The sequence below is a fragment of the Candidatus Nanosynbacter featherlites genome (genome assembly GCF_037013405.1).
GTDB classification, from domain to species: domain Bacteria; phylum Patescibacteriota; class Saccharimonadia; order Saccharimonadales; family Saccharimonadaceae; genus Nanosynbacter; species Nanosynbacter featherlites_B.
Genome location: NZ_CP146064.1, coordinates 686,017 through 801,359, shown reverse-complemented (window position 1 = coordinate 801,359; position 115,343 = coordinate 686,017). Strand labels below are relative to the sequence as shown.

General features: G+C 46.6%; 116 protein-coding genes, 4 tRNA genes and 2 pseudogenes (2 of these 122 only partly in view). 93 read left to right on the top strand and 29 right to left on the bottom strand.

The annotated features are described in order from the left end of the window. The 12 genes in view from V4210_RS04310 to V4210_RS04255 are tightly spaced (at most 55 nt apart) and all read left to right on the top strand, a layout consistent with a single transcriptional unit that may run on beyond the window. Positions 1 to 149, top strand: the end of a protein-coding gene (locus tag V4210_RS04310) for an ABC transporter permease (protein ID WP_338520824.1). It extends 661 nt beyond the left edge of the window; 149 of the gene's 810 nt are visible here — the last part of the coding sequence; its start codon lies off the left edge, out of view; it ends in the stop codon at positions 147 to 149. Next, positions 149 to 1,366, top strand: a complete 1,218-nt coding sequence (locus V4210_RS04305; protein ID WP_338520822.1) for an ABC transporter ATP-binding protein — start codon at positions 149 to 151, stop codon at positions 1,364 to 1,366. The genes V4210_RS04310 and V4210_RS04305 overlap by 1 nt, the downstream gene beginning before the upstream one ends. Next, on the top strand, positions 1,363 to 2,577 hold the full coding sequence (locus V4210_RS04300) for a hypothetical protein (RefSeq protein ID WP_338520821.1): 1,215 nt from the start codon (positions 1,363 to 1,365) through the stop codon (positions 2,575 to 2,577). Before V4210_RS04305 ends, V4210_RS04300 begins: the two co-directional genes overlap by 4 nt. After that, on the top strand, positions 2,570 to 3,574 hold the full coding sequence (locus tag V4210_RS04295) for a glycosyltransferase family 2 protein (RefSeq protein WP_338520820.1): 1,005 nt from the start codon (positions 2,570 to 2,572) through the stop codon (positions 3,572 to 3,574). Before V4210_RS04300 ends, V4210_RS04295 begins: the two co-directional genes overlap by 8 nt. A gap of 55 nt (positions 3,575 to 3,629) precedes the next feature. Continuing rightward, positions 3,630 to 4,229, top strand: coding sequence for a hypothetical protein (locus tag V4210_RS04290; RefSeq protein ID WP_338520818.1), 600 nt, complete (start codon positions 3,630 to 3,632; stop codon positions 4,227 to 4,229). Continuing rightward, positions 4,230 to 6,554 carry a hypothetical protein gene (locus V4210_RS04285; protein ID WP_338520817.1) on the top strand — a complete coding sequence of 775 codons (2,325 nt, stop codon included), beginning with the start codon at positions 4,230 to 4,232 and terminating at the stop codon, positions 6,552 to 6,554. It begins immediately after the preceding gene. Positions 6,555 to 6,589: 35 nt separating this feature from the next. After that, complete coding sequence (locus V4210_RS04280) at positions 6,590 to 8,020, top strand: DUF2142 domain-containing protein (RefSeq protein WP_338520815.1); 1,431 nt, start codon at positions 6,590 to 6,592, stop codon at positions 8,018 to 8,020. 14 nt (positions 8,021 to 8,034) lie between these two features. Then, positions 8,035 to 9,291 carry a lipopolysaccharide biosynthesis protein gene (locus V4210_RS04275; protein ID WP_338520814.1) on the top strand — a complete coding sequence of 419 codons (1,257 nt, stop codon included), beginning with the start codon at positions 8,035 to 8,037 and terminating at the stop codon, positions 9,289 to 9,291. After that, positions 9,288 to 10,145, top strand: coding sequence for an SDR family oxidoreductase (locus V4210_RS04270; protein WP_338520813.1), 858 nt, complete (start codon positions 9,288 to 9,290; stop codon positions 10,143 to 10,145). The genes V4210_RS04275 and V4210_RS04270 overlap by 4 nt, the downstream gene beginning before the upstream one ends. A gap of 11 nt (positions 10,146 to 10,156) precedes the next feature. Then, complete coding sequence (locus tag V4210_RS04265; protein ID WP_338520812.1) at positions 10,157 to 11,140, top strand: glycosyltransferase family 8 protein; 984 nt, start codon at positions 10,157 to 10,159, stop codon at positions 11,138 to 11,140. Beyond that, complete coding sequence (locus tag V4210_RS04260; protein ID WP_338520811.1) at positions 11,137 to 11,934, top strand: glycosyltransferase; 798 nt, start codon at positions 11,137 to 11,139, stop codon at positions 11,932 to 11,934. The genes V4210_RS04265 and V4210_RS04260 overlap by 4 nt, the downstream gene beginning before the upstream one ends. Beyond that, positions 11,931 to 12,725: an NAD-dependent epimerase/dehydratase family protein gene (locus tag V4210_RS04255; protein WP_338520810.1), complete on the top strand. Its 795-nt coding sequence runs from the start codon at positions 11,931 to 11,933 to the stop codon at positions 12,723 to 12,725. Before V4210_RS04260 ends, V4210_RS04255 begins: the two co-directional genes overlap by 4 nt. 9 nt (positions 12,726 to 12,734) lie before the next feature. On the opposite strand, the gene V4210_RS04250 is transcribed toward V4210_RS04255, so the two are convergent. The 6 genes and pseudogenes from V4210_RS04250 to rfbB all read right to left on the bottom strand — a co-directional run bounded on the left by V4210_RS04250 (position 12,735) and on the right by rfbB (position 17,643). After that, positions 12,735 to 13,085, bottom strand: a complete 351-nt coding sequence (locus V4210_RS04250; RefSeq protein ID WP_338520809.1) for a hypothetical protein — start codon at positions 13,083 to 13,085, stop codon at positions 12,735 to 12,737. Further along, complete coding sequence (locus V4210_RS04245) at positions 13,082 to 13,786, bottom strand: glycosyltransferase family 2 protein (RefSeq protein WP_338520808.1); 705 nt, start codon at positions 13,784 to 13,786, stop codon at positions 13,082 to 13,084. The genes V4210_RS04250 and V4210_RS04245 overlap by 4 nt, the downstream gene beginning before the upstream one ends. Before the next feature lie 10 nt (positions 13,787 to 13,796). Beyond that, a complete protein-coding gene (rfbA, locus tag V4210_RS04240; RefSeq protein ID WP_338520806.1) occupies positions 13,797 to 14,654 on the bottom strand; it encodes a glucose-1-phosphate thymidylyltransferase RfbA in 858 nt (285 codons plus the stop codon). Then, positions 14,651 to 16,082 (bottom strand): annotated as a pseudogene (locus V4210_RS04385) (sugar nucleotide-binding protein). Before V4210_RS04385 ends, rfbA begins: the two are co-directional and overlap by 4 nt. After that, entirely contained in the window at positions 16,079 to 16,627 is a 549-nt protein-coding gene (locus tag V4210_RS04225) for an NUDIX hydrolase (protein ID WP_338520802.1), read from the bottom strand. The pseudogene V4210_RS04385 and the gene V4210_RS04225 overlap by 4 nt, the downstream one beginning before the upstream one ends. A gap of 2 nt (positions 16,628 to 16,629) precedes the next feature. Next, entirely contained in the window at positions 16,630 to 17,643 is a 1,014-nt protein-coding gene (rfbB, locus tag V4210_RS04220) for a dTDP-glucose 4,6-dehydratase (RefSeq protein WP_338520801.1), read from the bottom strand. Between the two features lie 53 nt (positions 17,644 to 17,696). Between rfbB and V4210_RS04215 the strand changes: the two genes are divergently transcribed. The 5 genes from V4210_RS04215 to V4210_RS04195 are packed head-to-tail and all read left to right on the top strand — an operon-like array spanning position 17,697 to position 24,353. Next, positions 17,697 to 18,689 (top strand): glycosyltransferase family 2 protein, encoded by a 993-nt coding sequence (locus V4210_RS04215; protein ID WP_338520800.1) that lies wholly within the window; start codon positions 17,697 to 17,699, stop codon positions 18,687 to 18,689. Between the two features lie 20 nt (positions 18,690 to 18,709). Further along, positions 18,710 to 20,116 (top strand): exopolysaccharide biosynthesis polyprenyl glycosylphosphotransferase, encoded by a 1,407-nt coding sequence (locus tag V4210_RS04210; RefSeq protein ID WP_338520799.1) that lies wholly within the window; start codon positions 18,710 to 18,712, stop codon positions 20,114 to 20,116. After that, positions 20,116 to 21,255, top strand: coding sequence for a glycosyltransferase (locus V4210_RS04205; protein ID WP_338520797.1), 1,140 nt, complete (start codon positions 20,116 to 20,118; stop codon positions 21,253 to 21,255). The genes V4210_RS04210 and V4210_RS04205 overlap by 1 nt, the downstream gene beginning before the upstream one ends. Beyond that, positions 21,236 to 22,675 carry an O-antigen ligase family protein gene (locus V4210_RS04200; RefSeq protein WP_338520796.1) on the top strand — a complete coding sequence of 480 codons (1,440 nt, stop codon included), beginning with the start codon at positions 21,236 to 21,238 and terminating at the stop codon, positions 22,673 to 22,675. Before V4210_RS04205 ends, V4210_RS04200 begins: the two co-directional genes overlap by 20 nt. Beyond that, positions 22,650 to 24,353 (top strand): LCP family protein, encoded by a 1,704-nt coding sequence (locus V4210_RS04195; RefSeq protein WP_338520794.1) that lies wholly within the window; start codon positions 22,650 to 22,652, stop codon positions 24,351 to 24,353. The genes V4210_RS04200 and V4210_RS04195 overlap by 26 nt, the downstream gene beginning before the upstream one ends. Before the next feature lie 34 nt (positions 24,354 to 24,387). On the opposite strand, the gene galE is transcribed toward V4210_RS04195, so the two are convergent. Further along, positions 24,388 to 25,401, bottom strand: a complete 1,014-nt coding sequence (gene galE, locus V4210_RS04190; RefSeq protein WP_338520793.1) for a UDP-glucose 4-epimerase GalE — start codon at positions 25,399 to 25,401, stop codon at positions 24,388 to 24,390. 55 nt (positions 25,402 to 25,456) lie between these two features. On the opposite strand from galE, the gene V4210_RS04185 reads away from it, so the two are divergent. Both V4210_RS04185 and V4210_RS04180 read left to right on the top strand, forming a co-directional pair. Beyond that, positions 25,457 to 25,813: a LexA family protein gene (locus V4210_RS04185; protein ID WP_338520792.1), complete on the top strand. Its 357-nt coding sequence runs from the start codon at positions 25,457 to 25,459 to the stop codon at positions 25,811 to 25,813. A 61-nt stretch (positions 25,814 to 25,874) separates the two neighbouring features. Continuing rightward, positions 25,875 to 25,949: transfer RNA gene (locus V4210_RS04180), tRNA-Asn, on the top strand. Here V4210_RS04180 and V4210_RS04380 read toward each other — a convergent pair. Beyond that, positions 25,908 to 26,360, bottom strand: coding sequence for a GtrA family protein (locus V4210_RS04380; RefSeq protein WP_411912131.1), 453 nt, complete (start codon positions 26,358 to 26,360; stop codon positions 25,908 to 25,910). The genes V4210_RS04180 and V4210_RS04380 overlap by 42 nt on opposite strands. A gap of 194 nt (positions 26,361 to 26,554) precedes the next feature. Here V4210_RS04380 and V4210_RS04175 point away from each other — a divergent pair, with 194 nt between their 5' ends. The 36 genes and pseudogenes from V4210_RS04175 to V4210_RS03995 all read left to right on the top strand — a co-directional run bounded on the left by V4210_RS04175 (position 26,555) and on the right by V4210_RS03995 (position 63,515). Beyond that, complete coding sequence (locus tag V4210_RS04175) at positions 26,555 to 27,784, top strand: AAA family ATPase (RefSeq protein ID WP_338520790.1); 1,230 nt, start codon at positions 26,555 to 26,557, stop codon at positions 27,782 to 27,784. A gap of 9 nt (positions 27,785 to 27,793) precedes the next feature. Beyond that, positions 27,794 to 28,420, top strand: coding sequence for an RloB family protein (locus V4210_RS04170; RefSeq protein ID WP_338520788.1), 627 nt, complete (start codon positions 27,794 to 27,796; stop codon positions 28,418 to 28,420). 43 nt (positions 28,421 to 28,463) lie between these two features. Further along, on the top strand, positions 28,464 to 29,198 hold the full coding sequence (locus tag V4210_RS04165) for a hypothetical protein (RefSeq protein WP_338520787.1): 735 nt from the start codon (positions 28,464 to 28,466) through the stop codon (positions 29,196 to 29,198). A gap of 85 nt (positions 29,199 to 29,283) precedes the next feature. After that, positions 29,284 to 31,872, top strand: coding sequence for a glycosyltransferase family 39 protein (locus V4210_RS04160; RefSeq protein WP_338520786.1), 2,589 nt, complete (start codon positions 29,284 to 29,286; stop codon positions 31,870 to 31,872). 19 nt (positions 31,873 to 31,891) lie between these two features. Then, entirely contained in the window at positions 31,892 to 32,335 is a 444-nt protein-coding gene (locus V4210_RS04155; RefSeq protein ID WP_338520784.1) for a hypothetical protein, read from the top strand. Positions 32,336 to 32,426: 91 nt separating this feature from the next. Next, positions 32,427 to 33,407, top strand: coding sequence for a permease (locus V4210_RS04150; protein WP_338520783.1), 981 nt, complete (start codon positions 32,427 to 32,429; stop codon positions 33,405 to 33,407). After that, a complete protein-coding gene (locus V4210_RS04145; RefSeq protein ID WP_338520782.1) occupies positions 33,397 to 34,146 on the top strand; it encodes a TIGR03943 family putative permease subunit in 750 nt (249 codons plus the stop codon). Before V4210_RS04150 ends, V4210_RS04145 begins: the two co-directional genes overlap by 11 nt. Then, on the top strand, positions 34,136 to 34,543 hold the full coding sequence (locus V4210_RS04140) for a hypothetical protein (protein WP_338520781.1): 408 nt from the start codon (positions 34,136 to 34,138) through the stop codon (positions 34,541 to 34,543). The genes V4210_RS04145 and V4210_RS04140 overlap by 11 nt, the downstream gene beginning before the upstream one ends. Positions 34,544 to 34,594: 51 nt before the next feature. After that, the gene (locus tag V4210_RS04135; protein WP_338520779.1) at positions 34,595 to 35,128 is read left to right on the top strand and encodes a DUF1697 domain-containing protein; all 534 of its coding nucleotides are present in this window, start codon (positions 34,595 to 34,597) and stop codon (positions 35,126 to 35,128) included. A gap of 3 nt (positions 35,129 to 35,131) precedes the next feature. After that, positions 35,132 to 35,795, top strand: a pseudogene (locus V4210_RS04375) (response regulator transcription factor). After that, a complete protein-coding gene (locus V4210_RS04120; protein ID WP_338520776.1) occupies positions 35,792 to 35,956 on the top strand; it encodes a hypothetical protein in 165 nt (54 codons plus the stop codon). The pseudogene V4210_RS04375 and the gene V4210_RS04120 overlap by 4 nt, the downstream one beginning before the upstream one ends. A 328-nt stretch (positions 35,957 to 36,284) precedes the next feature. Continuing rightward, the gene (locus V4210_RS04115; RefSeq protein ID WP_338520775.1) at positions 36,285 to 36,659 is read left to right on the top strand and encodes an ASCH domain-containing protein; all 375 of its coding nucleotides are present in this window, start codon (positions 36,285 to 36,287) and stop codon (positions 36,657 to 36,659) included. A 60-nt stretch (positions 36,660 to 36,719) separates the two neighbouring features. Then, the gene (locus tag V4210_RS04110; protein WP_338520774.1) at positions 36,720 to 37,625 is read left to right on the top strand and encodes an ABC transporter ATP-binding protein; all 906 of its coding nucleotides are present in this window, start codon (positions 36,720 to 36,722) and stop codon (positions 37,623 to 37,625) included. After that, positions 37,622 to 38,401: an ABC transporter permease gene (locus V4210_RS04105; RefSeq protein ID WP_338520772.1), complete on the top strand. Its 780-nt coding sequence runs from the start codon at positions 37,622 to 37,624 to the stop codon at positions 38,399 to 38,401. Before V4210_RS04110 ends, V4210_RS04105 begins: the two co-directional genes overlap by 4 nt. Before the next feature lie 88 nt (positions 38,402 to 38,489). Next, positions 38,490 to 39,500, top strand: a complete 1,011-nt coding sequence (locus V4210_RS04100) for a hypothetical protein (RefSeq protein ID WP_338520771.1) — start codon at positions 38,490 to 38,492, stop codon at positions 39,498 to 39,500. Beyond that, entirely contained in the window at positions 39,497 to 40,036 is a 540-nt protein-coding gene (locus tag V4210_RS04095; RefSeq protein ID WP_338520769.1) for a kinase, read from the top strand. The genes V4210_RS04100 and V4210_RS04095 overlap by 4 nt, the downstream gene beginning before the upstream one ends. A gap of 158 nt (positions 40,037 to 40,194) precedes the next feature. After that, positions 40,195 to 42,324 carry a ribonucleoside triphosphate reductase gene (locus V4210_RS04090; RefSeq protein WP_338520768.1) on the top strand — a complete coding sequence of 710 codons (2,130 nt, stop codon included), beginning with the start codon at positions 40,195 to 40,197 and terminating at the stop codon, positions 42,322 to 42,324. Then, positions 42,272 to 43,015: an anaerobic ribonucleoside-triphosphate reductase activating protein gene (locus V4210_RS04085; protein ID WP_338520766.1), complete on the top strand. Its 744-nt coding sequence runs from the start codon at positions 42,272 to 42,274 to the stop codon at positions 43,013 to 43,015. Before V4210_RS04090 ends, V4210_RS04085 begins: the two co-directional genes overlap by 53 nt. After that, the gene (locus tag V4210_RS04080; RefSeq protein ID WP_338520764.1) at positions 43,000 to 43,662 is read left to right on the top strand and encodes a ferredoxin--NADP reductase; all 663 of its coding nucleotides are present in this window, start codon (positions 43,000 to 43,002) and stop codon (positions 43,660 to 43,662) included. Before V4210_RS04085 ends, V4210_RS04080 begins: the two co-directional genes overlap by 16 nt. Beyond that, complete coding sequence (locus tag V4210_RS04075) at positions 43,659 to 45,965, top strand: hypothetical protein (RefSeq protein WP_338520763.1); 2,307 nt, start codon at positions 43,659 to 43,661, stop codon at positions 45,963 to 45,965. The genes V4210_RS04080 and V4210_RS04075 overlap by 4 nt, the downstream gene beginning before the upstream one ends. A 126-nt stretch (positions 45,966 to 46,091) precedes the next feature. Beyond that, the gene (locus V4210_RS04070; protein ID WP_338520761.1) at positions 46,092 to 46,550 is read left to right on the top strand and encodes a hypothetical protein; all 459 of its coding nucleotides are present in this window, start codon (positions 46,092 to 46,094) and stop codon (positions 46,548 to 46,550) included. 52 nt (positions 46,551 to 46,602) lie between these two features. Continuing rightward, the gene (locus tag V4210_RS04065; protein ID WP_338520760.1) at positions 46,603 to 48,759 is read left to right on the top strand and encodes a cutinase family protein; all 2,157 of its coding nucleotides are present in this window, start codon (positions 46,603 to 46,605) and stop codon (positions 48,757 to 48,759) included. Between the two features lie 28 nt (positions 48,760 to 48,787). Further along, entirely contained in the window at positions 48,788 to 49,147 is a 360-nt protein-coding gene (locus V4210_RS04060) for a phytoene/squalene synthase family protein (protein ID WP_338520759.1), read from the top strand. Then, on the top strand, positions 49,125 to 49,607 hold the full coding sequence (locus V4210_RS04055) for a phytoene/squalene synthase family protein (RefSeq protein WP_338520757.1): 483 nt from the start codon (positions 49,125 to 49,127) through the stop codon (positions 49,605 to 49,607). The genes V4210_RS04060 and V4210_RS04055 overlap by 23 nt, the downstream gene beginning before the upstream one ends. Then, positions 49,604 to 51,118 (top strand): phytoene desaturase family protein, encoded by a 1,515-nt coding sequence (crtI, locus tag V4210_RS04050; protein ID WP_338520756.1) that lies wholly within the window; start codon positions 49,604 to 49,606, stop codon positions 51,116 to 51,118. Before V4210_RS04055 ends, crtI begins: the two co-directional genes overlap by 4 nt. After that, entirely contained in the window at positions 51,115 to 51,429 is a 315-nt protein-coding gene (locus V4210_RS04045; protein ID WP_338520754.1) for a lycopene cyclase domain-containing protein, read from the top strand. The genes crtI and V4210_RS04045 overlap by 4 nt, the downstream gene beginning before the upstream one ends. Next, a complete protein-coding gene (locus tag V4210_RS04040) occupies positions 51,414 to 51,710 on the top strand; it encodes a lycopene cyclase domain-containing protein (RefSeq protein WP_338520753.1) in 297 nt (98 codons plus the stop codon). Before V4210_RS04045 ends, V4210_RS04040 begins: the two co-directional genes overlap by 16 nt. Further along, the gene (locus V4210_RS04035; RefSeq protein ID WP_338520751.1) at positions 51,694 to 52,554 is read left to right on the top strand and encodes a prenyltransferase; all 861 of its coding nucleotides are present in this window, start codon (positions 51,694 to 51,696) and stop codon (positions 52,552 to 52,554) included. Before V4210_RS04040 ends, V4210_RS04035 begins: the two co-directional genes overlap by 17 nt. Next, the gene (gene radC, locus V4210_RS04030; protein WP_338520750.1) at positions 52,554 to 53,207 is read left to right on the top strand and encodes a RadC family protein; all 654 of its coding nucleotides are present in this window, start codon (positions 52,554 to 52,556) and stop codon (positions 53,205 to 53,207) included. The genes V4210_RS04035 and radC overlap by 1 nt, the downstream gene beginning before the upstream one ends. A gap of 28 nt (positions 53,208 to 53,235) precedes the next feature. Next, positions 53,236 to 54,729, top strand: a complete 1,494-nt coding sequence (locus V4210_RS04025; protein WP_338520749.1) for a type I restriction-modification system subunit M — start codon at positions 53,236 to 53,238, stop codon at positions 54,727 to 54,729. Next, entirely contained in the window at positions 54,722 to 56,779 is a 2,058-nt protein-coding gene (locus tag V4210_RS04020; protein ID WP_338520748.1) for an ATP-binding protein, read from the top strand. The genes V4210_RS04025 and V4210_RS04020 overlap by 8 nt, the downstream gene beginning before the upstream one ends. Further along, positions 56,776 to 57,912: a restriction endonuclease subunit S gene (locus V4210_RS04015; protein WP_338520747.1), complete on the top strand. Its 1,137-nt coding sequence runs from the start codon at positions 56,776 to 56,778 to the stop codon at positions 57,910 to 57,912. The genes V4210_RS04020 and V4210_RS04015 overlap by 4 nt, the downstream gene beginning before the upstream one ends. Continuing rightward, positions 57,912 to 59,465: an RNA-directed DNA polymerase gene (locus V4210_RS04010; RefSeq protein WP_338520746.1), complete on the top strand. Its 1,554-nt coding sequence runs from the start codon at positions 57,912 to 57,914 to the stop codon at positions 59,463 to 59,465. The genes V4210_RS04015 and V4210_RS04010 overlap by 1 nt, the downstream gene beginning before the upstream one ends. Positions 59,466 to 59,491: 26 nt before the next feature. Continuing rightward, complete coding sequence (locus V4210_RS04005; RefSeq protein ID WP_338520745.1) at positions 59,492 to 62,626, top strand: type I restriction endonuclease subunit R; 3,135 nt, start codon at positions 59,492 to 59,494, stop codon at positions 62,624 to 62,626. 36 nt (positions 62,627 to 62,662) lie between these two features. Then, positions 62,663 to 63,265, top strand: coding sequence for a hypothetical protein (locus tag V4210_RS04000; RefSeq protein ID WP_338520744.1), 603 nt, complete (start codon positions 62,663 to 62,665; stop codon positions 63,263 to 63,265). A 19-nt stretch (positions 63,266 to 63,284) separates the two neighbouring features. After that, positions 63,285 to 63,515, top strand: coding sequence for a DUF167 domain-containing protein (locus tag V4210_RS03995; RefSeq protein WP_338520743.1), 231 nt, complete (start codon positions 63,285 to 63,287; stop codon positions 63,513 to 63,515). Here V4210_RS03995 and V4210_RS03990 read toward each other — a convergent pair. From V4210_RS03990 to V4210_RS03980, 3 genes are all read right to left on the bottom strand, one after another. Further along, positions 63,512 to 64,852 carry a polysaccharide deacetylase family protein gene (locus tag V4210_RS03990; RefSeq protein ID WP_338520742.1) on the bottom strand — a complete coding sequence of 447 codons (1,341 nt, stop codon included), beginning with the start codon at positions 64,850 to 64,852 and terminating at the stop codon, positions 63,512 to 63,514. The genes V4210_RS03995 and V4210_RS03990 overlap by 4 nt on opposite strands. A 158-nt stretch (positions 64,853 to 65,010) precedes the next feature. Beyond that, complete coding sequence (locus V4210_RS03985; RefSeq protein ID WP_338520741.1) at positions 65,011 to 65,727, bottom strand: DsbA family protein; 717 nt, start codon at positions 65,725 to 65,727, stop codon at positions 65,011 to 65,013. Continuing rightward, complete coding sequence (locus V4210_RS03980) at positions 65,724 to 66,332, bottom strand: hypothetical protein (protein WP_338520740.1); 609 nt, start codon at positions 66,330 to 66,332, stop codon at positions 65,724 to 65,726. Before V4210_RS03980 ends, V4210_RS03985 begins: the two co-directional genes overlap by 4 nt. Before the next feature lie 124 nt (positions 66,333 to 66,456). Here V4210_RS03980 and V4210_RS03975 point away from each other — a divergent pair, with 124 nt between their 5' ends. From V4210_RS03975 to V4210_RS03965, 3 genes are read left to right on the top strand one after another with little or no spacing between them, the layout of a single operon-like run. Then, positions 66,457 to 66,999, top strand: coding sequence for a PadR family transcriptional regulator (locus V4210_RS03975; protein ID WP_338520739.1), 543 nt, complete (start codon positions 66,457 to 66,459; stop codon positions 66,997 to 66,999). After that, positions 66,980 to 67,705 carry an ABC transporter ATP-binding protein gene (locus V4210_RS03970; RefSeq protein WP_338520738.1) on the top strand — a complete coding sequence of 242 codons (726 nt, stop codon included), beginning with the start codon at positions 66,980 to 66,982 and terminating at the stop codon, positions 67,703 to 67,705. The genes V4210_RS03975 and V4210_RS03970 overlap by 20 nt, the downstream gene beginning before the upstream one ends. Beyond that, the gene (locus tag V4210_RS03965; RefSeq protein ID WP_338520737.1) at positions 67,705 to 69,933 is read left to right on the top strand and encodes an ABC transporter permease; all 2,229 of its coding nucleotides are present in this window, start codon (positions 67,705 to 67,707) and stop codon (positions 69,931 to 69,933) included. Before V4210_RS03970 ends, V4210_RS03965 begins: the two co-directional genes overlap by 1 nt. 138 nt (positions 69,934 to 70,071) lie before the next feature. Here the strand turns inward: V4210_RS03965 and V4210_RS03960 are convergent, their stop codons facing one another. Continuing rightward, positions 70,072 to 72,213: an ATP-dependent Clp protease ATP-binding subunit gene (locus V4210_RS03960; RefSeq protein ID WP_338520736.1), complete on the bottom strand. Its 2,142-nt coding sequence runs from the start codon at positions 72,211 to 72,213 to the stop codon at positions 70,072 to 70,074. 72 nt (positions 72,214 to 72,285) lie between these two features. Next, positions 72,286 to 73,806, bottom strand: a complete 1,521-nt coding sequence (locus tag V4210_RS03955) for an LTA synthase family protein (protein ID WP_338520735.1) — start codon at positions 73,804 to 73,806, stop codon at positions 72,286 to 72,288. An 85-nt stretch (positions 73,807 to 73,891) separates the two neighbouring features. On the opposite strand from V4210_RS03955, the gene V4210_RS03950 reads away from it, so the two are divergent. The 5 genes from V4210_RS03950 to V4210_RS03930 all read left to right on the top strand — a co-directional run bounded on the left by V4210_RS03950 (position 73,892) and on the right by V4210_RS03930 (position 77,640). Further along, entirely contained in the window at positions 73,892 to 74,716 is an 825-nt protein-coding gene (locus V4210_RS03950; protein WP_338520733.1) for a basic amino acid ABC transporter substrate-binding protein, read from the top strand. Next, complete coding sequence (locus V4210_RS03945) at positions 74,713 to 75,429, top strand: amino acid ABC transporter permease (protein ID WP_338520732.1); 717 nt, start codon at positions 74,713 to 74,715, stop codon at positions 75,427 to 75,429. Before V4210_RS03950 ends, V4210_RS03945 begins: the two co-directional genes overlap by 4 nt. Beyond that, positions 75,416 to 76,195, top strand: a complete 780-nt coding sequence (locus tag V4210_RS03940; RefSeq protein ID WP_338520731.1) for an amino acid ABC transporter ATP-binding protein — start codon at positions 75,416 to 75,418, stop codon at positions 76,193 to 76,195. Before V4210_RS03945 ends, V4210_RS03940 begins: the two co-directional genes overlap by 14 nt. 12 nt (positions 76,196 to 76,207) lie before the next feature. After that, complete coding sequence (locus V4210_RS03935; RefSeq protein WP_338520730.1) at positions 76,208 to 76,819, top strand: hypothetical protein; 612 nt, start codon at positions 76,208 to 76,210, stop codon at positions 76,817 to 76,819. Positions 76,820 to 76,935: 116 nt separating this feature from the next. Then, positions 76,936 to 77,640, top strand: coding sequence for a hypothetical protein (locus V4210_RS03930; RefSeq protein WP_338520729.1), 705 nt, complete (start codon positions 76,936 to 76,938; stop codon positions 77,638 to 77,640). Here V4210_RS03930 and V4210_RS03925 read toward each other — a convergent pair. After that, complete coding sequence (locus V4210_RS03925) at positions 77,635 to 78,102, bottom strand: NUDIX hydrolase (RefSeq protein WP_338520728.1); 468 nt, start codon at positions 78,100 to 78,102, stop codon at positions 77,635 to 77,637. The genes V4210_RS03930 and V4210_RS03925 overlap by 6 nt on opposite strands. 68 nt (positions 78,103 to 78,170) lie before the next feature. Then, positions 78,171 to 78,247: transfer RNA gene (locus tag V4210_RS03920), tRNA-Pro, on the bottom strand. A 111-nt stretch (positions 78,248 to 78,358) separates the two neighbouring features. Here V4210_RS03920 and V4210_RS03915 point away from each other — a divergent pair. The 4 genes from V4210_RS03915 to V4210_RS03900 all read left to right on the top strand — a co-directional run bounded on the left by V4210_RS03915 (position 78,359) and on the right by V4210_RS03900 (position 85,611). After that, the gene (locus V4210_RS03915) at positions 78,359 to 80,122 is read left to right on the top strand and encodes an ABC transporter ATP-binding protein (RefSeq protein WP_338520727.1); all 1,764 of its coding nucleotides are present in this window, start codon (positions 78,359 to 78,361) and stop codon (positions 80,120 to 80,122) included. Then, positions 80,122 to 82,119: an ABC transporter ATP-binding protein gene (locus V4210_RS03910; protein WP_338520726.1), complete on the top strand. Its 1,998-nt coding sequence runs from the start codon at positions 80,122 to 80,124 to the stop codon at positions 82,117 to 82,119. The genes V4210_RS03915 and V4210_RS03910 overlap by 1 nt, the downstream gene beginning before the upstream one ends. 149 nt (positions 82,120 to 82,268) lie before the next feature. Continuing rightward, on the top strand, positions 82,269 to 83,072 hold the full coding sequence (locus tag V4210_RS03905) for a Hachiman antiphage defense system protein HamA (RefSeq protein WP_338520725.1): 804 nt from the start codon (positions 82,269 to 82,271) through the stop codon (positions 83,070 to 83,072). After that, positions 83,065 to 85,611 carry a DEAD/DEAH box helicase gene (locus V4210_RS03900; RefSeq protein WP_338520724.1) on the top strand — a complete coding sequence of 849 codons (2,547 nt, stop codon included), beginning with the start codon at positions 83,065 to 83,067 and terminating at the stop codon, positions 85,609 to 85,611. The genes V4210_RS03905 and V4210_RS03900 overlap by 8 nt, the downstream gene beginning before the upstream one ends. A gap of 79 nt (positions 85,612 to 85,690) precedes the next feature. On the opposite strand, the gene V4210_RS03895 is transcribed toward V4210_RS03900, so the two are convergent. Continuing rightward, on the bottom strand, positions 85,691 to 86,152 hold the full coding sequence (locus V4210_RS03895) for a YbhB/YbcL family Raf kinase inhibitor-like protein (protein WP_338520723.1): 462 nt from the start codon (positions 86,150 to 86,152) through the stop codon (positions 85,691 to 85,693). Between the two features lie 312 nt (positions 86,153 to 86,464). Between V4210_RS03895 and V4210_RS03890 the strand changes: the two genes are divergently transcribed. The 11 genes from V4210_RS03890 (at position 86,465) to V4210_RS03840 (ending at position 97,431) form a co-directional block, all read left to right on the top strand. After that, positions 86,465 to 87,916, top strand: coding sequence for an AarF/ABC1/UbiB kinase family protein (locus V4210_RS03890; RefSeq protein WP_338520722.1), 1,452 nt, complete (start codon positions 86,465 to 86,467; stop codon positions 87,914 to 87,916). After that, positions 87,913 to 88,101, top strand: coding sequence for a hypothetical protein (locus V4210_RS03885; RefSeq protein WP_338520721.1), 189 nt, complete (start codon positions 87,913 to 87,915; stop codon positions 88,099 to 88,101). The genes V4210_RS03890 and V4210_RS03885 overlap by 4 nt, the downstream gene beginning before the upstream one ends. A gap of 8 nt (positions 88,102 to 88,109) precedes the next feature. Further along, positions 88,110 to 88,724 carry a TylF/MycF/NovP-related O-methyltransferase gene (locus V4210_RS03880; protein ID WP_338520720.1) on the top strand — a complete coding sequence of 205 codons (615 nt, stop codon included), beginning with the start codon at positions 88,110 to 88,112 and terminating at the stop codon, positions 88,722 to 88,724. Positions 88,725 to 88,806: 82 nt separating this feature from the next. After that, positions 88,807 to 90,042, top strand: coding sequence for an arginine deiminase (gene arcA, locus V4210_RS03875; RefSeq protein WP_338520719.1), 1,236 nt, complete (start codon positions 88,807 to 88,809; stop codon positions 90,040 to 90,042). Continuing rightward, entirely contained in the window at positions 90,042 to 91,031 is a 990-nt protein-coding gene (gene argF / locus V4210_RS03870; protein ID WP_338520718.1) for an ornithine carbamoyltransferase, read from the top strand. The genes arcA and argF overlap by 1 nt, the downstream gene beginning before the upstream one ends. Positions 91,032 to 91,070: 39 nt before the next feature. Further along, complete coding sequence (locus V4210_RS03865) at positions 91,071 to 92,618, top strand: YfcC family protein (protein WP_338520717.1); 1,548 nt, start codon at positions 91,071 to 91,073, stop codon at positions 92,616 to 92,618. A 3-nt stretch (positions 92,619 to 92,621) separates the two neighbouring features. Next, positions 92,622 to 93,575, top strand: coding sequence for a carbamate kinase (gene arcC, locus V4210_RS03860; protein ID WP_338520716.1), 954 nt, complete (start codon positions 92,622 to 92,624; stop codon positions 93,573 to 93,575). Positions 93,576 to 93,620: 45 nt separating this feature from the next. Beyond that, positions 93,621 to 94,532 carry a magnesium transporter CorA family protein gene (locus tag V4210_RS03855; protein WP_338520715.1) on the top strand — a complete coding sequence of 304 codons (912 nt, stop codon included), beginning with the start codon at positions 93,621 to 93,623 and terminating at the stop codon, positions 94,530 to 94,532. 52 nt (positions 94,533 to 94,584) lie between these two features. Continuing rightward, positions 94,585 to 95,340, top strand: coding sequence for an ABC transporter ATP-binding protein (locus tag V4210_RS03850; protein ID WP_338520714.1), 756 nt, complete (start codon positions 94,585 to 94,587; stop codon positions 95,338 to 95,340). A 4-nt stretch (positions 95,341 to 95,344) separates the two neighbouring features. Then, positions 95,345 to 96,460: an ABC transporter permease gene (locus V4210_RS03845; protein ID WP_338520713.1), complete on the top strand. Its 1,116-nt coding sequence runs from the start codon at positions 95,345 to 95,347 to the stop codon at positions 96,458 to 96,460. A gap of 47 nt (positions 96,461 to 96,507) precedes the next feature. Then, entirely contained in the window at positions 96,508 to 97,431 is a 924-nt protein-coding gene (locus tag V4210_RS03840) for a CorA family divalent cation transporter (RefSeq protein ID WP_338520712.1), read from the top strand. Between the two features lie 304 nt (positions 97,432 to 97,735). Here V4210_RS03840 and V4210_RS03835 read toward each other — a convergent pair whose 3' ends face one another. Continuing rightward, complete coding sequence (locus V4210_RS03835; protein WP_338520711.1) at positions 97,736 to 98,431, bottom strand: DsbA family protein; 696 nt, start codon at positions 98,429 to 98,431, stop codon at positions 97,736 to 97,738. Positions 98,432 to 98,488: 57 nt separating this feature from the next. On the opposite strand from V4210_RS03835, the gene V4210_RS03830 reads away from it, so the two are divergent. After that, on the top strand, positions 98,489 to 99,520 hold the full coding sequence (locus tag V4210_RS03830; RefSeq protein ID WP_338520710.1) for a CBS domain-containing protein: 1,032 nt from the start codon (positions 98,489 to 98,491) through the stop codon (positions 99,518 to 99,520). On the opposite strand, the gene V4210_RS03825 is transcribed toward V4210_RS03830, so the two are convergent. Beyond that, positions 99,517 to 100,323: a restriction endonuclease gene (locus V4210_RS03825; protein WP_338520709.1), complete on the bottom strand. Its 807-nt coding sequence runs from the start codon at positions 100,321 to 100,323 to the stop codon at positions 99,517 to 99,519. The genes V4210_RS03830 and V4210_RS03825 overlap by 4 nt on opposite strands. 48 nt (positions 100,324 to 100,371) lie before the next feature. Between V4210_RS03825 and aspS the strand changes: the two genes are divergently transcribed. Continuing rightward, on the top strand, positions 100,372 to 102,150 hold the full coding sequence (gene aspS / locus V4210_RS03820) for an aspartate--tRNA ligase (RefSeq protein WP_338520708.1): 1,779 nt from the start codon (positions 100,372 to 100,374) through the stop codon (positions 102,148 to 102,150). Positions 102,151 to 102,203: 53 nt separating this feature from the next. On the opposite strand, the gene V4210_RS03815 is transcribed toward aspS, so the two are convergent. Both V4210_RS03815 and V4210_RS03810 read right to left on the bottom strand, forming a co-directional pair. Next, positions 102,204 to 102,380, bottom strand: a complete 177-nt coding sequence (locus V4210_RS03815) for a hypothetical protein (protein ID WP_338520707.1) — start codon at positions 102,378 to 102,380, stop codon at positions 102,204 to 102,206. Between the two features lie 16 nt (positions 102,381 to 102,396). Further along, entirely contained in the window at positions 102,397 to 103,398 is a 1,002-nt protein-coding gene (locus V4210_RS03810; RefSeq protein WP_338520706.1) for a glycoside hydrolase family 5 protein, read from the bottom strand. A gap of 59 nt (positions 103,399 to 103,457) precedes the next feature. On the opposite strand from V4210_RS03810, the gene V4210_RS03805 reads away from it, so the two are divergent. Beyond that, positions 103,458 to 103,868, top strand: coding sequence for an NUDIX domain-containing protein (locus tag V4210_RS03805; RefSeq protein WP_338520705.1), 411 nt, complete (start codon positions 103,458 to 103,460; stop codon positions 103,866 to 103,868). A 34-nt stretch (positions 103,869 to 103,902) separates the two neighbouring features. After that, positions 103,903 to 104,481: a class IV adenylate cyclase gene (locus V4210_RS03800; RefSeq protein WP_338520704.1), complete on the top strand. Its 579-nt coding sequence runs from the start codon at positions 103,903 to 103,905 to the stop codon at positions 104,479 to 104,481. On the opposite strand, the gene V4210_RS03795 is transcribed toward V4210_RS03800, so the two are convergent. Further along, entirely contained in the window at positions 104,476 to 105,009 is a 534-nt protein-coding gene (locus V4210_RS03795) for a VIT1/CCC1 transporter family protein (protein ID WP_338520703.1), read from the bottom strand. The genes V4210_RS03800 and V4210_RS03795 overlap by 6 nt on opposite strands. 58 nt (positions 105,010 to 105,067) lie before the next feature. On the opposite strand from V4210_RS03795, the gene V4210_RS03790 reads away from it, so the two are divergent. The 5 genes from V4210_RS03790 (at position 105,068) to V4210_RS03770 (ending at position 107,362) form a co-directional block, all read left to right on the top strand. Beyond that, positions 105,068 to 105,826: a hypothetical protein gene (locus V4210_RS03790; protein WP_338520702.1), complete on the top strand. Its 759-nt coding sequence runs from the start codon at positions 105,068 to 105,070 to the stop codon at positions 105,824 to 105,826. A gap of 87 nt (positions 105,827 to 105,913) precedes the next feature. Then, positions 105,914 to 106,135 (top strand): hypothetical protein, encoded by a 222-nt coding sequence (locus V4210_RS03785; RefSeq protein ID WP_338520701.1) that lies wholly within the window; start codon positions 105,914 to 105,916, stop codon positions 106,133 to 106,135. Between the two features lie 48 nt (positions 106,136 to 106,183). Beyond that, positions 106,184 to 106,453, top strand: a complete 270-nt coding sequence (locus V4210_RS03780; RefSeq protein WP_138079522.1) for a YtxH domain-containing protein — start codon at positions 106,184 to 106,186, stop codon at positions 106,451 to 106,453. A gap of 28 nt (positions 106,454 to 106,481) precedes the next feature. Continuing rightward, positions 106,482 to 107,018: a hypothetical protein gene (locus tag V4210_RS03775; protein ID WP_338520700.1), complete on the top strand. Its 537-nt coding sequence runs from the start codon at positions 106,482 to 106,484 to the stop codon at positions 107,016 to 107,018. Between the two features lie 14 nt (positions 107,019 to 107,032). After that, the gene (locus V4210_RS03770) at positions 107,033 to 107,362 is read left to right on the top strand and encodes a hypothetical protein (RefSeq protein WP_338520699.1); all 330 of its coding nucleotides are present in this window, start codon (positions 107,033 to 107,035) and stop codon (positions 107,360 to 107,362) included. Here V4210_RS03770 and V4210_RS03765 read toward each other — a convergent pair whose 3' ends face one another. Continuing rightward, positions 107,363 to 108,268, bottom strand: a complete 906-nt coding sequence (locus tag V4210_RS03765) for a mechanosensitive ion channel family protein (RefSeq protein ID WP_338520697.1) — start codon at positions 108,266 to 108,268, stop codon at positions 107,363 to 107,365. Between the two features lie 24 nt (positions 108,269 to 108,292). Here V4210_RS03765 and trmB point away from each other — a divergent pair, with 24 nt between their 5' ends. From trmB to V4210_RS03750, 3 genes are read left to right on the top strand one after another with little or no spacing between them, the layout of a single operon-like run. Further along, positions 108,293 to 108,967, top strand: a complete 675-nt coding sequence (trmB, locus tag V4210_RS03760) for a tRNA (guanosine(46)-N7)-methyltransferase TrmB (RefSeq protein WP_338520696.1) — start codon at positions 108,293 to 108,295, stop codon at positions 108,965 to 108,967. 1 nt (position 108,968) lies between these two features. After that, positions 108,969 to 109,514 (top strand): NUDIX domain-containing protein, encoded by a 546-nt coding sequence (locus V4210_RS03755; RefSeq protein ID WP_338520695.1) that lies wholly within the window; start codon positions 108,969 to 108,971, stop codon positions 109,512 to 109,514. 11 nt (positions 109,515 to 109,525) lie between these two features. After that, a complete protein-coding gene (locus V4210_RS03750) occupies positions 109,526 to 109,870 on the top strand; it encodes a nucleoside triphosphate pyrophosphohydrolase family protein (RefSeq protein ID WP_338520694.1) in 345 nt (114 codons plus the stop codon). Here the strand turns inward: V4210_RS03750 and V4210_RS03745 are convergent. Further along, entirely contained in the window at positions 109,867 to 111,129 is a 1,263-nt protein-coding gene (locus tag V4210_RS03745) for a UDP-N-acetylmuramate--L-alanine ligase (RefSeq protein ID WP_338520693.1), read from the bottom strand. The two genes, V4210_RS03750 and V4210_RS03745, sit on opposite strands and share 4 nt — an antisense overlap. Positions 111,130 to 111,201: 72 nt before the next feature. On the opposite strand from V4210_RS03745, the gene V4210_RS03740 reads away from it, so the two are divergent. From V4210_RS03740 to V4210_RS03730, 3 genes are all read left to right on the top strand, one after another. After that, on the top strand, positions 111,202 to 111,849 hold the full coding sequence (locus V4210_RS03740; protein WP_338520692.1) for a hypothetical protein: 648 nt from the start codon (positions 111,202 to 111,204) through the stop codon (positions 111,847 to 111,849). A 65-nt stretch (positions 111,850 to 111,914) separates the two neighbouring features. Then, a complete protein-coding gene (locus V4210_RS03735; RefSeq protein ID WP_338520691.1) occupies positions 111,915 to 112,121 on the top strand; it encodes a hypothetical protein in 207 nt (68 codons plus the stop codon). 83 nt (positions 112,122 to 112,204) lie between these two features. Then, the gene (locus V4210_RS03730) at positions 112,205 to 112,744 is read left to right on the top strand and encodes a hypothetical protein (RefSeq protein WP_338520690.1); all 540 of its coding nucleotides are present in this window, start codon (positions 112,205 to 112,207) and stop codon (positions 112,742 to 112,744) included. 41 nt (positions 112,745 to 112,785) lie between these two features. Here V4210_RS03730 and V4210_RS03725 read toward each other — a convergent pair. The 6 genes from V4210_RS03725 to V4210_RS03700 all read right to left on the bottom strand — a co-directional run. Beyond that, positions 112,786 to 112,862 (bottom strand) — tRNA-Met (locus V4210_RS03725). A 52-nt stretch (positions 112,863 to 112,914) separates the two neighbouring features. After that, positions 112,915 to 113,355 (bottom strand): hypothetical protein, encoded by a 441-nt coding sequence (locus V4210_RS03720; protein ID WP_338520689.1) that lies wholly within the window; start codon positions 113,353 to 113,355, stop codon positions 112,915 to 112,917. A gap of 6 nt (positions 113,356 to 113,361) precedes the next feature. After that, positions 113,362 to 113,437, bottom strand: a tRNA-Ile gene (locus V4210_RS03715). Positions 113,438 to 113,471: 34 nt separating this feature from the next. Continuing rightward, positions 113,472 to 114,845 (bottom strand): dihydrolipoyl dehydrogenase family protein, encoded by a 1,374-nt coding sequence (locus V4210_RS03710; protein ID WP_338520688.1) that lies wholly within the window; start codon positions 114,843 to 114,845, stop codon positions 113,472 to 113,474. Between the two features lie 14 nt (positions 114,846 to 114,859). Continuing rightward, positions 114,860 to 115,138, bottom strand: a complete 279-nt coding sequence (locus V4210_RS03705; RefSeq protein ID WP_338520687.1) for an ATP cone domain-containing protein — start codon at positions 115,136 to 115,138, stop codon at positions 114,860 to 114,862. Then, positions 115,138 to 115,343, bottom strand: the end of a protein-coding gene (locus V4210_RS03700; RefSeq protein WP_338520686.1) for a hypothetical protein. The gene runs 535 nt beyond the window's last position; only the last 206 of its 741 coding nucleotides appear in the window; its start codon lies beyond the right edge, outside the window — the gene reads right to left on this strand; it ends in the stop codon at positions 115,138 to 115,140. Before V4210_RS03700 ends, V4210_RS03705 begins: the two co-directional genes overlap by 1 nt.

Here is a 115,343-nt window from a genome sequence, read left to right as displayed (position 1 = left end):
TTATCGCTCCACAGACGACGCCGACCACTTGGAGTACAATAAATAACATCTGGATTAGTCTAATACCTGTTGTACTAACGGTGGTTGTTGTCATTATTGGTATTATTTATTTCAGAAAAAGCAGCAAAACCTTTGCGGAGAATATGTGATGAGTAAATATGCGCTAGAAGTAAAGAATCTATACAAGAGCTTTAATTTACCAACCGAGCAGGCAAACGGTATCAAGCAGGCATTTTTGAACTGGACTAAGGGTGTCAAGGGCTATAAAAAACAAGAAGTTCTAAAAGATATCTCGTTTACGGTGGAAAAAGGTGACTTTTTCGGCATCGTTGGACGAAACGGTTGTGGAAAATCTACACTGTTAAAACTGATTTCTGATATTTATTCGCCCGACTCTGGAGAGGTGATTGTTAATGGTAAATTGATTCCGTTCATTGAACTTGGTGTTGGTTTTAACCCAGAATTGACTGGTCGGGAAAACGTCTATTTGAACGGAGCATTGCTAGGCTTTTCGCACGATGAAGTTGAAAATATGTACGACGAGATCGTTGATTTTGCCGAACTAGAACAGTTCATGGATCAAAAACTGAAGAACTATTCCAGTGGTATGCAGGTGCGTTTGGCATTTTCAATTGCCATCCGTGCTAATACCGATATCCTCGTCTTGGACGAGGTATTAGCCGTCGGTGACGAAGCCTTTCAGCGTAAATGTTTTGAATATTTCAAGCAGATCAAAAAACAGAAAAAGACTGTTATCTTGGTCACTCACGACATGGCGTCAGTACGACGGTTTTGCAATAAAGCTATCATGCTGGAATCTGGTAAAATCGTTGCCTCGGGTGATCCAAATGAAGTTGCTAACTTGTATTCTATTGAAAATATAGAGTCAACAGCAAAAACTGATAAGAAATCAAAGAAAAATACTGCGTATATTCAAACAAGGGTAGAAAACAAGGTGTTAACACCGAAAGACACGTTGGAAGTTGAAGTAAAATATTTTGTTCCAGAAGATAGGCAAGTGTCATTTGGTATTTCAATTTTGGACGAAGCTTCAAATCGCATCACTTCTGTGATTGATGACGGATTCTTTATCGATGATAATAATGTGGAAATAACCTCCAGTAAAAAAGGCACGCATATTTATAAGTATACTCTGCCATTGGATCTGTTTAACAACCGTGACTTTGAAATTACGGCTACCTTGTTTGCTCATGATAAGAAAAAGGATTCGTATGAGCCAATTGCTTACACGACAGAGGAGGATATTAGTCAGTTTTATGTGAGAGAAAATAAGCCGAGGGGTGGTTTACTGAAGACACGTGGTTCATGGATGAGTGTGAAAAGTAAGAAGGAGAAAAAGTCATGAGTAAACTGTACAAATTCTACACCTACACTAGGCAAAATGGGCTAGGCCAAGCTGTCAGGAAAACTCAAATATATCTGTCGAAGAAGACTGCGCCAGCCATCAAGCAGCCAATTGAAGTTATGGCCTCAATTGAAGACATCATGAACGCGGACTACATCAATCACCCGTACAAAACACCAAAGAAAAAGTCAAAAAAGAAGTCTTTGAAAATTGGTTGGGTATTGTCTCCTATTTCAAAAGGAAGTGGTGGACAAAACACCATCACTCGTTTTGCTCGATTCTTGCAAGAACAGGGTCACGACGTAACTTTTTACATCTATGAAGGAATTCACCCACAGTCACCAGCTGAAGCTAAGGCGATTTTATCAGAGAGTTTCAATTTTGATGTCGACGTAAAAAAAGTGTCACAATACACTGAATCTGACGCATTGATTGCTACTGGATGGGAAACGGCCTACCCGGTATTTAACATCAACACTAAGGCACACAAGTTTTACTTTGTGCAGGATTTTGAACCGTACTTTTATGGGCTAGGGTCAAAGGCGGTGTTGGCTGAAAACACGTACAAAATGAATTTTTACGGCATTACGGCTGGTCGTTGGCTGACAAAGAAAGTCAGCGAATACGGCATGAAGGCGGATTATTTTGACTTTGGTGCTGACATGAACATCTACCGCCTGGCAGATAAAGCCGACAAGCAAAAGAAAATTTGTTTCTATGCCCGCCCAGTGACTGAGCGCCGCGCTTTTGAGTTGGGTGTGATTGCACTAGATAAATTCCACAAAAAACATCCAGAATACACCATTGAGTTCTTTGGTTGGGATGTGTCGAATTATCAAATACCATTTCCATATGTCAACCGCGGTATCTTGTCTCACCAAGACGTGGCTGATCTGTACAAAGAGTCTGAAGCGTGCTTAGTGTTGTCACTTACTAACGTGTCGCTACTGCCGCTCGAGTTACTGGCGGCTGGTTGTATCCCAGTGATGAACGAAGGCGAAAACAACAGCTTGGTTTTGGGTGAAAATAAATACATCCACTACGCCGCGGCTTCACCGATTGAACTGGCTAATGAGTTGTGTAAGGTTGTTGAGATCAAAAATATCAATACCTATGCCAAAAAGGCTTCAGAAAGCGTCAAAGATTTGTCATGGGACGAATCATACAAGAAGGTTGAGCGCATTCTGATTCGTGAGGTGATAGGTGGCTAACAACACGGACAAAATCGACATCACTGTTTTTATCCCAACGTATTTTGGTGAGGACTATTTGGATGATCTGCTAAAAATGGTGTTCAAACAAAAAATTGACAAAACCTATGAAGTTTTGATTTACGACACAAGCTCCACAGATAAGACGCCAAAAATCATCAAAAAATATGCTAAAAAACACCCAAACTTACGGTATAAAACCATCACAAAAGAGGAATATGGTCACGGTAAGACGCGGGCAGCCGCCGCTCATGATGCAAAAGGCGACATCGTGGTTTACCTGTCACAAGATGCTACGCCCGCTCATAAATATTGGCTATATGAGATGACGAAACCGTTTGAATTGTCAGACCGTATCATTGGTGTTATGGGAAAACAAGACCCGCGGCCAACCACCTTTCCCTTGTTGAAGCGCGAAATCATGGGTGTGTTCAATGGTTTTGGTCCTGATTTTGGAACAACATTGTTCTACAAAGATTCTTTTATCAAAAAACAGGAAACCTATGATAAAGTAGCGTTTTATTCTGATGTTAACTCGGCTGCTCGTCGCAGTTATCTGACTGGTGAATTGCCATATCAAGATGTTCCGTATGCTGAAGATCAATTGTTTGGCCGCGATGTTATCAACGCGGGCTACATGAAAGCCTATGCCTCCAGGGGTAATGTGTTGCATTCTAATGAATTTAAGCTGCGTGAATACAAAATGCGAATGTTTGACGAGACGATGGGGCTTCGTCGTGTGGGTATTGATGTGCCACTACCGACTATTTCTCAGATAACCAAAATGGTCATCATCGGGTGGATTCGCGACACGTTATTTACGCTGCGTGATAAACAATATTCACGGAAAAGAAAGCTATTCTACTTGGTGTTGAATATTTTTTATAATATAGAAAAATGGCGCGGCGTACGTCGGGCAGTGTTGACGAAATTGGACGACCACACGGCGATTGATAGATATTCGTTAGAACACGTTGAAGCAAAATCAAAAAGCTAGTGGTTAATTTGAAAAAATTGGTTTTTTACTGTATCATTATCCTAGGGTAATGACTATGAAACAGAAAAAACTTTCTAAACTATCACGCAAGAAAATTATCAGTATATCACTACTGGCGGCAATTGTTGTTGCTGGCTCGTATGTGGCGGCAGCTTACTATAATAAATGGTTGCCATTTTCAGATCAGGACAAGGCTTTTACGGTTGACGATCAGGGTCGTGGAGTAAATCCAAACAAAACCAAAACTGAGAAAAAAGACACTAAAAATGTCGAGGACAATCCAGATAATAAATCAGCTCGACCAAACACTGATGTGACACCGCAGCCAAAGACCGACCCTCAAACAAAAAAACAATCAGTCTATGTGCTGATGACTAGTGTTGAGCAGTCAGTTGATAAGCATACTATCACCGCTAGCGGATTTGTAACGAACGCTGTCGAACAGGATGGTACATGTACCTATGTATTTACACTGGGCAATCGAGTCGTCAAAAAGACGGCCGGAGTAATTCCTGGTCCAAGCTCAACCTCATGTCAAACGATGCGGGTGAGTAGAGATGAATTAGGAGCTGCTGGTAAGTGGACAGTGTCAATCGAGTATAATTCAGGCAGGTCTCACGGTGTAGCTGACGGCATGACGGTGGTGGTTGAGTAAATGAAGAAGATAGTAGGATTGTTACTAAGCTTAACCTTTGCGGTCATTCTCTCTCAAGGGGCTGGGGCTTCAGGCTTTAATCCTGGTAGGATTATTGATGATGAAATCTTTTATGATTCACGAGCTATGGGTTCTGCGGCGGCAGTGCAGCGGTTTATTGAACAGCACACACCGGCGTGTGACACCTGGGGTACTGGACCTTCTGGCCACGGCAATACCAAAGCCCAGTACGCAGCACAGCGTGGCTGGCATGGTCCACCATACGTTTGTTTACAAAATTATCACGAAAATCCAAACAACGGCGAGACTTCCTTTGATCGTGGTGGCGGTGCCTTTCCTGGTGGTATCAATGCTGGTCAAATCATCTGGGATGCTGCGCAACGATATCAAATTAACCCACAAGTATTGTTGGTAACATTAAGAAAAGAATCGGCTGGTCCGTTGTTTGCCGACTCTTGGCCGTTGCGGTCACAGTACAAATATGCCATGGGTTATGGCTGTCCTGACAGTGGTCCAGGTTATTCTGCAAACTGTGATAATGAAAAAGCCGGCTTTTATAAGCAAGTAAATAAAGCTGCTTGGCAATTACGAAAATATCGCAACGAAATTCAAAACTATAATTATCAGCCGGGTCGAGTCAATAGAATTTTGTATAACCCAAATCCTGCTTGTGGCTACCGAGATGTATATATTGAAAATTACGCAACTGCCAGCCTGTATATCTATACACCATATGTACCAAATGATGCAGCACTGGCGGCTTATCCTGGCACGGCACACTGTGGAGCATACGGCAACCGCAACTTCTTCTATATGTTTAGGGAGTGGTTTGGTAGCACCCACGTCAACAGTACCTTGCTGAGGTCTCATGATAACGCAACAGTCTACCTGGTGTCGGATAATGTTAAATATCCGGTACCGAACTATGACATTTTGGCGGCATTATCTCCTCTGGGTGGTGTTGGTTTTGTGTCTCAAGCGTATCTAGATAAAATTCCGACAGGCCAGGTAGCGAATCGATTGATGCGATCACCTGACGGCACGGTGTATTTCTATGATTCTGGCATCAGACTGGCATTTACAACCTGTGCCATGGTGGCACAATACGGTATGGATTGCGGCAATAGTATGTTACTGACTGAGGCACAAGTGAATAAATTCTATCACGGTCCGCGCATGGGACACGGCTATAAGACAACTAGTGGTAAGCGATTCTATATCCAAAATGGTACGCGCCGTGAGGTCTTGGATGACAAATCATTAGCTTTGCAACAATACGACCAGGGATATAATGTTCTGGGCGAATCAGCCATTCAATATCTGCCATACGGCACACCAATCGTCAGAGAGGCAGCGGTCGTGAGAAACAGAGACACTGGTCACCAAAAGCTGATTAGCAACGGAACATTACACAACATTAGACACTCTGAATATGTCGATCAAACCTTGCAATCGCTTGGCGGCGGTGTATTGCAACAAGAAAGCATCAACAAACTACCGCAAACTAATCAAACAGTCGATGATTATGTTAAAAATCCAGCCGGGGAGACATTCCTCATTACCAATCAGGGTAAAAAGAAAGTCACTAAGCCACAAGATATACCAGTCAGTCCGTTGGCGCTATCAGAAGAAACGGTCCGCTCGTTGCCTGGATCTGGGGCGCTGGACGATGTTGTGACCCTGAAATCGTCAGATAATGGCACGGTATATGTCATGGAATCACGCCAGAAACGACCGATAGTTGCTATGGAGGATGTATTTGCCATCACTAAGACTGAGCGACCAACTATCGCTTGGCTATCTGGTGAGACTATTCGAAAGATTCCTTCAGGCAACGTGGTCTTTGCACCCGGTAAAATGGTAAAAGCACCCTCTAATGGTACGGTATATGTTTCTGATGGATACGACACACTCATCCCGCTGTCACACTTTGATCAAGCTGCTGATTTGGGTGTCAATGGCGCCATCCGCCAAGTTGATGACAGGGTGGTTGAAAAATACAAAGTCAGCAACCGAGTCTTGTCTCCATATGTTAGTTGCGAGGGCCGCAGTTACTTAGGAATGGGCGGTACATTATATGAATTACACCTACCGTCACAAAACCCATATCCACTACAAAGCAAAACATGCGCCATACTGACCAAAGAAGCAAAACTGCCGCAGTTTGTGGGCGATCCAGGTGGTACAATCTATCATCTAAGGAACGGAACTTTGCACCCGATTCGTAGCTGGCAAAAATTTGTTGAGCTGAATAAAGAAAAACTGCCTATCGTTAAGATTTCCTATATCACAGTTAGCCTACTAGCTAAGGGTGAACTCATATAGCAAAACAGCGAACATGAGTGTATAATTAGTGCTATATGAAGACGGTGCGAGAGAAGCTTGATAGTGTCAAGAAAAAGTTAGTGTTGCTGTGTAGTCAGCCGCATAAAATCTACCTTATAGTTGGGTTAATTGGTGCATTAGGCTTTGCGATCATCACCCCTCCATTTCAAGGTCCTGATGAGCCAGAGCATTATATTCGTGTGCAGTATATCGCACACGGATATGTTATACCAGTCAACCCAAAAAGCACTGGTGCTAGTTTGCCAAAATCTATTGGTGAGACGCTGAGACTAACGTTCTATGATGATGAGATTCGCGGTTTTTCAGCTAAAAAATATGATTTTAATCGCACTAAGCAAGCTGTCAAGAGATCATTGAACCCAAGTGAGCGGTATCAACCGCCTATGGTTTCATACAATTTTCTAACCTATTTACCAGCTGTTCCAGGGGTATTTTTGGCTAACGTCTTTAATCTCAGCCCGGTTATCTCTCTCTATATTGCACGAATACTATTAGCTTTAGCGTCAGTGGTAATAGTTTATTTTGCTATTAAACTATTACCAGGTAAAAAATATTTATTTACGTTTGTTGCGTTGTTGCCAATGATGTTATTCCAGCAGTCTATGGTAGGAACTGATGGAGTATCATATGCTTTATTGTTGTTATTCCTTGCATATACGCTACGCCTGTATGTACAATCGACCGACATCCAACGTAATCAATGGATTAAATTAGCCATGCTGTGCGGTGCGATCGTTTGGTCTAAGCCGCTACTATATCTGTTTTTGCCATTGATCATTATTTTGGTAAAAAAGAAGCATTTTTGGCGTTGGTCGATTGCGGCTACAATTATCAGTGTATTGCTGCTTGGAGCTAATATAGTGATGGCGAACAATGCAGGAGAATATGAATACAGAAGTGATTCATTGCCTCAAAATATACAATCAGATAAACAATTACAGAATCTCAAAGAACATCCAAGACGAGGACCTCGTGTTTTGTGGAATTCATATATGACATCATTTGGTGATGATGAAGCTCGAGGTGTAATTGGTACTTTTGGTGCGGCCGATACATTATATCCATTATGGATGGGTTATATATATATCTTTGTGTTAGGAATGACAGCAACGGTATCGTTAGGAAAGGACAAGAGTAAGCTTACTATCCCGAACTCTTGGCGTTGGTTAGCTGTAGGTTTGGCCGCGGTACACTTTGTTGCAGTTAATGTAGCTATCTATCTAACGTATACACCATATAACTTTGACATCATCTACGGGGTCCAGGGTCGCTATTTCTTGCCAACACTTATCATAATTTTCATGGCGATATTTTTGGGTCGAGGAGCTGAGCTAAAACCTCAAGATAAGAAAAATATCATCATGATTTCATCGCTAATCATTTTGTTATTGGTGATAATGGCGCTATTGATAACGTTTCAGCGGTATTTCATGTATACCCCGTAACGTGAGGCGACTGTATGCAAAATATCAAAAAAGATTATCTCTGGAACTCGCTGGGTTCATTACTACAGAGTGCGATCTCTCCGGTATTACTCATTGTCATCACTCGACTAAATGGCATTGACGATTCTGGACTGTTTTCGTTTGCGTTGTCACTTTCAGTGGTGTTTTGGGCGGTTTCTTTATGGGGTGGTCGGACCTATCAAGTGTCTGATGTTAAGCGGGAGTTTTCGAGTGGTGGATACGTCGCCGTACGCTTCATCGCATCACTTATTGTGGCGATTTCCGCAGTAGTATTCTGTGTGCTGAACGGCTATAACGCTACAAAAACAGGCTTAATTATGATTTTAGTGACCTTTAAAATCCTAGAATCAATTGCTGACTCGCTGTATGGTGTTTTACAAATTCATCATAAGTTATATGTCGCTGGTATATCATTAACCATGAAAGCGATGCTTGGTTTTGCGGCGTTCATGGCGGTTGACATTGTCACCAAAAATGTTATATACGGTACATTGGCAATATTGTTGGTTAATGTGCTTATCATATTCCTCTACGATATACTTTGGGTGCGACGCGTTGAAGTTATTAACGTAAGTAAAAAACTATGCAAAGAATATATCGCTCAGGCTGTTGCTATCATGAAACACACGTCAGCGGTGTTTGTTGTGATGTTTTTGACGATGTTTTCACTCAATATCCCACGGTATTTTTTAGATAAATCGCATCCTGACCAGATTGGTTATTTTGGTATTATGGCGATGCCGATTACGCTTCTTGGACTCTTTATCTCGTTTATCATTCAGCCAAATGTGGTGAATCTATCTGAACTATTAGTAAAAAGAAAGTTGAAGGAATTTGCGCAAGTTGTTAGTAAAATGAATCACATAACTTTTGGAATGGGAGTGCTTTCGGTTGTTCTAAGCTATCTGATTGGTGTTTGGGTGCTTAATGTTATTTTTGGCATCAATATTAATAATTTCCAACTCGATTTAACAATTATGGTGATTGGTGCGGCGGCGAACGCTTTTGTGTCGATTTATGTTAACCTACTAATCATCATGCGTCGGTTTAAGGGACAATTTTATACATTATTACTCACAGATATTTTGGCGGTAGTGGTGTCTATGTGTTTGATTGAGCGATTAGCGATGTTGGGTAGTGTGTTGGTTTTTATGATGATTAGCTTGTTGCAAGTGACACTTCTGTTAGTTATCTATAAGCGATCGCTAAAAGATGCTATAATAACTGACAAAGATAAAGGGGAGTTATGAGTAAGAAATACGTAATTTTAGGAGCAGGTGGACAACTAGGTAAGGCGTTGTGTGCCATGTTTCCAGACGCTAAGGCATTATCACGAGAAGAGTTGGATATAGCCGATGAGGAGCAAGTAAAGGCCTTTGACTGGTCAAAATACGACGTTATCATCAATGCAGCAGCTTTGGTTAATGCCGATGGTTCTGAGACAGACGAGCTGCGTGCTAAGACATGGCTAGCTAATGCTTATGGTCCACGTAACCTCGCTAAAATTGCGATTGAACAAAACAAAACCCTTGTCCACTATTCGTCAGATTATGTTTGGGATGGTCGAGAGAAAAACCATCAAGATGATGAAGTAGTTGCACCTCTTTTGGTCTATGGAGAAAGTAAGGCGGCGGGCGATTTGGCGGTTAGTTTAGTGCCAAAACACTACATTATGCGAGTGTCATGGGTTGTTGGTGATGGACATAATATGCCAAAAACCATGAAAAACTTGGCGGATATGCGTATCAATCCAAAAGTCGTCGATGACCAATTTGGTCGGCTAACGTTTGCGTCAGAGATTGCTCGAGCTACCAAGTATTTTTTGGATAATAATGTGGCATATGGACTGTATAATGTATCCAATGATGGTCCAGTAAAGTCATGGCATGAAATTGCTGCCGATGTTTTTGAATATGCTGGACATGACCGTAACCGTGTGCAGCCGATTTCCACCGAGGAATATGCAGCCAGTAAACCAGGCTTTGCGCCACGACCGCTCAACAGTGATATGGATTTGTCGAAGTTGCGTCGAGCGGGTTTCACACCAAGAGACTATACGGACATGTTGAAAGACTACATTAAACAACTGCCGGTTAATGGATAGGAATTGCAGGCATGAATAAAGGAACTCTAAACGTTATATACCAGAGCGATGACAACTATGCCGTAGTTAGCGCAATCTCTATTGTGTCACTTTTGGAAAACAACAAACACTTGAAAGAGATTAATATTTTTTATCTCGGACACCAGCTCAAAAAAGCTAGCATCAATAAGTTTAATAAAATGGTTGGTAACTACCAAAATGCCACAATCACGTTTGTTGATGTCTCAAGCTACCCTGATGAACTGAAAGAGATCGGCGTCAAGGCGTGGAAGGGGCTGTATATCACATGGTATAAAATGCTGGCGTTTGCTAAGCTTGATATCAAAACAGACCGAATCTTGTACATTAACCCACACACGGTTATCAGCGGAGCGCTCGATGGTCTTTTGGAACTTGATTTTGAAGATAATGTAATGGCATTGTCATATGACGCTACTATGGTAAACGCACATAAAGAGGTCATCGGTTTGAAACCAACCGACGGCTACTTTAACTGCGGAATTATGCTGATTAATCACAAAAAATGGATGAAAGATAAGATTGATGCCAAGATGCGCGAGCATTTGCGACATAATCACTATGAGGTGGCTGACCAAGATCTATGTAATGTATTTTTCAAAGGCAAGATCAAGAAGGTTGGTGTGGAGTATAATTTCTCGACTGTGTTCTATGGCTATGATATTAAAAAATACATCAAAGCTAACGGCTTCTTACCCGAAAGCTTTTATAGTTATGATGAGATCATGGAGAGTTACTACACACCAAAGATTATTCACTCACAGTTTGGTATGAATGGTCGGCCATGGCAGCAAGGTAATGAAAACCCAGTTGGTATTTTGTGGCGTAAGTATCTACATCTGACGCCGTGGAAAAATACTACGATGCCAGTAGCCAAGAAGGATATGAACTGGCGACTATATGACTTATTGCCACAATCAATAATTGTTAAACTGTACGCCTGGGCGGTTAATCGCAAATTTGCGAGGAAGAAATGATGAGCAGTAAATCGCAGCACACTTTTGTCGTTTTAGCCTATAAAGAATCACCATTTTTGGAAGATTGTGTTAAATCTGTGATGAATCAGCAATATAACAGTGATGTTGTAATTGCTACATCAACACCAAATGCTTTTATTGATGCTATCGCTGAAAAGTATGGCCTAAAAGTGATTGCTCGACCAGAAAAAGATAGAGGCAAAGGCGCGGCGAGTGATTTTGATTTTGGGTTGTCAGTTTCTGAGACGACACTAACTACCGTCGCTAACCACGATGAGATATATGACTATAATTATTCTTCAGAGGTGGTTGCGTATTATGAAAAACACCAGGATAGTTGCATTATCTTTACTAGGGCCTATGACATCAAAGGCAATTTTGCGGTGACTAAATCTCTAAATTTAGTTATTAAAAATATGCTTTGCTGGCCGCTGGCGATTTCCAAAAAAAGTCGATTTACTAAGAGATTGCTTCTGTCTTTTGGTGATCCAATTTGCTGTCCAGCTGTAACTTTTGTTAAAGGTCACTACAAGCTTCCGGTTTTTGAGTCTGATTTGATAGCGACGTTTGATTATTGGGCGTGGGAAAAACTATCTAAAAATACTTACGGCTTTGGGTATATTAAAAAATCACTAATGGGTCATCGTATCCATGAAGGTTCAATCACCACCAAGGCGATTGGCGACAATGCTCGTGCCAAGGAAGAATATATGATTTTGTCAAAGTTTTGGCCAAAACCAATAGCTAAAATCATCTCATCAGTATATCGACTCAGTGAGCGGAGTAACGGGTGAAAATTGCTATCACTGGAGCAAGTGGATATATCGGGCGTCACATTGCTGCGCTAGCTAAAAAGAATGGCCATGAGGTGGTAGCTATTGATAGATCGAGCGATATCGATATTTTTGCTCAACACGACAATATATTTGAAGCGTTACAAAAACCTGATATTTTACTGCATTTAGCTTGGCGAGATGGCTTTCGACACAATTCACCAGAACATATGAAAAATCTCTCTCATCACTACGATTTTTTGCGGTCATATATCAACAGTGGCGGCAAGAATGTGGCGGTGATGGGTAGCATGCATGAGGTTGGGTACTGGGAAGGCGCAATCGATGAGCAGACACCGTGCGATCCGCTGTCTCAATACGGTGTTGCCAAAAATGCCTTGCGGCAAAGTATGATGCTGCTCACAAAAGATAGCGACATTAGCTTATATTGGCTGCGTGGTTTTTATATCTATGGCGATGATATGGGCGGCCACTCGATATTTTCCAAAATCGCACAAGCTGCTGCTGACGGTAAAACCGAATTTCCTTTCACGACAGGCAAAAATAAATATGATTTTTTGCATATTGATGAATTTTCGGATCAAGTGTTAGCGACTATCACTCAAGATAAGGTAACGGGAATAATCAATATTTGTTCTGGTAAACCAGTTAGTCTAGCTGAGCGGGTTGAACAATACATACAAGACAATCACTATCATATCAAATTGCAGTATGGAGCGTTTCCGGACAGGCCGTATGATTCGCCGGCAGTTTGGGGTGATGACTCAAAGATAAGAATGATTACAGGCTAGATAATACACCTATTTTTTAGACAATCTGATCGATAATTCTTGATGTAAATCGCGCAGTCTACGCTCATTTTGGTCGATACGTTGGCGCTGTGTATTAGCGATGTAGAACAGGAGGATGATAGTGGTAGTTTGCAGGATATCAAATAGGCTAAGTTCCGATGAATCAAGTGGTGGATGTCCAAGTGAGATATTATACATCGGGAACGATCCCACCAGAACAATCATGATAACCAACCAGATAATGAGCTGATGGCGAAAGCGTGCCGTGCTGACCTTGCGTAGTTTGTATTGAGTGATGATATTGATTAGTGCTGCCAGAATAATGGGCACGTTAAGTAGTACAAGGATAAGATATCTCATTCGAATAGCTCCGTTAGTCGTTGCTTGAATAGTCGTTTGACGATGTTAATAGCGTTCCAGTTGTTTTGACCTTTGGCACGGGAGTAGTCAGTATAGATTGCTTTAATCGGGTATTCGGAAATAATCATACCTGCTTGTTTAGCACGCCAAATCATTTCTGAGCAAAATTCATAGCCAGTTGATTTCCAGTCAAGGTTGTCAATTGCCTTTCGCGAGTAAACTCGTAGACCGGACTGTGAATCAGTGACATTGATACCAAACAGAGCATAAGTGATGAAGCTGAGACCTTTATTTCCTAAAACCTTAGTCCTAGACATACCCTCACTGTTGATGAGTCGGCTGCCAATGAGTAAGTCGGTATCAGAGGTGTCGCTCTGCCTGATTCCCACTAGAACATCCTCTGGGTCGTGTTGCCCATCAGCATCCATGGTGGTAGCGATATCGTAGCCGTATTGTCGTGCGTAGGCAAGCCCAGTCAGGGTAGCGCCGCCAGCACCAGAGTTTAAGATGTGATCAATGACGATCGCACCACCTTTTTGTGCTTGCTTAAGTGTGTCGTCTTTTGATCCATCATTGACAAGCACAATATCAATAGAATAGGATTTATGTGCCTTTGAAAAAACCTTCTTGGATTTCTTGATAACGTCCTGAATAACCGCACCCTCGTTGTAGGCAGGTATGATAACACAAACTCGTTTCATGCTAGCTATATTATAACAACCTTGTGAAATAGTTACTATATCCAGATTTTTTAAGTGGTTCAGCGAGTGTGTCAAGCTGCTCTCGGCTGATCCAGCCATTTTTAAAGGCAGTTTTTTCCGGACTACCAATGATGCGACCAGTCCGTTTTTGGATGACACGAACAAAATCAGAGGCATCGGTCAGGCTGTCAATCGTCCCGGTGTCTAGCCAAACATCACCATTATCTAGAGTCTGGACTTGCAATTTGCCGCGGCGGAGATATTCAGCATTGATGGAGGTAATTTCTAGCTCACCGCGGTCGGATGGTTTGACGTTCTTGGCAATTTCGACCACGTCATTATCGTAGAAATACAAACCAACAACAGCAAAGTTTGACTTTGGCTCGGCTGGTTTTTCTTCGATGGAGATAGCTTGGTTTTGCTCATCAAACTCGACCACACCGTATCGTTCTGGGTCAGACACTTTGTAAGCAAAAACCGTACCGCCGTCAGGATTGGTACACTCCTGTAGAGACTCATCCAGGCGCTCACCGTGGAAGATATTATCTCCTAGGACTAACGCCACCTTGTCGTTACCGATGAATTCTTCACCAATAATGAAAGCTTGTGCGAGGCCATCTGGATTGGGTTGAACGGCATATTCGAGATTAATACCCCATTGTGAGCCATCGCCAAGCAGTCGTTGAAAGCCAGCTTGGTCGTCTGGTGTGGTGATTATCAAAATGTCGCGAATTCCTGCCTGCATCAGCGTGGTAAGCGGATAATAAATCATCGGCTTATCATAAATTGGCATTAACTGTTTACTAATCGCTTGGGTAATTGGCCAAAGGCGCGTTCCAGATCCACCTGCTAAAATTATTCCTTTCATAAAAACTCCTTTTGATTCAGTATATAATCTTTCAGGTCGTGCGTCCAATCACGGCTAGTAAATCCAGTTGAATGTAACTTGTCAAGGCTCATGTTGCTGCCTAATGGACGTGGTGCAATTCCATCTTTGCCGGCAAAATATTCAGCCGTTGTCGTATTGGTAACGGTTAGGTCATTGCGCCCAGCTAGCGCAAAAATTTGCCTGGTAATGTCTGCCCAGCTTTCCAACGGGCCATCATTTGTGGCATTGTATGTGCCGAATGGTGCTTGAGTTGACAGCAGGTGGTCAATAATTCTCACCAATTCACGAGTAAAGGTTAATCGGCCAATTTGGTCGTGAACAACAGTTGGTGAAATATTTTTCTCTGCCAATCCCAGCATGGTGCGGACGAAATTTTTACCTTCACCAATCACCCAAGTGGTGCGCAGCAAATAAAACGTATCGAGTTGTTCAACTAACAAATCTCCAGCCGCTTTTGATGCACCATAAACACTCAGTGGGCTGAAGTCTTCATTTTCAAAATGAGGTTCTTTCGTCCCGTCAAATACGTAATCACTAGAAATATGCACTAAAGTCATGTTGTGAGTGCGGCAAACTCGAGTTAGGTTTGCAACCGCTGAGGCGTTAACCTTCCAGGCTGCTACGCGACCCTCTGGTGTTTCCGCGCCGTCAACGTTAGTAAAGGCTGCTGCGTTTAAAACGATTGATATTCCTGACCAATCGAATGACTCAACTGATTGGCGGTCAGTGATATCCATCTCGTCTATGTCGGCGAACTGAGCTTCTGGATATTGCCGACGAAGTGCTCGTCCTAGCTGGCCGTTCGCTCCGACGATAAAGATATTACTTGAATCCATATTACACCTCCATTGGTATTACGTTTGTAAGTAACGGGTGAGCAGCGTCTTTTTCGGAAATAATTGCTTGGTCCTGGCTGATGGGCCAGTCGATACCAAGTGCTGGATCAAACAGATTGACAAAGGTGTATGTGGCGTCTGGCGACCAGTGCGCGTCGACCAGGTAGGTGTAGGCAATGTTGTCGTCGAGCGCTTGATAGCCATTGGCAACGCCTTTGGGCACGAAAATTGCTGTGCCAGGGTTAATCTCGTGCGTGAAGACTCGGCCGAAGCTGTCACCTTGACGAAGGTCGCACCATGCGCCGAATACGCGGCCGTTGGCAGTGGAGATGAACTTATTCCACGGCTCGGCGTGTAGACCGCGAGTGGCGCCAGCTTTATCGTTAAAGCTGATGTTGTTTTGCACGATGGTAAATGACGGCAGTCCCAGTGCTTCCATTTTTTCTTTTTGGTAGTTTTCTTTGAACCAGCCGCGGTTGTCGCCATGGACTGGTAGTTTGACGACGAATAACCCGGGGATGGGTGATTCGGTGACGGTTAGTTCGTTGTAGCCGCTTGGATCGAAGCTCATATAGTATCCTTTCGCCATAGTTGATAATAATGTAGTCCTGCCAGAGTTTGGCAATCATTAATCTCGCCATCTCGAATCAAATCATCAATCTCATCAGGCGTGAAAAACCGCATATCGCTAAACACTTCATCGCTTTGTTCGCGCTGGCCAGTAAAACTTAGCTTTTGGGCCAGGCAAACGGCCATTTTCTCTGTCAATAGGCCATTACAAACATACGCTTCGCCTAGTTTCTGCCAGGACTGAGCAATGATGCCGGTTTCTTCTTCAAGTTCGCGCTTCGAGGCTTCTAATAGATCTTCATTGTCGCCCCCACCACCGGGTAGCTCCCAGCCAAAGCTCTGTGAGGGATAGCGAAAGCCACGCACCAAATATAAGCGCTCTTGATCGTCTACCACTACAACCATGCACGAATCTCGCGACTCCATATAGCCATAGATTCCGGTGTTTCCGTCTTGACTAATAGTCTGATCTTCGTGAATGGTGATCCAAGGATTTTGGTAGACGATTTTACTACTGACTTTCGTTTTTGACGGCACATCTGTCATGATTATTGCCCCTGTTTTGCGTAGGCTGCCTCAACGGCTTCTTTTTGGGCCTTCCACCAATCTTCGTGCTCGCGGTACCATTCGATGGTTTGCATTAGGCCGTCGCGCATACCTGTTTGGTTATCAGTGTACTGTGGCTGCCAACCGAGTTCGCGGCGCAGCTTGCTGGAGTCCATGGCGTAGCGCATGTCGTGGCCAGGGCGGTCATTGACGTGTTCATACCAATCTTTGCCTTTGCCCATTAGTTCGCAAATCAGCTCAATCACCATTTTGTTGTTGACATGGTCGTTGTCAGCGCCGATGATGTACGTTTCACCCAACTCGCCTTTTTCCAAGATGAGGTGAACTGCCGAGTTATGGTCATCAACGTGAATCCAGTCGCGGACTTGCTCGCCCGTGCCGTACAGTTTAGGTTTGATGTCGCTCAAAATATTGGTGATTTGGCGTGGAATGAACTTTTCGATGTGTTGGTATGGGCCGTAATTATTGGAGCAATTGGAAATTGTCGCTTTGATGCCGAAGCTGCGAACCCAGGCGCGTACCAGCATGTCACTGGAGGCTTTGGTGCTGGAGTAGGGGCTGGATGGATTGTACGGGGTGTCTTCGGTAAAGCGGTTGGGGTCGTCGAGTTCCAAATCGCCAAACACTTCATCAGTCGAGATATGATGCAAGCGTTTGCCGTGTTTGCGGACAGCCTCGAGGATAGTGTAGGTGCCGATGACGTTAGTTTCGACAAACGGCCAGGGATTGCGTAGAGAATTGTCATTGTGACTTTCGGCGGCAAAATGCACCACAATGTCAGTTTCAGATACTAATTTGTCAATCAATTCGGCATCGCAAATGTCGCCTTCCACGAAATTAATTTGGTCAGCTACTGGCTGTAAATTGGCGGTATTACCCGCATAGGTGAGCTTGTCGATAACGGTGATGTCGTATTCTGGCTTGTGTTTGACGGTATAATGTACAAAATTCGAGCCAATGAATCCCGCACCTCCCGTAACTAGCATTCTGGTCATATATATACTATACCATGTATAATGGATTGCATCAGGCTAAAACAGGAGATGATATGAGAGCCGCAGTGGTTATTTTGAATTATAAAGGCTGGCAGGACACGAAGAAATGTTTGGCTGCTATGAAAAAGCAGACGCATGAAGATTTTGAGATATATTTGATAGACAATGGGTCGGGTGATGATTCGGTTAAAGAATTATCGAAAATCAAGATAAAAAATCTCCATTTTCATCAAGAGCCAAACAATACTGGCTTTACTGGCGGGGTTAATATTGGAATTCGTTGGGCTATTGAACAGGGATTTGATGCGGTGGCTTTGTTGAACAATGATGCGGCTCCAGAACCAGACTGGTTGAAAAATTTGGCGGGCGCTCTTGAGCAAAAACCAGAGGTTGGCGCGGTTACTAGCTTGATGTTAGATACTACTGGCAAGTTCATCGATGACGCAGGTGATGAGTACTCTACCTGGGGTATTCCAGCGCTGCGTGCGGAGCATTTACCAAAAGACCAAGCACCTGACAGTGGCTTACTTTTTGGGGCAACGGGTGGAGCAACCTTGTATCGCACCAAAGTTTTTCAGCAGATTGGCTTCTTTGACGAGGACTTTTTCGCGTACAATGAAGACGTTGATATTTCATGGCGTATGCAACTAGTCGGCTGGAAAGTGTGGTATGAAAAAACTGCGGTAGTTTTCCATAAACACTCAGCAACAAGCTCCAAAATTCCTGGCTTTACCATCAACCAAGTGTTTAAAAACTTGCCGCAGGTATTCTGGAAAAATGTACCATTTCCTATGATCATACCGATGTGGTTCAAATTTACGCTCATATATTTCATGTTCATGGTGTACCAAATACCAAAAGGTGGCTTTAAATTTGCGGTCAAAGGATTTATACAAAGCATAGGCCTGTGGCCAAAATCACTGGCTAAGCGCCGCCGTATTCAAAAGACTAAAACCGTCTCAAATACTTACATCAAGTCACTGTTATATCACGGTCTTCCATTGAAGCAAGTGAATCGCATCAAGAAAGCCTTGGGATTTCAGTGATTAAGGGGTAAAATAGCACTATGAAACGCGATTTCCTGTTTACCTCAAAAGCGTTACTCTTGCTGGCTGATGTTGCGATGGTGGTGCTGTCATTTGCGCTAGCTTATTATTACCGAACTCACCTGGACACCCGCGTGTATTACTTTGTGCCGCAAATTCGTAACTTTGTCGTGCTGATCGTCGCTTTGTTACCACTGTGGCTGATAGTCAATGCCTTGTCTGGGCTGTATAACCGAGAAATATTTTTGTCGCGCCCCAAAGAGTATATGCGTGTGCTGTTGACTTCGGTGATTAGTGTGATGGCACTGATTTCTTATGAATTTTTCACTGGCGAAGATGTGTTTCCGGTACGAATCATTGCAGTATACTTTGTGGTCATCAACTTTATCTTGATGATTCTTGGTCGTGAGATTGTGAAATTGATCAATAGTGTTTTGATCTTGCGCGGCTTTGGTCGGCAAAAGGTGTTGATTGTTGGTGATAATGACAAAACTGTTGAGTTGGCAGAATATTTTGGCAAACATATCAATTATGGCTATGATGTCGTTGGTGTCGTGGCTGGCTATGGTGGTAAAGGGGTTGAAACCTTTAAGAATTTCAAAACAGCAGTAGAATCAGTTCACCCAGCTATCATCATGCAAACTGACATCACACGGTCCCAAGAGGTCTATCACTACGCTTTGTCAAACCACCTGACCTATATGTTTGTGCCGCAGCAAGATCGGATGGTGTCCAAAATGAATAGCGTGGAGATCATTGCTGGACTACCAATCATAGAAATTCAGGCAACCCAGTTGTTTGGGATTGGTCGAGTCTGGAAGCGCTTGATGGACATCGTGGTTGGTAGTGTGGCGCTACTGCTGCTCTCACCAATCATGTTGTTGGTTGCTATCATCATGAAATTGAGCGCCCCACGTGAAGCAGTTTTCTTCCGTCAAACCAGGTTGACACGGTTTAACCGCGAGTTTAGGATCTATAAGTTCCGCTCACAAAAGTCCAAATATAACGGCACAACTCCTGAAGAGGCCTTTACCATGATGGGCCGTCCAGAGCTGATCAAACAATACCGTGATAATGGCGATCAACTAGACAATGATCCACGCATCACTCGGTTGGGACGATTTCTTCGGGCAACCTCGCTGGATGAATTGCCGCAACTACTGAATGTCGTCAAAGGTGATATCTCATTGGTTGGCCCACGGGCTTTGATCCCTCAAGAGATCAATCAATACAAACGTAAAGACACCATTTTGGCAGTGAAATCAGGTTTAACTGGTTTGGCGCAGGTGTCTGGCAGGCGCGATATTAGTTTTGAAGAGCGACGTCAGCTTGATGTGTACTACGTACAGAACTGGTCGTTGTGGTTGGATATTCGTATTTTGGTAAAGACGTTTGGGATGGTGTTGTTCCAGCGGGGAGCTCGGTGATGGCTTCTGAGGGTCGGGAAGTGCCGCGCGTTGCCATTGTTTGTGATTGGCTGACGACCTATGGCGGAGCGGAGAAAGTAGTCAAATCCATCCATGAACTATTCCCTGACGCACCTATTTTCACCTCTCAGTACTCTCGCAAGCAGATAAATTGGTTTAATGATTGCCAAGTTCATGTTGGTTGGGTGAATATCTTTCCTGCTCGCCTCAGGAAGATTTTGGCGGTACCCAGGGCGCTCTATTTCAACCGGTTACATCGTCGGTTGCGTCACTATGACATCATCATCACCGTTTGTACGGCAGAAAGTAAGGGTATCAAACTTTATCCACATCAGACAGGAATTTGCTATTTACAAGGTCCGCCGACGCAGTATTTTTGGGGGATGTATGATGACTATGTCAAAAACCCTGGCTTTGGTAAACTGAACTTCATCGTACGGTTCTTTTTTAAGCTATTGGTTGGGCCGCTGCGCAAGATTGATTGGAAATTTGCCCAGCGACCAACAGTGCTGGTCGCTAACTCGTCGTATTCGGCTGCCGAAACTAAAAAGTACTATAATCGGTCCGCTCAGGTGTTGTTTCCACCGGTGGAAGTCGATAAATTTACTATTGGTTCGACTGCTAATTCCAAAGAAGAATTTTTCATCACTACCTCTCGGCAGGTTAACTGGAAGCGTCTAGATATTGCTATCAAAGCGTGTTTGTTGTCAGGCAAGCGGCTGGTGTTGGTGGGTGATGGCGCAGAACACGGCATTTTGCAGCAGCTGGCGGGAGATAGTCCACTCATTAGATTTATCCCACGCATTGATAATCCTGAGGAGTTGAACGCCTTGGTATCCCAGGCAAAAGGATTTATTTTTCCAAGCATTGAGCCATTTGGTATTGCGCCAATTGAAGCGCTGAGCGCTGGCGTGCCGGTGATCGCTTTGAAACAAGGTGGGGCGCTGGATTATATTCACGAAGGGAAAAATGGCACGTTCTTTGACGAGCAGACAGTTGAAAGTTTGGTAGCGGCAATGCAACGATTTGACGGTATGACGTTTCATAAACAGCAGGTCTCGGCATCGGCGAAGGATTTTTCGGACGCGAGGTTTAAGCAGGAGCTACAGCGGATAGTTGATGATGCGACTGGTAAATAGAGTGAGACAGAGCTTGCCGTCGTGGCTGGTAGCGGCTAGCGTCACGGAGAAGCTAGTGCTATTAGCCCCCGTGGCGCTGTGGTTTTCGTATATTCCGACCATCTCTTTTGGTCGGCAAAGCGGTACGAATTTGGAACTATCAATCGCCGTCATTTACGCAGTAGTTTTGGCACTAGTGGGATTGCCGCAAATTTGGAATCATCGGCAATTTCTCTGGCGACAAAAAGCTGTCTGGCTACTAGCTGTATTTGTGGGTTGGAATCTCCTCAGTATCATATGGTCAGTTAACCCTCTGAGGTCAATCCTTGTAAATGGCCTCTGGAGTGTGTTATTTCTCGATTTTCTGGTGATATATAGCTTGCCGTCGCTCAAGAAAATGGTTGGTCCGCTGATGAGCGTTACTGTTATGACCGCGGTGGTGATGAGTTTGCTAGCAATTATCCAGGTGGCGTACGGCGCTTGGTTTGATTGGGGGTTATGCAATGGGTGTGTAGCGCGAGGATTTGGGTTTGTGCGCCCCAGTGGTTTTGCTATTGAACCACAGTTTTTTGGGAGCCTATTGATTGCGCCAATTTTACTAGTCTCCTACCGACTACTACAAAACAAAGCCACGAAATATGACATAGTTGCTCTCTGTTTGATGTTTGTGGCGCTATATCTCACACTAAGCCGCGGCGCACTGTATGCAGTGATGGCAGCAGTGCTGGTGCAGGTAGTACTAGTAAATTGGCGTACATCGACCAACTGGCTACGGTCCTCGGCTGTGGTTGTCATGGTGCTCGTGGGTAGCTTTGCCTTTGGTATGATGTGGCACGGAGTCTTTACACAGCTTAACCCCAGGGTAGCTGATGGGTTTTATCAATCAATCACCAAATCGATCAACCATCTATCATTAGGAAAGATTAGTTTACCAGACCTGACACCCCAGCAACCGCCTCAAGAGAATACCTCAGCAGCCAGCTCACAACAGGCAATGCCAGACTCGCCACCGAAAGCAGTGTTTGATGGCTATGTCGCGAAGTCGACAGAGGAGCGAACTGGTATGTCGCAACTTGCTTTGGAGGTTTGGACAAAAAACCCGGTACAGTTCCTCGTTGGTGTGGGTGCGGGTGGCGCAGGACGTGCTATTTTTCAACAGTCTGGCAAGACGAGCGGCGAATTTGAAATCGTCCAAAATGAATTCTTGTCTGTGGCAGTGGAATTGGGGATTGTAGGTGTTGTATTATTGACATCTCTACTGCTGGCTTTATGTCGAAAAATGTCCGTCAAAAAAGCGCTAGCCTGGCCAATTATACTAGGGTTTGTCCTCCAGTGGATGTTCTTTTCAGGGCTGCCAAACGCACTTCATATTTATTTTGTTGCAATGCTTATGTTTGCTATAATAGATAGAGTTGATGAAAAAGCCGAATATATCAGTTGATGGTTTCATTCCTGCTGGTCGACGACCAGAGCGAGTCGGGAATAAACCCGGTATTAACGCTCCAAGACGAGTGGGTAGACCGGTTGCTATTGATGGTATGCAGCCGCGACATACTCCAGTTGCTCCGCAAAATTTTCAGCAACCACAACAACTTCAGCGTCCATTTCCTGAAGATAATGATATACAAGCTAGTCTGCGAGAAATTGATAATCAGCCGCAGCGACCAGTCCGACCAGAACCAGATAAAAAAGAGCAGAAGCGTCTCAAAGCAGAAAAGAAGCTCGAAAAGCTTAACAAAAAGCGTGAGAAAAAGAACAAAAAACCGCTGTCGTTTGAGCAGTTCAAAAAGCGACGACTCATCAAGCGCATTATACTGATAATATTAATTCCACTACTGATATTTTTGGGCTTTCAGGCATGGCGACTATATAACAATCTATCGCGAGTTGTTGGTGGAGATATCCTTGGGTTGTTTACGAAAACACGACTTAAACAGGATGATAACGGCCGTACAAATGTTTTGATTTTTGGTACGTCGCCTGATGGCTGGGAGGGTGCTGATTTGGCTGACTCCATCATGGTATTGTCTTATCACCAGGACAATAAGGACGCCTACACTGTGTCTCTGCCGCGAGATCTGTACGTAAAGCACACCTGTCAGTCTTGGCTGAAAACTACCGCCGGAAAGCTAAACGAGAGTTATGGCTGTGGTAAACAAGACGCCAAAGACAGCGGCAAGGACCAAGCTGCTAGTGAACAGGCTGGACAGGCAGAGATCGCCAAAGCTGCTCAAGAGGTATTGGGTATGGAAATCCACTACAAAGTGCACGCTAACTGGCGCGTGCTTACTGAGGTGGTTAATGCACTTGGTGGAATCGACGTGAAGGTTGAGGCCTACGACGGCTCATCAATGGTGTACGACGTGGCTACAAAAATCCGCTACCGTAACGGTGAGACAGTTCACATGAATGGTGAGCAAGCCTTGGCATTTAGCCGTGCCCGTGGTAGTGCTGGAGGAATTGGATTGAGTGGCGGTAACTTTGACCGTGAGCGTAACCAGCAAAAAATTATCAAAGCCATCGTCGAGAAAGCCAAAACATCCAACAAAGCAGATTTCAACGTCATGATGGGGATTATCGATGCATTGGGTAATAACATTAACACCAACTTTGAAACCAAAGAGATGCAGACCATCGTTGAAATTTTGAAGGAGTTTAATGCCGAAAAGATTGTCTCAATACCACTGGTTGACGAGAAAAATAAGGTACAGCTACTGACAACCTCCAATATCGCAGGCGCCAGTGTGGTGGTGCCGACTGCTGGAACCTATAACTACACGGCCATTAAAAATTATGTTAAAAAACGCATCAGCCCAACAGCTGAGATGAACGAGGAAGCGAGACTGGTGATATTGAATGGATCTGGTATCGCCGGGGTGGCGGCCGCCGAACAGACGAAATTAACTAAACAAGAGTTAAATGTGGTCCAGGTTGGCAACTATCCGGGCGGCGTCCAAGCTAAACACACTATCTACGACCTAAGTAACGGTACGAAACCAAAGACCATTGAAAAATTGAAGCAAACCTATGGCACTAATGTTGTAACTACCATCCCGCCAACCATCAGTAAGTATAACGCTGACATTGTCATCGTCCTCGGTACAGAAAACCAGCGGTAGTAGCCGCTGGTTTTGGTTCAGTGCGCAAAGCGTCTTATGAGTGGTAGCCGTTTGGATTATTACTTTGCCAGTTCCAGGTGTCTTGGCAGGCTTGCTCAACAGATAATTCAGCTTTCCAGTTGAGCTCTCGTTGGGCTTTATCGCAATTGGCGTAGCAAGCTGCCAAATCACCAGGGCGACGAGTCTTGATGACATAAGGAATGTCGTGGCCAGAGGCTTGAGAGAAGGCTTTAATGATCTCCAGAACAGAGGTACCATGTCCTGTACCAAGGTTATAGATATTCACGCCTGACTTCATGTGCTCCAGCGCTGCTACGTGACCACGCGCCAAATCGACTACGTGGATATAGTCACGCACACCGGTACCATCAGGTGTGTCATAGTCATCACCGAACACACCAACTTCATTCAGTTTACCAACTGCCACTTGCGCAACGTATGGTAGTAGGTTGTTTGGGATGCCGTTTGGATCTTCACCAATGGTTCCTGATGCGTGCGCGCCGATGGGGTTGAAATAGCGCAAAATAGAAACCTCCAACTCTGGGTTGGCGACCGCGGCATCTTGTAAAATCTGCTCAATCATGAACTTAGTCTGGCCATATGGATTGGTAATTCCTCGGCCAGTTGGTGATTCTTCTGTCAGTGGCAGAGACTCTGGATTGCCATAGACAGTGGCTGAACTGGAGAAAACAATTTTGTTAACATGATGTTTTTTCATGGTTTCCAAAAGAACCAGACTTGAGATGAGATTATTGTCATAATACTCCAGGGGTTTGGCGACTGACTCACCAACAGCTTTAAATCCGGCAAAATGAATGACGGCATCAATCTGTTGGTTAGCAAATACCTCTTCTAGCGCCGCTTTGTCACGCACATCTGCCTCTACAAACGGAACGGTCGTTTTGGTGATGTGCTCAATGCGTCGTATCACTTCCGCTGAGCTGTTCGACAGATCATCCATAATAATCACCTCGTGTCCGCTGTGAATCAGCTCAATGGCGGTATGAGAACCGATATAACCTGCACCACCAGTCAACAAAATCTTCATCTTTATTATCCTCCTGTTTGGTTGTATTATAAGTATAGCAAGGAATAGAACATATATGAAACTAACAAAAAAGCAAAAACAACTACTAGATTTTATTGAAGGATTCATCAGCGGACAGGGATATAGCCCAACGTTTCGAGAGATAATGCAGGCTTTGGGCTATAAATCAGTCTCAACAGTAGCCAAGCACATTGACGGTTTGGTGGCACAGGGAGCCTTGATTAAACGAGAGGGTAAAGCCAGGTCACTGGAGCTTGGTATCAATCACGAGGTTGATACTACTGGCGCGACCAAGCCATGGTGGTATCATCTGGAGCAAGAAGCCAAAAAACGTGAGGCCGCGGCGGATGAGGCGGCTCATGAGGAAGCTGCCATCCTGAGAAAAGCTTTGGATATTGTCAAAGGTGCCTAATATAACCATAATTCAGTTCTTTACAATAATGTCATGATACGGTACAATGGCAATACGGTATTCCGGCATAGCTCAGTGGTAGAGCGGTTGGCTGTTAACCAATAGGTCGCTGGTTCGAGCCCAGCTGCCGGAGCCAAGAAAAGACACGTCTACGGAGGTGTTTTTTCTTTGTTCCTCGAAATACGATTCGGTACCATACAAAATTCCACACCAGACTGATGCTAGTGGCGGCTAATTTTGCTATGCTCAAACCAAAAGTGCTGGTTATTCCGAACAGTTGGATAAGTAGCCATATGGCAGTTGGTTGTAAAACCCACAGGCCAGTGAGGGTGATACCGATAAACTGGACAATTGGCTGGCGGTCGGTTTTGAAGGTGAAGCGCTTATTTAGAAAATAGCTGCAGATCATCCCTATGGTGGTTGACATGATGACGGCCAATAGTAGCGGCACGGTGAGCCATATCAATAGGGTGTATATTGTGATGTCAATGGCGGTATTGAGAACACCGATGGTGGCAAAGGTGGTGAGTTGTTTGCGAATATTCATGTCGGTGAGTATAGTGGGTGGGGCTGTAAAAAAGCTTAAATAACGAATTAAGACTTATAAATTGATTTAAAACAGTATATTTGTGAAATAATCTCAAATTATTGCATTTTAGTGTATATTTTGGTATAATTTCAGGTAAGGAGAAATTTATGCTCATAGAATTTAGAACTGCAAACTGCCTATCATTTAAAGAAATGGCCGAATTTAGTATGCTTGCTTCAAATGATAAGACACATGAAGACGATAATACTTTTCCAGTTAACAATAGGCGCGTTCTTAAGAGTGCGGCCGTTTATGGTGCCAATGGTAGCGGCAAGACAAATTTTGTTCGAGCAATTGGTTTTATGCGAAATCTTGTATTAGGGGAATCTCCAATACGCAATTGTGCTTATAAGCTTGATAGAACTATGAAAGATGAGCCAAGCTTCTTTGAAATAATTTTTATGAAGGATAATATAAGATATAGATATGGCTTTGAGATTGACAGAAAGAGTATCTTGTCAGAATGGTTGTTTTATGTTCCGACGACCAGAGAAGCATCCCTTTTTACTCGAGAAAAACAAAACATAACTATTGGCCGTTCATTTAGAGAGGGGAGAAGATTAAGCGATAGCATCAAAGAGGATAAACTATTTTTATCATTTGTAGCTCAGCTTAATGGTGCAAGCATTACTCAATCTATCATGGAGTGGTTTGAGGATATGTCTGTTATGAGCGGGTTAGACTCTAATTTGAGTAATACTGCTGATATGCTCTTAGAAGAAGGCAAGAGCGGTAAAAAGAGAAAGAAACAGGTCCTTGATATCCTTCATAGATTTGATGTTCAAATTGAAGATATCGCTATCGAGGAGCGAGATTTCGTGCCCATTGCGATACCTGCTGATTTGGAGATATCTGACCAAGTGAGGGCTTTTATTGAGAGTGTAAATGCACTCCTTGAAAAAGAAGGTGGGGGAAAAGCGCCACCCCGAATTATCACTCGTCGTAAGGCTTATGAAAACGGTAAAGAGTCGGGTATTGAAGAGTTTGATCTTCGGCGGCAAGAGTCTGATGGTACTAAAAAATTATTTGCCTTAGCAGGAAGTTTGGCTCAGTCGCTTGAAACTGGCAAAACAATCGTCGTAGATGAACTTGAGTCAAAACTTCATCCACTCGTAACGAAAGAGATTGTAAAACTTTTCAATTCAAAGACGAGTAATAAAAAGAATGCACAGTTAATATTTACAACCCACGACACTAATCTTCTACGAGGAAACCATTTTAGAAGAGACCAGATCTGGTTCACAGAAAAGGATAAGTATGGTTCCTCTCATTTATATTCATTGTTGGAATATAAGCCTCGAAAAGATGCCTCATTTCAGAAAGATTATATAAATGGTAGATATGGCGCAATACCATATATAGGGGATTTTAATAGTTTATAGATTAACATAATGAGTAGGAGGGCAAAAGCATGGGAGCGCTCTAGGGGTAGGAGTCGACTTTCTAGAAAATCAGCAAACCGTGAGGTTAAACCGCGAATTCTTATCGTTTGTGAGGGGACAAAGACGGAGCCAAACTATTTTAAGGGATTTAAGGTTAGAACCATGAATGTAGTTATAGAGCCAGCAGGGGCGGTACATACTAGCGTAGTCGATAGGGCACTAGCCTTGATGGAAGAAGATGGCGATTACGAAGAGGTTTGGTGTGTATTTGACAGGGATAAGAATAGAGCAAACCCTAGTGACGTTGCTTTATTCAACTCTGCGATTGAAAAAGCAAAAACTAATGGAGTGCGGGTTGCATATTCTAATGATGCATTTGAACTTTGGTATTTGTTACATTTTAATTACTGTGACACTCAAATATTACGCTCTGATTACATCGTTAAGCTGAGAGAGATCATGGGTGCCTATAAAAAGAACGATCAGTCAATGTATGACAAACTTGAAGATAAGATAGGTGTTGCGATCCGAAATGCGAAGAAGCTATATAGATTGAGCGATAAGAATGACCCTGCCAATGCCGACCCCTCCACTACTGTTTTTATGCTTGTAGAGAGATTGCTTAAACTAAAGTGAGAATAACGGAAAAGAATAGATATTGATCAAGGCAATTAACCGTATGATAGTTAATAAAACACAGTTTACTTTTTCATTAAGGGCAGAATGGAATCCTAGTGACCCAGAAGTAGAGAGTATTTGGTTTCTATTTAAGAAAGCTGCAGAAAAAATAGAGAATGACAAGATTAGAGATGAGGCTGATTTCTGCGCGGATCGTATCTATGAAAAACTCCTTGAAGCAAGGAATCACTACAAGGTGGTGGTAGAAAGTGGTTTTAATTCGCGGCCCAGCTCTGAAATAGCTGCAGTTTATAACTCACTCTATAATTGCCTATGGAGCGCCTATAAGGATAGGCTCGTAAATTTTACTAGATCATTTGGATATGATATAGGATGTATATTTGCGGGTAAGGACTATGAACAGCAAATGAGTGGCTTTATTAGGCGACATCCTGAGGTGGGCGACTTGAAATCATTTATTGATATTCAGAAGCGGAACTGGCAGGATCATCTGCGTGACAACCGTAATGGAAATGAGCATGACGGAGATTTTAGAAATAAGAAGAATGTTCCAGATTTCAATAACCAAGAAAGCGCAAAACAGATATTTACAGCAGTATCAAGGACGATTGAGATGGTGGGTATAACTCTATTGTCGTATAAGTTACCAGAATACATAAACGTAATACTTGTAAACAATAAGGCTACTGTATTTGATCGCACTCACAGATATGAAGTTCGCCATGCTCTCCAGGGGACTGACGCAAAACCATTATTTGATAGTCCATATTACTAATCCTGCTGTAAGTGCAAAAAGAACTGGATTAATATACTCTTAAAGCAAAATTACAGACGCCTTGGATATAGTTGCTGGCATGACTATGAAGGCAGCAACCATATCCCAACCACTGACTCGGCCGCGGCACCTGGACGCCGCTCATAACCAACCGTCATTTCGGGCGATTGCCCGTCCGCTCATTGACATTGTCGTCCCGGCACTCAATGAGGAGAAGATTCTTCAAAAAAGCATCACGACACTTGATGAATATATGGCGAAACACCTGCCGTATCGCTATCAAATCACCATCGCGGACAATGGTAGTCAGGATAAGACGCTGGAAATTGCCAAAAACTTAGCGGAAAAGCACCAATCGGTTCAAGTCGTTAGCCTAGCGGAGCGTGGCCGCGGACGAGCGCTCAAACAGGTCTGGCAGAATAGCCCAGCGGACATTTTGGCGTACATGGATGTCGATCTGTCGACCAGCCTGGATGATTTTCTGCCAATGATTCAGCCGTTGGTGGCGGGCGAGGCTGGCGTGGCGATCGGTTCGCGGCTATTGAAAGATTCTAAAACTAGCCGTGGGCTGAAGCGGGAATTCATCTCGCGTTGCTATAACAGCATTATCAAATGGACGTCGCGTACCAAATTTAGTGACGCTCAGTGCGGCTTCAAGGCGATCCGCCGGGATGTCGCCGCAAAATTATTACCGAAAATCAAGGACAATGAGTGGTTTTTTGACACCGAATTACTGATCAAAACCGAGCGAGCCGGCGTGCCGATTCACGAGCAACCAGTAACCTGGATTGAAGATACGGATAGCCGCGTGAAAATTGTGAAAACGGCCGTCGATGATCTGAAAGGACTGTACCGCGTCAACAAGGAGCTAGACAAACGGTCGTGGTTGGAGAAGTGGATGCTACCGGTGCTGTTAGTACTGACTGGTGCGTTGTATTTGTTTGGTGCGCTCCATAACGGTATGGCGAACAGCTACTATGCAGCGGCGATACAGGCGGCCAGCCAGGATTGGACGGCGTGGCTGTTTGGTAGTTTGGATGCAGCCAATTATGTGTCGGTTGATAAGCCACCACTGGCGACAATGCTGATGGGTTTGAGTGCTCGACTGTTTGGCTTTTCAAGCTTTTCGATGTTACTACCGAGTGTGTTGGCAGGAGTTGGTTCGGTGTGGCTGGTGTACGGAGCAGTGAAACGGCAGTTCGGTTTCACTAGTGCTGTTATTGCCGGAGCGACACTGATGCTAACGCCAGTGGCGGCACTGATGTTTGGTTTCAATAATCCTGATGCGATTTTGACACTGATGTTGAGCGCTAGTGGCTATGCGTTTTTACGCTCGCTGGAAGGGAAACGACCACTGTTGTGGCTGAGTCTAGCAGGGCTATTCACGGGGTTGGCGTTTAACACTAAGATGCTGCAAGGATTGATGGTGCTACCAGCGATGGTTTTAGTCTATCTGGTGTTTGCTAAGCCGCCGATTGTAACGCGATTTTTGCACTTGATATTTGCGGGCGTAATTACGACGATGTCGACGCTGTGGTGGAGTGTGTTGGTCTGGCTGACGCCAGCTGGTAATCGGTCGTGGGTGGGCAGCACTAATGATAACAATATTTGGAGTTTGATTTTTGGCTATAACGGCTTTGGTCGACTGCTTGGCGGACGCGGTGGCGGCCCGGGTGGTGGACACGGGCCGGGTGGTACGGGCTTCGGTGGGCAAACGGGAATTTTCAGGATCTTTAACAATGATTTTGGGCCAAATATTGCTTGGTTGCTAGTCCTAGCCCTGGCGGGCGGTGGATTATTACTGTGGATTCTACGCAAAACACCCCGAACGAATCGTGGGCGGGCAGCAGTGATTTTCTGGATGCTGTGGCTGCTGATTCACATTGTGATTTTCAGCATGACCAGCGGTGTGATCCATCCGTACTACGTGGTGGTGATGGCGCCAGCGGCGGCGGCACTAGTCGGTATTAGTCTGCCGTTTCTGTGGGGCGCGTACACCAGACGCAAACCATATGCGTGGCTACTGCCGCTACTGGTCGGCGTGACGGTGGCGATAGCGGTGATTATCCTGGGTTACGCTGGGACGATGACGTGGCTGATGTGGATAGTGGGTCTGTTGGGTCTGACGGGAATGATTGGGTTGTTAGTTAATCTTTACGCGCCGCGGCGATGGCTGCAAAACTTGGCAATCATCGCTGCCATAGCCGCCTGTACACTCGCCCCGACGGTGTATACATTGGCGACAGTCAATGTCACGCACACTGGTAGCATTCCGACCGCTGGGCCGAATTCCACAGCGATGCAGGGGAGTAATAACGAATCGTCGCAGGCGGACAGCCAGTTGGTGCAGTATCTCGTAGAGCATCAAAACGGCGCAACCTGGCTGGTGGCAGTGGCGAGTGCTAATGAATCAGCGGCGATTCAGCTGACCAGTGGTCAGCCAGTGATGGCGGTCGGTGGGTTTAACGGTAGTGATACGCCACTGACACTCGATCAATTTAAGCAATTAGTGAAGGCCGGCAAAGTCAAATATTACGCCATCAGCTCGCACGGTCGTGGTGGCGGCGGCCCAGGCGGCAGTAATAATGAAATCACGGCGTGGGTCAAGCAAACTGGCACCGTCGTTAATTATGGAGGTAGCGATGTAACACTGTACGAATTATCGAGAGAGTAAATTAACGAAAGGAGAAATTATGGCAATTTCACAAACCAAGCAAGCACAACTCACCACGCCAGAAGCGGTCTATGATCAGCCACCAGCGCCGCGTCCAAACGGCACGAACTCTGGCAAAAGTGGGTTAAGTGCCGGGGCAATTACTGGTATAGCGGTCAGTGGCGTAGTGGCCTGCGCCCTGAGCTTCGTCGTCGGTATGCAGGTCGGTGGCACGCAAAACGGTATGAATAATCAGGCTGGTGGTCCGCCAAGTATGAGTCGGAGTCAAAATAGCCAGCAGGGCGGGCCGGGTGGACAAACTGGCGGCGCACCAGGTGGTAGTCAGAATCAGACTGGTCAAAGCTCACAAGTACCAGCAGGGCAGAATAACAATGGCACAGCGCAAAATAACCAAGCTGCTCCGTCGGGTCAATCTGGCTCACCGCAGCCGTCAACCGCCAATACCGCACCGCAGGCCAATTAACCAGCGGCGAATCAACAAAAAGCAGCGCCTACCTCCTCGGGCGCTGCTTTCTTGACTGTTAAAAATGGCAAACCAGACGTATAATAGATGAGTGAAAAAACGTCAAAGTACAAATAAACGTTGGCTATTGGCTGCAGCGGTAGTTGTGGTGCTTCTTGCGGTGAAGGTTGCTGGACGAAACCTGTCCATAGAGCTACCCAAGCATTTCCAGGACTTTATCACCCTGAGCTTGAGCGTCATCGTCGAAGCATTGCCATTTGTGATGCTAGGCATGTTCTTTTCTATGGCGGTTCGTGTGTGGTTGCCTCACGACTGGTTGCTCCAGCACTTGCCAAAACAGCCGTTCTTGCGTCGCGCCCTCATTTCGCTACTCGGAGTGTTTATGCCGGTCTGTGAATGTGGTAATGTGCCGTTGGCGCGTGGATTGCTTGCCAAAGGCTTAACACCAGCAGAATCACTCACCTTCCTTTTGGCGGCACCAATACTAAATCCTGTGACTATCATTACTACCCAGCAGGCATTCTCTGATGATAATACAGTACTGATTGCTAGGATTTTGGGTGGTTTTTTGATTGCCAATCTCATCGGTTGGATATACAGCTCGACGCGGCAAGAGACCATGTTGCGCCCAGAATTTATCGCTAGTTGCAAAGAAGAAAATGACCATTCAAACAGGCTGGTTGACGCGCTTCATTTTTTCAAGCATGAAACGCGCACCATGATGCCGGCATTGATCATTGGTGCGATGATAGCTGGCTTTATCCAAGTTGTCGTGCCGCGCGAAACGATTTTACTGTTAGGGAATAGCCCAGCCTGGTCAGTGTTAGTCATGGTGCTGCTGGCGTTTGTGGTGTCGATTTGTTCTAGTGTCGATGCATTCTTTGCGCTGGCATTTCGCGGTACGTTTACATCTGGCTCACTAGTTAGCTTCCTGACGTTTGGTCCGATGATTGACATCAAAATGCTGAGCTTGATGCGTACGACGTATCGCCGAACGGTACTGGTGCAAGTGTCATTATTGGTGGTATTACTGACGGCGCTGCTGGGATTGGTGGTAAATTATGTATTCTAGGGTGTTACACTGGCTCAATAAGCTAGACGAATGGAGTGGCATCCTGCTGATACTAGTTGCCAGCATTGCTACGATATGGCTCTCGTTTGAGGAAAAACTCAAATGGTATATTCATCCGCGCTATGAATTATTTTCCTTGGCGCTAGCAACAACTGGTGTTTTACTCGCCCTCGCCACGATTATCACTCTGCCAAAGCACAATCACAAAACCTCACATAAACGATATCGCTCGTATGGCACTGCGGTGATAGTCATAATTTCAATAGGTATGTTGCTAGTTATTCAGCCAGCAGCGCTAACCAGCTTGACGGTGAGCCAGCGGGTGATGAATAGTGGGGCGAAGGCAACTGGTGATGCTCGTGAATCAGCCATTCTCAAAGAACGGGGTAGTTATACTAACTTCACCATCAAAGATTGGTCGCTCTTATTATCCCAATCCAGTGACCCAAAACAATACCAAAACAAGCCAGCCAAAGTGAGCGGATTTATCACGGCTAGCAATGACGAGAATGTTTTCTTTGTTTCGCGTTTTGTGGTGACGTGTTGTGCTTTGGATGCTCGCCCAATTGGTGTACCAGTGTACAGCCCAGGCTGGCGCAAAACCTTTGCTCCAGACCAGTGGGTAGAGACCAGCGGGGTGTTTATCGCTAATCCAAATACTAACACCACCGATCGTACGGTCTTGTCACCTGATTATGTCAGACCGATTGATAAGGAGAAAAACCAATATGTCTATTAGTGTTGTGAAAAGAATGCAGCGGTGGCAATGGGTGATGGCGGTCGCGATTATTGCTGTTGCTGTTATGTTTATCCTGGTCGACGGGCGAGGTCCACGGTTACGGCGTGCCGAATATATTCCGGCACCAAAATCTGGTAGTGTTGCGCAGTGGCGGTTCTATTTTAATCAGTCAGTCAAAGACCCTTCGCCAGACAATGTTCGTCTGTCGGCCGGGCGCTTATATGGCGTGACGACAACAAATGACGTTGTCACGGTTCAGGTACTCAAAACAGGCCCAGGACCAACAGAACAGCACGTCACCATCATTGATCTACAGAGTAAATACGGCAATCGTAGTAGTACTATAACGCACGTGGTTCGCAGACCAGACACCTTGTTCTATACTCCTGCTAAATAAGCATCGCTAGCGAATTTGGCCGGAAGCACAGGCGATAGTATACTAAAGAATATGAGATATATCTTGTTGCTTCGGGGTGTCAATGTTGGCGGTAAAAATAAAGTCTCGATGAACGACCTTACGGCAAGTCTCGAAGATTTGGGGTATCAGCATGTCGTCACGTATATCAATAGTGGTAATGTTATATTTGACACTGATGATGACCTGACGACAATCAAAAAGAATATTGCTGGCATGTTAGGGTGTTTTCCGTTTACCATCAAGCACGTCATTCTGACGAAAGAAGAGTATTTAGGTGAAGTGTCTGGTCTACCAGAGTGGTGGCACCAGCCTTTGGCGCGAAAAGACGTATTATTCTATACCGATGACGTCGATCCTGAGTATATCAAGGAGCGGATTGGTCAAATGCCACTTCATGATGAAATCATTCATTTTGGTAAAAAGGCGGTATTTTGGGGTAAATATAGCGAGCAAGAATTTTTGCGTACGTCATACCATAAATTACTAATGAAAGAAAAGTTTTACTCATCAATCACTATCCGCAATGGGCGAACATTTGATACGTTAGGGAAGATGCTGGGGTAGGATATGCGGATTTTACTAGTAGAAGATGACGTGTCCATCGCCCGGTCGCTGAAGGAAGGCTTGGAAGACGAAGCCTATGCAGTTGACGTGGCGCATGACGGTGACGAGGGCTACTGAACGGCGACGGCGGATGACTATGATGTGATTATTCTCGATGTGATGCTGCCGGAGATGAATGGTTATGAAGTGTGCCGGGCGCTATGTCAAGACGGTAATCAGACGCTGATTTTGATGTTGACGGCGCGTGATGCTGAGCGGGATATTGTCGAAGGCTTGGACGTGGGTGCTGATGATTATTTGGCGAAGCCGTTTAGTATTGGCGCGTCTTCGTGCCTTGCTGCGTCGCCCGAACGAGAAGCTGGAAGAAGTCTTGTGGGTTGGTGATTTGACGCTTGATCCGAGTTTGAAAAAAGTGACGCGGTCGAATCAGGAAATTAGCCTGACTGCCAAAGAATATGCTGTGTTGGAATATCTGATACGTAACGCCGACAAGGTTCTGTCCAAAGAGCAAATCATCTCACACGTATGGGATTTTGATGCCGATATCTTGCCGAATAACGTTGAACTATTCATCATGTTTTTGCGGCGCAAAATCGATAAGCCATTCGGCTCAAAACTGATCCACACCGTCCCGGGTTTTGGCTATAAACTAGAGGACAAATCATGAAACGGCAGTGCGTCAGACGCCTGGCACTGAGCTATCTGGCGGTGATCATGACGTTGTCGCTGGCGGCACTCAATAGCATGATGTTACTGGTTGGCTATTGGCTGAGTGTGCTGGTTGTCCTGGAGCAATTGGATGAGCAACCATATGACGACTGGTTGTAAAATCCACAGGCCAGTGACGGTGATGCAGATGAACTGGACGATTGGCTGGCGGACTTGCGGCATAAGGGATTGATGGCAATCGACCAGGCTTATGGCGACGCTTGGGTGCGGCTAACCACACGTGGCAAACGGCTGGTGCAGCGAATTTGGCCGGAGATGCAGGCGATGGCCGTTTAAGGTTTGCCTAACCTAAAGATTTTATTGTAGCTTGGTAGGCATGCCTAGCAGAAACACTTTTATAGGCTGGCCGTGCTATAATTTTACTATGACACCGCTGCTGGCTAGGATTTAAGAAAAACTATAAAAAAGATACAACATTGTAGGAATTATGAAAATCTGGCACTCAGGACGAGAATCAAAATTACTCGACGATATTATCGCCGGGCGGAAGACGGTTGAAGGTCGATTGAATCGCGGAAAGTTTGCCGAGTACCGAGTCGGCGATAAGATTCACCTGCGCCGCGATATTCGCGATGCCGAAGGAATACTACACGACGGCGAACCAGATCAAGCACGCGTGGAGATTATCGCTATCCGCCACTACAATTCCTTTTTAGAAATGGTGCAGGCCGAGGGTTACCACCGTGTTATTCCGCACGCCACCAGTGCCGAAGCTGCCGCTGCCGAATACAACAAATATTATTCTGCTGCTGACCAAAAACATTATGGCGTGCTAGCAGTGGAAGTTCGCTCATTGCTTTAATCTTTCAGTATGGCTATAATATACTGAAACCATAGCAAATGATGACTAAAAGGAGTCGTTATGAGTGATACTTCACCGCTGATATTACACGGGCTGACCAAGCGCTTTGGTCATAAGCTGGCAGTCGACAATGTATCGCTGGAGCTGCATGAAGGTGAGGTGTTTGGTTTTCTTGGGCCGAATGGTGCGGGTAAAAGTACAACGATTCGGTCGGTGATGGATTTTTTGAGGCCGACGGATGGCTGGGTAGAGTTGCTGGGTGGACGGAATTCCGCGGAACGAACAGCCCTTCATGATCAGGTTGGGTATCTGGCGGGCGACATTGCGCTGTATGAAACTATGACTGGCCGGAAATTGCTGAAGTTTTTGGCGCGGACGGGTCGGAAGGTTGATTGGCAATATGTTGATGAGTTAGCTGAGCGTTTTGAGGCAGTGCTGGATCGACCGATTCGTCAGCTTTCCAAGGGTAATCGTCAGAAAATTGGTCTAATTCAAGCCTTTATGCACCGCCCGAAACTGCTAATTTTGGATGAGCCGACCAGCGGGCTAGACCCGCTGATGAAGCAGGTATTTTACGATTTGGTGCGCGAAGTTTCCGAGCAAGGCGCCACAGTGTTTGTTAGTAGCCACGACCTGGCTGAAGTGCAAAAGATTTGCCACCGTGCTGGCTTTATTCGCGATGGAAAATTGATTGCCATTGAACACATCGTGACCATGAAGCACCTGTCAACACACCGCTACATTGTGACCTTTGCTAAAAAACCGTCCCTGGCGGCAGCTAAAAAATTACCATCCATCACCGATGTTCAACACCGTGGCGACGAATACGAATTCACCGTCAAAGGCGACGCAGCGGAATTTGTCTCGTTCATCGCCGAATATAAACCAAAACTATTGCGCGAATCAGAGTTAGAACTAGAGGAATTATTCATGCGGTATTATGAAGGTGAGGAGGCAAAGCGATGATGTGGCAGACAGTGCGGCAAAATTACAAACTGCCGCTGTTTTTGGGTATTGGCATTAGTGTTGTGGCGGTGTTGTTTTCAGCGCTATTCAATAAATTTAGCGATCAATTAAGTCCGTTTGTCAGCATGATGCCGGCTGGTATGAAAGCGGTGGTTGGTGACTTGGCGATTGGCACCACGCCAGAAGGCTGGCTGAGTATTGAGCTATTTCCACTGGTGGCGATGGTCGGGGTGGTGATTACAGCGATTATTTTGGGCGCTGGGGTAATTGGTCGGGAAGAGGATTCGGGGACATTGGAGTTACTCCTCGCTAGTCGACGGACTCGCGTGATGATTGTACTGCAAAAATATGCGGCGATGGCGGGGTTATTGGTAATTCCTCCGGTGCTGCTGTGTATGACCATTGCGCTCATCGGTCCGCTGTTTGACTTTCATCCAAACCTCACGCACGTTGCTGGGGCTTGTGTGAGTTTGTGGTTTTTGGGGCTTAGTTTTGGTAGCCTCACCTTTGTCACTCAGGCGGTGACGGGAAAGCGCGGGCTGGCTGTTGGCGTTGGCAGCCTGCTTTTTCTAGCAATGTACGCCCTGTCGATTACCGCCAAGTTGATCGAAAGCTGGAAAGATTACGACGTTTGGTCGCTGATCCATTACTACAATATCCCAGGTACTTTGATGGACGGATTAGACTTAGGGAAATTGGTCATTTTGGTTTGTGTGAGTTTGGTGTCACTTGGCGTGGCAGTGATCGGATTTTATCGGCGAGACACGGGAGTGTGATACAGAATGTCGTTATATGACCTGGTATATATCTGCCTGATTATATGGCGCAATAGAACAGGTATATGGTAAATGTTATAATTTCCATATGGAAACCTTGCCTCGCCCTGATAAGTTGCTGACCGACAGATCATTGCAGTGTGCTGTAGCGGAGCTCGGTGTCGATGTATCTGATTTACAAATTACCTCGGTGAGCGGCGGCTTTTCGCGTAATCGCCGCGCCTTGGTGTCGGCGGGCGATCGGACGATTTTTGTCAAAGAGGTTGATGTTGATTTACTGCCTGATGATGGCGAGACTGAGTTAGCTTGGTTGAAAAAAGATTATGAAGTGATGCGGATGTTGCAGAAAATTCACCCGCAATATGTGGCTGATTGGACTACGTTGGCTGGTGATGGACATGTGCTGATGACAACCAGTTATGTGTCGGCCGACGGCTGGTTGTGGCGGCCGCCAGCGGAAAAATCTGTGGCCAAGCGGTATATTTCGGCGGTGGTAGCGGCAATTCGCGAGTTGGAAAGAACAGAGTTACCATACGAGGTGATTGAGGAACTGCAGTTGCAACCATTTGTAGCGGCGGAGCTTGGCTTGGATGACGGTATTGATCGAGTTATTGCTGAGGCTGATATTCGCCGTCAGTTGATTGATAACTACCGAATATTATTGCCAGAGCAATCAGAAGTTAACCAGTGGCGCTGCCAGAAGATGATGGAATTACTCGGTAGGAGCGATGAATTAGCCGATATTTCGGTACGTGCCAAACACTTCGTCAAACAGCCAGAAGATTGTTTTAATCACAGTGATGTGCGCAGTGATAATTTGGCGTTTCATCCGCAAACTGGTGAGTTGAAATTAGTTGATTGGAATTGGGCTTCCTATGCGCCGCGAAGGTCTGGGGCGACGGAGTTTCTGGTCGACATGGCGCGGCATGGTCAGGATGTAACACCATGGCTAGACGAACTGAATACGGAAATGCTGGCGGCGTTTATTGGCTTTTATCTCATCCGCAGCCTCAAGCCGCCGCTCCAGCCAGGTGATAATCTTCGCCAAATGCAGGCGCTGTCAGCGGCCACCGCTTATGATTTATTGGAGTACACGTGACGACCTCTCATCCGCTAATCATTCTCCGCGGTAATTCTGGTTGCGGTAAAACCAGCACGGCGCGCCTACTCCAGCGTCAACTAGGCTACGGCACGATGTTGGTGTCGCAGGATGTGGTGCGCCGGGAAATACTTCGCGTGAAAGACAGTGAAAACAACCCGGCGATTCAGCTGATTTATGATCTGTGTATGTATGGCAATAACGTTGGATATACGGTGATTCTGGAAGGTATTTTGAGCAATAAAAGATACGGCGCGATGCTGCACCAGCTGCTGAATGATTTTCAGGGCGAAAAATTGATTTATTATTTTGACGTATCGTTTGAGGAAACGGTGCGCCGCCACGCCACGAAGCCAAACGCTCATGAATTTGGCGAAGCGGAAATGCGCCAGTGGTGGAAAGACCAAGATATTTTAGGTGTGCCAGGTGAGCAGCGAATTGGCGAGAAGCAAGTCCAGGCAGAAATTGTTGATATGATTCGCCGCGACGTTTTGGCATTATCAGAGGGAACAACATCTTCCGCGTCTCACATGTAAATAATACAATGTACTTTCATTGACAGACGCTATATATCGCGTGTATATTCTATATTAAGCACTACATATGGTGTTTTAGAAAATAAATAACGTTTTTTGCAACACGCACCCCTAGGGGAGGTTGGGGTCTGTTTGTTGCTGCCATAATAAGGAGGGGTATGTACAAATCAATCAAAAAACGTGATGGTCGCACCGTCAAATTTGATCGCAAAAAAATCGAAAAAGCCATTGAAAAAGCGGGCTTGGAGACTGGCGAATTTGACAAAAAAACAGCCAAGGAACTGACCGAAAAAGTATTGGCGGTACTGGAAGTTCGCAACCAAAAACAATTACCAGACGTTGAAGATATCCAGGATATCGTCGAGGATACGTTGATTGATTCTAAGTTTAAGAAAACTGCTAAGGCCTACATCATCTACCGTGACCAGCACAAAAAATTGCGCGAAATTACATCTAACGCACATGTCGATTTAATCGATCAATATATTGGTAACCTGGACTGGAAGGTGAATGAGAACTCCAACATGGGCTACAGCCTACAGGGGTTGAATAATTACGTATCGGCGGAAGTTACGAAGACTTACTGGCTGGACAAAATTTACACATCAAAGATTGGTCAGGCACACAAAGAGGGTGATTTGCATATTCACGACCTGAATCTCCTCAGTGTGTACTGTGTTGGTTGGGATTTGACTGATCTGCTGCAAGAAGGTTTCACGGGTGTTGCCGGCAAGGTGGCGTCTAAGCCAGCTAAACATTTCCGCTCAGCCTTGGGCCAGGTGGTAAACTTCTTCTACACCTTGCAGGGTGAGGCGGCTGGTGCTCAGGCATTCTCTGATTTTGATACGCTGCTGGCGCCATTTATTCGCGCTGATAAATTGAACTACGACGAGGTGAAGCAGGCGCTGCAAGAATTCGTCTTTAACGTTAATGTGCCAACACGAGTTGGTTTCCAAACACCGTTTACCAATATTACGCTTGATCTCGAGTGTCCAAAGCACATGGCTGACAATCCAGTGATCATCGGTGGTGAAATGCAGGATACCAACTACGGCGACTACCAAGAAGAGATGAACATGCTCAACAAGGCGCTGCTGGAGGTCTTGTCTGAGGGTGATGCTAATGGCCGAGTCTTTACCTTCCCAATCCCAACGGTTAATATCACCAAGGATTTCAACTGGGATAATCCAGTGATTGAAAGTCTGTGGGAAGCCAGCGCCAAGTATGGCATTCCATATTTCTCAAACTTTATCAATTCCGACATGGATCCAGAAGACGCGCGCTCAATGTGCTGTCGCCTGCGCATTGATAATCGCCAGCTGGAATATCGCGGGGGTGGCTTGTTTGGTTCAAACCCAATGACTGGTTCAGTTGGTGTGGTGACGATCAACTTGCCACGTTTGGCACTGAAATCAAAGAACGAGAAAGAGTTCTTTAAGGGCTTGGCTAAATTGATGGATATGGCGAAAGATAGCCTGGAAACCAAGCGCAAGGTATTGGAGCGATTGACTGACGCTAACCTTTATCCGTACACTAAGTTTTACTTGCGCAACATTAAGCAGCGATTTAACCAATACTGGAAAAATCACTTCTCAACCATCGGTTTGATTGGCACCAACGAAGCGGCGTTGAACCTGCTGGGTGTTGACATTGGCACTGAAAAGGGTAAGGCGTTTGCCGAGAAAACGCTTGATTTCATGCGCGACCGCTTGGTGGAATACCAGAAAGAAACGGGCAATAACTACAACCTGGAGGCGACGCCAGCTGAGGGTACAACCTACCGCTTGGCGCAGCTCGACAAGGCTAGCTTCCCTGACCGAGCCCACTTTGCCAATGGCTTGGGTGCAGCGGTCAAACATCCGTTCTACACCAACTCCAGCCACTTGCCGGTCAACTACACTGACGATCTATTTGAGCTGATGGATTTGCAAGATAATTTGCAGACTAAATACACGGGCGGTACAGTGATTCACTTCTTCCTGGGTGAGCGCATGGATGATCCGCAGACGCTGAAAAAACTCGTGAAGACGATTTGTGAAAACTACAAACTGCCATACTTCACCTTCAGCCCAAGCTTCAGTATTTGTAAGAATCACGGCTACTTGGTTGGTGAGCATCCAACCTGTCCAAGCTGTAATGAAACGACTGAAATTTACTCACGCGTGGTTGGTTTCTTGCGTCCGACGTCCCAGTGGAACAAGGGTAAACAAGCTGAATTTGACATGAGGGAGCATTATGACGATGCCGCCGAACATCAGCGAGTCAACGCCGTCGCTGTCCCAGCTTAAGGTGGCGATCGGCGGGATTCAGAAGCTGTCGCTGGTGGACTATCCAGGGCACGTGGCGGCAGCGCTGTTTCTCTCTGGCTGTAATATGCGCTGCGGTTATTGCCATAATCCTGAGCTGGTGTTGCCCGAGCGGTTAGCGCCGAGCATCCCAGTTGAGGAGGCGATGATTTTTCTAAAATCGCGCATTGGCAAACTGGATGGCGTGGTGATTTCTGGAGGCGAGCCGACGGTCAATGAAGATTTGCCGGTGCTGTGCCGGATGATCAAGCAGCTTGGTTTTGATGTCAAGCTAGACACCAACGGCACGCACCCGGATATGGTGCGCGGCATGGTCGAGGAGGGGACGATTGACTTTATCGCCATGGACGTTAAGGGTCCACTAGAAAAATACGTGGAGATTGCGGCGCGGCCGATTGATCTCACGGCAATCAAAGCTAATGTGCGGCTGATGATTGATTCGGGAATTGGCCATGAATTTCGAACGACCATCGTCCGTGAGCAGCTGGAGGTGGCGGATTTTGAAAAGATTGGCGAGTTGATTAAAGGCGCCAAGCGATTTGCCTTGCAGCATTTTCGCACTGGCACCACCATTAGTCCGAAATTTGCCAATTACCACACCTTTACTGATGAGGAATTCAGGGCCGCTCAAAACATAATGGAAAGGTATGTCGAGGAATGCGTGATTCACTAACTGTCGAAATTGTGCGGGTGCGCCAGGAAAATCCTGAGGTGACAACGCTGTATGTTGCGCGGCCGTTTGATTTTATGGCGGGGCAATACATCACGGTGTTCATTGAGGGCAGCCAGGTGCGCGAAGGCAAGGCCTATAGTATTTCCTCGCGCCCGAGTGAAGAGCTGATGTCGATTACCGTGAAAAATGTTGGCGGTGAATTCTCCAGCTATTTGTGTTCACGCCAGGTTGGTGACACGCTGCAAATTAGCCGGGCATACGGCGATTTCAATCCGCAGACTGAGCAGCCACTGGTTGGCATCGCGGCGGGGTGCGGGCTCAGTCCGATTTGGAGTATTTTGGCGGACGCCAAGCAGCCGGCCTTTCTCTATTTGAGCCAAAAATCGCCAGAATATATGGTGTTTACCGAGGAGTTAGCGGCCTCATCCATCCAGGTCAATAAGTTTAGTACCCGCCAGCAGGTTGAGGAAACAGATGGTTGGCGGAATGGGCGGTTTGAGGTGGCGAAAATCGTCGCTGAAACGCCGGACGATGCGCACTTTCTAGTCTGCGGCAGCTTGCCGTTTGTACGCGATGTTTGGCAAAAACTAACCGCCGCTGGAGTTAATGAATCGTATATTTCAACGGAGACATTTTTTGAGCAATGATTGGGGCGACGACTACCGTAGAATTATCACCGACAGGAATTGACGGTGATGGTTTTGATGTATTTTCGTCATTGAGAGATGGTAGTGAGGGTGAGGATTTTTCGTTTGGCATTGACGAAGCGGTGACTGACGGTGTGAGTCAGTTTGACTTGGTGGCGGTGGCTAGTGGTAAAGCCGAGCTTGATGCTGCTATGTCTGATGATGACACAAAAGAATACTCTGCACCGATTGATCCTGAGCTTTGTCGAAACTTTGGTACAGCGGCGTGCCTTGGTTGTGTCAATTTGGGGCTATGTCAAGATCGTCAAGCCGCAATGATGGAGAAAAATAATGACCTTCAGCCCGAAGAGCAGCTGAGCACCTTGGAGCAATTACTCCGAGAGGACGAAGCGCCAGGTGAAATCGTTTGGGCGCAGGTGGTGCCAGAGACTGATGAGGCTGGCAACTTGGGTCAAACTGAAGAGGTGTCAGAAGCAGCAAGTCCTAATGTGATGGAGGTGGCTCTGGATGGTGAAAATGTAACAGAGAAAGACGACGGCTCCAAAGAGCAGACGAGCAATGTTCATGATGAGGAAGATTTTAAGGCAGTGGAGACTACCATTGAAGTTGTGAAGGATGCGGGAGTAGATGATTATGCGGCAAAGCCACAAGTTACCAATCCTGTCCTTGATGAACCGGTTGAGATGAGCGAGCAATTAACACCGGAAAATAAAGTGGCTTTGCCAACGCCGATGGCAGTTGAAGCTGATCCAGTCGTGCCTATTGTCGAGGATACGAAAAAGGTAAGTGACGATTTTACTGACACGGTGGTGAGTGATATTCAAGCGTCCCCGCAAATTGAGGTAAAAGAACCAAAGTTAGTTGAGGTGATGGATACGACTGACAGTTTGTCGCCAGTATCACCAGTTGAGGTGCCGTCAAGAGAAACGCTGCCACATACTACCATAGCCGATGACACGGGGGATGATGACAATAGCTATCGTATAATGAGTGAACCGGAAGAAAAGAGCGCACCGCTAGTCACTGAGCAGGGGTCCTCTGTCCGGATGTCGGACACACCAGTTAATGTACCGATGGAAGATGTGAAACATGAAATGCCTGCCAAAAAAGTGGTTGCGGTGGAGATGTCAGTGCCAGTAAAGGAGCAGCCTGATCAGCCGGTGGTTATGACGTCACCAATTCAAGATTATGTTAAATATGGCGAGGAGGTGTCTTCTGTAGGTGAGGAGCCCGCGGTTGATCATAACTCAACACAATCTGTTGTTGTTGATATGCCAGTAGCACACGAGGTGGTGGAAGTGGTACCGACGGAGAATGCCGCAATCGAGCCAGAAGCACCGACTCCAGTTATTCCTGTCGAGACTATTGTTGATGAGGATGAACTTTGGACCGATCCACCGCAGGGTGGTAGTCAAGAACTGGTAGTGGATCAGACGGTTTATGAAACGCAGGCTTCCCTAGTCGAGCAGTTTGATGATGCGGTAATAGAAGAGAATTTTCATGTCAATGATGAAGAAGTCTGGGCCGAGGAGGATGTGGTATTCTTTGTTGAACAGTCGTCAGTGGCGGATCCAGAAGCGCCTTTGAATGAGGCAGTGACAACAGGCCCGTTAGCGGAAGCGATGATTATGACAGGTGAAGAAATTGATGAGCTGGAAGTTTTTGTGGCTGATGAGGTTGAATCTACAGAGCCGTTGGATAATCTCCAGGTAGCATCAGTGTCTGAAATTACCAAGGATGACTATGAGCCAGTGGAGCAACTCGTAGCCCCTGCTCTACCGACTATTAAATCGGCCCTTACCGTTGAGTCAAAGGAGGCGCCAGCGCAAGCACTGGAAAAATATGGTTTGCCTCGTGAGAAACCGGCTGATGTGATTATGACAACATCGGGAGAAAACAACTTGTGGTGCGATGATGAAATTAAGACAGCGGTTATAGAGATTGGTGACGTAAGATCAGATGTTGAGCTGCCACCTGAAAGGCTGGAAGAGCCTGTTTCTGATGAAGAATTGACCGAGTCAGCAGAGCTCGAGTTAGATGAGCCAGATGAGTTAGCAACGGATGCTGCTTCTGACGAGTATAACTATAGCAGTGAAGTAAGCGTCGCGGACGAGGATTCCCTTATTATCAAAAACCATCCATCGCTGGGCTTGTGGATGGATGACAGTTGGCTGAATCCGGAAGACAGTAAAACCCCGACCACTGGTAGCGCCAGCGTCGTTTCATGGTTAACGAAACTGGTTGGGGTGGTGGCAGTCTATGTTGTTTATAGTGGGCGAGAAAATAACCTGAGCCTAGGATAGACATTGCACAAACCATAAGCTATAATAACAGTATATGGTCTGTGATTATGCACCGCCAGTCAATATGCCAATTATTTTAGTTTTCAAGCGCCCTTTGGGGCGTCTTTTGATTATAGGGAGGTCTATATGAAGGGTAATAAAAAAATTAATTTAAAAAAGATAACCTTATGTTTATTTGTCAGCTTGGTGGTCTTGGTTGGACTAGTAGCTTGTTTGGTATTGTGGCAAGGTAGTACGAAAGATATCGAGGCGGTGGCGGATAGTTTTAGGCCGCTTGATGGGTGGCAACAGACTAATCATGACATTGTACCACCAAAAGCTATATGTCTAATGGGGAACTGCCCAGAAGTTTATAAAGCATGGGTATATAAAGATTTTATAAATTATGATGATATTAAGAAGTTTACTAATAACGATAAATTACTGGAAATAGAGGATAGATGTAAGGATAAGAACCTTGACGTTTGTGAATTTAGTGGAAAAAGAAATGGCTATCAGTATAGAATAAATGTTTCACATCGTGATGACATGACGAGTATAGGACTAACGGTAAGAGAAAGGGGGTTTGTTGATAATATTGATTAAATTGTTTTAAGTATGAACTGTTAATTATTAAGATGATGGGGTGGTAGTCTTTATGAAGAAGCGAGCTGTAATAAGCTATACACTTGTAGCGGCTATAATTGTCAATCTAGTTGCTTTTAATGTTAATGCTGCGGCAGAGAACGTTAATAATAAATGTACGATGGTTACGGGGATATTTGCTAGGGGCTCTGGTCAGGAGGTTGGTCAAGATAAAGGTGAAGCTGCACGATTTAGGAGTCAGTTATTGTCTAGGATTGGCGATAAATCCAAATTCAATTTCTACGAACTAGGCAGCGAAAGTTACGGGGGTAATCAATATCCAGCGGTTAATGTTAGTAATCTTATGAATGGCAACGCCATTGGCGCCAAGATGAGTGGTGGTATGAGATATGATTATGGCAAAAGCGTCGATCAAGGTGTCGCAGAATTGAACGCCTATTTAACTGCTCGCCACCGCAAATGTCCCAAAGAGTTTTTCATTTTGGGAGGTTACTCACAGGGTGCGCAGGTGGTTGGACAGACCTTGCCTGGCATATCATCTGACATCAAGCAGAAGATAGTCTTTACGATGTTGTTTGGCGATCCTAAATTATATTTGCCAGAAGGTGAAGGTATCCTGCCGCCAGCGTGCTTTAAGAAAGAATTATCAACCTATCGCCGCGAAATTGCTAACTGCTTCGTTGATAACGGTGCACTTGGTGCACGAAAACCGTTTTTGCCAGACGAAGATAATGTAAAGACTGGACTATGGTGTCTCGGTCATGACTATGTATGTGGCAGCTCAAAATTTGCTTGGGATACAGATGGACATGGTAAATATGCCAATACCAATGGACCAATCGACGATGGTGTATTTGAGGCGGCTATTCGGTTAAATAAGGCTATTCAGTCTACTCCGCAAGACGGCCCAATAATCAATGACAAGCGTTCAAACAATAATATGGGCACGACGGGAACTGATGTGGTGTTTGTTTTGGATACCACCGGGTCGATGTCGCCATATATTGATCAGATGAAAACATTCATCAGGAATTATAGCTCAAAGATCAAAGAACTGAACGGACGAGTTGGACTAGTTGTGTATCGTGATGCTGGTGATGAATATACTGCTAAAAAATTATCAGATTTACAGTCAGATACCACTGATCTGCTTACCAAGCTTGATAGTGTTTCTGCTGCTGGCGGCGGTGATGATCCAGAGGCGGCGTTGCATGCTAGTATGGTGGCCATGAATGAGATGAAGTGGCAGAAGGGAGCGACGAAGGCGATAATTCTGTTGACCGATGCTGGCTATCACGAGCCGGATAAGGTTGATGGTTCGACCGTGGCGGCTGTGGCTAAGCGTTCGCTAGAAATTGATCCAGTAAACGTGTATCCGGTCGTGGAACATCATCTAGCGAGTTCGTACACAGATGTCGCTAAACAAACCTCGGGCCAAGTCGTTGTTAGTGGTGGCGAGAATGATACAATTGGCGCACTAACAAAAGCCTTAACTAAAATCAAGAATCGTCCAAACGCTAAGTTGAAGATTGGTGAATATTATGCAAATATTGGCCAGGAAATTACTTTTGATGCCAGTGATTCGTATGTCGTTGACGGCAAGATCACAAAGTACGAATGGGATTTTGATGGCGATGGTAAGATTGATCAAACAACGACAAACCCAGTTGCTAGCCATGTTTACACTGAAAAGTTTGATGGCATCATGCAGGTGAGAATGAGTGCTGATAACGACACAGTATCAAACGTATCGGCGCCCGTTAAAGTTGGCATCAAGCCTAATCGGCCTGTTGGTCCTGGAGCGCCTCAGGTCTCGGCAAAAATTATTGAGCGAAATGGCGATACGGCGACGATTCGGCTCAATTGGCAACCAGTTGATAATTTGTCTTCGCGCTGGCTGATTCGTCTGGATGACAATAACCTCGGCTGGGCGGTCGGCGAGCAGCGACAACTTGACATCACCGATGTCGATATATCAAAAACCAGAACAATCACTGTGACGGGTATGAAAGCTGACGGGTATGTTGGTAAATCCACAACTGTACAGATTGATAATAAGACGGCTCATTCTCAGACGGAAGATCCAGCTGCCAAGCAATGTCCATATAGCATCAAACTAGGCCCAATCACCATCGCTTGTCGTTATCAGAAAATAACGTTTGGCAAATGGTCGTTTAACTGGATAGTTTGGTATATCGTTAGGGTATAATTAGTAGTATGCAAGGAAGGTGCTGCTGATGGAATTATACCAGCAAATGAGCTACGAGCTGGCAGAGCGATTAACTCGGCGGTATTCGACCTCGTTTTCGATGAGCAGCCGGCTGTTTGCATCACGAATTCGGCCGCATATTTACGCAGTCTATGGCATGGTGCGGCTAGCGGATGAAATTGTCGACACGTACCGCGGCGATGATGCGATAGCTCAGCTAGACAACTTTGAATCAGTGGTTTACCGGGCGTGCAAGCAGGGCTATTCGACCAATCCAATCGTCCATGCCTTTGCTCTGACAGCCCAAAAGTACGGTATCGAACGGGAGTTAATTTCCCCCTTTTTTTGCAAGTATGCGGATGGATATGATGACCGCCGAATACGATGAAGCGGCATACCGACGCTATATTTACGGCTCGGCGGAAGTGGTGGGGTTGATGTGTCTCAAGGTGTTCGTCGAAGGCGATGCAGCTCAGTATGGGAAGTTGCGTGATGGTGCCAGCCACTTGGGTGCGGCCTATCAAAAGGTGAATTTTTTGCGTGACATGAAGGCAGATTATGAAGTGTTGGGGCGGGTGTATTTCCCGGGCGTTGATTATCCATCGTTTAGTGAGACTAGTAAGCGGGCCATCGAAGCGGATATCGCGGCGGATTTTGCCCTTGCTAAAACAAATATCAAGCAGCTACCACTAATCATCCGGCGGGCTGTACGCACTAGTATGCTGTATTATGAGGCACTGTTTCGGCGGCTACAAAAAGCATCAGTTGCCGACATTAAAGCGAGGCGCATTCGGGTACCGAACAGCGTAAAGCTACTATTATTTGTGAGAGGAGTAGTGGGATTATGACAAAGAAAGCGGTGATCATCGGCGCGGGCTACGGCGGGCTGGCACTGGCAAATTTGCTGGCGAAAGCAGGGTACCAGGTGGCGGTATACGAGAAGAACCCGTCAGCCGGTGGTTGGATTCAAGTGGTCAAGCAAGATGGCTTTACCTTTGATCTTGGCCCGTCGTGGTATTTGATGCCAGAGATTTTTGAGCAGTATTATCAATTGTTTGATCGATCGGCTGAGCAAGAACTCGACTTGGTGCGATTTTCGCCTGGCTACAAGGTGTGGAGTGAAGGCTATGAGCCACTGATTATTCAGGGTGATGTTGATAAAGATATGGCAATATTTGAGGCAATTGAACCCGGTGCAGGTGAAAAACTACAGCGCTATGTCACGCGTAGCAGCCAGGTGTATGAGGTGGCGGTGAAGCACGCGCTGTATAACAATTTCACGCGGGTTGGTGATGTGTTACAGTGGCCGCTTCTGCGCCAGTTACCGACCATGTTGCCGCTAGTGTGGCGGACACTGGACGCTCATGTGAGCCGCTGGTTTCGGGATCTTCGGCTTAAACAATTGCTAGAATATCACATGGTATTTTTGGGTTCCAGCCCGTTTCAAGCACCGGCTGTCTACAGCCTGATGAGTCATCTCGATTTTCGTAGCGGTGTGTATTATCCGCGGCGTGGCATGATGGAATTGGCGGATAGCATGGAGCGGTTGGGAAAAAGTTTGGGTGTGAAATATCATTATAATTCGCCGGTAAAGCAGATTGTGCTGGATGGTCATCAGGCCACGGGTATTGAACTGATGAACGGCGAACACATTGCGGTTGACTTGGTAATTTCAGCAGCCGATATCCATCATACTGAAACCAAATTATTACCGCCAGCTGCTCGAAGCTACCCCGAAAAGTATTGGCAAAAACGCCAGCCGGGGCCAGGCGCGTTGCTGGTTTCGCTGGGTGTCAAAGGGGGATTGTCGAATTTACAACATCATAATCTCTACTTTGTGAGAAACTGGCGTGAAAACTTTGCGGCGATTTATGAAACTGGCACAGTGCCAGAGCATGCCTCGCTCTACGTCTGCAACCCATCCAAGACCGATCCTGACTTGGCGCCGCTGGGGCATGAAAATTTGCTTGTATTGCTGCCGTTACCAGCTGGCATAACGCTGACGCCAGAACAAGAAGTGTCTTGCAAGGATAAGATAATCCAGATTCTTGTTGAGATGACTGGCGAGCCTGATCTGCCTGAGCGAATTGTTTCTCAGCTTGTCTATGGTCCAGAGCAGTTTGGCGAGCAATTTAATGCCTGGCAGTACAACGCCTTTGGTGGTGAATCGCACTTACTCAGCCAAAGCGTTATGTTCCGTACGCGTAATCGCAGTAAAAAAGTGCCAAATTTGTATTATGTTGGTGCGGGGACGCTACCGGGGATAGGTCTGCCGATGTGCTTGATCAGTGCGCAGCTGACCTACAAGCGCATCACGGGAAACCGCTGTCGTGGACCGCTCACCAAGGAGGATATATGAGTTGGCTGTATTTAGCGGGAATTATTGTTAGTTGGGTGGGGATGGCAGTGCTGGACTGGTGGTATAGGCTAGCCTACTGGTATGATGCTCGCCGTACAGTACTGACCGTGCTCATTATGACCAGCGCGTTCATCGTGTGGGATGTTTGTGGTATCTCGCTCGGTATCTTTCTCAGCGGACATTCGCCGTATATGTCGGGCGTGTATTTATTTCCAGAATTTCCGTTGGAAGAATTGTTCTTCTTGCTGTTTTTGAGTTATTTTAGCCTGGTAGTCTACCGGGCGGGAGTAAAGCGATGGCGACATATATAGTACTCAATCTGCTGTTTTTGACGACAGTACTAGGTGTGCTGGCATGGCGCAAATTATTAACATTTGGCCGTGCGGTGTGGGCGACGCTAGCGGTATTGCTGGTGACGACGATTGTGTTTGATTCACTACTGATTTACTTGGGTATGTTTACCTATCCTGCAGATAAAATTTTGGGAATACACGTGGGGCTAGCGCCGATTGAAGATTTGTTTTATTCACTCTTGGCGGGGTTGGCCGTGCCAGCGATTTGGAAGGGGTTAAATCGTGAAAGAAAAAATTAACGTCTTATTTATGACCTCGCGACCGCTGTCGTGGGTGAATACGGCCTATCCGTTTGCGGCGGGCTATGTGGTCATGGGCGGGGCTATTGACGCACGGCTGATTATTGGTACGCTGTTTTTCCTCATCCCGTACAATTTGCTGATGTATGGCATTAATGACGTGTGCGACTATGAATCAGATATGCGAAATCCCCGCAAGGGCGGTGTCGAAGGCGCCGTGACGCCACGGAAATATCATCGGTTGATCGTGTGGTCGGCGGTGCTATCATGCCTGCCATTCGTGCTGGCATTGGTGCTGTTGGGCAACTGGCAAAGTGCGTTGGTGTTAGCGGTGGTGTTGTTTTTTGTGGTGGCATATAGCGCGAAGGGGCTGCGGTCTAAGGAAGTGCCATTACTGGATTCGGTGACCTCAAGTCTACATTTTGTCGGTCCGCTGCTGTATGCCTATTCGTTGGTTGGCACGACGCAAGCGGGATGGTTGGTGGCTGTCGCATTTTTTTGCTGGGGTATGGCTAGTCAGGCGTTTGGTGCGGTGCAGGATATTGTGCCAGACCGCGAAGCCAAGATTCGCTCCATCGCCACGGTGTTTGGTGCGCGGTCGACCGTCTGGTTAGCGATACTGCTGTACGTGGCGGCGGTCGGGTTGGTAGCGTGCCTGGGTGTGGCGGCATGGCCAGTGGCATCTGCAGGCAGCTTATATATCATCAATCTACTGCCGTTTGTACGAATTCGTGATGAACGCTCGGCGGAGGCACGGGCGGGCTGGCGACGTTTCTTGTGGCTGAACTATGTCGCTGGGGCGGTGGTAACCGTGACGTTATTGATGAAGGTGTGGGGTGTGTGATGAAAATGCAAGATCGCCGTCCCGATGATCGTCCCCGCGAGAAACTAGTGCGTTACGGTACGGCGCGGCTGAGCGACTTGGAACTCTTGATGGCGATTATCGGCAGCGGTAATAAACAGGCGGATGTCGGTAAAATTGCGCGCGAGGTGCTGAAAATTGTGCGTCAAAAAGGCGGCGATATTTCGTATGATGATCTGCGTGGCGTGGTTGGATTGGGTGAAGCGAAAATCCCGGTGATTTTAGCGAGTTTGGAACTGGCGCGGCGGTATTTGCTGGATAGCGACCAGCCAATTATTGACGGCCCAGAAAAAGCCGTCGAGCTACTGGCCGACATTCGCGATAAAAAACAGGAATATTTTGTCTGCTTGACGCTGGACGGCGCGAATCGTTTGATCGCCAAGCGGGTTGTGACTATCGGTACGCTGATGGCCAGTCTGGTGCACCCGCGCGAGGTCTTCGCTGATGCCATTGCCGACCGCGCCGCCAGCATCATCGTGGCGCATAATCATCCGAGTGGGGGTTTGGAAGCCAGTCAGGCTGATAAAGATGTTACGAATAGGCTGGCAGAAGCGGGAAAATTGCTTGGCATTACGCTTAATGATCATATTATTGTTACGAAAACTGACTACAAAAGTCTGCTACACTCAGAGTAAACGACCCCCAATCTGATATAATTTATCTATGAATACAAGGGAGCTTGAAAAGCAGTTGTGGGCTGCGGCGGATAAACTACGGGGTAATATCAGCTCGTCGGATTATAAATATGTGGTATTGGGGCTGATTTTTCTAAAATATGTTTCAGATGCGTTTTCGGTGCGACATCAGGCAGCGATTGATGAGAACTATGATCCTGAAGATCGGGATTGGTATTTGGCGGAGAATGTTTTTTGGATTCCCAAGGAGGCTCGTTGGGAACACCTGGTGGCGAGCGCCAAGCAGCCAGAAATTGGCGTTCTAGTCGATAGTGCTATGGAGGCAATTGAACGAGACAACCCTAGTCTGAAGGGTGTGTTGCCGAAAAATTATGCTCGTGAAGCTCTAGATAAGCGTCGCTTGGGTGAACTTATCGATTTATTTACAAATATCAAATTCGACACTGCCAGCTCCAAAGATTTACTTGGTCAAGTCTACGAATATTTTATGGGTATGTTTGCCGACAGCGAGGGTAAACACGGTGGTGAATTCTACACGCCGCGCTCCATCGTGAAATTGCTGGTAGGAATGCTTGAGCCATACAGCGGGCGCGTGTACGACCCATGTTGCGGTAGTGGCGGTATGTTTGTCTGGAGTGAGAAGTTTGTCGAGGAGCACGCTGGTCGTGTCAGCGACATTGCAGTGTATGGTCAGGAGCTAAACGAAACCACTTGGCGACTCGCTAAAATGAATATGGCAATTCGGGGAATTGATGCGAATATCAAACGTGGCGACACTCTGATGGATGACCAGCTCCCTGATCTGAAAGCTGATTACATTTTGGCCAATCCGCCGTTTAACATTAGCGACTGGGGTCAAGAACACTTGCAGGCTGACCCGCGCTGGAAATATGGTCTACCGCCAAAGGGTAATGCTAACTTTGCGTGGATTCAGCATATGATTCACCACTTGAGCCCACGTGGTACGGCGGGTTTCGTGCTGGCAAACGGCAGTATGAGTAGCCAAACTGGTGGCGAAGGTGATATCCGCAAACAGCTGGTTCTTAATGATATGGTTGACGCTATTGTCACACTGCCGAGTCAGCTATTTTTCAATGTAGCCATACCATGCTGTCTGTGGTTCGTGTCGCGCAACCGGGCGAACCGCCACGGCAAAGTGCTGTTCATCGATGGGCGTAATTTGGGTAAAATGGTCACCCGCCGTAACCGTGAACTAACCGCAGAAGACATTGCTCGGGTGGCGAAGACATATCATGATTACAAAACCGCTAGTGCGGATTACACTGATCAGCCGGGTTTTTGTAAAGTCGCCGATCTAGAAGAAATTAAGCAGTATGATTATGTATTGACACCTGGTCGCTACGTGGGCGTTGAGGAAATAGAAGAAGACGGTGAGCCGTTCGTCGAGAAATTTGCCCGGTTAACGGCTGAGCTTGAAGGGCAGTTTGCGAAGAGCCGTGAGTTAGAAAAATCTATCTCTATAAACCTAAAAAGAATAAAAGAATCATATAAAAATGACTAACAGTACAGTATTAAAAGATAGTCTAGCAGAAGCAATTGTTTCGGACGAGATTCAGCTTGGTGGAGACGGAGTTAAATCTATATTAAGTGCTTATTCGCCACAGGAATCAATCGCCGAATATATTTGGAATGGATTTGATGCAGGTGCAACTAGTATAGACATTAGCTATGAAGAAAATGAGTTAGGATCGTTAAGAAGTATTACTATAGCAGATAATGGAAGTGGAATACCTCAGGGTTTATTGTCTGTGAAGTTTAAGCCTTTTCATGAATCGGAAAAGGCGCTAAATAAGACAGACTCCAGGCATCATTCTTTGGTGCATGGCAAAAATGGAGTGGGTCGACTTACTTTTTTTACGTTTGCAAATATTGCACGATGGACAACGGTATATGAAAAAAACAGTAAGCTTTATAAATATGATATAGAAATCAAGTCTGATGATTTGCATAGTTATACGGGTGCTCATTCGCCTGTTTCTGAAATACCATATGAGCATGGGACGTCAACAAAGGTTACATTTGAGGGGATACGCGAGCTGTCTTCGGGCAATATTGAGACTACCGTAAAACAATACCTGTTACAGGAATTTTGTTGGTTTTTAGAATTATTCAAAGATAAGATGTTCTCTATATCTATTAATGGTAGTCCTCTTGACTATAGAGAAATGATAGCTGGTGAAAGGGATGAGAAGATTATTCACGATGCAACATCAACTCGCTTTGATGTTAAGTATATTCAGTGGAAGAAAAAACTAAATAAAGAATTCTCGCGATATTATCTAATAGATTCAACTGGCAAGGAGAACTATAAATCTACAACCCTACTGAACAATAAAGGCGATAAATTTTATCATAGCGTATATATAAGAAGTGATTATTTTGACATGTTCTCATACGAGGACAAAATTGATTATGACCAAAGCACTCTACAAAATAAAGAGCAAAAGTTTAATAGTAAGCGAGACGAGGAATTTAAATATGTTATTTCCGAAATTAACGATTACCTACGTCGCATGCGTAGTCCGCATCTCCAAAAGATGGCAGATGATCTCGTTGAAAAGTATGAAAAAGAGAACATTATTCCTGAAGTCAATAACAGCTGGGAAATTCCTCGCAATAACGAACTAAAAACTCTCATAAAAGATATTTATAAAATCCAACCGAAAATATTTGGTGAAGGTAATTCGAGTATAGAGCAGAGAAAGACTTTTATACATCTTCTAAACGCACTTCTAGATTCAAATCAGCGCGATCAGATATATACAATTATCGACGCTGTTGTGCGGCTTGATGATCAAGAACAGAAACAATTAGCGGACCTATTAAAGGTGAATAAACTAAACTCCATAATTCAAACTATTAAGATGATTCAAAACCGTTATACTACAATTGATGCTCTAAAGGAGATAGTCTTTAATGATAGCTTCAATTCTCGTGAGGTTGATCATGTGCAAAAAGTTTTGGATCATAATTTTTGGGTTTTTGGAGAGGAATATAATCTTGTTTCTAGTACTGAAGCTAAATTTGAAAAAGCATTGTCAGAATATCTATATATACTACGTGGCGGCAAAAAGCAAGATGTGAATATGGAATCTCCAGATAAGAATAAGGAGATGGATTTATTTTTATGTAGAAAAAGTATTGAAAACGATCGCATAAATAACCTAGTAATAGAGCTGAAACGACCCGCTGTTTTGCTTGGGGAGAAAGAAGTGTCTCAGATCAAGAGATATCAACGAACAATATTTTCAGACTCTCGGTTTAATGGTGATAATACTTACTGGGATTTTGTGCTTGTTGGTAATAAATTTAATGAATCAGGCTACATAGAGGGTGAAATTGACACCAATAAAGGGCATGGGGAGAAAGAAAAAGGGCTAATATTCTCAAAGGATAATTGTAAAATCTATGTTAGAAAATGGAGTGATATATTTGCAGACGTGGAGTGTAGACATAAGTTTATCGAAAATGAATTAAAAACTGAACGCGACAGGCTTGCAATTGATTATACGAACGCGGATGAGGCTACCGAAAGGGCAATAAAAAAATGACAAAAACGATCCTACTTGGTGAGGTTGCAGAGATTATCAAAGGTATTTCATACAGAAGTGCCGATTATTCTAATTCAGAAAATGGAATTGCTTTTGTGAACCTAAAGTCTGTTGCTAGGGGTGGGGGATATAATGCTGATGGCATAAAATATTACGCAGGACAAATAAAACCATCGCAATATGTTGAGTCTGGCGACATCCTGATAGCAAACACAGATCTTACTCAGAATCGTGAAATTATCGGTAGTCCTATAATTATGCCAGATATAGGCAGGAGTGCTTGCTTTTCGTTGGATCTGTCGAAAATAATAGTAACAAATACAGAAGTCATTGATCCTAGGTATCTTTTTTATTATCTAAAGTCTCCAATTACTCGAGAGTATATGCTAGCACATAGCAATGGCAGTACAGTAATGCACTTATCAGTCAAAGCGGTGCCTAATATGGAACTTAATCTGCCACCACTCGACCAACAAAAGAAAATTGCCAATATCCTCGGCAGTCTTGATGAAAAAATCGAGCTCAATCGCCACATGAATGAAACCCTCGAGCAGCTCGGTCAAGCTCTCTTTCGTCATTATTTTGTTGATAAAGCTAAGCAGAGTAATGGTAATATACAGACCATACCTTTAGGAAAAAAGTTTCACCCAAAAAGAGGTAGAAGTTTGCAAGTTAGAGATATGATTTGTGGTGACACGCCGGTTATTAGCGGTGGCCTGAAACCAGCTGGATTTCATAATAAAGCAAACACAGTTGCACCAGTTATTACGATAAGTGCATCCGGAGCAAATGCTGGCTTTGTATCTGTTTGGGGTGAACCAGTCTGGTCGGCAGACTCTTCGTACATTGACTCAACAATTACCAAATATGTTTATACCTACTATTTATTCCTCAAGAATAAGCAAAAAGAGATATATGATATGCAAACTGGCTCTGGTCAGCCGCATATTTATCCAAAGCACATAGAGCTTTTGGAGATTGCTAATTTACCAGATTGCGATTTTAATGCTTTTGAGCAGAGAGTGCGACCATTGTTTGATATGATACATAAAAACAAGAAGCAAATAGATTATTTATCTAACATTCGTGATTTGCTTTTACCAAAATTAATTTCCGGAGAGATTAAGATATAATGGCTAATATATTAGAATTTGATCATAAGCAAGCTCGTGCTTTTTTGCTGGACGGTAAAAGTTATGTAAACTTTGATTTGCCTGAATATTTTAACTTTGACCCAATACTTCAAGCCGTGTCAAGTAAGATGGGTGGTTATGATGTTAATTACTTTTTTGATCCAGAAGAGGGTAGTCGTAAGAAGAAAGACCCAAGAGATAGACATGATGTAAATAAAGTGATTTACGGCAACAAAGATGGTGAATTAGCTTGGAGGCCATTTGAGATAATAAATCCAGTTCTTTATGTAGGGTTAGTGCATTATATTACCAAAGAGGATAATTGGAGTGTTATAAAAAAGCGATTTTCTGAGTTAAGGAGGGACTGTAATGTTGAAGTTGCTAGTATTCCAATGCAACCTTCAAAAAAGAAAAGCGCGAAAGCGGAGCAAATACGTGCTTGGTGGGAGAAATTTGAACAAAACTGTGCGACTAAAGGTCTTGATTTTCAATATGTATTAGAAACTGATGTTGCAAACTGTTATGGATCAATATATACGCATTCTATTTCATGGGCTCTTCATGGCAAAGAAGAGGCTTATGCTAATCGTGATAAAAAATCTCTGGGAGGTAAAATTGATGAGTATTTTCAGATGATGAATCATCGACAGACAAACGGGATACCCCAGGGAAATACTCTTTCTGATTTTATTGCTGAGCTTATCTTTGCATACGCTGATAGTCTTTTAGCTCAAGCTGTAAAAGATATTGATAAAAGAGAATATTCCATTGTTCGCTACAGGGATGACTATCGAATTTTTACCAATAGGCTAGATCTAGGAGCTCGTATACTGAAAGAGTTAACTGAAATTTTAGCAATACTTGGTCTCAGATTAAATGCACAGAAAACCAAAAAGAGCAGCGATATAGTCTTGAGTTCTATTAAAAAGGATAAGATCGAAGAATTATTCATACCGAATATAAAGAAAGAAAAAGATAATTTTGCAAAATGGTTAATGCAGATTTATGCAGCTAGTTATAAATATCCTAATTCAGGTATGGTGTCTCGCCAGCTAAATATGTTTCACGAGGAGCTTCTTGATTACTTAGATAAAGGGAAAAGCTTACGTGATTATGAAAAACCAGAAGTTATGCTGAGTATTGTAGTTAATATGGCAATTAAAAACCCTAAGTATTACAATATGGCGATGGCGGTTGCGAGTCTAACTATCCGTGGGGCGAGTGAGTCAAGGAGGGGACTCCTTGTTCAAAAAATTCTTGATAAGTTCAAGATTATACCTAACACTGGCTTATTAGATATTTGGTTGCAGCGAGTATCTTACTCTATTGATCCGAACTTGCAATTTAATGAATTATTAACCCGGTTAGTCAGTGAAAGAGCATATATTGATAATTCTATTATCTGGTGTATTGATTGGCTAAAGGACGATATAATGAAAACAGTTAGAGACACAAGTATAGTTGACGTCGATATGCTACAAGGCATCAGGGAGACGAATAAAATATCTATTGATCGTCAGGAGGTTGACCTTTTTAGAGACATACCAAGCTAGGGCATCTGGTGTATAATTACTATAATATGACCGAATCCCACATCGAACAATACGCGCTTGACGTCCTGGCTAGTATCGGCTGGCAAATTCTACACGGACCAGATATTGGTCCAGATGGTGCTGCGGCTGAGCGTGAGCTCAGGCAGGTGGTGTTACCTGGGCGGCTACAGAGTACACTGGTGCGTCTCAATCCGCATATTCCAGGACCAGCCTTGAATGAAGCGATGCGGCGTTTGACGCAGATTAGTAAACCAAGCTTGATTGAGAATAATCATGATTTCCATCAGTTGTTAGTGGCGGGCGTGCCGGTGCAGTACCGTACATCAAGTGGTGAAGTGAAACACGATATTGTACGGGTGGTTGATTTTACCTCGCTCAAAAACAATGATTTTGTGGCGGTCAATCAGCTGACGGTTTTGCAGGGCGATTATAATCGCCGGCCAGATATTGTACTATTTGTGAATGGACTACCCTTGGTGGTGATTGAACTAAAAAATGCGGCTGATACGAAGGCGGATTTGGTAGCGGCGTATCAGCAAATCCAGACGTACAAGCGAGAGATTAGCGACTTGTTTCGGTTCAATGAACTGTGTATAACCAGTGATGGACTAGAGGCGGAAATAGGGACGATAACCAGCCCGCTGGAACGAATGATGCCGTGGAAAACGATTGACGGCGAGAAAGAAGTTGGCAATGTGCCGATGTTGGAAGTGCTGCTGCGCGGTGCGTGTACGCCTGAACGTTTGCTGGATATGGTGCAGAATTTTATCGTATTTGAGCGGAGCGACGGCGATAAACTAATCAAAAAAGTTGCCGCTTATCATCAATATTGGGTGGTGAATAAAGCGCTTGATCGGACGCTGGCGGCTAGTAGTGAACGCGGTGACCAACGGGCTGGCGTGGTTTGGCATACGCAAGGGTCGGGTAAGAGCTTGAGTATGGTGTTTTATACTGGTAAGCTGATGAAATCGCGCGATTTGCATAACCCAACCATCGTGGTGGTGACGGATCGTAATGATCTTGATGGTCAATTATTCGGTACGTTTAGCGCCTGTCGCGAGCTGCTGGGAGAAGATCCGAAACAAGCTGATTCGCGCAGTGAACTCAGGAAGCTACTGCAGCGCGAAGCAGGTGGGATTATCTTTACAACAATCCAGAAGTTCTCGCCTGAGGATGACGAGGATAAATTGCCAATTTTGACCGATCGACGCAATGTCATCGTGATGGCAGATGAGGCGCATCGTAGCCAGTACGGTTTGAAGGCACATGTTCGAGCTAGCGACGCCCAGCTAGTATATGGTTATGCCAAATATATGCGTGATGCCTTGCCGGGTGCGAGCTACATTGGCTTTACGGGTACGCCGATTGAAACGGATGATAAGTCAACGCCAGCAGTGTTTGGCGACTATATCGATATTTATGATGTCGAGCAGGCGGTGAAAGATGGTGCAACAGTGCCGATTTATTATGAGAGTCGGCTGGTTGATTTGAATATGGACGAGGCAACGCGGCAGTGGCTGGATAAGGAAGTTGATGATTTGCTGGAGGGCGAAGAACTGAGTCGTCAGGATGCGTTGAAGGCCGAGTATGCACAAAAAGAAGCCATCGTCGGTAATAGCGAGCGGCTGAATACTATCGCGCTAGATATCATTGAGCATTTTGAGGCTCGGCAAAGTGTGCTGAGCGGTAAGGGTATGATCGTGACGATGAGTCGCGGTATTGCGGCTGATTTGTATGAGAGAATCGTGGCGTATCGGCCGGATTGGCATAGTGATGATGACGCACGTGGTGCGATCAAGGTGATTATCACCGGTAGCGCTAGCGACCCTAACTATTTGCAGCCGCATATTCGTAATAAACAGCGGGTGAAAGCGATCGAAAAGCGCATCAAAGATCCGAACGATCCGCTTGAGCTCGTGATTGTGTGCGATATGTGGCTGACGGGGTTTGATGTACCAAATATGCACACTATGTATCTGGATAAACCATTGAAGGATCATAATTTAATGCAGGCAATTGCACGAGTCAACCGAGTGTTCCCTGGAAAAACCGGTGGTTTGGTGGTTGACTATCTGGGTGTGGCAGGGGCGCTGCGCGATGCTATTTCTGACTATACGCAAAGCGGCGGGCGGGGCGCACCGCAGCTTGATATTGCTGAGGCGGTGGCGCAGATGCAGATGCGTTACGAGGTGGTGCGCGATTTATTTGGTAACTTTGATTATCAGCGATATTTTACGGCGCCAACCGACCGGCAACTGCAAATTATTTTGGATGCCGAGGAATATATTTTAGGGTTGGAAGATGGTGAGAAGCGATTGAAACAGCATGTTTTGGAACTGAGTAAAGCCTTTGCGCTGGCTATGCCGAGGCCCGAGGCGTTGAAGATTCGTGAGGAAGTGGCGCTGTTTCAGGCGGTGAAAGCTCGGCTAGAGAAAGTGTCGAGCTCGACAGTTGTGACTGATGCTGAGTACCGAAGCGCGCTGAAACAAATTGTTGATAAAGCAATTGCGCCAGTGGGTGTGGTTGATGTGTTTGAGGCGGCGGGATTAGAAAAGCCGGAACTGTCGATTTTGAGTGATGAGTTTTTGGCGGAAATTCGTAACATGGAGCGCAAGAATTTGGCGGTGGAAGCTCTGCAAAAGCTGCTCGCTGATGAAATCAAGCTACGATTTTCGAGAAATTATGCCAAGGATACGAAGTTCTCTGACTTGCTCAACCAAGCCTTGACGCGGTATAGAAATGGGACGATTGAGGCGGCGCAGGTGATTGAGGAATTAATCAACATCGGACAGCAAGTGCGCCAAACTGTTGAGAATGGCGCAGTTGATGGCCTCAGTGAGGATGAGATTATCTTTTACGATGCGCTGGTTGAAAATGGCAGTGCCCGCGAAGTACTGGGTGACGCGCAGCTACGTGATATCGCGAAAGTATTGTTAGAGCAGGTGCGTCGTGATGCCACGATTGACTGGGCAGAGCGCAGGAATGTTCAGGCAAAACTGAAAGTTAACGTCAAAAAGACGTTGGCAAAGTATGGATATCCGCCAGACCAGCAGTCATTGGCAACCGATATGGTATTGGAGCAAGCCAAGCGTTATGGTAACGAGTGGAGCTATAAACGCGCGACGTATGACGCTGGTGGCGGAGCGAGTTTGTTGGATTGATACATTAATTATGATAGATCAGGGTACAATAGGTGTATGAGTAAGTCTAAAAATCCTATCACCATCGCTCGCGCCATTATCCGCATCGGTGATGCTGCTAGAAATGCTAATGATTATAGTTTGCTAGGCGCGCTGCATGAAATGGTGGAGCAATTGTCGCAGCATGGTGTTAAAGACACTGACGTCGATATGGATTTACTGCTGGAATATGTCGAAGCGGCAGATGGTTGCGACTATTGCCGAGCGGTTGACGGTAAGCCGAGTGTTGAGGAATTAACAACAGAAATTAATAAGCAGCTAGCGCGTCGCGGTCAGGCGCAGGTGGAGGCGAGCGATCAATCAGTGTTGGAATTTGAGCCAGTGGTCCATCTGGTGACGGCGGCGTATGCTAAAAATGAAGATGGCGTGACATCGGGTTTGTCGATAGCGCTGGTCATCAATCAGGATGGTTCAGTTGACTTGCCGCGCGACCATTTTTTGAACGCAGAACTACTGGATTATTTTGATGAAAATCGCCCAGTTAATTGGCGTTCGGTCGAGCGTGATTTGCCGTCGGACTTATACGGCTATCATTTAGTGGTAGGTTCGGTGGAGGTGCAGGAGATTTTACCGCGGGAATTGGAGGCGATGTCATTTTGAGGGTAATGATTATTGAACTATGAAAATCTCCGTCCATCTCAAACCCAACTCCCGCCATCGTGAAGAAGTCATCACGAATGACGACGGTTCGTTGACGATTTACACCAAGGCGCCAGCCATTGAAGGTCGGGCAAATCTAGCGGCGGCGAAACTACTAGCAAAGCATCTCGGCGTGGCGCCCTCAAAGGTAAAATTACTGCGTGGTACTTCTTCGAAATACAAGATATTTGAGATTGATCAGGTGGACTAATGTAACCGTTGTATCGTCACAAACGAATATCCCTGCTGCTTCAGTGAACTGAGGATACACGGCACGGCATTGACGGAAGTTTGGTGAATGTCATGCATCAAGATGACGGCTCCAGGACGAGCGCCAGCGACAGCACGTGAACAGACGATCTGGCTATTGCGATCAGCCCAATCACGAGTGTCAACTGACCACAAAATTGACGACATGCCACGCGTCCGAAGTTGTTCTAAAACCACACCGTTGGCTGCACCATACGGTGGTCGCAGAATGGTTGGCTTGACGCCAGTGGCTTGCCTGATAGCTCCGTTGGTGCGGTCGATTTCGCCAGCAATTTGGTCAACTGATAGTTTTGGTAATTCTGGGTGTGACCATGAATGATTGCCTAGCTGATGGCCGCGTGCATGGATGCTGCGTACAACACTAGCCTGGCCGGAAACCTTGCTGCCGATCAAGAAGAACGTCGCTTTTGCACCATACTGATCCAAGATGTCCAGTAGGTGCGCAGTGTATGGTCCCGGCCCGTCATCAAACGTCAAAGCGATCACTCTATTGCCAGTGGTTGGCGCGGGTGCTGGTGCAGCGGGCGCTGGCTTTGGTTCTGGCTTTGGCTCGGGTGGTTTAGGGAAATTGCCTAGTTTTTGAGCCGTTGGATTTTGCAGGTATTTGGCAACAGTTGCGGTTGGTACTTTGATGGTTAATTCGCCATAGGCTGACGGCAACAGGGAGGCTTGTCCAATTGGCCAGACCAGGGCATTGCCATCGTCAGCGATGGTAAAGTTTGCCAATGTCTCTTTGGTGATTATCTCCTCAAGATTTGCTTCTGGCTGCTGGCGTTGTTTGATGGTTTGTGCAACGTCTCGTTGGGCGGCTGTCACGATTGCCTTGGTGGCTTCCTCTGATTTCTCAGTCAAATTATCCAGACTAATCACCTCGCCAGAATCTTTATCAAAGGTCCAAAACAGCGTCAGTGCCACTGGATGGGCGCCATGCATGTCTTGTTTGATATTGACGATGATCGACAGGGCGACGGAATTATTATGCGTCACTTGGTAGCTGATGGTTTCGGTCATTGGTCGCTCAAAGGTGATGGTGCTTGATGAAGTGTAGCGAAAATCACTATCAGCGCGGTCAATTGCTCGGGCGATGAGTTTGTTGATTTTGGAATTGCTGGTAATTGGGTATTCGATTGAGACCTTTTCGCGCTTGCTGTCGCGCGTCACAAACTTGGAGCGAATGCCAGCATAGCGCGAATCGGTGAAATAATATTTTTCATCTTCTAGAACAGTTGGACGTTGGGTTGGTGGCTGCTTGGAATGGAGGTAAAATAAGACACCCATTGCGCTAACAGCAAGCAAAAGTAACGTAGTGAATATAATACTGCTCAATCGAGGTCGGTTTGCAGGTGTTGCGTTAGTTCTTGACTTATGGCTGGTTCGAGCTGGTTGTCGTTTTGTTGACAATTTTTGAGGTTTTGTTTGCGTTTTTTTGGTAGGCATTAGTTCACTCCGCCAGCTTTCAAGATCGCCTTTAAGCCAGTTTCACCGCCAGCAAACCCACTGGCAACATAATCATTGATCACCATGTATGGCAGGCCGCTCACACCAAGCGAAAGAGCTTTTTGGGTATTGTCATCGATTTCTTTTTGGTGTGGTTTTTTGGTCATACAGTCAGTAAATTTCGCCTCATCCATACCAACATGTTTAGCAGACGCCAGGAAGTAGTCTAGCGGCAGTGGTGGAATTTTTTGCGGTACGGCAACGTTTTTCACACCAATTCCTTTGTCAAAATAATCACGCTTGATGCGTGGCACGATGTCGTGGGTATACTGCCAGTATTTGTCCTGGTCAGCGGCGCAAAAGGCGGCGTGAGCCCCAGTTTCTGTGTTGTCGGTGACTTCTTTGAGCAGTGTTACCACGCGATGTTCGTAGCGAACTTTACCTGATTTGATATACTCATTTTTGAAGAAATCAGCGTTAGTGGCTGCTTCAACTTCGGCGCAGAATGAGCAAAAATAATCAGTATAATCAACAAACACATGCTTGGCTTCAGCAGAGCCTTGTGACATCTTTTCGTTCCATGGTTTGCCGTCACCGACATGGCGATTTGGTGGACGATTAACGATGCCGTAGATAAACAATGCGACGATTGCCGTAATCAAAATGCCTGAAATAACCCAAATGATTGCTATGCCTGCTGATTTTTGTCGATTCATAGTTCCTCCTGTTTTGCTAATTCTGTATACATAAAGGCGATTTGTCCAGACTTGTAGAGTGAAAAGAGGCTTAATAGTAGGGCTAACATCAAGACAATGGTGCTGGCAACGGTGGCGGCAGTGGCAGCGGCAGCACCTGAGAAGAACACAGCAACGAGCGGCAGGATGAGTGATGTGCCGCAGGGAACGCAGCCCAGGCCGATGGCAGCAGCCACAGAGGCCAGGCCGCTGAGTCCGACTTGTCTGGTGACCGACTGTTCATTACGCTTATTTTTCTTGGCAGTAAAAATGACGACGGTGATTGACAGTCCTTGGAGAAGTGACACTACAAGGAGCAATGCGCCATTGAGTGAGCTGAAGCCCTGTTTGAATATATCAATGAACATAGTCCCGACAAGGGAGGCTTTGTCTAGCATCGGCAACCGCGACATCATCAGCGGGCCGTAAAAGTTGGCGTTGATAGCAAAAAAAATAATGAGTGCAACGAGCAAAGATAGGGTAAGTGCCAGCAGTGCGTACTGTGGTAGGCTGAGGATTTTACCAACTCCTACCATAGCTGACTTGATGGACTGCTGTTTGTTATATACTCGGCAAAATTGAACCATGCATCCATTATACGTCAAAATTGCATAATAGTATGCATTCTGGTGAGGTTAGGTGACAGAACATACTATACACTGAGTGTATAGAACTCTTGCAATAACTAAACAATGGGTGTATAGTAAGAGTATGAGCGTTCAATATACCCTGTTAGGTTTTTTAGCGGAAGAGTCAAATTATGGCTATGAGTTGAAGAAAAAATATGACGGCTATTTTGGCAAGGACAAGCCAATTTTAACCGGTCAGATATATTCAACTCTGGCACGGCTCAAACGCGACAACAAAGTCAAAGAAATTACTGATACCAGCGAATCGGGCGGGCCGGACCGGGTTCGGTATGAAATTACCGATGAAGGTAAGCAAGATTTGCAGGCGTGGTTGGAGTCACCCGAAGCACCGTCGCCGCAACTGCAAGCAACCATGTATATCAAAGCGGTGCTGGCTATCCTGAAGGATGGCGATGCTTCGCCGTATCTGGATAATCAGCGCCAGGCGCACATCCAACGGATGCGTGAGCTGACAGCGCAGCGGCGCGATAGTAGTTTGTCGGACATGCTGCTGATTGACCATGCACTGTATCATTTGGAGGCGGATTTGCGCTGGATTGAATTAATAATTTCGCGGTTAACGCGGCTAAAGGAGGAAATTTTGCATGAGCAAACCAATAATTAGCGCTAAAAAAATTACAAAGTCGTTCGGGCAAACACAGGCGCTGCGCGGTGTTAGCTTGGATGTCGAGGCGGGCGAGGTGCTGGCGATCATGGGCCCGTCTGGGTCTGGTAAATCAACGCTGCTACATAGCTTGGCGGCAATTACTAAAGTTGATAGTGGCGAGATTGATTTTGACGGTCAGCGGATTGATACGATGAACGATGATAAGCGCAGCATGCTACGGCGCACCAGTTTTGGCTTTGTCTTTCAGTTTGGACAGTTGGTGCCGGAGCTGACGGCGCTGGACAATGTAGCGTTGCCATTGCTACTCAACGGCATCAAGCGTGAAGAAGCCTATCAACGGGCGAAAACATGGTTGAACAATGTTGAGTTGGCGAGTAAAGCTAACAGTATGCTCGGCGAGTTGTCAGGTGGACAAATGCAGCGCGTGGCGATTGCCCGAGCCATGGTGATTGAGCCAAAAGTATTGTTTGCTGACGAGCCGACTGGTTCGCTAGATAGTCTGAACTCAGAAAAGGTCATGGAATTGTTTATCAAAACCGCCAAAGAGCACGGCACGACAGTCATCATGGTGACGCATGAGCCGACGATTGCCGCCTACGCTGACCGGGAAATCATCGTCCGTGACGGGCAGATTTCTGGCGCTGAGGCAGCGGTAAACCCGGCACAGACGAGGGCTGATAAAGCTAAGGCGAGGATTGTCTGATGAGCGTTAGTTGGATGTTACTACAAAAGTCTGGCCGCCAGTCGTTTGCGCGTCTGGGCTTGACGACGGCGGCGGTGGCGCTGGGGATCGTACTAGTGTGCTGCTTTACGGCTGGTATCAATGGGCTTATGAGACGCGCTGGAGGATCAGCCATCAGCCTGGCGGCACACCAAGCTAGTCGCAAAGAGGCTTCACAGCAACCAATTGCTGGTATTGAGCCATTAAGAATTAGTAATGTTGTGCGACTTGGCAATGCGTCAAAATGGCGCGGTCAATATATCCAAACCTACTCGATGTACGGTACGGCTAAATCGCCGCAGTTTGTTAAGCTAAAAACGCCAGGTCCGGGCGAGTATTACTTATCGAAAGCGTTGGCTGATGTGGTGGCTCAACACCCTGAGGATGATATCTTGGCGCGCTTTGGTAGTAACACTAAGTATCTCGGCGTACTCCCTAGTGAATATGTTAGCGGCCCAGATGCTCTCATGATGGTACGTGGTGCCAGCGCTGATGAAGTGGCGGCAAGTGATGCTGCCGCGAAAACTCGAGGACAAGCTCCCTACTTTGCTAATGTTTACCGGACGGATGCGAATGGTCTAACATCAAATGTCGGACTAGATCCTATATCTATCACTGTACTTGGCGTTGGTGGAACCATCTTACTGTTTCCGATCGTCATTTTCGTGTCAGTGGCGACACAGCTGGGTGCGGCACAACGTGAAAAACGCTATGCTGCCTTGCGGTTGATCGGCGCGTCCAAGCGGCAGGTAACACGGATATTACTCTTGGAGTCGTTGCTAGCATCAGTGGTCGGTGTGGTGATTGGCCTGGGCGCGTTTGGGCTATTACAAGCGCCGCTGCAAGCTTTCAAGCTGAGCGGGATGCGGTTTAATCCTGGTGATTTAGCGTTGACTACCACGCAATACGCCTTGATTATTGGCTTGACATTGGGTCTGACGACGTTTGTTAACTGGCGACGGATGCGCCGAGCGCAAATTTCGCCACTGGGTGTGTCACGTTCGGTTGAAAAGGTAAAGAAACTACGCGGGTGGCGGCCGTTGGTACCAGCAACTGGTATCGCCATCTTTGTTTGGTTGTCGTCAAAGCCGGGTCTGGATTGGTTGACGGCACATAAAGAATCGGCTATTCCATCTATATTGCTACTGGCGGCGCTACTGCTGGTGATGTTCGGGCTCGTCCTGACTGGTGGCTGGCTGACGAATAAGCTGTCGCTACTGGCGGCGCGCTGGGCGAATAATGGTTCAATGCTGATCGCTGGTAAGCGTACGGCAGTGCATTCACGAACGGTTTTCCGTGGTGTGAGTGGGGTGGTGCTGGCGTTGTTTGCTGGTAGCTTTTACCTGACAGCAACCAGTGGTATTGAGAACTTAAATGTTCAGGCTATCAAAGACAACGGTTACTCACAGTTGAAGCATGGTACCGCAGCTGTCATTGGCCGTTCACTGCCAGGTGATATGGCGAAGCAGCTGAACCAGCAGTCGTATGTCACGTCAGTAGCAACGATCTATCCACGCGAGGATGGCAGTGTAATTCGCTGCCAGGATCTGGCAATATACACTGAGCACACCTGTCCAAGTAATGCTCGGCCCGACCAATTTGCGCTGTTGAATTTTGACGCGCCAGTGGTCAAAAATGTGTCGTTGATGGCCGACAATATTGACACTAGCGGCGCCAAAGAATATTTAGTGACGGTCAAATCAGACAATGATCTTGAGAAGTTACGTAGCATGGTTGTGATGCGCGCTAACCAGTACGATCTGACATACGTAGTGGGCGGCACTGATTCCAAAAAACCGCATATCAATCCAACGATTCGCGAATTTGCCAGCTTAGCCTATATTGGTATTGGCGTGACGTTATTTGTGGCGGTAGCGAGCCTGGTTGTCTCGACGATTGGCGGGCTAATGGAGCGTCGCCGTTCGCTATATACTTTGCGTCTCGGTGGTATGCGCCTCATTCAACTGAAGCGTTTGGTGATGGTTGAATCGGTGGCGCCGCTGCTGATCACCTCGGTTCTGTCGTGTGGTATCGGTGTTTGGACGGGGGCAGTATTCACGAAGATGTTCTCGACGACACTGAAGCCGGTGTTAACACCAACCTACTTTGCCATCGTTGGTGCTGGTCTGGCGGCAGCTATCATCGGTATTTACTTGATATTGCCGATGGTCGACAAGCTGACGCGGGCGGAGGCTAACCAAACCGAGTAGCGTGCCTCCGGTCTGAGGACAATCTATCAAAAAGCGTTCCGGTTGATGGCTGGAGCGCTTTTTCTTGCTATGAGCGCACCTTTGAATGGCTCAAGCCACACGGAAGTAGGTATCTGTGATTGATAGGAACGGAAGGGACTATTGGTGAAAGGTCACCCGGTCATCAGCGACACTGACAGTCACCGCCATGCCGTCATGAATTCGTCCGTCGATCAGCTCCAGCGCCAGCGGGTCAAGCACCCGCTTTTGTACCAAGCGCTTCAGCGGACGGGCGCCAAAGGCCGGGTCATAACCGTCGCGGGCCAACATGTCGCGGACGCTATCGTCAAACTCCAGGGTGATGTCGCGGCTGTCTTTGACTTGGCGAGCAACGCGTTTCAGTTGGACATCGACAATTGCCCGCATGGCCTCTGGTCGAATACGGTCGAAGATAACAATGTCATCAATGCGGTTAAGAAATTCTGGCCGGAAGTGTTGGCGCAACACCTCAAGCATCTGATTATCCAGTGCCGACAAATCGTCGCCAGAAAAGTCCATAATCGCCTGTGAGCCGACATTACTGGTCATGATGATGACCGTGTTGGAGAAATCGACTGTTCGCCCCTGGCCATCAGTCAGGCGGCCATCGTCGAGCACCTGAAGGAGTACGTTGAAGACATCGGGGTGGGCCTTCTCGATTTCGTCAAACAGGACCACGCTGTAGGGGCGGCGGCGCACCGCTTCGGTGAGTTGCCCACCTTGGTCATAGCCAACGTAGCCTGGCGGCGAACCGATCAAGCGGGCTACGGCGTGTCGCTCCATATATTCGCTCATATCGATACGAATCATGGCGTGTTCGTCGTCAAATAATTCACGGCACAGGCTGCGGGCCACCTCTGTTTTGCCCACGCCTGTAGGGCCGAGGAAGAGGAAGGAACCGATCGGCCGGTTGGTGTCAGCAAGTCCAGCGCGCGAACGGCGAATGGCGCTGGCCACGGCGGCAATGGCCTTGTCTTGACCAATCACTTGGGTGCTGATGTGTTCCTCTAATTTGGTCAATTTGCTGGATTCGGTCTCAATCAGCCGCTCCACGGGGATGCCCGTCCAGCGCGCTACTACGCTGGCGATGTCGTCAGGAGTGACTTCTTCGCGCAGCAGGCGGTCGGCCGGCGGAATGGCGGCCAGTTCTTGGCGGGCGGCAGCCAGCTTTTTCTCCAGCTCTGGCAGGTCGCCGTATTTGATGCGGCTGGCGGTGGCCAGATCAGCGTCGCGTTCGGCGATTTCTAACTGTGAGCGCAGACTATCCATTTTTTCGGTAGCGGTATTGACGGTTTGGAGAATGTCTTTTTCGTGCTGCCATTTATTGTCAATCACCTCGGCCTGAGCTCGAAGGTCGGCGATTTGCTGATTAATCTCCTCTTTGCGTGCCTTGGCGTGGTCGGATTTGTCTTTTTTCAGCGCTGCTTCTTCAATTTCCAGCTGCAAGCGGCGATTATTCAGCCGATCCAGCGCAATCGGCACACTCTCCAGTTGCATCTTCAGAGCGCTGGTCGCTTCATCCAGGAGGTCAACGGCCTTGTCAGGTAAAAAGCGATCGGGCAGATAGCGGGTGGATAACCGTGCCGCCGCCACGATGGCATCATCAGAGATTTTAACGCCGTGATGAACTTCGTATTTTTCTTTCAGACCGCGCAAAATCGCCACGGTGTCGTCAAAACTTGGCTCGCCGACATAGACTGGCTGAAAGCGTCGCTCTAGGGCTGCATCTTTTTCGACATGCTGGCGATATTCCGCCAACGTCGTCGCACCAATCATGTGTAGTTTACCGCGCGCCAGGGCGGGTTTGAGCATATTGCCAGCGTCCATGCTGCCTTCGGTTTTGCCGGCGCCAACCATGGTGTGAATTTCATCAACGAACAAAATAATTTCGCCAGCCGCTTCTTCCACTTCTTTCAAAATTGCTTTGAGGCGCTCTTCAAATTGACCGCGAAAGCTCGCGCCGGCCAACAAACTGGAGATCTCCAAGCTAATCAGCCGCTTGTCCTTTAGTGACGCCGGTACGTCGCCTTTGACGATGCGCTGCGCCAGGGCCTCGACGATGGCGGTTTTACCGACGCCCGGCTCGCCGATGAGGACTGGATTATTTTTAGTGCGCCGGCTGAGGATTTGCATGGTGCGGCGAATTTCCTCATCGCGGCCGATTACTGGGTCGAGTTTGCCCTCACGCGCTAGTGCCGTGATGTCCGTCCCAAACTGCTCGAGGGGCTTGGTGGTTTCTTCTTGGTTCATGGTTGGTGGCATATGTCCTCCTTTTTCTGTGGGCTGAGCCCCGTATTGTTACGTTGCGGCAAGAGACAGTGTGAGGTGATACACTTACGAACTGCTTAAGATTTTCCGTTCGTAGTAAGTTGAGCGTTTGCTGAGCTCAGCGTTGAGCTGATCGATACCACCAAACTGTTCAACTAGTGTCTGGCGATTTGAGAATAAATTGGTGCCCAGCCCCATGCGGTCGCCATCTACTATCACACCCAGTGCTGCCAAGGTCGATGGGTACATATCAAAGGTGGCGAATTGGCGGTTGGTGGCGTGAGTTGGCTGAACGGCAGGGTTGATGAAGGCGTTGTAGACGGTTCGTTGGTAGGGAGCGCCGGCGATCTTCTCTTCATAATATGGCGTTTGCATACCGAGGTGATCACCACTGATGATGATAGTAGTGTTGGCGTAAAACGGTTGCTGTTTAGCCCACTCGACGAAGGCGGTGATTTGTTTGGAAGCGCAGGCATGTACATTGTCGTATTTTGCTTCAAATTGTTGTTTACAGGTGTCACTGTCCAGCCAGCCGTCAGTAAAGTGCGTGTCAACGGTCAGCATTTGCAAGTTAAATGGCTTGTCTAATTTACTGAGGCGAGTGGCTTCATCGCGGGCAAATTGGAAAAGCTTTTTGTCTTCGTAGCCCCACCATACTTTGTAGTCCTGAGGAATCAAACCGTGCTGTTGAGCGTAGGTGAAGTCGATGATGTGGTAATCGCCATGTTGCTCTAGTAACTTATCGCGCCCACCAAAAGTTTTATCTGAGCCCATGATAAATGATTGATTATAATCAGCTTTTTGGAGTACTTGCCCTAAAGTATAAGCACCGGGCAAGAATTTATTGAAATCACCCATGCCGTTGCGGTCGCGGCCGCCAAACACGCCGCCGTCTTTGAGTGGCACGCCAGCGGACTGAGCGGTCATGCCGGCGACTGTCCAGGTGGTACCATGGGCAGGTAGGGCGCCACCGAGTCCTGAGGCTTGGTGTGAAAATGAAGTGTTGGTCAGCGCCAATTTCTCCAGCTCCGGAATGACTGATTTGTCGCTCATGCCGCCGTTGGCTTTGGAGGCGGGCGTATTTTCTAGCGATTCAACATAGATATAAATCAAATTACGTTTGGTGCTAGGGAAGGTCAATTTGACGCCGCGCGGATCAACATAGTGCTTGTCGTAGATTTTTGATGATTGAGTAAGAGCGCTGACATAGGCTGGGATGCTGAAGCTTTGTGCCAGGAGTGTCAGGCTGACAACAAAAATGCCACTTGCGTAATAGATCTGGTGGCGCAGCCGAAATGGCATTGTTTTCCAGCGTAGTTTGAGAAGTATAGGGAGTAGTAAGATGACAAATAATCCAATAGCGTATGGCACGTTGCCCCAGACTGCTGAAATTAGGCTACTGGATTGTCCGCCCGCCAGGCCGTTGTTAAAATAGAACAAAATCTCATCAATTTTGGCGTCGCGAAATTGCACGGTTTTGTACTGACTGGCGACGATGAATATTGCACTGAGAGCCAGCATTAGAACGATGCTGATGCGGACAAAAGTGCGAAAATTGCAGAAACGGCTGAGGATTTTTTTGCTCATACTATCTAATTATACCACTATACGTGAGGAACAATGCTGAACTTAGGGCTTATCATTTTGTAATAAAGCGCGTATACTACTAAGCATGAACGGAACGAAAACGCGACGTCACGGCTTTGGAGTTAGTTGGTGGATCGGTCTTGGACTATTTGTGGCGTTGATTGGCTTTATGGCGTTTGACATTTTGCAGCGCGAAGGTGGATTTGGTAAGAGTGATGATGTGTTGGTGATGGGTACTAATGCTGGGTTTAAGCCGTTTGAGTACAAGCAGGGCAATGAAATTGTTGGGTTTGATGTTGATCTAGCCAAGGAGATTGCCCGCAGCATGAATAAAGAATTGAGGATTGAAGACATGTCGTTTGACGGATTGCTATCAGCGCTGGAATCAGGGCAAATTGACATGGCAGTGGCTGGCATGTCGGTGACGCCGGAGCGCGCTAAAAACGCGTTATTTTCTGAGCCGTATTATTCAGCCTCGCAGCGGATCATTGTCAAGAAAGGCAGTCCAATTCGGAATCGACATCAACTGACGGGTAAGAAAATTGGTGTACAGTTAGGCACGACAGGCGATACACTGGCTGGAAAAATTACCGGCGCCAAAGTGTCACAATTCCCAACTGCGCCAAGTGTGTTGACGGAGCTTAATGCTGGCGGCGTCGAGGCAGTTATTTTGGATGATGCGCCTGCGGCTCAATACACGGCTGGCTTTCCAGACCTAGAAATTTTGCCAGGTGAGTTGTCGAGCGAGCATTATGCGATTGCCATCAAAAACAACAACCATGACTTGCTGGAAAAAATTAACCGAGTGCTGGCGGAGATGAAAAAAGATGGTCGATATGACAATCTCATTCGCAAGCATTTTGGTGCCGCAGCGCTTGAATCGATGAAGAAAAAGGAGCTTGAATCGTGAATTTCCTGGAGGTGATTTTCGGCGACGGTCGGTGGCTGTATTTGTGGCACGGTCTAGAGGTAACGTTGGTTTTGACCGTTTTGTCGCTGCTTCTCGGTACGGCCATTGGTATCATTATCGCCCTGTTGCGAACCTCGGACGTACGACCGGTTAAGTGGCTCGGTCGCTACTCGTGGGCCAAAGGACTGAGTCGCTGGAATCCGCTAGCGTGGCTTGGCAAAGTGTATGTCGACATCATTCGAGGCACGCCGCTGCTGGTCCAGCTGTTAATTATGTACTACGTCGTCTTTGGCTCATATCAATTCATGCCGAAGATTTTTGTGGCGGCCATTGCCTTTGGTATCAACAGTGGCGCCTACATTGGCGAGATCATTCGCGGTGGCATCGAGAGCGTTGATAAGGGACAAATGGAAGCAGCGCGTTCGCTGGGTTTTAGTCGCTGGCAGGCTATGCGTTTAGTGATTTTGCCACAAGCACTCAAAAATTCTTTGCCAGCGCTGATCAGCGAATTCATCGCCCTACTGAAAGAGACCTCAGTCGTCGGCTGGATTGGGCTAAATGACATCATGCGCGGCGCTGATAATATTCGCTTTCAAACTGCCACGGCGTTTCAGTCATTGTTTGCTGCAGCGGTGATGTACTTGGCGTTGACCGCGATATTTACCCGTGTGATGACCCGAGTAGAGAGGAGATTGAAAGATGGCAGTGAATAAGGTGAAGGAAGTGGCGCAGCCAAATACCGGGCGCCCAGCGATCATCACGGTGGCTAACCTCAAAAAGCAGTTTGGCAATAACCGCGTACTCAGGGATATTGATGTTGAAATTCACGAAGGCGAAGTAGTGGTGGTCGTTGGCTCGAGTGGCTCTGGTAAATCAACCTTTTTGCGCTGCTTGAATTTACTGGAGACGCCGACGGGCGGGCGCATTGTCATCGATGGTGTGGAAACGACAGCGCCAAAAGTTGACCTGAACGCCCTGCGCCAAAAAGTTGGCATGGTGTTTCAATCGTTCAATCTGTTCCCGAACTTGAGCGTGCTGGATAATATCAAACTGGCGCCGCGGAAATTACGCAAATTGTCTGACCGGGCGGCGACTCGCTTGGCGAAGAAATTGCTGGCAGACGTGGGATTGGCGGACAAAGCCGGGGCCTTCCCTTCGCAGCTCTCGGGCGGGCAAAAGCAGCGCGTCGCCATCGCCAGAGCCTTAGCCATGGAGCCGGATATTATGTTGTTTGATGAGCCAACTTCGGCGCTTGATCCAGAGATGATTGGCGAGGTGCTGGATGTGATTCGTGAGGTTGCCGCCAAAGGTATGACCATGGTTATCGTCACGCACGAAATGAAATTTGCGCGCGAAGTGGCTACGCGGATGATTTTCCTGGACAAGGGCGAGATCATCGAAAATGGTCCGCCAGAGCAGGTGATGGATCATCCGGTGACCGAGCGGGCGCGGAAGTTTTTTGGCGTCAAAGGGAAATAACAGGAGGTCCCGATGAAACATGCGAAAACAGCCAAGAACTATACCAAATGCATGCTTCTTGTCGCGGTAATTGTTGGTATTATTGCCATCGTCGCATGCGGCTGGTATATCTGGTCGCGCCCGCATGGGCCAGCGTCACCGCAGCCGTCAGACGCTGCTCGCTTTAAGGCTGCTTATTCTCGCGTGGCCGACGACAATCGTTTTGTCTTTGCTTCGGCTGGTGAGGTTTTGGAGAAATTTGAATCAGGCAGTGGCTTGATTTTCCTTGGTTTTCAGCAGTGTCCGTGGTGTCAGCAGCTAGCGCCAATTGTCGATGAAGCCGCCAAGGCCGAAGGGCTGGATAAGATTTACTATCTCGACATTCGCCATGCCCGTGAAACCAATGATGATACCTACAAAAAATTAGTTGAAAAGTTGAAGCCACATCTTCGCACCGATGAGAACGGACAACCACGAGTCTATGTTCCTGATGTGACGGCGCTGAAAGACGGCCATATTGTCGGTCATTTCCTCCAGGAAACCACGGTCGATGGCGAGAAGGCCACGGCTGATACCTATTGGACAGAAGAACGCCGTGCTCGAGCGGTCGAGCAACTGAGACAGATGATTCGGGCCATGCGCTAGCATAAGTACTATGGTATAGTAGCAACATGAAACAAACGAATCAGTTATCACAAATACGCCAATTTTTGTTATATATATCAATCAGCCTTTTCTCGGTTTGTGCTCTCATGGGAATCATGGCTACTTTGTCTGGGCCAGTGGACTGGCGCATCTTGACAACTACCTTGTTTACGGCAGTTGCCTCATTGTTTGCTATGGGAGGGGTTGCCCGCCTGGAGGATGACCAGCGATTGATTAAAACACTGTCGTCCTTATCATTGGTTATTAATGCTCTGTGGTTGTTGGGCGCGTTGATATTGGTGTGGGAATTATTACCTTCTTTAGGTATTTGTAATACGAGCGCCAGCTCCGAGTTTCCTGGAGGCTATGATTATATGTTGTGTGGTCAGCTCGAAGAAATATTGACCAAGCTGACAGTTACTGTGTTCATCATCACATCATTGACTACATTGACCGCCAAGTTCCTTTCCTTCAAACGTAATGATTCAATCATTTCAGGCTTAGTGACAATGACCATTAGTAGTGCTAGTTTGTTGAGTTTGGTGGGTTTGAGTATTTTGTGGCAAAAACATGGTGGTGATGCCTTGACTGCTAACTGGCAATTATTGACTATTTTCGGCATCTTAACAGTATTTGGCTTAGTAGTTACACCGGTGTTGATCCGGGCGCAGGCTTACAAACAAAAGTCGCAGACAGCTGTGTCTGATGAAGAGCGTCAACGGCTGCGCCAGGAAATTGAACAGGAAGTGCGTGCCAAAATTGCCGCTGAACAACAGGCAAATACGCCTGAGGATAACAAGGAGGGAGCGGAGCAGTTATAGCTCACTCATGATGTGAACGTCAGTTGATTTGTTAATCAACCAGTCCAGATCGACTTCTGTCAAATAGCTTGGTAAAATTCGCGTCGTCTTCGGATTGACGAAGCCGCACTTGGCTACTTCCTCGACGCCGTGTGATGTTTGCTCCAGGTTAATCTGCTGGTAATCTTGCCAGTTGGTGATGAGGAAGAAAAATTCCAATTGCTCGTTCGGGCCATGTGCTGATTGCTCGCCTGACTCGGTGAATTGTTGTATAAATAACAACCTACCGATCTCTGGCTTAACGCCCGTTTCTTCAATCATCTCCCGATGCAAACCGTCCAGCAAACTTTCGCTACGTTTCAAGCCGCCGCCCGGCGTACACCAAAAATTCCGCCCTTTGCCGTCGTTCGCGGTCAATTGTTGGCAAAAAATCTCGCCCTGATCGCTTACGATAATTCCGCGTACATTAACTCGCCGCTGCATACAACCTCCTTTGCTTTCGTGGTCGCCAGAGGTTCTCGTATGTGAACATGCGCTTCAAATAATTCCCATGGTCGGGGTGACTGGATTTGAACCAGCGACCTCACCGTCCCGAACGGTGCGCGCTACCAAGCTGCGCCACACCCCGACACTAAAAATAGTATACGTCCAGCAGATAGTTTTGTCCAATGAGGCTTTGTGACGAATGGTTCATATTATGGTAAAATAGAGACTGGACTTGAGGTACTAAAAGAACAATATGAAACATATTTTACGAATTTTTAGCGGCTACTGGCTGATGTTCATCATCTTGGTCGGTTTTACCTACGCCATGGTGATGGCGAATTTGTGGCTGCCTGACAAAATGTCGGAAATCGTCAATAACGGCATCATCAAGCAAGACATGCCAGCGATTTGGCATAACGGATTAGCGATGATTTTGGTGACGGCGGCGGGCGGATTGTGTTCGATCGTCATCGGGTTCTTGGCATCGCGAATTGCCACTGGTATGGCACAAAAATTACGAACAGAATTGTTTGAGCGGGTCGAAAGTTTTGCGCTGGCGGATTTCAATAAATTTTCGACTGCATCGCTAATTACCCGCTCGACCAACGACATTCAGCAAATTCAGATGACGTCAATCCTGCTGCTGCGCCTGGCATTGATGGCGCCGATCATGGCAATTGGTGGCCTGCAAAAAGCCATTCACAATGCTCCAAATTTGAGCTGGATCATTGCGCTGGCAGTGTCAGTGCTTCTGGTGGTCATTGCCGTGTTATTTGTCATTGCTGTGCCGCGGTTCAAAAAATTGCAGACGCTGGTGGACAAGCTCAATTTGGTGACGCGCGAAAACCTGGTCGGCTTAAAAGTTATTCGCGCCTTTCACAACGAAAAAATTGAGCAGAAAAAGTTCCAGCAAGCCAACGCTGAGCTAAACAAAATGAACTTATTTGTCAATCGGCTGATGATGCTGCTTGACCCAATCATGACGCTGGTGATGAACTTTTCTAGCGTGGCGATTGTCTGGTTCGGCGCGCATTTGATCAGTAGCGGCAATCTACAAATTGGTAATATGATGGCGTTTTTGGAGTACGCCATGCAGGTGATCATTTCGTTCTTGCTGCTGTCGATGGTGTTTATCATGGTGCCGCGAGCGGCCGTGTCGGTGAAGCGGGTGGGCGAGGTGCTCGACACGCTGCCGTCAATTGTTGACCCATCGTCGCCGCAGCGATTGCCAGATGACGCTACGGGTAAAATTGAATTCAAAGACGTCACTTTTACCTATCCAGACGCTGACTTGCCGGTGCTCTCAAGTATCAATTTCACGGCCGAACCAGGGCAAACCACAGCGTTCATTGGCAGTACTGGCTCGGGCAAATCGACGTTGATCAATTTGATCCCGCGCTTTTACGATGTGTCGGCGGGGCAGATTTTGCTGGATGGCGTGGATATTCGCCAGCTCAAGTTGGAAGATTTGTACGATCAAATCGGCTACGTACCGCAAAAGGGTGTGTTGTTTAGCGGGACGATCGCCAGCAATATCAAGTACGGCAACGCCAAAGCCAGCCAAAAATTGGTCGAAAAATCCGCTAAAATCGCGCAAGCTACCGAGTTCATCAGCGAGCTAAAAAACGGTTACAAAAATGACATCGCTCAAGGCGGCAGCAATGTTTCCGGTGGTCAACGGCAGCGTTTGTCGATTGCCCGGGCGATTGCTGTGGAGCCGAATGTCTACATTTTTGACGATTCGTTCTCGGCGCTGGATTTCAAGACTGACGCTAAATTACGCTCGGCACTGGCAAAAGAAACCAAGCATAAAACTGTGCTCATCGTCGGTCAGCGCATCAATACCATCATGAACGCTGACAAAATCATCGTGCTGGACGAAGGTAAAATTGTCGGTCAGGGCACTCACCAGGAATTGATGAAAAATTGCCAAGTCTATCAAGAAATTGCTGCTTCCCAGCTCTCAGAAGACGACCTGCAGAAAATGTCGGTGACGACCGCGAAAGGAGCGGCGTAATGGCTCAACAAAGCATGAAAAAACGCCAGCCAGTGAAGATGGGCGGTCCAATGGGCGGCGGTATGGGCGCGGGCGAAAAAGCCAAAGATTTCAAAGGCACGGTCAAGAAGTTAGCTAAATATTTGGCAGAATTCCGCTGGCACATGCTCATGGTGGCGATCTTTGCAGTCGGTAGTACGACTTTCGCGATTATCAGTCCGAAAATTTTGGGCGGCGCTACCAACCAAATCGTCGAAGATTATGTCAGCATGAAGGCGTATGAGACCATCACCAGCAAGCTGCCAAAGGGTGCTTCATTGCCGGCTGGCACGACTGGTGCTGATATTTTGAAGCGTCTGCCGAACAAGTCGGAAATTGAAAGCCAAATTCCATCCAACCAGCTCGAGACCATCAAAAAGCTGGATCTCAGCCGGCGTCCAGAATTTCACTTTGATGCCGTTTGGCAGGTCGTCAGTTTGCTGATCGGTCTGTACATACTTAGCGCCATTTTTCGCTACATCCAAACCTGGCTGATGACCCAAGTGACGCAGACAGTTACTTTCAGAATGCGCCGGCAATTGTCCGAGAAAATCAACCGCCTGCCGCTGAGTTATTTTGACAAGCAAACCTACGGCGAAGTTCTCAGCCGCGTCACTAACGATGTTGACACTATCAGCCAGACGCTCAATCAAAGCCTATCGCAAATCGTCTCCTCAACGGTGATGGTGCTGGGGATTTTGGTGATGATGTTTTCCATCAGCTGGCAAATGTCGCTGGTAGCGCTACTGGTGTTGCCGCTGGCTGGCGGCGCAGTGACGCTGATCGCCAAAAGCTCGCAAAAACAATTCCTCCGTCAACAGACGCAGCTGGGTGAATTGAATGGCCACATCGAAGAAATGTACGGCGGCCATCAAGTGATGCGCGTATTCAACGGCCAGAAAAAGTCGCTGGCTAAGTTTTCGCGGGTGAATGATCAGTTACAGGAAAGCGCCTGGAAAGCCCAATTTTTGTCGGGGCTGATTTATCCGATCATGAATTTCATCGGCAACATCGGCTACGTCATCATGGCGATTTTGGGCGGTTGGCTGGCGATTAACGGCCGGCTGAAAATCGGTGACATTCAGGCATTCATCCAGTACATCGACCAATTTAACCAGCCGCTGGTGCAAGTTGCTAATATCGCCAATGTGCTGCAATCGACCGCCGCTGCCGCCGAGCGCGTGTTTGAATTTTTGGACGAGCTGGAAGAAAAGGCGGAGAGTAGGGATTTGGTAAAATTGACGCACGTCAAGGGCGAAGTCGAATTTGACAACGTAGTCTTTGGCTACCAACCCGACCAAACCATCATCAAAGGTTTGTCGGCGCACATCAAGCCAGGTCAGCGCGTGGCGATCGTCGGTCCGACGGGCGCAGGCAAAACGACGCTGGTTAATTTGCTGATGCGATTTTATGAAATTAACAGCGGCGCGATCAAAATTGATGGCGTCAATATCGCCAACATGAAGCGCAGCGACGTGCGGCAAATGTTTGGCATGGTGCTGCAGGATACTTGGCTATTCAACGGCACGATTCGCCAAAATTTGCTCTACGGCAATCCAACGGCCAGCGAAGAAGAGATGGTCGCTACCGCCAAGGAGGCGCATGTCGACCACTTCGTGCGGTCGCTGCCGGGCGGCTACGATATGGTGCTGGGCGAGGAAGCAACGAACATTTCACAGGGCGAAAAGCAGCTGCTGACGATTGCCCGGGCGATGCTGGCGCGCACGCCAATGCTGATTTTGGACGAAGCCACCAGCTCGGTCGACACCCGCACTGAAGTGCTCATCCAAAAAGCCATGGACAAGTTGATGCAGGGTAAGACTAGCTTCGTCATCGCCCACCGCCTGAGTACCATCCGCGACGCTGATTTGATCTTGGTCGTCCGCGACGGCAACATCATCGAGCAAGGCAAGCACGACGAACTGCTGAAGAAAAATGGCTTTTATGCCGAGCTGTATAATAGTCAGTTTGCTGAGTGAGTGTACGCTGACAAAGTTAGCATTCAGTTGTACTAATCACTAAAATGATATAATAAGTCATATAATTGAATTAAATCTTTTATTTTAGATAAAAAGATTATATATGGAGTATATTCAGTAGAATGTCTTTATCTGACGATATATTGTGTGTGAAAGATGAATACGGTCATGTAAAGTATAGAATACTAAATATTAATGATCATCATTTTGAAGACCTTAAAGAAATGATAAGGGTTAAATTGGCAGAGGTCTGCTATGGCACAGAGCCTATTGCTATTGAGCCTGATGAATATACCTACCAAGCTGCTTGTAGGCAGATGTATGAAAATCTAATGAGTCGTAAAGACGAAGAAGGCAAGTACGGGGTTATTGGTGAGTTATTGATGCATATTCTAGCTTCAAACTATTTAGATTTTTCAGCTGAAAGCATGAGTAGAATATTTGCACTTCAAAATCGGAATATAAAGCCAGGTTTTGATTTAAATTTTTATGACAAGGACCGTAAAAAAATATGGTATGGCGAGGTAAAATCTGGGTTAGTTGAAAAAACTAATCGCGAAGAGCTAATTAATAGGGCGAGCAAGGGCCTTAAGAACTACTTTGATAATATTATGTCGGAAGGAAAGGCATCCACTCGATATAGATGGGAGGCTGCTAAGGCAGAGGTGGCGGTAATATTTGCGTCGGAGAAAAAAATAGAGTTGACCAAGTTACTGTCTAACAGTAGAAGTATGGTTTATCAACGGGAGGGGACTAACCGTAACGCAATTCTTATGGCAGTTAATTTTGGGGATTTTGCTTATGATATAACAGATGCGAAAGATATTATTAGGAAAATTGATGACATAAAGAAGACAGAGTGTTTTGACAATTTTATAATTATCTGTATTCATCGTAAGATGTTTGATGATATTATCGATTTCTTAGGAATTGAAGGAGGGTCTGATGTATAAGATTACCCTTAGCTCTTTAAGGTCGGTATTAACAAGAAAATCTAAGGATCATAATTTCTTATTTGCTAAAGTATACAAAAAAATAATATTGAGACAACGTCTAACTTGGGATGAGATGCAATTTACGTATAGAATCCTAAACTATTTTTCACTTTATGGTGATGAGGATGTGCAAAAAATGGCATATTCAATGGCCCTAAACTACGGGCTTCTTAGCAAGGATTTTTATGTGTTATCTGATTTTGCTAGCTTATTACGATACTATCCTGTTCTTATGCTCATAAAAGCTACGCAGCATAATTACATAACAGAATCGGAGACTATAGATGACATGGATAGCCTATTCAATAAGTCGCTAGCAGAATCGTACAAGGAGGAATATTATAAATCAGAGCAACAATTTAGACTGGGTCGTAGCGTTAGAAACTTCTCTAATCTTGCTGTTGTCGCGCCAACTTCTTATGGCAAATCTCATTTGATGGTGTCTAAATCTGTTGAAAAATTCAATGACGGCTTGTCTGTTTGTATAGTTGTGCCCACTAAATCATTGATAAATCAAACGGTATCGATGGTGTTAAATATAAAAGGAAATCGAACCGATGTTATAACTCATCCTGATATGTATGTTGAAAAATACAAACATAGCCAATTCATTGCTGTGTTAACGCAGGAGCGACTAATGGCATTATTGGCGAAACATGATGAGTTAATAATAGACTATCTATTTATTGATGAATCTCATAATTTATTTAAAGATGATGATAGATTCTTAACTCTCTCAAGGGCGATTATTATTGCTAGTAATAGAAAATCAAGCGTGGATATCGATTACTATTCTCCTTTTATTGTAGATCCAATATCAAGTCTACGCCTTGTAGGCGATGGGCAGAATTCAGAAGAAATACAGTCAAGAAAAATTACTGAGTATATGAAAATACCACGTTATTTTCTTTGGGATAATAATAGTCAACGGTTGGCTCTATTTGATCAGTTTACGGCAAATTTTTACGAAGTAACTGAATCGTCTACAGATTATTACCAAATATTATTTAGTAGAGGTGGGGATAAAAATATTATTTATATTAATAAGCCAAGCGGAGTTGAAAAACTCGCCGATGCGCTAGCTGCTAGGGCGCCAGAAATTAAATACAGCCCCGAAAGTCAAGTTATAATTGATGATGCATGTAATATATTATCAAGTTATGTCCATCCTTCCTATAATCTAATAAAGCTCGTTAAACACGGCATAGTTATCAGTCACGGTAAGATACCGGACACTATTAAGGAATATGTGGAGTTCTTGTATCGTAATATTCCTGAGATTAGATTCATTGTTACTACGAGTACGTTACTCGAAGGTGTGAATATTCCTGCAAGTAAATTATTCTTAATGAACTATTCCAAGGGGGCTAAATGCTTGGATATTCCTGACTTCAGAAATTTAGTGGGCAGGGTGGGTCGTTATAACATAATCTTTGATTTGACAAACCCAAGAATGGAATTATTAACACCAGAAATATATATAATTAAGAATGACGATTATATGGCGAAGAGGGCAAATGCTAGTAAATTCTTATCGGAGCATGCCAAGGAAGGAGTCATGGTTGAGGACAGTATCAATAACCCGCTCCTTGCTTCTTATAAAGGAAGCGATAAGGAGTCTAGAATTGTTGATGAAGTTAACATACTTGCAAATATAGACAAAACAAGAGGAGGTATGTATTCGCAAATTAACAACCTAAAACCATTATTAGCGCAGACTAAACTAGGTGCTAAGTGTTATGCCCATAACGTGAAAATATTTGATATTGTGAAATATGAACAAATCATCTCTAAAAAGGTGGAGCGCCTCTTGGATACTCAAATAATTGATAATGGTGATAAGTTATTAAATACGATTATCAGTGTTTTTCTTGAGGTGACATATCAGACAGATCTCAGAATCGACAAACATAAGTATGGGAATTGGATATATTTACTATACACAAAGCCGTTTATAAGGGATATTTATATAAGAATTATTGACGAAAAAGCTGATAATGAATCCAGCTTTTCTACACTAATTGCAAGGTACGTTTCTATATGGCGTGGTGAAATCGGAAACCCAGTATATGTTGGCGATATAGGAAGTTGTGGTATCGATGGTAAAACCGGATTGTGGAATAAATATCATATATTTCAGCAGCAGACCCAAAATTTAATGCCAAGCTATGCGGCTGCTTTAGCTAAGGAGAATCTTGATAATGTTGACCATTATATTATTCCATTTCTTGAGATATTAAATGATTTTGGTGTAGTCGATGAATCGTTTTATAAACGTATAAAGTATGGCACTGATAATGACTTTAAAATTGCTCTTATTAGAGCGGGGATTGATTGTAGTTTAGCAAAAATAATTCACGAAAATAGTAATCTGAGGGAACTTATCTTAATTGATCAAGAAAGTCCTGTGTGCACTGATAAGACTTCTTTCTTAAAAATCATGCGCGAAGAAGGTATCTCGTTAATGTATATTAACCTAGTGCGTGAACTGTTATAAATTAAAAAATATAGATGACAGAATAGGGTTGGTGGTGTCGTTTAATGGTCTGTAGACTTTCGCCCAGAGAAAGTGATGCTTAATCCCGCCGCAAAATATCCAACACGCCAAACTTTCCAGTCAGCACGGCTTGGTCAATGATGTGCGATGTGAGGGCAGCGATGAGCTCTTTTGGTTTAGTGTCGCTTGGTGAATCCAACGTCGTGTCCAGCGCGTACACGTAAAATTGATAGCGGTGCGTGCCAAACGGCGGCTGCGGCCCACCCCAGCCGGGATGGCCCCAGCTGGTAACCCCCTCGACAGCGCCCGCGGGTAATGACTCGCCAGTGATTTCAGTAGTTTCTGCTGGCAGATTCCAAACCGTCCAATGGTAGAATCCATCGCGCCCAGGCGCATCAGGGTCGTGGCAGACAACCACCAGACTTTTGGCGTCTGCCGGTACGCCGCTGACTTCGAGTGGCGGGCATTGGTTGCCGCCAAGCTTGGCGTAAATTTTTGGTATTTTAGCGTTTTCGGCGAACGCAGAGCTAGATATCTTCATGGTGTAATTGTATCACTCCGGCGTTGTCTGTTGTAGGCTGCGGTAAAACATGAGACCGCAGAACAGGGTAAAACTCACTGTGGTAAATTAGATGCCCGTGATAGCTGATTTACCAAGCAACCCCTGGAGAGCCACCAGGCGATATGTTACAATAAACCTGTGAGATATGCTTTTGTGTTTGTGAGTATAGTGGCGATTTGGCTGGCTATGCTGCTGTTGGTAAATACGAGCATTGACCCCTTGTTTTTGTACGTTTGCGTGTTGATTTTGACGCTGGTGTTATACTTCATTGGGTTTCGGAGGGCCAGGTAAGTGCGTTTACTGTTTGTCATCCGGGCGTTAGTTCGAGTATGGCGCGCGTGGCGCAGTGACCAGTTGTGGCTCAAAGTTTTGTCAGATGAGTGTCACAGATTAGGTGGCGTGTATGTCAAGTTTTTGCAGCATTTGGCGTCGACTGAACTGATGGCTCAGGTGTATGCTGCGTCTGGATATCGGCTGGATGCTTTTGATAATGTGGCAGTTGAGCCAATTGACGTTGCTGAGATTTTGCGGCAAGAGCTTGGCAACAAAGCGAGTCAAATAGTCGTCGAGGAAGATCAGCCGTTCGCTACGGGTTCATTCGCCCAGGTCTATCACTGCTGTCTGGTTGACTGCCCAAGTAATCGATATATTCTCAAAATCCTTCGTTCCAGCGTGGTCCGCCATCTGAATTTTGACCTTGCCGTGCTGCATTTTTGCTGTTGGGTCGGACAGTTCATGCTAAAGAACGATATTTTCCCACTGGTTAAGATTGCTGATGAGTTTATCAAAACCACCAAGCGCGAAACTGATTATCAGCGCGAGCTAATTACAGCCCAGGCAATTCGTGAATATTTTGCGCACCGCACTGACAAAGTTGTGGTGCCAGAGACGCTGGTTGAGTACTCAACGCGGCGGATATTGGTTCAGGAATGTATAGAAGGGCTGCCGCTGACTGAGGTGGTGGAACAGGCGCAAACAGGAGGTGATACTTACCGGTTTGTCAAAGACCAGCTTGGCTCTGATATGCAGCAGCAATTGGTTACGGTTGGCAGTGAGTTTTTAATTGCAATTTTACGAGCAGACGTCATCATGGCTGATCCGCATCCAGGCAATATTTATTTACTGAGAGACAACAAAGTTGCGCTGATCGACTTTGGCTTGGCAGTGGCAGCTCCGCGACATCGCGCTTCGTTTTACCATGTGATTGTGCAGTACCGAGCGCTGTATGAAGATCGAGCTGACATGGGTTTGTTGGCGCTGGCGATGCTGGCGTTTTATGACCATACCTTGTATCAAGCGCTGGATGTGATCGCCAAAGATCGCAGCTTAGCTCGGGGTATTTATGAATACGCTCATACGTTAATCCAATCGACAACCAGTACATTCGCTGCTAATCGACAAATAACTCAGCTGTTTCTCAGTGAGTTGAATGCTGGCAATCGTTTTGCCATCAAGGTGGACAGCGCTAATATTATGTTACAGCGCGGTTTGTATCATTATTTGGCGGCAGCGCGGCTGGCGTGTGGTGATGCGTACCGACGGACGCGCTATTGGCAGATTGTTCATGATGCACTGGAGTTGGCCGAGGTTCATGCCAATAGTCATGGAGTGAGCGAGGTGGTGCACTCGTCGCCGATGAGTATTGAGTTGGCACAAGAGATAGTGATGGACTGGATGAGTAAGGTTGCGGAACGTGACAGGACCGCTTACACTATGTTGCTACAAAAAGGAGAATTAGCATGAAGCAATTACAACAATGGGTGATGCAAGTCCGCTATCCATATGCCGCGGGAATCATTGTAGTTATGTGGATTGGCACGGCGATTTTTGCCTATCTTAAGCCAGATGTGCCGCTTGAGTTTTTGGTGGGATGCCTCGCCGTCAGTACCATCATCATTGCCATTACTGGACTGTCGGAGGCTCGTTAAAGTTCATAATGATCACCGACCAACTCCTCACCAAACATCCCATCATTTCCGACCAAGTTGACACCAAAGAACTCGGCGTGTTGTTGCGGGAACTGGAAACAGTGCTACGAAGTGGTGCGACTGGCAACATCGTCGAGTTTGGCTGTTATGTCGGCACGACGAGTTTGTTCATCCGGCGGCTGTTGGACGCCTATGATTTTACCGGCGAGTTTCATGTTTACGATTCGTTTATGGGCTTGCCAGAAAAAACCCAAGCCGACGCCAGCGCTGCCGGCGAGCAGTTCAAGGCCGGTGAACTGCTCGCACCACGCAAAACCTTCATCCAAAACTTCAAAAAGGCTGGCTTGAAACTGCCGATCATCCACAAAGGCTGGTTTGCTGATTTTGTTCCTGACGACGTGCCGGAAAGTATCATCTTTGCGTTTTTTGATGGCGATTTTTATGAATCAATCGTTGACTCGTTTCGCGTGTGCGACGGCAAGTTTCAGAAAACGGCGACTATCATCGTCGATGACTACGCCAATGAAGCGCTGCCAGGCGCAGCACGGGCGGTTGATGCATGGCTGAAGCGTCATCCAGCTCGGGTGGCAGTCGAGTCATCATTGGCCATCATTCGGCGATGAGCTAACCTCTGAATGATGCTTGTGTTCTATTTGGTATATGCTATATTATTAGTATAACCATAAACAAAAAGGGGACGGGGGTATGGATCCAATACATATTACATCGGAAATCGGGAAATTAAAAGTAGTTGTCTTGCATCGGCCAGGTGAGGAGTTGGAAAATTTGACTCCGGATTATCTGACCGACCTTTTATTTGACGACATCCCATATCTTAAAAAAGCACAAGAAGAACATGACGCTTTTGCGCAAGTTTTACGTGAGCGTGGCGTAGAAGTGTTGTACTTGGATCAATTGGCGACAGAAGCCTTGGCGACTGATGCGTTGCGTGAGCAGTTTGTCGACGACATGCTTGCTAACTCCAAGCAAGGCACTCGTCGTGTCACTGAAACGTTGCGTCAATTTTTGCTAGACTTGCCAACCCACGCCATGGTTCGCAAGTTGATGGCTGGTGTTCGTAAAGATGAAATCACTTTGCCACCAGAGCACCATCAGCAGCTACATGACATGGTCGAGAAAGATTACTATCCATTTTATCTTGACCCAATGCCAAACTTGTACTTTACGCGTGATCCGGCTGCGGCAATTGGTCAAGGCCTGACAATTAACAAGATGCACTGGCCAGCTCGCCGTCGCGAGTCATTGTTCATGCGCTATATCATCGACCATCACCCACGGTTTGCTGGCAAAAACGTACCAGTATGGTATGACCGCCATGAGAAATATTCTATCGAAGGTGGTGACGAGTTGGTGCTGAATCGAGAAGTGATGGCGATTGGTATCAGCGAGCGAACTTCTGCTGAAGCAATTGAAAAAATGGCAACCAAACTGTTTGCTGGTTCTGATTTCAAAAAGGTTATCGCCATGGAAATTCCAAAGTCGCATGCGTTCATGCACCTCGACACGGTGTTTACCATGATTGACTATGATAAGTTTACCATTCACCCAGAAATTCGCGACCACGGTGGTAAAATCAACTGCTTTATTTTGGAGAAGGTTGAAGGTCAGCCATTCCCGCGCATCACGCGTGAGACCGACTTGGAACATGTCTTGCGAGTCGCCTTGGGCTTGCCAGCAGTCACGTTGATCGAGTGTGGTGGTGGCGACCGAATTGCTGCAGCCCGTGAGCAGTGGAATGACGGCTCCAACACCCTGGCTATTGCACCAGGCGTTGTGGTGACGTATGACCGTAACTATGTTACCAACCAAAAACTGCGTGATGCCGGCGTTGAAGTGATTGAGGTCAATGGATCAGAGCTTGGACGCGGTCGCGGTGGTCCACGCTGTATGAGTATGCCAATCGTGAGGGAGGATGTGTAATGGCGTTGAGCTTGAAAGGACGATCATTCCTGACGCTGAATGATTATACTGCTGGAGAAATCCGCCTGTTGCTGGACACGGCACGTGAATACAAGCGCTTGAAATACACTGGTGTACCGCACCGAATTCATGAAGGCAAAAACGTGGCGCTGTTGTTTGAGAAAACCTCAACTCGCACGCGCTGCGCCTTTACCGTGGCGGCTAATGACCTGGGTGTCGCGCCAGAATACCTCGGCAAAGACGACATTCAGCTGGGCAAAAAAGAGACAGTTGAAGACACTGCTAAGGTGCTGGGCCGCATGTTTGATGGTATTGAATTTCGCGGGTTTGATCACGGGACAGTTGAGGAATTGGCTCGTCATGCTGGTGTTCCGGTCTGGAACGGCCTGACCGACAAATTCCACCCGACACAGATTTTGGCTGATTTCATGACTATCGAGGAGCATGTCGGCAAGCTCAAAGGCACCAAGCTGGTGTTCGTTGGTGATGGCCGCAATAACATGGCAAATTCGCTGATGATTGGTTCAGCCATTATGGGCGTTGATTTCCGTATCTTGGCACCACGTGAACTACATCCCGAGCAGTCGCTGGTAGACCGGGCGCATCACTTAGCACGATCAAGCCACGCGCGCATCACTATCACTGATAATTTTGAGGAAGCTCTGCGTGATGCTGACGTGATTTACACTGACGTTTGGGTGTCGATGGGTGAGGAAGACAAGTTCGCTGAGCGTATCAACCAATTACGCAACTTCCAGGTTAACCGTGACATGATCAACCTGACAGGCAATCCTGAAGTAAAATTCATGCACTGCTTGCCAGCATTCCATGACGCATTGACTATCACTGGCAAAAAAGTTCAGGAAGATTTTGGATTAGAATCAATGGAGGTGACTGATGAGGTGTTCCGCTCACCACATTCAGTTGTATTTGACCAAGCGGAAAATCGTATGCATACAATCAAAGCTGTCATGGCTTTGACATTGTAGTAGTTGTCGTAATAAGGGAGTGAAGGAGGCTCCGAGGCAATGGTAGAAAAAATTAAAAAAGCAAAGCAGAAGCTTCGATCGCCATCGGCGTTTACGATTTTGTTTGTCGTGATCGCAATCATGGCAGCGTTGACATGGATTATTCCGTCGGGCGTCTATAAGACTGATGACGATGGTAACCGTGTTGCGGGATCGTATCATGTGGTTGAAAAAGACCGCACCGTCACTGAAGAAAAGGACGGTAAAGAAGAGAAAGTTGACAAGCATGACCGGCAAGGCTTATGGGACGTCTTCACAGCACCCATTAAAGGTATGTCCGATAAGCTAGACGTTATAGTCTTCGTTATGGTACTTGGTGGATTCTTGGGCGTTACCATGAAGACTGGCGCCCTGGATGCTTCACTCGGTGCGCTACTTCGTAAGATGAAGGGCAAAGAAAAATGGCTCATTCCAATCTTAATGACGTTGTTTGCTATCGGTGGTACAACTTACGGTATGCAGGAAGAAACTGTGGCGTTTTACGCGCTAGTTATTCCGATGATGATCGCTGCCGGCTATAACGCAATGACTGGTGTGATGGTGATTGTACTGGGTGCTGGTGCTGGTGTGCTTGGTTCGACTATTAACCCATTCTCCACCGGTGTTGCCGCAAAGACTGCTGATGTTAAATTGGGCAATGTTATCCCAATAATGTCTATCATTTTGGTGCTATGTTTGATCGCGGCAATCATCTTTACTATGCGTTACGCAGCAAAGGTAAAAGCAGGCAAGTATAAGGAAGATGTTCGTTATAAGCCAGTCACAGCAGCCTTGGATATGACGAACGTACCAAAATTTACTGGTCCACGAAAAGTCGTCATGGGCGTCTTCGCTATTACGTTTGTCTTGATGGTCCTTTCGCTGATTCCTTGGGGAAGTTGGGAGATTACAGTATTCACTGACCTATTTAAGTGGGCTTCAGAGTTGCCAATTATCGGTGCAGTATTTGGCGTAGTGCACAGTGCGGCCTTTGGTGATTGGTACTTTAATGAAATTACCGCACTATTCTTAATCTCAACAATTGTTATTACCGCAATTTACTATAAAGAGTTTAAAAAAGAAGGTATTTTCCCAGTTGACACCTTCATTGACGGCGTGAAAGATATCTTACCAGTTGCTTTGATTATCGCAGTGGCAACCGGCGTCTCTGTCGTGATGACTAACGGTGAAATCCAAGATACTATCATTAGCTGGGGCGAAGCGCTTCTGAAAGATGCTGGCGGTGGCGTTGTTGGTGTGCTGGCGTATCTGTTCTACTTGCCAATGTCCTTCATCGTGCCGTCATCATCAGGTTTGGCAGCAGCAACTATGCCAGTTATTGCGCCGATTGCTGATCTGGTTGGCTCAAGCAAAGAAGTCATGGTGGCAGCCTTTGCTACAGCATCAGGTTTGCTTAACATGATGGCACCAACCATCGCTTCCTTGATGGGCGGTTTGGCACTGGCTGGTGTCTCATACCGCGCATGGCTGCGACGTTCAGCACCAATCATGGCAGTTTTCGCAATCATCAGCGTTGCGGTCATCGCTGCCTTTGGAGTATTAGGATAGCCTATGGATAAGCAGCGAACTATTGTCGTTGCTCTTGGAGGTAACGCCCTGCAGAAGCAGGGCGAAGCCTCTTCAGAAGCACAGCGCCGAGTAGCGGCTGAGACGATACGACAGTTATTACCACTTGTTCAAGCAGGACATAGAATAGCTATCGTTCATGGCAACGGTCCCCAGGTGGGAAACATTGTCTTGCATGAAGAGGCTGTTAATACTGATGATGTACCGAGCTTACCACTAGATGATTGTGGGGCTATGAGTCAAGGTCTGATCGGCTTTTGGTTGCAGCAAGCCTTTCAAGACAGCTTCAGGGCTCATCAGATGACTGATAAGCACGCTGTTAGTTTGGTGACGCAGACCATTGTCTCTGGGGATGATGCAGCGTTCCAAAACCCAACCAAACCAATTGGTCCATTTTATTCAGAAGAAGAAGCGAAGGCGGTGCAGGCTGAGCGTGGCTATGTTGTTAAGGAAGATGCTGGTCGTGGTTGGCGCCGTGTGGTGCCATCACCAAAACCAGTGGAAATTGTCGAGGCGCCGATCATCAAAGCCTTGGTTGAAGCGGGTGTTCTGGTGGTGTCAACTGGTGGTGGCGGCATCCCCGTATTGCGTCAGGAAGACGGCACGCTCAAGGGTGTTGAAGCAGTCATCGATAAAGACTTTGGAGCGGCAACCTTGGCTAATTTGCTGCACGCAGACACTCTGCTGATTTTAACTTCGGTTGATGCCGCCAAGGTCAATTTCAACCAACCAAATGAAGAAGCTTTGGGGCAAATCTCTGCAGTAGAGATGCAAAAACACATTGATGATGGTCAGTTTGCCGCTGGATCCATGCTGCCAAAAGCGCAAGCAGCCTTGCAATTTGTGTCAGGTGGCGAGGGTCGTACCGCGGTCATTACCTCATTGGAAAAAACTACTGAGGCTATCGACGGGACGGCGGGCACGCGGATTGTTTCATAGCCAAAGCATTGCTTTTATCTAATTTTCATGATATAAATAACAGGTATGTTGCAGTATCTTAAATCTGACGATTCTGGCAAGCTTACCATCAGAGAGAACTTAGTTAAGGGCTCTTGGATTCGTTGTGAGCGGCCAAATGAAGAGGAGATTTCCCAGTTATTGTCACTGGGGATTGATGCTGATATCATCACCGACGCATTGGACCCCCACGAGGTTCCTCGCTTGGACGCGGACAATGAGCGGACATATTTGATTGCCCGATTGCCGGATACTGACGATGATTTTAATGACTTTACTACACCAATTTTGTTTGTGATTCATGCGGATTATATCATCACCATTTCGCGAGATAGCCTAGGTAGATTGTGGCAGCCGTTTATTGATAAACATGTGGTATCCACGTCAAGTCGAATTACCCTGCTGGTTGACATGATTGATGCGTTAGCAACGCAATATCAGCGCCGGGTGGCTGCCATCAACCGTCAAATGCGGGCGGCGACTGGCGATATTCGAACATTGCGAGCGCGCGATATTGCCACATTAGCTGAATATGAGCGCAAACTGAATGATTATATGGATGCCTTGGTGCCGATGAACTTGTCAGTGGAGCGGATGATTGCGCATAAAGCATTGATGCTTCGGTCGGATGCCAAGGAAGACGTTGAAGATATTTCCATTGATCTGGAGCAGGTGATTAGTCGCTGTAAATCATTGCTGCGTACCATCACCAACGTGCGCGATAGCTATCGGGCGGTGATGGATACGCGCCTGAACGAAACCATTCGGTTGCTGACCGTCATCACATTGGCGCTCACTATACCGACCATGATCGCTGGCTTGTTTGGTATGAATGTGCCAGTTCCTGGTGGGGATGACCCGGCAATGTTCTGGAAAATCACCGGCGTCAGCGCTGTGGCGGCATTGTTGATTGGCTATTATTTCTTGCGCCGCCGCTAGCGGTACACAGAACCAAATAACCCTATTTCTTGACTAATGCTATACTAGAAGTATGAGTAACATTATTGACGTCCACGGTTTGACCAAACGCTACGGCGATCAAACAGTGGTAAAAGGCATAGATTTCAGTGTCGAAAAGGGCGAAATATTCGGTATTTTGGGTCCCAATGGCGCTGGTAAAACAACAACGCTAGAAATGCTGGAGGCATTGCGCACTATCGACGGTGGTACAGCTGTCATTGATGGTGTTGACGTAGCTAAACATCCCAAGAAGATCAAAGACATCATTGGTATTCAGCTGCAGTCGACCAACTTTTATGACCACTTGACATTAACTGAGCAATTGAGAATGTTTGCCAGTTTGTATGGTAGCAAGACTGACGTGGCTGCGCTACTAGCTAAAGTCCAACTCACAGAAAAAGCTAGAAACTATGTCGAACAGTTGTCTGGCGGACAAAAACAGCGCTTCGCCATCGCTTCGACCTTGGTCAATAGTCCAAAAGTTTTGTTTCTGGACGAGCCAACCACTGGTTTGGATCCACAAGCGCGTCGCAACTTATGGGAGCTGATCAAGCAAATACGCGAAGAGGGCGTTACTATCGTGCTGACAACACACTACATGGATGAGGCTGAATTGCTGTGCGACCGGCTGGCAATCATGGACAACGGTCAAATCATCACCACCGATTCGCCACATAACTTGATTCAACAGTTACTCAAGCGCGGCTTTAAGAAAAAGCAGGTGGTTGAACAAGCAAATTTGGAAGACGTTTTCATCGATCTTACAGGAAAGGCGATACGGGATTAGTAGTATGAAAAAATATTGGATAGGTATCATTGGTCAGGTCGTAGCTGGTCTTAAGCGTTTGCTGCGCGACAAAATGGCATTGTTTTTCACCTTTTTGTTCCCGCTGATTTTCTTGTTTGTGTTTGGTTCAATTTTTAATAATCAGACGACCAATTTCAAGGTTGCCATCATTAACCACTCCAACACTGAGTTCGCCAAGCAATTTGTCGATGGTGCAAAAAATGACAAGTCAAAATTACTACAAGTTCAGGACGTGAAAAACATTGATGATGCCAAAGAAAAGATGAAGCGCTCGGAAATTGACGGTATCATTGAGCTACCAAAAGAGTTTGGTGAAGTCAAAGGTGAAGGCGCACAAGCTCGACCGTCTGGCACGCTGAACGTGCTGCATGCTAAAGGGCAAGATCAGGCTGCCAGTGCACTGACCGCTGTGATGGGTCAGATTGTTGGTAGTATCAACAAAGCCATGGGTCAGCCAGAACCGCCGTTTAAGGTAGCTTCACAGGCAGTTGGCGATGAAGCTCTGAAGACGTTTGATTACACCTTCACTGGGCTATTAGCGTTTAGTTTGATGAGCATGGGTATCTTTGGTCTGGCAAACCAAATGCCAACCGAAAAGCAAAAAGGCAACTATCGTCGCCTGCGGGCTGCACCGTTTACTTCTGGTCAGCTCATTATTTCTACGGCTATCGTCTACACCTTGGTGTCTTTGGCAAGTGCTGTCTTGATGCTGGTTGTCAGTATGCTACTGTTTAAATTTACGATGCGTGGCGACTGGTTGTTGTTTGTGCCATTCTTGACATTGGCTGCCGTGATGATGGTTGGCCTTGGATTGATTGTTGGTGCGTGGGCTAAAAACGAAAATCAGTCAGCGCCACTCTCAAATATTATCTCTTTCCCGATGATGTTCTTGTCTGGTGCTTTCTTCCCATCATTCTTGTTCCCAGAGTGGCTCAGGTCTATTAGTCAATGTATCCCGATGACCCCTGTCGTTGACGGTCTTCGATTGATATCAACAGAACACGCAAGCCTGACAGAAGTTCTGCCGCAGTTTGGTGGAGTTCTGTTGTGTATCGTCATCGTCTACACCTTGGCTATTAAACTGTTCCGCTGGGAATAACTACTGCTAGTAGCAAAACATAGCCTTTTTTCGTATAATCAAAGTATATGGTGGTGGAATACTTTGAGCGATCAGCGGCGGGTGAGCGTCTAGAAAAGGTAAGTCGTCCTCGCTCTCACGCGTGGGTGCATATATCTGGTAAATTGCTGGATATGGACGACTTGTCAGATAAGCTCCTGTTGAATGCAAATATCCTGCGTGACGTTTGTGATGTCCGTGAGTTGTCACGAGCAGAGTTTAGCAATGGCGTGGAATACATTTTCTTGCGTTTACCAGTTGGTCCGGCTGATGCCGCCAAAACCGCCCCGATACTCATCGCAGTGTCGCGTGATCGGCTGGTAACTGCTAGTCCGCACACTTCTTTTTCGCCGTTAGACACTGATGCTTTCATGACCACTGACACGCGTCAGCCCTCTGCGGTAGTGTCAGCCGTCATCGCCTCCATCATCACCGAGTACGAGCAGCGACTATATGCGCTATCGACCAAAATTACCAGCGCTCGCAAGCGGCTCACACATTTTGATGTCCAAAACGAGGACTTTGTTGAGTTCGTCGCTATTGAAGATAGCCTCAATGAATATCGAAGTGGTTTAGAGGGCTTGGTCACGGTTGTTGGGCAATTGGAAGCAAATCGTCGGCAGTTGTTTAATCTGCGTGATATTGAAGCCTTTGGTGATATCATATTGCATGCCCGCCAATTATTAGTGGCTATTGGTTCGAGTGCCCAAACGATTGACAGTATTCAAAACGCTTATTCAACCATTGCCAATAACACCTTGAACCAGCGCATGAAGGTACTCACGACTATCACTATTCTACTAGCGGTGCCAAATGTGTTTTACGGTATGTATGGCATGAATATCGGATTGCCATTTCAGGGCGAGTGGTGGGCGTACGCTGCCATCATGGGTATTACACTGTTGTTAATTTTACTAACATTACTACTTGCCAAGCGATTCCGCTTATTCTAAAATTAAAAGTAATAAAGTAGGGAGTAAGCACTTGACGTGCTATATTTCCTTTGGTACTATGGTTGACGTGTCTCGCGCCGAAGCATTGAGTTGCGGTTTGTAATAAAGGTCGAAGCGCGTGAGGCTGCATTTAGTACGAAGGAGTACAAATACATGCCGATAGCAATCAATTTTGTGTCATCACGACGCAAAAAGATCGCAGTGGATGTAGTGCCTGCCGAATGGCAAACATACATAGCACAATAACATATCTAAAACCGCCCGAGCGCTAAACCCGGGCGGTTTTAGATTGATTTACGGTAATCTACTCAGCCTTCTTTTCCTCAGTAGAAACACCTGCTGCTTTGAGCGCGTTTTCTACCTCAGCGTCAATACTGTTGAGGTCTTCTACCTTTTTGCCATTGATGAATATGGTTGGTGTAGCAGTAATTTCGTGTGCACGGCTAACGGCAGTGTCGAAACTAATTTTTTGCAATACGCGGTCGCTTGTTAGGTCATTGGCAAAGCGTGATTCATCGAGTTTAAGCTGCTTGGCATAGCCCATGAAGATATCGTTGCGTTTGTGATTTTGGGCGTTGCTCCATGCGTCTTGGTTTTCGTACAGCAAATCGTGCATTTCCCAGTATTTACCTTGCAAGCCTGCCGCCTCAGCCACTGACGCTGCTAGGCGAGCGTGAGTGTGACCAGACAGTGGGAAGTTGCGGAAGATCAATTGCACATTATCTTTGTGCTTTTCGACAGCTGATTTAATACGTGGTGCAACAGTGCGACAACCTGGGCATTGATAATCACCGTACTCAATAATCGTAACTTTAGGCTTGTCAGCCCCAAAAGTGTGCTCCTGAATGTCACCATTGCGCTTTTCAGCAGGGATGATTTTTGTGAGTTGATCTTTGGCGATATCGCTAATATCTAAGCGGTGTGTTACTGACAGGTATACCATGCCACCAAGTATCGTCACCACGATTGCGATAAATACGCCCCAGGTTTTTCCGTTCATTCTTGTCCTCCAAATTAACTCTAGCAATAATAGCATAAAATCAGGTAAAATAAAACCATGAGTGTATTGCTGTTAAGTGTTATATATGGATTGATTATCGTCATTTTGATATTGGTACTAGGGGTGCATCCACAGCTCTCGTCACATAGCCAATTTGAATTGAAACGTCGGGCGCACCAGGGTGACGAGGAAGCAAAATTACTACTGAAACGCCGCACCTACTTGGCTGATTTATTTTCGTTGCAGCGGGTGATCACGGCATTATTATTGGTGTCGCTCAGTGTCATCGGTGTGGAGTTGTTTCACTGGCTAGTTGGTTTTTTGGTGTCGTTAGTCATCGCGCTTTATTCGGGCGCCGTGGCTCGCTTGTCGCCGCTACAAAAATTTTCACAGCGCATCTATGAACGGTATGAAGGAGCAATCATTCGCTGCATTGAAAAGTATTCAGTTGTATTTTGGGCGATCCGTTCTGTTGTACCGTCACAAAGTAGTGAATTGGATGTTGAATCGCGTGAGGAGCTGCTCGAGATAGTCAAGAACGCTGGTGATGCATTGTCCAAGGACGAAAAAAAGCTTATCACCAATAGTCTCAAGTTCAAGGACATGAAAGTCACTGACGCCATGATTCCACGTACTATGATTGATAGCATAGGTAAAGATGAAGTACTAGGTCCCATCGTTCTGGATGGGCTGTATCAAACAGGGCACAGCCGTTTTCCGGTGATTGATGGGGATATTGATCATGTTGTGGGTATGTTATATGTGCAAGATTTGGTGACCATTGGTAACGCCAAAAAGTCGCAAAAAGCGCACCACGTTACTGATGCTATGGAGCACGCTGTGTTTTACATTCGAGAAGACCAATCGTTGCAGCAAGCTTTGGCTGCCTTTATCAAAACCAGACACCATCTATTCATCGTGATCAACCAGTACCGTGAAACAGTTGGACTGTTAAGCCTGGAAGATGCTTTGGAAGCGCTTTTAGGAAAGAAAATTAATGATGAATTTGATACCCATGAAGATCTGCGCAAAGTAGCTGAGCGCAATCCACGCGGTAATAATAGCCCAAAAACTACCGAAACTATCTAAGAATTTATCTTTTGCATATATCGACATTCGGGATAATTCGAGCATCCGTAGAATGGTGAATGATTATTTTTGCTGTGTCTTATCACCAGATGACCGCCACGACAGCGTGGGCATGGTTTAATTTTTTGAGATATGTCTGATACGTCAGGAATTGGTACTACGACACCTTTATCTTCAAGGGCGCGAATGATGGTAAGTAGTCCTGTGTTATCAATAAGCCGTATTTTGTTGCCATTGGTAGAATATTTTACAAATCTTCGTGCGTCCGATGAGAAGATGTTTGTTGTGACAAAGAATGCCTCGCCGCCGTGTAAATGATCAACAACTGCACCATAAAAATCACGCACTTCGGATACTTTGACAATTTGTTTAATATACTTTTTACATTGGACATAACTTTGGACGCCGTTTTTGTATAATACAATGTCGATGCCACCGTCGCGTTTATACGGAGTGGTTGCAGCCGAATAGCCAAAATGTTCAAATAATTGAGCGATGTATTTTTCGAAATCATACGGCGACATGGAGCGAATTTTGGTGAGCAGTTCATGGTCGCTGAGTGGTGTGACTGGATTAGACCTGTTCTCGGTAATGGGCTGCTTATTCGTTGATTGTGCCCCTTCCGAAGCAGACATTTGGGTTGACTGGATATCTACTGCGGGCGATACTTCCCGGCGTAATTCCTCTAGCTCCCGGTAGGCTGTGATATATCGTTTATGATAATAAAACACTACAAAAGGACTGGCGATGATCCACGTAATTGAACAAAAGATGACTACAGTGCCCACCGTATAGCTATCCATAGGGCGATTATAGCATAAAACTGTTGCCGCTGTGGTATAATAACAGATATGAAACAGAGGACTTTTGCAATTGATACACCAACAAAAGTTGGGGAAATGATTACCGTGGCGGGCTGGGTACACTCCCGGCGTGATCACGGTGGGCTGATTTTTATTGACCTGCGCGACCATACTGGGCTGGTGCAGCTGGTGATTAATCCTGAGCAGGCGGAAGCGTTTCGTTTGGCGGAAAGCCTGCGCGATGAGTTTGTGATTCGTGCTAGTGGTGTGGTGACGGAGCGCGGCGAAGGTTTGAAAAATCCAAATATCGCCAGCGGTGATGTGGAAATTGTGGTGGAAAATCTGGAAATTCTCAATCGTGCTGAAACCTTGCCAATCCAACCATTTGCCGAGGAAAATCAGGCGGGCGAGGACTTACGTTTTAAGTATCGCTACCTCGATCTGCGCCGCCCGAAGATGCAGGAGATGCTGAAAAAACGCGCTGAGATGTACCGACGGATGCATCAGTATATGGATACTCGGGACTTCATCGAGATTCAGACGCCGATTTTGGCAAATTCCAGCCCCGAGGGCGCGCGTGATTTTCTGATCCCCAGCCGGTTGCAGGAAGATAAGTTTTACGCTCTACCGCAAGCGCCGCAGCAGTTCAAGCAGCTGCTGATGGTTGGCGGTGTGCCGCGATATTACCAGTTGGCGGCGTGTTTTCGCGATGAAGATCCGCGGGCCGATCGATTGTACGGTGAGTTTTACCAGCTGGACCTGGAGATGAGTTTCGTTGAGGACGGCGAGGAAGTTCGCCAGGAAGTTGAGCCGCTGATGCGGCAGCTCGCGACCGAGTTTGCCGGCAAAAAGTTGCTGGATTTGAGCGACCTGCCTGTTGGTGATGGCAGTCCAATTCCGCGCATTTCCTACCGCGACGCCATGGAGACATATGGCTCGGACAAGCCAGACCTACGTTTTGGTATGAAGCTGATTGAATTGACCGACGTATTTGCCGAAACTGAATTTGGCGTGTTCAAAAACGCTGAGTGTATCAAGGCGATTTGCGTCAAAAATGGCGCCAGTCTCAGCCGCAAGCAAATCGACCAATTCACTGACATTGCCAAGAGCGAGGGGGCGGGCGGTTTAGCTTACATCACTTACCAAGATGGCGAGGCAAAATCGCCAATTGCCAAGTTCTTGAGCGAAGCAGAGCTCACGGCGATTCAGCAAAAAATCGGTGCAGTTGATGGCGATGCAGTCTTCTTCGGCGCCGACGCTCGCCCGGTCGTCAACGCCGTGCTTGGTCGTCTGCGAAACGAATTTGCTGCTCACTTCGACCTGAAAGACCCGAGCGTGGTAGCGTTTGCCTGGATCATCGATTTTCCATTCTATGAATGGGATGACCACGGCAAGAAGCTTGATTTTGGCCACAACCCATTTGGCATGCCAAAGGGCGGCCTAGAGGCGCTGGAGTCAGCAACGACTGACGCCGACAAGCTTGCCATCGTTGCCGATCAATTTGACATGGTGATGAACGGCTACGAAATTTGCTCCGGCGGTGTGCGCAACCACAACCCAGCGGTACTATACAAAGTGTTTGACCTACTTGGCTTTAGCGAAAGCTATGTGGAGGAAAAGTTTGGCGCCATGCTCAACGCCTTCAAATACGGTGCACCGCCGCACGCTGGCTGTGCCTTTGGTGTTGACCGCATCCTCATGGAACTCATCGACGAAACAAATGTTCGCGAGACTTTAGCTTTTCCAAAGAACGGCTCAGGCGTTGACGTGATGATGGATTCGCCATCAACGGTTGATCCAGCACAGCTACAAGAATTAGGGCTATAAGATACATCACGGCGGCGTAAATCTGCCGTGATTATTCTATAGTGACAGGCGAGTTATTTTCGCTGCTTTTTCTGGCTGATAAATTGTGCAATAAGACCGATGATAACAACCAGAACTGCAACGTAAAGCAACCCGTTAATCAACCAGGCGGCAAGGCGAAACACCATGCTCAATACCCAAGCGATGATAACCAGGACTGCAATGCTGTAAATTAATTTAGGAAAAGACATATATTCATTATACCATCTACCGCGAGCTAAGCATACCGTCAAACCACCCCTTAGCATGGCAATCGCGAAAGTTCCAGGCCCCGGGGCTTTCGGTTTTGTAACTCCAGTAGAACCAGGCATCGACATTTGCTGGTACGGCAAGTTGCGATTGGCAGTGGGCGTATTCGGTACTATCGCTGGCAATGCCTGGCGGCAGGGCAGCGCTCCACTCGCCGATGATCAGTGGCTGCTGCTGGGCATAATTGCGGTACTCGCCAGACCGTTGGTCAAGTACCTGACGGTGGTGAGTTAGCGATGTCGCTTGATTATCCGCATCGGAAAAGCACTGGTAATGGTGTATATCCAGCGTGTTAGAGTCGACGCGTCCCGACCACCAGGCTGGCTGGTAGCAGTCAGACGCCACGATGTGCACATGAGGCGGCAATTTACTACGCAATTTCCGGCTCGTTTTGTGTGTCCACCACCACAGTCGCCACCGTTCGCGTCGTGTCGTTACTAGTGGTTCATTGAGTAGTTCGATGCCCCATAGGGCTGGATGCTCACCGTATTCACTAGCGATATCCAGCAGTATCTGTGTGGTCTTTTGCTGATTGGCGCGTTGATACCATTGAACTCTACCAGTGTTGCCACTACCGCTATGGTCGCTGGTATTTTGAGCACCAGGTGCGGCGTGGAGGTCAAGCAGAACCTGTAAGTTATAGTGCCGAGCCATGTCCACCAGCCAATCAATCTGCGGCTTTGCTGATATATACGGTGGCTGATCCTCGAGTGCCCAATAACCAATTGGCAGCCGTAGTAGTCGTATACCAGCTTGCGCCAGCCATTTGATGTCAGCTTCCTGAATGAATGTTTGTCGATGCTGCTGGATGCGCGCTCGACCATCTGCGGTTTTAGATAATTCATATTCATTGGTCGCGTCCGTTCCAGTGAATACGCTTGGCGTCATCCATCGTTCGAGCACTAGCCAGCCACCCAGATTGACACCGGGCATGGCAGGTGAGGAAGAATGACGACTCATGGTTCTACTGTAGCATGAATATATTGCCGAATCATAGCGAAACGGCTATACTGAAAGTAATGTATGATCGACATGAAGTCAGTGTAAAAGTGGCGCTGTATAGCAGCGACAGCAAACGCACCTTGTTGATGCGGCATTGGGGTGATGCGGGGTTTGGTCTGCCGGGCGGGCATATCGACGCTGGCGAAATGCCAGATGAAGCGCTGGAGCGGGAGTTGCGCGAGGAACTAGGTATCACCATTGATGCGACGCCGGCTGACTTTTATGTGCGCGACCCATATGATACCACTGCTAAAAACCATAAAATCATCCTTGGCTATACAGCCACAATTGACGGTGATATTGAGCTGCCGGACCAGGCCTGTGATGGTAGCGAAGCAGGTCCCGTCTGGCTGACGCGGGCAGAAGTTGAGACTGCCGACAAAATCGCGCCAGGCTACCGGGATTTTTTGCTGAAGTGGTGGCCGTAAATTAAGGTAACACAGCAGGAGATGATAAAAGGCTATGCAATCAATATCGAATATAGAATACGAAGCAAAAATATATGATATTGATCCAGCCGATATCGCTGGGAAATTGGCAAAACTTGGTGCTAAAGAGATTGGTAATTATAATTTCCATCGTTATGTATTTGATACAATTCCGGCGACACCAAATCGCTGGGTACGGTTGCGCTCCGATGGGCAACACGCTACTCTGACTGTCAAAGAAATAACCACTGACGCTATTGATGGTACTCACGAATGGGAAGTTGAAGTCTCTGACCTAGAAACGACACTAGAGATCTTAGCAAAGATTGGCATTAAACCACGTGGCTATCAAGAAAACAAACGGCAAGAATATAACCTTGGCGGCGTCCAGGTCGTCATTGACTACTGGCCGAAACTAAAACCTTACATTGAGATAGAAGGTAATAGCGTAGAGGAAGTGATAAACACTGCGAAACTTTTGGGCTATACCAAAAATGATTTGACGACGAAAAATACTACCGAGTTATATCAGGATGTTGGTATAGATATTGAGAAAATACTAGAGTTAACATTCAATTCAACTGTCGAGGACAGAATGCTCACAGGATTATAACTGAACACCCAACCACGCCGCCAATACATCACCAGCAAAGTAGGCCAGCCCAGCGGCAACTGCGCCGAGGAGTAGGGTAATGGCGGCTTCTCGCCATGGCGATTGCTTGCCGACTTTACCTTTGATGAAGCCAATCGTCAGGAAGGCGGCCGCTGTTAGCACGGAGCTGATATAAAACAAGGTAGTGCTTGGTACTTTTGAGCCTGCAATGACGTCAATCAAGTACGGCAATACTGGCACGCTACCCACGGCGACAAAGGCCAAAAATGTAACTGCGCCGATGATTTTTGGCGAAGCTCGTTTTTGGGTATCGCGGGCCGAATATTCATGCTCAGCGCTGGCTGCCAGGTAGGCACTGGCACCCATCGAGAAGCCATCGGCGATGAGGTTTGCAATGCCTAAAATGAGGATAACCGCGCTGGAGATGCCGGCTCCGGCCGAAGCTGCCACGACGGCAAAGGTTGTCACGGTGCCGTCAACCGCACCGTACACAAATTCTGAAATGTATCGTCTAAAAAATATGTTCATAACCGTGCCATTATAGCACAATTAGGCGTTGTCAGGCCTATTCGCGTATACTAAAGCAATGACGACTGATGATTTCCAGGCGCTGATCTATCAAAAAGGCCGTGAGCTCTACCGGTCGATGCCGTGGCGTGATCAGCCGACCTTGTACTATGTGCTGGTGAGTGAGCTGATGTTGCAACAAACACAAGTTGCTCGCGTATTGACGAAGTTCATGGAGTTTACCGCAGCGTTTCCGGACATTAAGTCGCTGGCAGCGGCCGAGTTGACCGAGGTGCTGCGTGCGTGGCAGGGGCTGGGCTATAATCGCCGCGCCCAGTATCTTCACCGCGCAGCACAAGCCATCGCCGCCGGCGTCCCGGTGACTACGCTAGATGACCTCGTTGCATTGCCGGGTATTGGCGTCAATACCGCTGGTGCCATCATGAATTATGCCTATCAAGTGCCAACACCGTTCATTGAGACAAATATTCGTACCGTCTATCTCAATCATTTCTTTGCGGGCCAGGAAGCGGTAGCGGATCGCGACATACTGACTGTTGTTGAGCAGACGATGGACCGGGCAAATCCGCGCCAGTGGTTTTGGGCGCTGATGGATTATGGCAATGAATTGAAAGCTCAGGGCAAGGGTAAATTGTCCGCTAGTCGCCACTACACCAAACAATCGCAATTCACCGGCAGTCTCCGCCAGATGCGTGGTGAGATTTTGCGTCGGTATGTTGGCGGGCAGCCACTCGCTGAAATCACCGCTGAATTACAGGATGACCCGCGATTTGCGACGGCACTGGATGGCTTGCGACGGGACGGCCTCATTGCTTAACGATACGGTATTGACATTTTAAACCGTCTATGCTATCATAATAACCAGTCGATACGACAAATATAAACAACAAATCAAAGGAAAGGTATGGAAGATATGCAAACAGTTATTATACTGATGACTGCGGTGATTGTGGTCCACTCAGTGGCGATCATCATCTTGTTCAGTATAATAATCTCGCTCTTGGTAAAACTCAAACGTATTGCCAGCCAAGCTGAAACAGCAGCGCACAATATTGCACAAGCTACAGAATGGCTGTCACCAAGAAAAGTCTTTACTGAAGCTTCTCGGCTTTTTCGGCGGAAGTAGCAAGGATTCGTCAGTAAGACCCAACAATAAACAAACAAAGGAGAAACTATGAAAAAAGTATTAACTGTCTTAGGTGCTGCGGTAGCTGGTTTTGCGGCTGGTGTATTGACTGCACCAAAAAGTGGTAAGGAAACTCGCAAAGACTTAAAGAAAAAAGCTAACGAGTTGAAAAAAGATGCTGACAAGTGTGCAGCAAAGGCAAAAACAGTGGCAAAAGACACCGCTGCTTCTCTGAAGTCTGGTGCGCAAAAAGTAGGTAAAGCTACCACCGAAGCGGCTCACGATGTTAAAGGTGATGTTGAAAAAAGCCTGAAATAATTTGACAACAATCCAAAAACGCGGGACAATGGAACAGATGAAACAAGCTGTTACAAGTCTCGCGTTTTTGATGGTTATTGCTGGTGTAATTGTCGGGTCCTCGGTTGTCGTGAAAGCGCTTGATGGTCAAGCCGAATCTGCAAATGGAATTGATGCCATCAAAGCCAATTGCCAGGATATTCGTGGAAATCTCAGTCGACTGCATTATAGTGACGCAATTTTACGAGTAAACACCGGTCAAGCGTACAATGATATTTCTTCGCGCCTGATGGCACGCCTGAACGGTCGCTTAGCAGTGAACAAGATTGATGCTGCAGACCTTGTTTCTTTGACGAGTCGGTTCGAAAAGGGTCGGTCATTGTTCTCCTCTCGGTATAATGAATATGAATCTGCCTTGGCAGCACTTCTGAAGATTGATTGCAAAAATCAGCCAACTGATTTTTATGCTCAGTTCAACATTGCTCGTGATGCACGGCTCAAATTGTCATCATCAGTTCGCGAGCTCAACGACATTATCGCTGAGTATGGTACTAAAGTCGAAAAGATAAAGGAAAAACTCAAGTGATACACCAGCAAATAATGGAGCATAAATTGCCGGCATTTATTGTAGGTTCGGTGTTGCTAGCTGCGATCTTAGTGACTTTGTCGATGTTTATCTACTATGCGTCAGGAGCTTCGCGGTTGGATTTGAGTCGCCCAGAGTACAAGTCGATGCGCTCAAAGATCGATCAGGGCAAGGCGCTAGACGAGGGATTTTCGGCGCAGGGTGAAATCACCAAATCAACCATAGACGAATTTATGAAGCTGTACAAAGCAGAGGCTGAAAAAACTACAAGCTCGCAGAATTTTTCAGTTGATGCGCTAAGTGACGCTAGTCTAGGAATTACCCAAAGTCAGTCAAATCAATAACTATTTTTTCAATGGTCCATTGGTGGTGAGCGGTAGCGTGGCTAGTTTGATGTCGTTATTTTCGAACTCACGCAGCAGTCGCCGCCGCATTTCTGAAGTGACACTCCATTGGTCTGAGGGCTGAGTTTTACCGGCAATGATCACTTCCACTGAATGTCCGGTGATATCGCCCAGGGAAGTAAACTTTGGTGGGTCGATGATTTTTCGTTTCCAGGATTTTTCCAAGGATAATTTATAGCCAATGTCATTGATAATTTCGGTGGCGGCTGAGATGTCAACTGACGGATCGAGCTGTAGGATAAACCGAGAGATACTGTAGCCCATGGTTTTGTTGATGACCTGCTGGATGGTACCGTTTGGAATGTAATGGACATTACCATCAGTGTCACGCACGACTGTCGAGCGGGTACCGACACGCTCCACTTTACCGACCGCACCCATGATGTCGACAACATCACCAACGCGGTATTGGTTCTCAGCGATGATGAAGATACCAGCCAGGAAGTCCTTGACTAGTGACTGGGCGCCAAAACCCAACGCCACACCGATGATTCCGGCGCTGGCAAACAGCGGTGATAGATCGACTAAAAAGAGTTTATTTGCAACCACTGCCAACGCATAGGCAATCATCAAAATTCGCCAGAAGCTGCGGAGCAGCTGGATCAAGGTCTCCTGACGTTTCTCGATATCTTTTTTGTGCCAATCTCGATGTTTGGCTGTCGACCTGACCACGCTTTTGATGCCCCATTTTAGCAGCACGCGGCCAATATAGTAAGCGATGATGGCGCCGATAACCGTACTCCATGCCTCGATGAAACGCTGCTCCATCAGCCAACCCAGACCATTTTGCTTCAGCCACTCATCGAAATTGGAGGAATCTAAAATATACTTAGTAAGCGTATCCATAATAGATTTAGTATAATGAATAATATGAGTTTTGTCGATCCGAATCAGTTCATCATCACCCGTAAACGCAAGAAATATAAATTTGCACTGTTTGCTAATTCGCCACTGTGTTTTGAGTATGACGAATGGTTGGCGGTAAAAGATCAGTTAGATAAACAGCCGACGGTGATGGAGATAGGTGCGGGCAATGGCTTGTTCGCGGTCGAGCAGGCAGCGCGTCATCCAGAACAAACCGTTGTGGCGCTTGATGTCAAAGGTGATCGCCTGCAAAAGGGTGCCCGAGAGGCTGAGGCACGCGGACTGGCAAATATCTTTTTTGTGCGAGCGCGGGCTGATCAAATTGATCAATTGGTTGCTCCGGCATCACTCGAGACCATTTGGCTAACATTTTCTGACCCATTTCCTCGAAAACATTCGGCTGGCCGGCGACTAACCCATCCGCATTTCCTGAAAGTGTACCGCAGCCTATTATCGTCAGAGGGTGTGTTGCTCATCAAACACGACAACACCGATTTTTTTTGTTGGAGCTTGGAACAGCTGGTTAGCCAAGGGTGGTCTTTGCAGGAGTTGACCTTTGATTTGCATGAGTCTGAGCTGGCTGATGACTATAAGATCCTCACATCCTATGAGCAGCGCTGGCTGGACGAAGGGAGAATCACAAAGTTTGTTAATGCTAAAGCAAATGGGAGAAGGAACTAATATGCCACACATTCACATCGCACCCAACCAACACGACCACACCGTTACTGGATATGTCATTCGTACCGATGGCGATCAACCGCGGGCGTTGCTGCATGTGCATAAAAAACTAGGAAAATTACTGCCACCGGGTGGACACATAGAACTGGACGAAACGCCATGGGCAGCGATGTTGCATGAACTGCGCGAGGAAGCTGGCTATGACGCTGGGCAATTGTTGGTTTTGCAACCAACCTTGCGCATGTATCAAGCGGCAATGCCAGAAGTAACACTTCACCCGCAGCCGCTGCTCATGAACACCCACAACATTACACCTGAGCATTACCATTCAGACACCTGCTACGCACTGGTAGTTCGGGAAGATCCACGCCATGAATTAGCCGCGGGCGAATCGACGGATGTGCGGTGGCTGACACGAGACGACATAGCGGCGCTACCGTCTGAACAAATCTGGGATAATACACGAGCGAGCTATTTGTCATTGTTTGACAGGTTTTTAGACGAATGGGAATTAGTACCTGCGAGTGAGTTTTCGGCAGGCAAATGATAGGAGGAGAGATGATGAATATACAAGACTATGCAGATCAGGCCATCACCACATTATCAGATAACTACGCATACGGTGACATCAGCCCGCAATTAATGGGTCAGGTATTGGGGCTAGCTGGTGAATCTGGTGAGGTAGTTGAAAAAATCAAAAAGTTACTGCGTGACAAGCAGGGAAGCCTTGAGGAGTCAGACAAGGTAGATATCCTCAAAGAGTTGGGGGATATCTTGTGGTATGTCAATGCGGTAGCGCATTTGTTGGGCTCGAGTCTGGAAGACGTAGCGCGGATGAACAACGAGAAACTGTTGAGCCGCAAGCAGCGTCATCAGCTACACGGCAGCGGTGATAATCGCTAAGCGTCCAGCGTGGTGGCGCGTTGTCGCACCCAATGATCAATAGTTCCGGCGCCCATACATAAGACTAATTTTCCAGTATCGAGCGAAGCAGTGATGTGATCCCACAGCGCATCATCCAGCTCGGCAAACGTTACAACGTCAGGGCGCGAAGCAACGATGTGGCGTGTTAATTCTTGCGGTGTTAAAACTGGCAAGTCTGGATTTTCGCGGGTCAAATAGGTTGGTAGCCAATAGATCGTCTCAGCGGCCTCAAAGACATCTGCCGTATATTGCGTCATGATTTCGTGCTGACGAACATTTTGATGCGGTTGATACACTAGTACCACGTGGTCCGATAGTTCTTGCGCCAGTTGCAGGGTAGCTTTGATTTCCACTGGGTGGTGACCATAATCTGAATACAGCCCCTCGGCCAATTTCTCAAATCTGCGACCAGCGCCAGGGAATTGGTTGATGCTGGTGATGATGGTTACTTCATCAATTTCTGTCATGTGCTTGACTGCTTCTAAGGCCAGCATACCGTTGCGCCGATTGTGCTCACCAGTCAAGTGGATATCTGGGTGATATTCGGTCAGCACTTGTACATTGCCATCATCAAAAAACGCAGCAGCTTCCTGCCAGGTGACGACACTTTCAGACTGCCTACCAAAGGTGCGGAAAGCTGCCAGATAATCAGCTTCCGTTGGGTAGGTGTCAGGGTGGTCATAGTCAACTGAAGTGATGAGGCTCAGCCATGGTTTGAAATTCAAGAAGTTCCGGTCAAATTCGTCACACTCGTAAATAAAAAATTGACTAGTTGGGTCAAACTTGCCACTTGGTCCAAAGCTCAAGGTTGAGCCGATCGAATAACTGACTGGAATCCCTAACTGTTGCAGTGTCCACACAATCATACTAGTGGTAGTGGTTTTGCCGTGGGTACCAGCGACAGCCACGAGCTTTAGGTTTTTATCAGATATGATGTGTGCCAATAATTCATCGCGTTTGCCGGTTTTGATGCCGAGCTGGTGAGCAAGTACTAACTCAGGGTGATCTGCTGGCAGCGCTGCGGTATAGACAAACCAATCAAACGGCTGTTTGTCATGCTCTTCCTGCAAAAAAGTCCCTGATTGATCAAGGGCAACGTGAATGCCGCGTTCCATCAAAGCCGCGGTCAGTGGACTGGCTGATCGGTCTGAGCCACAGACGTCATACCCTGCGTCATGAGCAATCTCAGCCAATGGTCCTATACCGACGCCACCGATTCCTGAAAAATAAATTCGCATGGCTTTATTATACCACTCTCGCCCGCCGCTCGGCATGTGTGCTATACTAAAACTAGATCAAGAAGGGGTGGAATGACAGATAAACGCAACGTCCGATTCAAAATTCGTCGACTCGAGCAGATCAAAACATGGCAGCTGTTGATTTTGTTTGTCATGTTTGCTTTCATCACAGCAACATTCCTGCGGCTCAATAATGTTGGCATGGTGGAACGTCGTGAAGCGGTGTACGCTGCAGACAAGACGGACGATTCGGTTGGGCTGGCGAGCCGATTGTATGATCTACAGAGGTTTGTAAGCACTCACATGAATGCCGATCCTGGCAGAGTTGCATTGGTTAAGACGTATGAACGAGACAATGAGCGGCATAAAAAAGCCTATCAAGAAAGTACCAATAGCACTGCCAATGGTGATGTATTTCAAAAGGCTGAGGCTGTTTGTGGGCCGATCGCGCGGTCCAATGGCTGGCGTTGGCCGGATATGCGCTATACAAATTGCATCAACCAAGAATTAGAAAAAATTCCTGGCGGACAAGCGGTGATGAGTGAGTTTAAGCCGTTACCGGTTGAGCCGTATTACCACACCTTTACCTCGCCCCTCTGGTCACCAGATTTTGCTGGTTGGTCGTTGATTGTCACGGTAATAATCGGTCTTATCATCATAGGTCGACTCGTGGTCTTGGCTATTCTTCGCTTTATTTTACGCCGCCGAAAGCGTTTTTAGGCTTGACAGGGGCCAACAGGGGTAGTAATCTTATAAGGTAAAGTACTAATAGGAGGTATTACCACATGGCTTACAAGCACACTAACTCAAAGGGCGTTACGTACTACTTGCACAAGACTGAAGTAACTCTGCGCGGCGGCAAGACTCAGACCATCTACTTCTTTGCAAAGGTAGAGAAGAACGACAAGGGCACACCATGCGATCTTCCAGAGGACCGTGTTGTTAAAGAAAATCCACGCAACGGTTTCTTGACCATTTCTAAAAAGAAATAATTAGCAATACTCGCAATCAATACAATAGCTCTCCAAAAGGGGAGCTATTTGATTTTTTAGATATATTATGATATAATAAAATCATGAGCGAAATTATGACATCTCATGTTGCTATAACTGATGAAGGGGATGTCGTATACCCCGGGGGAGACCTTGATGTTGATCCAGATGAGCTGCAGGCAAGGCTAGACCAGGAAGAGGCTGATCGTGCGGCTGAGCAGCGTTATGACGAACACCTACAACGAGCGCACTCTGGTAATTTTACTGGAAGAAATAAGCTATTAGCAAAGACTGCGCAGCTGGCTGGTGCTGCCAACCGGTCTCGGGGTGCGGGAAAGATGCACGATATGGGCAGGGCTGATAAGATCAGGGGTGCGGCTGAGGCTGCTGAAAGAAGCATCGCTGAACGGCAGAAAGCGCTGGAGCTTGCTAGGATAGCCTGCCGGGCTTGCCCACTAAAAGATTTTTGTGTGATGGGCCCGGTGGCATTGGTTGATGCACTGTCAAAGACGGGCAAGCCGGGTAATAGCACGAGACAACGGTTTTCACGCAGAGTTGAAAAGCCAGGCAATAAGCATTATTGTGACGATAATCTACGACCAGGTAGGCTGCCGAAGCAATAAGGCAAGAAAAAAATCCCCTCAGTAATGAGAGGATCTTTTCTTGGTTGCGGGGGTAGGATTTGAACCTACGACCTTTTGGTTATGAGCCAAACGAGCTACCAGGCTGCTCTACCCCGCGGCACATAGATGATTGTAGCATAGACAAGGATGATTGGCAAATATAGTCAGCCCTATGGGCTTTTGCGGTTGGCTCCAAACAGGAAATTAGTCCATTGTTGGAGGTTGCTTTCGGTTAATTGTTGTTTGGAAACTGTGGCAGCTTTCTCAGTTTCAACATCAGTTGATGGCACGATCAGCTGTTTTTCACCTGGTGATCCATGACCCAACCGCTGGCGAACTGCTAAGTCTTGGTACTCAACAGTCTGGTAGTACTTGGCTTCATACTCAGCCAAAGAGACCTTTAAGGTTTCTAACTCGACTTGCTGCTTTTTATTGTCCAGCAGCTGCTGTAAATGATAATTTCTCTGCATAGCCTCAACCGAACCCCAGGCCCAGCTGAGTGCTATCAAAACCGCTCCAGCGATGATGACGTTGTTGAGCGTCAAATAATCGTGGCGGATGTGATAGATAAGTCGTCTTAGTTCGTGTTTGTCGAGTTTTTTTATCATCATGATGTTTGGTGGGGGCGGCTGGGATCGAACCAGCGACCAATCGGTTATGAGCCGACTGCTCTAACCCCTGAGCTACGCCCCCGCTCAGTTCAGTATATCATAGCTTCGGGGATAAATTATAGTAATTTACCAGCGGCAATTCGCGTCGCTTCTGACCAGGAAGTGAAGCAGCTTGGTGTGCTGATGAGCTGTTTGGCGGTCAGGCGATGGTGGACGGCGATGCTGAGTTCACTGATGAGGTCGCTGGCGTGCGGCGCAACGATGGCTGCGCCGATGAGCACGCCTTTGGTGTCAACGATCAATTTAACAAAGCCATTGCGGCAGTCGGTGATATTGCTGCGAGCCGTCAAAGTCAGCGGAGCGACAGCTGTTTTGTAGCGTAGGTCGCGTTTGATGCATTCCTGTTCATTCAATCCAACCTGAGCAACTTCAGGGAACGTGAACGCCACCAGTAAGTTTGGCGTTAGGTCGGCTTCGATGGCGGTACGGTGGGTCAGGTTATGAGCAGCAGTTCGACTTTGTGTCAGAACTGCGTGGGTTTGGATGGTTGGATCGGTGATATTGCCGGCAGCAAAAATATGCCGTGCTGAGGTTTGCATGCGAGCATTGACGGTGATGCCCTGGTGGGTGTAGGCGACGCCAGCGTTTTCCAGTCCCATGTCAGTCTGCGGGACGCGTTGCTCTGCCACCAAGATTTCATCAACGCGAACTGATTTTTGTTGTCGCCCCTGAATGTAAGTGACGCGCTTTTGCAGTCCCTCTTTTTGTAGGGCAACCACGCGAGATCGTGTCAAAATGGTCATATTACGGCTAACTTTTGCGTCTTCTGCGACGATTGGTCCAACTTCAATATCAAACTCTGGCAAAATTCGATTGGCTTTTTCCGCAACGTAGACTTTGGTACCAAATGAGGCGTACAAGTAGGCAATTTCCATGGCAGTGGCGTTGCCGCCAACAATGAACAAGGTTTTCGGTGGGCGGGTCAATGACAAGATGTTTTCTGGTGTTAAGTAAGGGATTTTGTCGCTACCAGGAATGGTTGACTTCTCCCAGGTTGCTCCCGTGGCGATCAAGAATTTGCGGGCTGACAAATGGCGACGATTGACAGTGATTTCATTAGGGCTGAGAAAATGAGCGTTGCCAGAGAAGACGCTAATGCCTTGTTTTTCATAATAATAACGATTACCGCCTGCGCCAGTGCGTTTGATGACGGTGTCTCGCCAGGACAGGAGAGACGGGTGATTGTAGTTGAGCGCGTTGGTTCGTAGGCCAAATTTGGCAGCGCGTTTGGCGTTGTAAAATACTTCGGCGGCATACAGCATGGCACCCAGCGGCATATCACCCCAGTTGGGAGATTCTCCACCAAAGGTTCCCCGTTCGACGACGGCAACTTTTTTGCCAGCACGGGCTAAGATACTGGCCGCCGGAGCTCCCGCCGCCCCGCTGCCGATGACGATAATATCATAATCAAATGTTGGTTTTTGTGCCATGGTTGCCCCCTAGTTTATATCATAAGTTTGTCATTTTTATACATGTACGCGGCGTCAGAGTGCAGAGGTTCAAGGAAAGTTGTTGCGGTCCGCCGTATGTCGTTTGCGGTTATTTCTGGCTTTTCTTTGCACCAGTCAATCACTTGAAAGGTTACTTGTGCTGCGATGTCTTCTGCTTGTCCGTCTGGCACGCGAACACTGCAGCAGGTTTTAACAATTGAGCGGTGCAGCTTTTCTGGATCGAATGGTTCGGTGCCTCGGTGATTGTTTTTCTTGATAATTGTTATCTGCATTACCATCCAACCCCCATGCTTGTTATCCCCATGACGCGGTCAATGAACAGATAAAACGCCAAAATGAACAGGCAGCTACCGCCGACAAATTGCAGGAATGATTTGTACTGTTCACGCCACTGCTGAATTTGGGCAATATTGTAGCCGCTACCAACAAGAATCAGAATGCCAAGTAATGGTAAAAGTGAACCGACGACATAGAGCA

Coding starts and splice junctions, on each gene's coding strand:
- V4210_RS04305 (WP_338520822.1), top strand. CDS start 149: ATGAGTAAATATGCGCTAGAAGTAAAGAATCTATACAAGAGCTTTAAT.
- V4210_RS04300 (WP_338520821.1), top strand. CDS start 1,363: ATGAGTAAACTGTACAAATTCTACACCTACACTAGGCAAAATGGGCTA.
- V4210_RS04290 (WP_338520818.1), top strand. CDS start 3,630: ATGAAACAGAAAAAACTTTCTAAACTATCACGCAAGAAAATTATCAGT.
- V4210_RS04285 (WP_338520817.1), top strand. CDS start 4,230: ATGAAGAAGATAGTAGGATTGTTACTAAGCTTAACCTTTGCGGTCATT.
- V4210_RS04280 (WP_338520815.1), top strand. CDS start 6,590: ATGAAGACGGTGCGAGAGAAGCTTGATAGTGTCAAGAAAAAGTTAGTG.
- V4210_RS04275 (WP_338520814.1), top strand. CDS start 8,035: ATGCAAAATATCAAAAAAGATTATCTCTGGAACTCGCTGGGTTCATTA.
- V4210_RS04270 (WP_338520813.1), top strand. CDS start 9,288: ATGAGTAAGAAATACGTAATTTTAGGAGCAGGTGGACAACTAGGTAAG.
- V4210_RS04265 (WP_338520812.1), top strand. CDS start 10,157: ATGAATAAAGGAACTCTAAACGTTATATACCAGAGCGATGACAACTAT.
- V4210_RS04260 (WP_338520811.1), top strand. CDS start 11,137: ATGATGAGCAGTAAATCGCAGCACACTTTTGTCGTTTTAGCCTATAAA.
- V4210_RS04250 (WP_338520809.1), bottom strand. CDS start 13,085: ATGAGATATCTTATCCTTGTACTACTTAACGTGCCCATTATTCTGGCA.
- V4210_RS04245 (WP_338520808.1), bottom strand. CDS start 13,786: ATGAAACGAGTTTGTGTTATCATACCTGCCTACAACGAGGGTGCGGTT.
- rfbA (WP_338520806.1), bottom strand. CDS start 14,654: ATGAAAGGAATAATTTTAGCAGGTGGATCTGGAACGCGCCTTTGGCCA.
- V4210_RS04225 (WP_338520802.1), bottom strand. CDS start 16,627: ATGACAGATGTGCCGTCAAAAACGAAAGTCAGTAGTAAAATCGTCTAC.
- rfbB (WP_338520801.1), bottom strand. CDS start 17,643: ATGACCAGAATGCTAGTTACGGGAGGTGCGGGATTCATTGGCTCGAAT.
- V4210_RS04215 (WP_338520800.1), top strand. CDS start 17,697: ATGAGAGCCGCAGTGGTTATTTTGAATTATAAAGGCTGGCAGGACACG.
- V4210_RS04210 (WP_338520799.1), top strand. CDS start 18,710: ATGAAACGCGATTTCCTGTTTACCTCAAAAGCGTTACTCTTGCTGGCT.
- V4210_RS04205 (WP_338520797.1), top strand. CDS start 20,116: ATGGCTTCTGAGGGTCGGGAAGTGCCGCGCGTTGCCATTGTTTGTGAT.
- V4210_RS04200 (WP_338520796.1), top strand. CDS start 21,236: ATGATGCGACTGGTAAATAGAGTGAGACAGAGCTTGCCGTCGTGGCTG.
- V4210_RS04195 (WP_338520794.1), top strand. CDS start 22,650: ATGAAAAAGCCGAATATATCAGTTGATGGTTTCATTCCTGCTGGTCGA.
- galE (WP_338520793.1), bottom strand. CDS start 25,401: ATGAAGATTTTGTTGACTGGTGGTGCAGGTTATATCGGTTCTCATACC.
- V4210_RS04185 (WP_338520792.1), top strand. CDS start 25,457: ATGAAACTAACAAAAAAGCAAAAACAACTACTAGATTTTATTGAAGGA.
- V4210_RS04380 (WP_411912131.1), bottom strand. CDS start 26,360: ATGAATATTCGCAAACAACTCACCACCTTTGCCACCATCGGTGTTCTC.
- V4210_RS04175 (WP_338520790.1), top strand. CDS start 26,555: ATGGCCGAATTTAGTATGCTTGCTTCAAATGATAAGACACATGAAGAC.
- V4210_RS04170 (WP_338520788.1), top strand. CDS start 27,794: ATGAGTAGGAGGGCAAAAGCATGGGAGCGCTCTAGGGGTAGGAGTCGA.
- V4210_RS04165 (WP_338520787.1), top strand. CDS start 28,464: ATGATAGTTAATAAAACACAGTTTACTTTTTCATTAAGGGCAGAATGG.
- V4210_RS04160 (WP_338520786.1), top strand. CDS start 29,284: ATGAAGGCAGCAACCATATCCCAACCACTGACTCGGCCGCGGCACCTG.
- V4210_RS04155 (WP_338520784.1), top strand. CDS start 31,892: ATGGCAATTTCACAAACCAAGCAAGCACAACTCACCACGCCAGAAGCG.
- V4210_RS04145 (WP_338520782.1), top strand. CDS start 33,397: ATGTATTCTAGGGTGTTACACTGGCTCAATAAGCTAGACGAATGGAGT.
- V4210_RS04140 (WP_338520781.1), top strand. CDS start 34,136: ATGTCTATTAGTGTTGTGAAAAGAATGCAGCGGTGGCAATGGGTGATG.
- V4210_RS04135 (WP_338520779.1), top strand. CDS start 34,595: ATGAGATATATCTTGTTGCTTCGGGGTGTCAATGTTGGCGGTAAAAAT.
- V4210_RS04120 (WP_338520776.1), top strand. CDS start 35,792: ATGAAACGGCAGTGCGTCAGACGCCTGGCACTGAGCTATCTGGCGGTG.
- V4210_RS04115 (WP_338520775.1), top strand. CDS start 36,285: ATGAAAATCTGGCACTCAGGACGAGAATCAAAATTACTCGACGATATT.
- V4210_RS04110 (WP_338520774.1), top strand. CDS start 36,720: ATGAGTGATACTTCACCGCTGATATTACACGGGCTGACCAAGCGCTTT.
- V4210_RS04105 (WP_338520772.1), top strand. CDS start 37,622: ATGATGTGGCAGACAGTGCGGCAAAATTACAAACTGCCGCTGTTTTTG.
- V4210_RS04100 (WP_338520771.1), top strand. CDS start 38,490: ATGGAAACCTTGCCTCGCCCTGATAAGTTGCTGACCGACAGATCATTG.
- V4210_RS04090 (WP_338520768.1), top strand. CDS start 40,195: ATGTACAAATCAATCAAAAAACGTGATGGTCGCACCGTCAAATTTGAT.
- V4210_RS04085 (WP_338520766.1), top strand. CDS start 42,272: ATGACGATGCCGCCGAACATCAGCGAGTCAACGCCGTCGCTGTCCCAG.
- V4210_RS04080 (WP_338520764.1), top strand. CDS start 43,000: ATGCGTGATTCACTAACTGTCGAAATTGTGCGGGTGCGCCAGGAAAAT.
- V4210_RS04075 (WP_338520763.1), top strand. CDS start 43,659: ATGATTGGGGCGACGACTACCGTAGAATTATCACCGACAGGAATTGAC.
- V4210_RS04070 (WP_338520761.1), top strand. CDS start 46,092: ATGAAGGGTAATAAAAAAATTAATTTAAAAAAGATAACCTTATGTTTA.
- V4210_RS04065 (WP_338520760.1), top strand. CDS start 46,603: ATGAAGAAGCGAGCTGTAATAAGCTATACACTTGTAGCGGCTATAATT.
- V4210_RS04060 (WP_338520759.1), top strand. CDS start 48,788: ATGGAATTATACCAGCAAATGAGCTACGAGCTGGCAGAGCGATTAACT.
- V4210_RS04055 (WP_338520757.1), top strand. CDS start 49,125: ATGATGACCGCCGAATACGATGAAGCGGCATACCGACGCTATATTTAC.
- crtI (WP_338520756.1), top strand. CDS start 49,604: ATGACAAAGAAAGCGGTGATCATCGGCGCGGGCTACGGCGGGCTGGCA.
- V4210_RS04045 (WP_338520754.1), top strand. CDS start 51,115: ATGAGTTGGCTGTATTTAGCGGGAATTATTGTTAGTTGGGTGGGGATG.
- V4210_RS04040 (WP_338520753.1), top strand. CDS start 51,414: ATGGCGACATATATAGTACTCAATCTGCTGTTTTTGACGACAGTACTA.
- radC (WP_338520750.1), top strand. CDS start 52,554: ATGAAAATGCAAGATCGCCGTCCCGATGATCGTCCCCGCGAGAAACTA.
- V4210_RS04025 (WP_338520749.1), top strand. CDS start 53,236: ATGAATACAAGGGAGCTTGAAAAGCAGTTGTGGGCTGCGGCGGATAAA.
- V4210_RS04020 (WP_338520748.1), top strand. CDS start 54,722: ATGACTAACAGTACAGTATTAAAAGATAGTCTAGCAGAAGCAATTGTT.
- V4210_RS04015 (WP_338520747.1), top strand. CDS start 56,776: ATGACAAAAACGATCCTACTTGGTGAGGTTGCAGAGATTATCAAAGGT.
- V4210_RS04010 (WP_338520746.1), top strand. CDS start 57,912: ATGGCTAATATATTAGAATTTGATCATAAGCAAGCTCGTGCTTTTTTG.
- V4210_RS04005 (WP_338520745.1), top strand. CDS start 59,492: ATGACCGAATCCCACATCGAACAATACGCGCTTGACGTCCTGGCTAGT.
- V4210_RS04000 (WP_338520744.1), top strand. CDS start 62,663: ATGAGTAAGTCTAAAAATCCTATCACCATCGCTCGCGCCATTATCCGC.
- V4210_RS03995 (WP_338520743.1), top strand. CDS start 63,285: ATGAAAATCTCCGTCCATCTCAAACCCAACTCCCGCCATCGTGAAGAA.
- V4210_RS03990 (WP_338520742.1), bottom strand. CDS start 64,852: ATGGGTGTCTTATTTTACCTCCATTCCAAGCAGCCACCAACCCAACGT.
- V4210_RS03985 (WP_338520741.1), bottom strand. CDS start 65,727: ATGAATCGACAAAAATCAGCAGGCATAGCAATCATTTGGGTTATTTCA.
- V4210_RS03980 (WP_338520740.1), bottom strand. CDS start 66,332: ATGGTTCAATTTTGCCGAGTATATAACAAACAGCAGTCCATCAAGTCA.
- V4210_RS03975 (WP_338520739.1), top strand. CDS start 66,457: ATGAGCGTTCAATATACCCTGTTAGGTTTTTTAGCGGAAGAGTCAAAT.
- V4210_RS03970 (WP_338520738.1), top strand. CDS start 66,980: ATGAGCAAACCAATAATTAGCGCTAAAAAAATTACAAAGTCGTTCGGG.
- V4210_RS03965 (WP_338520737.1), top strand. CDS start 67,705: ATGAGCGTTAGTTGGATGTTACTACAAAAGTCTGGCCGCCAGTCGTTT.
- V4210_RS03960 (WP_338520736.1), bottom strand. CDS start 72,213: ATGCCACCAACCATGAACCAAGAAGAAACCACCAAGCCCCTCGAGCAG.
- V4210_RS03955 (WP_338520735.1), bottom strand. CDS start 73,806: ATGAGCAAAAAAATCCTCAGCCGTTTCTGCAATTTTCGCACTTTTGTC.
- V4210_RS03950 (WP_338520733.1), top strand. CDS start 73,892: ATGAACGGAACGAAAACGCGACGTCACGGCTTTGGAGTTAGTTGGTGG.
- V4210_RS03940 (WP_338520731.1), top strand. CDS start 75,416: ATGGCAGTGAATAAGGTGAAGGAAGTGGCGCAGCCAAATACCGGGCGC.
- V4210_RS03935 (WP_338520730.1), top strand. CDS start 76,208: ATGAAACATGCGAAAACAGCCAAGAACTATACCAAATGCATGCTTCTT.
- V4210_RS03930 (WP_338520729.1), top strand. CDS start 76,936: ATGGCTACTTTGTCTGGGCCAGTGGACTGGCGCATCTTGACAACTACC.
- V4210_RS03925 (WP_338520728.1), bottom strand. CDS start 78,102: ATGCAGCGGCGAGTTAATGTACGCGGAATTATCGTAAGCGATCAGGGC.
- V4210_RS03915 (WP_338520727.1), top strand. CDS start 78,359: ATGAAACATATTTTACGAATTTTTAGCGGCTACTGGCTGATGTTCATC.
- V4210_RS03910 (WP_338520726.1), top strand. CDS start 80,122: ATGGCTCAACAAAGCATGAAAAAACGCCAGCCAGTGAAGATGGGCGGT.
- V4210_RS03900 (WP_338520724.1), top strand. CDS start 83,065: ATGTATAAGATTACCCTTAGCTCTTTAAGGTCGGTATTAACAAGAAAA.
- V4210_RS03895 (WP_338520723.1), bottom strand. CDS start 86,152: ATGAAGATATCTAGCTCTGCGTTCGCCGAAAACGCTAAAATACCAAAA.
- V4210_RS03885 (WP_338520721.1), top strand. CDS start 87,913: ATGAAGCAATTACAACAATGGGTGATGCAAGTCCGCTATCCATATGCC.
- V4210_RS03880 (WP_338520720.1), top strand. CDS start 88,110: ATGATCACCGACCAACTCCTCACCAAACATCCCATCATTTCCGACCAA.
- arcA (WP_338520719.1), top strand. CDS start 88,807: ATGGATCCAATACATATTACATCGGAAATCGGGAAATTAAAAGTAGTT.
- argF (WP_338520718.1), top strand. CDS start 90,042: ATGGCGTTGAGCTTGAAAGGACGATCATTCCTGACGCTGAATGATTAT.
- V4210_RS03865 (WP_338520717.1), top strand. CDS start 91,071: ATGGTAGAAAAAATTAAAAAAGCAAAGCAGAAGCTTCGATCGCCATCG.
- arcC (WP_338520716.1), top strand. CDS start 92,622: ATGGATAAGCAGCGAACTATTGTCGTTGCTCTTGGAGGTAACGCCCTG.
- V4210_RS03855 (WP_338520715.1), top strand. CDS start 93,621: ATGTTGCAGTATCTTAAATCTGACGATTCTGGCAAGCTTACCATCAGA.
- V4210_RS03850 (WP_338520714.1), top strand. CDS start 94,585: ATGAGTAACATTATTGACGTCCACGGTTTGACCAAACGCTACGGCGAT.
- V4210_RS03845 (WP_338520713.1), top strand. CDS start 95,345: ATGAAAAAATATTGGATAGGTATCATTGGTCAGGTCGTAGCTGGTCTT.
- V4210_RS03840 (WP_338520712.1), top strand. CDS start 96,508: ATGGTGGTGGAATACTTTGAGCGATCAGCGGCGGGTGAGCGTCTAGAA.
- V4210_RS03835 (WP_338520711.1), bottom strand. CDS start 98,431: ATGAACGGAAAAACCTGGGGCGTATTTATCGCAATCGTGGTGACGATA.
- V4210_RS03830 (WP_338520710.1), top strand. CDS start 98,489: ATGAGTGTATTGCTGTTAAGTGTTATATATGGATTGATTATCGTCATT.
- V4210_RS03825 (WP_338520709.1), bottom strand. CDS start 100,323: ATGGATAGCTATACGGTGGGCACTGTAGTCATCTTTTGTTCAATTACG.
- aspS (WP_338520708.1), top strand. CDS start 100,372: ATGAAACAGAGGACTTTTGCAATTGATACACCAACAAAAGTTGGGGAA.
- V4210_RS03815 (WP_338520707.1), bottom strand. CDS start 102,380: ATGTCTTTTCCTAAATTAATTTACAGCATTGCAGTCCTGGTTATCATC.
- V4210_RS03810 (WP_338520706.1), bottom strand. CDS start 103,398: ATGAGTCGTCATTCTTCCTCACCTGCCATGCCCGGTGTCAATCTGGGT.
- V4210_RS03805 (WP_338520705.1), top strand. CDS start 103,458: ATGTATGATCGACATGAAGTCAGTGTAAAAGTGGCGCTGTATAGCAGC.
- V4210_RS03800 (WP_338520704.1), top strand. CDS start 103,903: ATGCAATCAATATCGAATATAGAATACGAAGCAAAAATATATGATATT.
- V4210_RS03795 (WP_338520703.1), bottom strand. CDS start 105,009: ATGAACATATTTTTTAGACGATACATTTCAGAATTTGTGTACGGTGCG.
- V4210_RS03790 (WP_338520702.1), top strand. CDS start 105,068: ATGACGACTGATGATTTCCAGGCGCTGATCTATCAAAAAGGCCGTGAG.
- V4210_RS03785 (WP_338520701.1), top strand. CDS start 105,914: ATGGAAGATATGCAAACAGTTATTATACTGATGACTGCGGTGATTGTG.
- V4210_RS03780 (WP_138079522.1), top strand. CDS start 106,184: ATGAAAAAAGTATTAACTGTCTTAGGTGCTGCGGTAGCTGGTTTTGCG.
- V4210_RS03775 (WP_338520700.1), top strand. CDS start 106,482: ATGGAACAGATGAAACAAGCTGTTACAAGTCTCGCGTTTTTGATGGTT.
- V4210_RS03770 (WP_338520699.1), top strand. CDS start 107,033: ATGGAGCATAAATTGCCGGCATTTATTGTAGGTTCGGTGTTGCTAGCT.
- V4210_RS03765 (WP_338520697.1), bottom strand. CDS start 108,268: ATGGATACGCTTACTAAGTATATTTTAGATTCCTCCAATTTCGATGAG.
- trmB (WP_338520696.1), top strand. CDS start 108,293: ATGAGTTTTGTCGATCCGAATCAGTTCATCATCACCCGTAAACGCAAG.
- V4210_RS03755 (WP_338520695.1), top strand. CDS start 108,969: ATGCCACACATTCACATCGCACCCAACCAACACGACCACACCGTTACT.
- V4210_RS03750 (WP_338520694.1), top strand. CDS start 109,526: ATGATGAATATACAAGACTATGCAGATCAGGCCATCACCACATTATCA.
- V4210_RS03745 (WP_338520693.1), bottom strand. CDS start 111,129: ATGCGAATTTATTTTTCAGGAATCGGTGGCGTCGGTATAGGACCATTG.
- V4210_RS03740 (WP_338520692.1), top strand. CDS start 111,202: ATGACAGATAAACGCAACGTCCGATTCAAAATTCGTCGACTCGAGCAG.
- V4210_RS03735 (WP_338520691.1), top strand. CDS start 111,915: ATGGCTTACAAGCACACTAACTCAAAGGGCGTTACGTACTACTTGCAC.
- V4210_RS03730 (WP_338520690.1), top strand. CDS start 112,205: ATGAGCGAAATTATGACATCTCATGTTGCTATAACTGATGAAGGGGAT.
- V4210_RS03720 (WP_338520689.1), bottom strand. CDS start 113,355: ATGATGATAAAAAAACTCGACAAACACGAACTAAGACGACTTATCTAT.
- V4210_RS03710 (WP_338520688.1), bottom strand. CDS start 114,845: ATGGCACAAAAACCAACATTTGATTATGATATTATCGTCATCGGCAGC.
- V4210_RS03705 (WP_338520687.1), bottom strand. CDS start 115,138: ATGCAGATAACAATTATCAAGAAAAACAATCACCGAGGCACCGAACCA.